At 67.4% G+C, this 112,332-nt stretch carries 101 protein-coding genes and 2 pseudogenes (2 of these 103 only partly in view); 57 read left to right on the forward strand and 46 right to left on the reverse strand.

Going from position 1 to position 112,332, the window contains the following annotated elements:
* From U6958_RS14245 to U6958_RS14255, 3 genes are all read right to left on the reverse strand, one after another.
* On the reverse strand, positions 1-175 hold the 5' end (the start) of the coding sequence (locus tag U6958_RS14245) for an ABC transporter permease (RefSeq protein WP_016446315.1). It extends 710 nt beyond the left edge of the window; only the first 175 of its 885 coding nucleotides appear in the window; the start codon lies at positions 173-175; its stop codon lies off the left edge, out of view.
* 124 nt (positions 176-299) lie between these two features.
* Positions 300-1,271, reverse strand: coding sequence for an ABC transporter substrate-binding protein (locus U6958_RS14250; protein ID WP_016446314.1), 972 nt, complete (start codon positions 1,269-1,271; stop codon positions 300-302).
* Between the two features lie 404 nt (positions 1,272-1,675).
* On the reverse strand, positions 1,676-3,376 hold the full coding sequence (locus tag U6958_RS14255; protein WP_074922936.1) for an electron transfer flavoprotein-ubiquinone oxidoreductase: 1,701 nt from the start codon (positions 3,374-3,376) through the stop codon (positions 1,676-1,678).
* 217 nt (positions 3,377-3,593) lie between these two features.
* Here U6958_RS14255 and U6958_RS14260 point away from each other — a divergent pair, with 217 nt between their 5' ends.
* Complete coding sequence (locus U6958_RS14260; protein ID WP_016446312.1) at positions 3,594-4,031, forward strand: thioesterase family protein; 438 nt, start codon at positions 3,594-3,596, stop codon at positions 4,029-4,031.
* 167 nt (positions 4,032-4,198) lie between these two features.
* Here U6958_RS14260 and U6958_RS14265 read toward each other — a convergent pair whose 3' ends face one another.
* The 3 genes from U6958_RS14265 to U6958_RS14275 all read right to left on the reverse strand — a co-directional run bounded on the left by U6958_RS14265 (position 4,199) and on the right by U6958_RS14275 (position 7,537).
* Positions 4,199-5,224, reverse strand: coding sequence for a methionine synthase (locus tag U6958_RS14265; RefSeq protein ID WP_074922937.1), 1,026 nt, complete (start codon positions 5,222-5,224; stop codon positions 4,199-4,201).
* Between the two features lie 104 nt (positions 5,225-5,328).
* Entirely contained in the window at positions 5,329-6,312 is a 984-nt protein-coding gene (locus U6958_RS14270) for a DUF1852 domain-containing protein (RefSeq protein ID WP_016451520.1), read from the reverse strand.
* A 208-nt stretch (positions 6,313-6,520) separates the two neighbouring features.
* Entirely contained in the window at positions 6,521-7,537 is a 1,017-nt protein-coding gene (locus U6958_RS14275; RefSeq protein WP_016446309.1) for a LacI family DNA-binding transcriptional regulator, read from the reverse strand.
* Positions 7,538-7,647: 110 nt separating this feature from the next.
* On the opposite strand from U6958_RS14275, the gene U6958_RS14280 reads away from it, so the two are divergent.
* The 12 genes from U6958_RS14280 to U6958_RS14335 all read left to right on the forward strand — a co-directional run bounded on the left by U6958_RS14280 (position 7,648) and on the right by U6958_RS14335 (position 21,981).
* Positions 7,648-8,679 carry a Gfo/Idh/MocA family protein gene (locus tag U6958_RS14280; RefSeq protein WP_074922938.1) on the forward strand — a complete coding sequence of 344 codons (1,032 nt, stop codon included), beginning with the start codon at positions 7,648-7,650 and terminating at the stop codon, positions 8,677-8,679.
* Positions 8,676-10,271 (forward strand): acyl CoA:acetate/3-ketoacid CoA transferase, encoded by a 1,596-nt coding sequence (locus U6958_RS14285; RefSeq protein ID WP_074922939.1) that lies wholly within the window; start codon positions 8,676-8,678, stop codon positions 10,269-10,271. Before U6958_RS14280 ends, U6958_RS14285 begins: the two co-directional genes overlap by 4 nt.
* Positions 10,264-11,043, forward strand: a complete 780-nt coding sequence (locus U6958_RS14290) for an enoyl-CoA hydratase/isomerase family protein (protein ID WP_074922940.1) — start codon at positions 10,264-10,266, stop codon at positions 11,041-11,043. Before U6958_RS14285 ends, U6958_RS14290 begins: the two co-directional genes overlap by 8 nt.
* 91 nt (positions 11,044-11,134) lie before the next feature.
* Positions 11,135-12,694, forward strand: coding sequence for an aldehyde dehydrogenase family protein (locus U6958_RS14295; RefSeq protein WP_074922941.1), 1,560 nt, complete (start codon positions 11,135-11,137; stop codon positions 12,692-12,694).
* Positions 12,691-13,938 (forward strand): ABC transporter substrate-binding protein, encoded by a 1,248-nt coding sequence (locus U6958_RS14300; RefSeq protein WP_074922942.1) that lies wholly within the window; start codon positions 12,691-12,693, stop codon positions 13,936-13,938. Before U6958_RS14295 ends, U6958_RS14300 begins: the two co-directional genes overlap by 4 nt.
* 14 nt (positions 13,939-13,952) lie before the next feature.
* Positions 13,953-14,825, forward strand: a complete 873-nt coding sequence (locus U6958_RS14305; protein ID WP_082001472.1) for a carbohydrate ABC transporter permease — start codon at positions 13,953-13,955, stop codon at positions 14,823-14,825.
* Positions 14,818-15,702, forward strand: coding sequence for a carbohydrate ABC transporter permease (locus U6958_RS14310; protein ID WP_016446302.1), 885 nt, complete (start codon positions 14,818-14,820; stop codon positions 15,700-15,702). The genes U6958_RS14305 and U6958_RS14310 overlap by 8 nt, the downstream gene beginning before the upstream one ends.
* Before the next feature lie 28 nt (positions 15,703-15,730).
* The gene (locus U6958_RS14315) at positions 15,731-16,846 is read left to right on the forward strand and encodes an ABC transporter ATP-binding protein (protein WP_074922943.1); all 1,116 of its coding nucleotides are present in this window, start codon (positions 15,731-15,733) and stop codon (positions 16,844-16,846) included.
* Complete coding sequence (locus tag U6958_RS14320) at positions 16,843-18,378, forward strand: GMC family oxidoreductase (protein WP_074922944.1); 1,536 nt, start codon at positions 16,843-16,845, stop codon at positions 18,376-18,378. Before U6958_RS14315 ends, U6958_RS14320 begins: the two co-directional genes overlap by 4 nt.
* Positions 18,375-19,160, forward strand: a complete 786-nt coding sequence (locus U6958_RS14325) for a 3-ketoacyl-ACP reductase (protein WP_046239201.1) — start codon at positions 18,375-18,377, stop codon at positions 19,158-19,160. Before U6958_RS14320 ends, U6958_RS14325 begins: the two co-directional genes overlap by 4 nt.
* Before the next feature lie 11 nt (positions 19,161-19,171).
* Complete coding sequence (locus tag U6958_RS14330) at positions 19,172-20,785, forward strand: GMC family oxidoreductase (RefSeq protein ID WP_074922961.1); 1,614 nt, start codon at positions 19,172-19,174, stop codon at positions 20,783-20,785.
* 14 nt (positions 20,786-20,799) lie between these two features.
* Positions 20,800-21,981, forward strand: a complete 1,182-nt coding sequence (locus U6958_RS14335; protein ID WP_074922945.1) for a dihydrodipicolinate synthase family protein — start codon at positions 20,800-20,802, stop codon at positions 21,979-21,981.
* Positions 21,982-22,048: 67 nt separating this feature from the next.
* Here U6958_RS14335 and argC read toward each other — a convergent pair whose 3' ends face one another.
* Positions 22,049-23,017, reverse strand: a complete 969-nt coding sequence (gene argC / locus U6958_RS14340; protein WP_074922962.1) for an N-acetyl-gamma-glutamyl-phosphate reductase — start codon at positions 23,015-23,017, stop codon at positions 22,049-22,051.
* Positions 23,018-23,136: 119 nt separating this feature from the next.
* On the opposite strand from argC, the gene U6958_RS14345 reads away from it, so the two are divergent.
* Positions 23,137-24,021, forward strand: a complete 885-nt coding sequence (locus U6958_RS14345) for a LysR family transcriptional regulator (protein WP_017407463.1) — start codon at positions 23,137-23,139, stop codon at positions 24,019-24,021.
* A 129-nt stretch (positions 24,022-24,150) separates the two neighbouring features.
* On the opposite strand, the gene U6958_RS14350 is transcribed toward U6958_RS14345, so the two are convergent.
* The gene (locus tag U6958_RS14350) at positions 24,151-24,567 is read right to left on the reverse strand and encodes a jacalin-like lectin (RefSeq protein ID WP_074922946.1); all 417 of its coding nucleotides are present in this window, start codon (positions 24,565-24,567) and stop codon (positions 24,151-24,153) included.
* Between the two features lie 832 nt (positions 24,568-25,399).
* On the opposite strand from U6958_RS14350, the gene U6958_RS14355 reads away from it, so the two are divergent.
* Both U6958_RS14355 and U6958_RS14360 read left to right on the forward strand, forming a co-directional pair.
* The gene (locus U6958_RS14355) at positions 25,400-26,326 is read left to right on the forward strand and encodes an NAD-dependent epimerase/dehydratase family protein (RefSeq protein WP_017407464.1); all 927 of its coding nucleotides are present in this window, start codon (positions 25,400-25,402) and stop codon (positions 26,324-26,326) included.
* Positions 26,323-27,018, forward strand: coding sequence for a type 1 glutamine amidotransferase domain-containing protein (locus U6958_RS14360; RefSeq protein ID WP_074922947.1), 696 nt, complete (start codon positions 26,323-26,325; stop codon positions 27,016-27,018). Before U6958_RS14355 ends, U6958_RS14360 begins: the two co-directional genes overlap by 4 nt.
* A gap of 25 nt (positions 27,019-27,043) precedes the next feature.
* On the opposite strand, the gene U6958_RS14365 is transcribed toward U6958_RS14360, so the two are convergent.
* On the reverse strand, positions 27,044-27,538 hold the full coding sequence (locus U6958_RS14365; protein ID WP_074922948.1) for a MerR family transcriptional regulator: 495 nt from the start codon (positions 27,536-27,538) through the stop codon (positions 27,044-27,046).
* Positions 27,539-27,840: 302 nt separating this feature from the next.
* On the opposite strand from U6958_RS14365, the gene U6958_RS14370 reads away from it, so the two are divergent.
* Positions 27,841-28,332 carry a hypothetical protein gene (locus tag U6958_RS14370; protein ID WP_016446290.1) on the forward strand — a complete coding sequence of 164 codons (492 nt, stop codon included), beginning with the start codon at positions 27,841-27,843 and terminating at the stop codon, positions 28,330-28,332.
* Between the two features lie 88 nt (positions 28,333-28,420).
* On the opposite strand, the gene U6958_RS14375 is transcribed toward U6958_RS14370, so the two are convergent.
* The 5 genes from U6958_RS14375 to U6958_RS14395 form a co-directional block, all read right to left on the reverse strand.
* Positions 28,421-29,029 (reverse strand): DUF4337 domain-containing protein, encoded by a 609-nt coding sequence (locus tag U6958_RS14375; protein ID WP_034366698.1) that lies wholly within the window; start codon positions 29,027-29,029, stop codon positions 28,421-28,423.
* Positions 29,030-29,129: 100 nt separating this feature from the next.
* Entirely contained in the window at positions 29,130-29,309 is a 180-nt protein-coding gene (locus U6958_RS14380; RefSeq protein ID WP_013801983.1) for a DUF2256 domain-containing protein, read from the reverse strand.
* 20 nt (positions 29,310-29,329) lie between these two features.
* Entirely contained in the window at positions 29,330-30,367 is a 1,038-nt protein-coding gene (locus U6958_RS14385) for an NAD(P)/FAD-dependent oxidoreductase (protein WP_074922949.1), read from the reverse strand.
* Complete coding sequence (locus tag U6958_RS14390; RefSeq protein ID WP_074922950.1) at positions 30,364-30,996, reverse strand: lipocalin family protein; 633 nt, start codon at positions 30,994-30,996, stop codon at positions 30,364-30,366. Before U6958_RS14390 ends, U6958_RS14385 begins: the two co-directional genes overlap by 4 nt.
* The gene (locus U6958_RS14395; protein ID WP_074922951.1) at positions 30,957-31,940 is read right to left on the reverse strand and encodes a MerR family transcriptional regulator; all 984 of its coding nucleotides are present in this window, start codon (positions 31,938-31,940) and stop codon (positions 30,957-30,959) included. The genes U6958_RS14390 and U6958_RS14395 overlap by 40 nt, the downstream gene beginning before the upstream one ends.
* 259 nt (positions 31,941-32,199) lie before the next feature.
* On the opposite strand from U6958_RS14395, the gene U6958_RS14400 reads away from it, so the two are divergent.
* From U6958_RS14400 to U6958_RS14415, 4 genes are all read left to right on the forward strand, one after another.
* Complete coding sequence (locus U6958_RS14400) at positions 32,200-33,774, forward strand: methyl-accepting chemotaxis protein (RefSeq protein WP_074922952.1); 1,575 nt, start codon at positions 32,200-32,202, stop codon at positions 33,772-33,774.
* Positions 33,775-34,243: 469 nt separating this feature from the next.
* Positions 34,244-35,551 carry a dicarboxylate/amino acid:cation symporter gene (locus U6958_RS14405; protein WP_016451539.1) on the forward strand — a complete coding sequence of 436 codons (1,308 nt, stop codon included), beginning with the start codon at positions 34,244-34,246 and terminating at the stop codon, positions 35,549-35,551.
* 46 nt (positions 35,552-35,597) lie between these two features.
* Positions 35,598-37,478, forward strand: a complete 1,881-nt coding sequence (locus tag U6958_RS14410) for an ATP-binding protein (protein WP_016451540.1) — start codon at positions 35,598-35,600, stop codon at positions 37,476-37,478.
* Positions 37,475-38,821 (forward strand): sigma-54 dependent transcriptional regulator, encoded by a 1,347-nt coding sequence (locus U6958_RS14415; protein WP_074922953.1) that lies wholly within the window; start codon positions 37,475-37,477, stop codon positions 38,819-38,821. Before U6958_RS14410 ends, U6958_RS14415 begins: the two co-directional genes overlap by 4 nt.
* Positions 38,822-38,868: 47 nt before the next feature.
* Here the strand turns inward: U6958_RS14415 and U6958_RS14420 are convergent, their stop codons facing one another.
* The 3 genes from U6958_RS14420 to U6958_RS14430 all read right to left on the reverse strand — a co-directional run bounded on the left by U6958_RS14420 (position 38,869) and on the right by U6958_RS14430 (position 41,630).
* Positions 38,869-39,285, reverse strand: a complete 417-nt coding sequence (locus U6958_RS14420; protein WP_074922963.1) for a hypothetical protein — start codon at positions 39,283-39,285, stop codon at positions 38,869-38,871.
* A gap of 175 nt (positions 39,286-39,460) precedes the next feature.
* Positions 39,461-40,618 carry an L-talarate/galactarate dehydratase gene (locus tag U6958_RS14425; RefSeq protein ID WP_074922954.1) on the reverse strand — a complete coding sequence of 386 codons (1,158 nt, stop codon included), beginning with the start codon at positions 40,616-40,618 and terminating at the stop codon, positions 39,461-39,463.
* A 43-nt stretch (positions 40,619-40,661) separates the two neighbouring features.
* Positions 40,662-41,630, reverse strand: coding sequence for a tripartite tricarboxylate transporter substrate binding protein (locus U6958_RS14430; protein ID WP_074922955.1), 969 nt, complete (start codon positions 41,628-41,630; stop codon positions 40,662-40,664).
* A 229-nt stretch (positions 41,631-41,859) separates the two neighbouring features.
* Between U6958_RS14430 and U6958_RS14435 the strand changes: the two genes are divergently transcribed.
* Positions 41,860-42,864, forward strand: coding sequence for a LacI family DNA-binding transcriptional regulator (locus U6958_RS14435; RefSeq protein ID WP_017403823.1), 1,005 nt, complete (start codon positions 41,860-41,862; stop codon positions 42,862-42,864).
* Between the two features lie 4 nt (positions 42,865-42,868).
* Here the strand turns inward: U6958_RS14435 and U6958_RS14440 are convergent, their stop codons facing one another.
* On the reverse strand, positions 42,869-43,663 hold the full coding sequence (locus tag U6958_RS14440; protein ID WP_074922956.1) for an arylamine N-acetyltransferase: 795 nt from the start codon (positions 43,661-43,663) through the stop codon (positions 42,869-42,871).
* Between the two features lie 96 nt (positions 43,664-43,759).
* Here U6958_RS14440 and U6958_RS14445 point away from each other — a divergent pair, with 96 nt between their 5' ends.
* Positions 43,760-45,199 (forward strand): PLP-dependent aminotransferase family protein, encoded by a 1,440-nt coding sequence (locus U6958_RS14445; protein WP_074922957.1) that lies wholly within the window; start codon positions 43,760-43,762, stop codon positions 45,197-45,199.
* Positions 45,200-45,225: 26 nt separating this feature from the next.
* Here the strand turns inward: U6958_RS14445 and U6958_RS14450 are convergent.
* Positions 45,226-45,636, reverse strand: a pseudogene (locus tag U6958_RS14450) (hypothetical protein); the annotation flags it as partial.
* Between the two features lie 187 nt (positions 45,637-45,823).
* Here U6958_RS14450 and U6958_RS14455 point away from each other — a divergent pair.
* Positions 45,824-46,264: a hypothetical protein gene (locus tag U6958_RS14455; protein WP_139093439.1), complete on the forward strand. Its 441-nt coding sequence runs from the start codon at positions 45,824-45,826 to the stop codon at positions 46,262-46,264.
* Positions 46,265-46,410: 146 nt separating this feature from the next.
* On the opposite strand, the gene U6958_RS14460 is transcribed toward U6958_RS14455, so the two are convergent.
* The 7 genes and pseudogenes from U6958_RS14460 to U6958_RS14490 all read right to left on the reverse strand — a co-directional run bounded on the left by U6958_RS14460 (position 46,411) and on the right by U6958_RS14490 (position 55,098).
* A protein-coding gene (locus U6958_RS14460; RefSeq protein ID WP_156815040.1) for an IS5 family transposase occupies positions 46,411-47,219 on the reverse strand; the annotation gives its coding sequence in 2 pieces (ribosomal slippage) (positions 46,411-46,889 and positions 46,889-47,219; 810 coding nt in all).
* Positions 47,220-47,291: 72 nt separating this feature from the next.
* Positions 47,292-47,702: pseudogene (locus tag U6958_RS14465) on the reverse strand (transposase); the annotation flags it as partial.
* 669 nt (positions 47,703-48,371) lie between these two features.
* Positions 48,372-48,779: a hypothetical protein gene (locus tag U6958_RS14470; protein ID WP_143044515.1), complete on the reverse strand. Its 408-nt coding sequence runs from the start codon at positions 48,777-48,779 to the stop codon at positions 48,372-48,374.
* Positions 48,776-49,714 (reverse strand): RHS repeat domain-containing protein, encoded by a 939-nt coding sequence (locus tag U6958_RS14475; RefSeq protein ID WP_143044514.1) that lies wholly within the window; start codon positions 49,712-49,714, stop codon positions 48,776-48,778. The genes U6958_RS14470 and U6958_RS14475 overlap by 4 nt, the downstream gene beginning before the upstream one ends.
* The gene (locus tag U6958_RS14480; protein WP_208607044.1) at positions 49,711-53,094 is read right to left on the reverse strand and encodes a DUF6531 domain-containing protein; all 3,384 of its coding nucleotides are present in this window, start codon (positions 53,092-53,094) and stop codon (positions 49,711-49,713) included. Before U6958_RS14480 ends, U6958_RS14475 begins: the two co-directional genes overlap by 4 nt.
* Positions 53,095-53,469: 375 nt before the next feature.
* A complete protein-coding gene (locus U6958_RS14485) occupies positions 53,470-54,051 on the reverse strand; it encodes a peroxidase-related enzyme (RefSeq protein WP_013801997.1) in 582 nt (193 codons plus the stop codon).
* A 120-nt stretch (positions 54,052-54,171) separates the two neighbouring features.
* Positions 54,172-55,098, reverse strand: a complete 927-nt coding sequence (locus U6958_RS14490) for a LysR family transcriptional regulator (protein ID WP_074921354.1) — start codon at positions 55,096-55,098, stop codon at positions 54,172-54,174.
* A 133-nt stretch (positions 55,099-55,231) separates the two neighbouring features.
* Here U6958_RS14490 and U6958_RS14495 point away from each other — a divergent pair, with 133 nt between their 5' ends.
* Positions 55,232-56,134 carry an alpha/beta fold hydrolase gene (locus U6958_RS14495; RefSeq protein WP_016451547.1) on the forward strand — a complete coding sequence of 301 codons (903 nt, stop codon included), beginning with the start codon at positions 55,232-55,234 and terminating at the stop codon, positions 56,132-56,134.
* A gap of 31 nt (positions 56,135-56,165) precedes the next feature.
* On the opposite strand, the gene U6958_RS14500 is transcribed toward U6958_RS14495, so the two are convergent.
* Complete coding sequence (locus U6958_RS14500) at positions 56,166-56,507, reverse strand: hypothetical protein (RefSeq protein ID WP_143044513.1); 342 nt, start codon at positions 56,505-56,507, stop codon at positions 56,166-56,168.
* Between the two features lie 15 nt (positions 56,508-56,522).
* Here U6958_RS14500 and U6958_RS14505 point away from each other — a divergent pair, with 15 nt between their 5' ends.
* On the forward strand, positions 56,523-58,031 hold the full coding sequence (locus U6958_RS14505; protein WP_074921353.1) for a YdgA family protein: 1,509 nt from the start codon (positions 56,523-56,525) through the stop codon (positions 58,029-58,031).
* Between the two features lie 40 nt (positions 58,032-58,071).
* Here U6958_RS14505 and U6958_RS14510 read toward each other — a convergent pair whose 3' ends face one another.
* Positions 58,072-58,860: an IclR family transcriptional regulator gene (locus U6958_RS14510; RefSeq protein WP_016451548.1), complete on the reverse strand. Its 789-nt coding sequence runs from the start codon at positions 58,858-58,860 to the stop codon at positions 58,072-58,074.
* 127 nt (positions 58,861-58,987) lie between these two features.
* On the opposite strand from U6958_RS14510, the gene U6958_RS14515 reads away from it, so the two are divergent.
* The 9 genes from U6958_RS14515 (at position 58,988) to U6958_RS14555 (ending at position 67,582) form a co-directional block, all read left to right on the forward strand.
* Positions 58,988-59,989 (forward strand): tripartite tricarboxylate transporter substrate binding protein, encoded by a 1,002-nt coding sequence (locus U6958_RS14515; protein ID WP_016451549.1) that lies wholly within the window; start codon positions 58,988-58,990, stop codon positions 59,987-59,989.
* Positions 59,990-60,066: 77 nt separating this feature from the next.
* A complete protein-coding gene (locus U6958_RS14520) occupies positions 60,067-61,002 on the forward strand; it encodes an amidohydrolase (RefSeq protein ID WP_074921352.1) in 936 nt (311 codons plus the stop codon).
* Complete coding sequence (locus tag U6958_RS14525; protein WP_074921351.1) at positions 60,999-61,997, forward strand: tripartite tricarboxylate transporter substrate binding protein; 999 nt, start codon at positions 60,999-61,001, stop codon at positions 61,995-61,997. The genes U6958_RS14520 and U6958_RS14525 overlap by 4 nt, the downstream gene beginning before the upstream one ends.
* 48 nt (positions 61,998-62,045) lie before the next feature.
* Positions 62,046-62,732, forward strand: a complete 687-nt coding sequence (locus U6958_RS14530) for a hypothetical protein (RefSeq protein WP_016451551.1) — start codon at positions 62,046-62,048, stop codon at positions 62,730-62,732.
* Positions 62,729-63,661 (forward strand): NAD(P)-dependent oxidoreductase, encoded by a 933-nt coding sequence (locus U6958_RS14535; protein ID WP_074921350.1) that lies wholly within the window; start codon positions 62,729-62,731, stop codon positions 63,659-63,661. Before U6958_RS14530 ends, U6958_RS14535 begins: the two co-directional genes overlap by 4 nt.
* 70 nt (positions 63,662-63,731) lie before the next feature.
* Positions 63,732-64,736, forward strand: a complete 1,005-nt coding sequence (locus U6958_RS14540) for a tripartite tricarboxylate transporter substrate binding protein (RefSeq protein WP_070080455.1) — start codon at positions 63,732-63,734, stop codon at positions 64,734-64,736.
* Between the two features lie 39 nt (positions 64,737-64,775).
* A complete protein-coding gene (locus U6958_RS14545; protein WP_016446265.1) occupies positions 64,776-65,732 on the forward strand; it encodes a tripartite tricarboxylate transporter substrate binding protein in 957 nt (318 codons plus the stop codon).
* A gap of 4 nt (positions 65,733-65,736) precedes the next feature.
* On the forward strand, positions 65,737-66,636 hold the full coding sequence (locus U6958_RS14550) for an amidohydrolase (protein ID WP_034366660.1): 900 nt from the start codon (positions 65,737-65,739) through the stop codon (positions 66,634-66,636).
* Between the two features lie 22 nt (positions 66,637-66,658).
* Positions 66,659-67,582 carry an SMP-30/gluconolactonase/LRE family protein gene (locus U6958_RS14555; RefSeq protein WP_074921349.1) on the forward strand — a complete coding sequence of 308 codons (924 nt, stop codon included), beginning with the start codon at positions 66,659-66,661 and terminating at the stop codon, positions 67,580-67,582.
* Between the two features lie 57 nt (positions 67,583-67,639).
* On the opposite strand, the gene U6958_RS14560 is transcribed toward U6958_RS14555, so the two are convergent.
* Positions 67,640-68,179 carry a PadR family transcriptional regulator gene (locus tag U6958_RS14560; RefSeq protein ID WP_016446262.1) on the reverse strand — a complete coding sequence of 180 codons (540 nt, stop codon included), beginning with the start codon at positions 68,177-68,179 and terminating at the stop codon, positions 67,640-67,642.
* 160 nt (positions 68,180-68,339) lie between these two features.
* On the opposite strand from U6958_RS14560, the gene U6958_RS14565 reads away from it, so the two are divergent.
* Positions 68,340-70,361 (forward strand): NADPH-dependent 2,4-dienoyl-CoA reductase, encoded by a 2,022-nt coding sequence (locus U6958_RS14565; RefSeq protein ID WP_074921348.1) that lies wholly within the window; start codon positions 68,340-68,342, stop codon positions 70,359-70,361.
* A 47-nt stretch (positions 70,362-70,408) separates the two neighbouring features.
* On the forward strand, positions 70,409-70,849 hold the full coding sequence (locus tag U6958_RS14570) for a nuclear transport factor 2 family protein (protein WP_016446260.1): 441 nt from the start codon (positions 70,409-70,411) through the stop codon (positions 70,847-70,849).
* A gap of 66 nt (positions 70,850-70,915) precedes the next feature.
* On the opposite strand, the gene U6958_RS14575 is transcribed toward U6958_RS14570, so the two are convergent.
* A complete protein-coding gene (locus tag U6958_RS14575) occupies positions 70,916-72,367 on the reverse strand; it encodes a catalase (protein ID WP_016446259.1) in 1,452 nt (483 codons plus the stop codon).
* A 264-nt stretch (positions 72,368-72,631) separates the two neighbouring features.
* Complete coding sequence (locus tag U6958_RS14580) at positions 72,632-73,174, reverse strand: PAS and helix-turn-helix domain-containing protein (protein ID WP_016446258.1); 543 nt, start codon at positions 73,172-73,174, stop codon at positions 72,632-72,634.
* Between the two features lie 73 nt (positions 73,175-73,247).
* On the opposite strand from U6958_RS14580, the gene U6958_RS14585 reads away from it, so the two are divergent.
* From U6958_RS14585 to U6958_RS14610, 6 genes are all read left to right on the forward strand, one after another.
* On the forward strand, positions 73,248-73,955 hold the full coding sequence (locus tag U6958_RS14585; protein WP_016446257.1) for a CoA transferase subunit A: 708 nt from the start codon (positions 73,248-73,250) through the stop codon (positions 73,953-73,955).
* A 2-nt stretch (positions 73,956-73,957) separates the two neighbouring features.
* On the forward strand, positions 73,958-74,596 hold the full coding sequence (locus U6958_RS14590; RefSeq protein ID WP_012206068.1) for a 3-oxoacid CoA-transferase subunit B: 639 nt from the start codon (positions 73,958-73,960) through the stop codon (positions 74,594-74,596).
* 108 nt (positions 74,597-74,704) lie between these two features.
* Positions 74,705-76,069: an HD-GYP domain-containing protein gene (locus tag U6958_RS14595; RefSeq protein WP_061288148.1), complete on the forward strand. Its 1,365-nt coding sequence runs from the start codon at positions 74,705-74,707 to the stop codon at positions 76,067-76,069.
* Positions 76,070-76,159: 90 nt separating this feature from the next.
* On the forward strand, positions 76,160-77,044 hold the full coding sequence (imuA, locus tag U6958_RS14600; RefSeq protein WP_074921347.1) for a translesion DNA synthesis-associated protein ImuA: 885 nt from the start codon (positions 76,160-76,162) through the stop codon (positions 77,042-77,044).
* A 6-nt stretch (positions 77,045-77,050) separates the two neighbouring features.
* Complete coding sequence (locus tag U6958_RS14605) at positions 77,051-78,559, forward strand: DNA polymerase Y family protein (protein WP_016446254.1); 1,509 nt, start codon at positions 77,051-77,053, stop codon at positions 78,557-78,559.
* On the forward strand, positions 78,552-81,938 hold the full coding sequence (locus U6958_RS14610) for an error-prone DNA polymerase (protein WP_074921346.1): 3,387 nt from the start codon (positions 78,552-78,554) through the stop codon (positions 81,936-81,938). The genes U6958_RS14605 and U6958_RS14610 overlap by 8 nt, the downstream gene beginning before the upstream one ends.
* 29 nt (positions 81,939-81,967) lie before the next feature.
* Here the strand turns inward: U6958_RS14610 and tsaA are convergent, their stop codons facing one another.
* From tsaA to U6958_RS14650, 8 genes are all read right to left on the reverse strand, one after another.
* On the reverse strand, positions 81,968-82,462 hold the full coding sequence (gene tsaA / locus U6958_RS14615; RefSeq protein WP_016451588.1) for a tRNA (N6-threonylcarbamoyladenosine(37)-N6)-methyltransferase TrmO: 495 nt from the start codon (positions 82,460-82,462) through the stop codon (positions 81,968-81,970).
* A complete protein-coding gene (locus U6958_RS14620; RefSeq protein ID WP_016446251.1) occupies positions 82,459-82,824 on the reverse strand; it encodes a winged helix-turn-helix domain-containing protein in 366 nt (121 codons plus the stop codon). Before U6958_RS14620 ends, tsaA begins: the two co-directional genes overlap by 4 nt.
* A 339-nt stretch (positions 82,825-83,163) precedes the next feature.
* On the reverse strand, positions 83,164-85,446 hold the full coding sequence (locus U6958_RS14625) for an AsmA family protein (protein ID WP_047474363.1): 2,283 nt from the start codon (positions 85,444-85,446) through the stop codon (positions 83,164-83,166).
* A 147-nt stretch (positions 85,447-85,593) separates the two neighbouring features.
* Positions 85,594-86,940, reverse strand: a complete 1,347-nt coding sequence (locus U6958_RS14630) for an MFS transporter (RefSeq protein WP_074921345.1) — start codon at positions 86,938-86,940, stop codon at positions 85,594-85,596.
* A gap of 37 nt (positions 86,941-86,977) precedes the next feature.
* Entirely contained in the window at positions 86,978-88,297 is a 1,320-nt protein-coding gene (locus U6958_RS14635) for an MFS transporter (RefSeq protein ID WP_074921344.1), read from the reverse strand.
* A 121-nt stretch (positions 88,298-88,418) separates the two neighbouring features.
* Positions 88,419-89,297: an SMP-30/gluconolactonase/LRE family protein gene (locus U6958_RS14640; protein WP_017403842.1), complete on the reverse strand. Its 879-nt coding sequence runs from the start codon at positions 89,295-89,297 to the stop codon at positions 88,419-88,421.
* A 46-nt stretch (positions 89,298-89,343) separates the two neighbouring features.
* Positions 89,344-90,276 (reverse strand): 3-keto-5-aminohexanoate cleavage protein, encoded by a 933-nt coding sequence (locus U6958_RS14645; protein ID WP_046988027.1) that lies wholly within the window; start codon positions 90,274-90,276, stop codon positions 89,344-89,346.
* A gap of 54 nt (positions 90,277-90,330) precedes the next feature.
* Complete coding sequence (locus U6958_RS14650; RefSeq protein WP_017403844.1) at positions 90,331-91,125, reverse strand: SDR family oxidoreductase; 795 nt, start codon at positions 91,123-91,125, stop codon at positions 90,331-90,333.
* A 138-nt stretch (positions 91,126-91,263) separates the two neighbouring features.
* On the opposite strand from U6958_RS14650, the gene U6958_RS14655 reads away from it, so the two are divergent.
* From U6958_RS14655 to U6958_RS14690, 8 genes are all read left to right on the forward strand, one after another.
* On the forward strand, positions 91,264-92,019 hold the full coding sequence (locus U6958_RS14655; protein ID WP_016446244.1) for a GntR family transcriptional regulator: 756 nt from the start codon (positions 91,264-91,266) through the stop codon (positions 92,017-92,019).
* Positions 92,020-92,083: 64 nt separating this feature from the next.
* Positions 92,084-92,311 carry an AbrB/MazE/SpoVT family DNA-binding domain-containing protein gene (locus U6958_RS14660; RefSeq protein ID WP_016446243.1) on the forward strand — a complete coding sequence of 76 codons (228 nt, stop codon included), beginning with the start codon at positions 92,084-92,086 and terminating at the stop codon, positions 92,309-92,311.
* Complete coding sequence (locus U6958_RS14665; RefSeq protein WP_016451596.1) at positions 92,308-92,724, forward strand: putative toxin-antitoxin system toxin component, PIN family; 417 nt, start codon at positions 92,308-92,310, stop codon at positions 92,722-92,724. Before U6958_RS14660 ends, U6958_RS14665 begins: the two co-directional genes overlap by 4 nt.
* Before the next feature lie 12 nt (positions 92,725-92,736).
* The gene (locus U6958_RS14670) at positions 92,737-93,654 is read left to right on the forward strand and encodes a pseudouridine synthase (protein ID WP_074921343.1); all 918 of its coding nucleotides are present in this window, start codon (positions 92,737-92,739) and stop codon (positions 93,652-93,654) included.
* A gap of 105 nt (positions 93,655-93,759) precedes the next feature.
* Complete coding sequence (locus U6958_RS14675) at positions 93,760-94,308, forward strand: TetR/AcrR family transcriptional regulator (protein ID WP_016446240.1); 549 nt, start codon at positions 93,760-93,762, stop codon at positions 94,306-94,308.
* Between the two features lies 1 nt (position 94,309).
* Positions 94,310-96,085: an MFS transporter gene (locus U6958_RS14680; protein ID WP_016451598.1), complete on the forward strand. Its 1,776-nt coding sequence runs from the start codon at positions 94,310-94,312 to the stop codon at positions 96,083-96,085.
* A 29-nt stretch (positions 96,086-96,114) separates the two neighbouring features.
* Positions 96,115-97,326 carry an HlyD family secretion protein gene (locus U6958_RS14685; protein WP_074921342.1) on the forward strand — a complete coding sequence of 404 codons (1,212 nt, stop codon included), beginning with the start codon at positions 96,115-96,117 and terminating at the stop codon, positions 97,324-97,326.
* Positions 97,323-98,801: an efflux transporter outer membrane subunit gene (locus U6958_RS14690; protein WP_074921341.1), complete on the forward strand. Its 1,479-nt coding sequence runs from the start codon at positions 97,323-97,325 to the stop codon at positions 98,799-98,801. Before U6958_RS14685 ends, U6958_RS14690 begins: the two co-directional genes overlap by 4 nt.
* Here the strand turns inward: U6958_RS14690 and U6958_RS14695 are convergent, their stop codons facing one another.
* The 3 genes from U6958_RS14695 to dsrO all read right to left on the reverse strand — a co-directional run bounded on the left by U6958_RS14695 (position 98,802) and on the right by dsrO (position 103,986).
* Entirely contained in the window at positions 98,802-102,002 is a 3,201-nt protein-coding gene (locus U6958_RS14695; protein WP_074921340.1) for a tetrathionate reductase subunit A, read from the reverse strand.
* Positions 102,003-102,080: 78 nt separating this feature from the next.
* Positions 102,081-103,124, reverse strand: a complete 1,044-nt coding sequence (nrfD, locus tag U6958_RS14700; RefSeq protein WP_016451602.1) for an NrfD/PsrC family molybdoenzyme membrane anchor subunit — start codon at positions 103,122-103,124, stop codon at positions 102,081-102,083.
* Positions 103,125-103,140: 16 nt separating this feature from the next.
* Positions 103,141-103,986 (reverse strand): sulfate reduction electron transfer complex DsrMKJOP subunit DsrO, encoded by an 846-nt coding sequence (gene dsrO / locus U6958_RS14705; RefSeq protein WP_016446234.1) that lies wholly within the window; start codon positions 103,984-103,986, stop codon positions 103,141-103,143.
* A gap of 334 nt (positions 103,987-104,320) precedes the next feature.
* Between dsrO and U6958_RS14710 the strand changes: the two genes are divergently transcribed.
* Positions 104,321-104,785: a hypothetical protein gene (locus tag U6958_RS14710; protein WP_012206046.1), complete on the forward strand. Its 465-nt coding sequence runs from the start codon at positions 104,321-104,323 to the stop codon at positions 104,783-104,785.
* On the opposite strand, the gene U6958_RS14715 is transcribed toward U6958_RS14710, so the two are convergent.
* From U6958_RS14715 to U6958_RS14730, 4 genes are all read right to left on the reverse strand, one after another.
* On the reverse strand, positions 104,770-105,171 hold the full coding sequence (locus U6958_RS14715) for a hypothetical protein (RefSeq protein WP_074921339.1): 402 nt from the start codon (positions 105,169-105,171) through the stop codon (positions 104,770-104,772). The two genes, U6958_RS14710 and U6958_RS14715, sit on opposite strands and share 16 nt — an antisense overlap.
* An 11-nt stretch (positions 105,172-105,182) precedes the next feature.
* Positions 105,183-105,989 carry a thiol:disulfide interchange protein DsbG gene (gene dsbG, locus U6958_RS14720; protein ID WP_016446232.1) on the reverse strand — a complete coding sequence of 269 codons (807 nt, stop codon included), beginning with the start codon at positions 105,987-105,989 and terminating at the stop codon, positions 105,183-105,185.
* Positions 105,986-106,984, reverse strand: a complete 999-nt coding sequence (locus U6958_RS14725) for a TlpA disulfide reductase family protein (RefSeq protein WP_074921338.1) — start codon at positions 106,982-106,984, stop codon at positions 105,986-105,988. The genes dsbG and U6958_RS14725 overlap by 4 nt, the downstream gene beginning before the upstream one ends.
* An 85-nt stretch (positions 106,985-107,069) precedes the next feature.
* The gene (locus U6958_RS14730) at positions 107,070-108,269 is read right to left on the reverse strand and encodes an MFS transporter (protein ID WP_074921337.1); all 1,200 of its coding nucleotides are present in this window, start codon (positions 108,267-108,269) and stop codon (positions 107,070-107,072) included.
* Between the two features lie 145 nt (positions 108,270-108,414).
* Between U6958_RS14730 and U6958_RS14735 the strand changes: the two genes are divergently transcribed.
* The 5 genes from U6958_RS14735 to U6958_RS14755 all read left to right on the forward strand — a co-directional run.
* Positions 108,415-109,002: a TetR/AcrR family transcriptional regulator gene (locus U6958_RS14735; protein WP_017403860.1), complete on the forward strand. Its 588-nt coding sequence runs from the start codon at positions 108,415-108,417 to the stop codon at positions 109,000-109,002.
* Positions 109,003-109,153: 151 nt separating this feature from the next.
* The gene (locus U6958_RS14740; RefSeq protein ID WP_012206042.1) at positions 109,154-109,816 is read left to right on the forward strand and encodes a response regulator transcription factor; all 663 of its coding nucleotides are present in this window, start codon (positions 109,154-109,156) and stop codon (positions 109,814-109,816) included.
* Positions 109,813-111,342, forward strand: a complete 1,530-nt coding sequence (locus tag U6958_RS14745; RefSeq protein ID WP_074921336.1) for an ATP-binding protein — start codon at positions 109,813-109,815, stop codon at positions 111,340-111,342. The genes U6958_RS14740 and U6958_RS14745 overlap by 4 nt, the downstream gene beginning before the upstream one ends.
* Positions 111,343-111,532: 190 nt before the next feature.
* Positions 111,533-112,270, forward strand: a complete 738-nt coding sequence (locus tag U6958_RS14750; protein ID WP_016446227.1) for a c-type cytochrome — start codon at positions 111,533-111,535, stop codon at positions 112,268-112,270.
* A 17-nt stretch (positions 112,271-112,287) separates the two neighbouring features.
* On the forward strand, positions 112,288-112,332 hold the 5' end (the start) of the coding sequence (locus U6958_RS14755) for a c-type cytochrome (protein WP_074921363.1). It continues 966 nt past the right edge of the window; the window shows 45 of its 1,011 coding nt (coding positions 1-45); its start codon is at positions 112,288-112,290; the stop codon falls past the right edge of the window.

A 112,332-nucleotide genomic window follows, 5' to 3' on the forward strand; every position in this document is an offset into this window, starting at 1 on the left:
AGGGATTGGTGCCCGTGGAAATCAGGATGGCGCAGACGGCGCCGCCCAGCGGAAAGCTGCCGTCCACCGTGAGGTCGGGAAAGCGCAGCAGTCTGAACGAGATGAAGACGCCCAGCGCCACCAGGCTGAAGATCAGGCCGATCTCGACGGCACCGAGCAATGAAAAGAGGGACATAGGAAGAGCGACAGGCGCGTGGGAACGGAAAACGACTTAAAAAAAGGGCAGGGCCATGTTGCCATGGCGCCTGCCACCGTGGGCGCACTGCCCGGGTTGGTCCCGGGCAGGCAAACCCCGGGTATTACTTGATCACCTGGGCGGCCGACTTGACCAGTGCGTCGGACAGCTTGACGCCTTGCTTCTCGGCGGCGCCCGGATTCACGAACAGCTCCATCTTGGTGCTGACTTCGGTCTTGAGGTCGCCGGGCTTCTCGCCCTTGAGGATGCGCACCACCATGCGGCCGGTCTGCTCGCCCAGATCGCGGTAGTTGATGCCCAGGGCCGCCACGGCGCCGCGCTTGACGGAGTCGGTGTCCGAGGCCACCAGCGGGATCTTGGCGTCCTGGCCGACCTTGACCAGCGACTCGTAGGCCGAGACCACGTTGTTGTCGGTATTGGTATAGATCACATCGACCTTGCCGACCAGGCTGCGCGCAGCGCTGCTGACGTCCACGGAGCGGGGAGCGGCGGCTTCCACCAGGGTCATGCCCAGCTTGGGCAGCAGGGTCTTGAGTTCCTTGACGACCACGGCGGAGTTGGCCTCGCCGGGGTTGTAGACCATGCCCACGCGCTTGGCGTTGGGCACGACCTGCTTGACCAGCTCCATCTGCTTGTCCAGGGCCAGCAGGTCGGACACGCCGGTCACGTTGTTCTTGGAAGGCTCCCAGCTGGGCACCAGCTTGGCGGCCACGGGGTCGGTCACGGCGGAGAACACCACGGGCACGGTCTTGGTGGCGGCGACCACGGCCTGGGCCGAGGGCGTGGCGATGGCGACGATGGCATCAGGCTTGTCGCCCACGAACTTGCGAGCGATCTGCGCGGCCGTGCCGGTGTTGCCCTGGGCACTCTGGTACTGCCACTTGAGGTTCTTGCCGGCTTCGTAGCCTGCTTCCTTGAGCGCGGCCTGCACGCCGTCGCGCACGGCGTCGAGTGCAGGATGCTCGACGATGGCGGTCACTGCGACCGACTTCTCGTCAGCGGCGTGGGCGCCGCCCGCAATGGCGGAAATTGCCAGGGCCAGCGCGCCCAGGGGCGCCCAAGACAAGTGCTTCATACGTGTATCTCCAACGTGCTTGTGGTTGTTCCTGTTTGCTCAGCAGAAGGCCGCACAGGACGGTCGCGGCGCTTCGCGGCAAAGTCTACTGCAGCCGCCCTGTACGCCTTGGCGTTTGGACGACCCGGTTTTCACCTATAGGTTTGTATCTAAAAATTGGCATGAAATCTGCGGGGAATGCCCTAGGTGCAACTTTTTCATGCGTCTTGGACAGGTTTGGCGATGCAGGTTTGCGTCTTCAAGGGCCTGTTTTTGGCTTTGCCGTGCATTTTTATTGCGTGCGATGGCATTTCGGATGGCCTTCTATGCTTTCTGCACCGATGTTGCTTTGACGAGGCTCAAAGAAAAAGCCTGCACAAGCAGGCTTGGGCAGGCTTCAGAGAAGGGCCGGTGTGGCGCGCGGATCACATGCCCGCGTAGTTCGGCCCTCCGCCGCCTTCGGGCGTGACCCAGACGATGTTCTGCGTGGGGTCCTTGATGTCGCAGGTCTTGCAGTGCACGCAGTTCTGGGCGTTGATCTGCAGGCGCTTGCCGCCCTGGGCCGTGTCGTCCACGAACTCATAGACGCCGGCCGGGCAGTAGCGCTGCTCGGGGCCTGCGTACTTGGCCAGGTTGATGGCCACGGGCACCGAGGCGTCCTTGAGCGTCAGGTGGGCGGGCTGGTCTTCGGCGTGGTTGGTGTTGCTGATGAAGACGCTGGACAGGCGATCGAAGGTCAGCTTGCCATCGGGCTTGGGGTAGTCGATGGGCTTGCACTCGGCCGCAGGCTTCAGGTAGGCGTGGTCGGGTTTGTCGCGGTGCAGCGTCCAGGGGATGTTGCCCTTGAGCACGAGCTGCTCGATGCCGTTCATCAGCGTGGCCGTGGTCAGGCCCTTCTTGAACCAGGCCTTGAAGTTGCGCGACTTGTTCAGCTCTTCGTACAGCCAGCTGTTCTCGAAGGCCTCTACATAGGCGCCCAGCTCGTCGCCCTGGCGGCCTGCGACGATGGCGTCATAGGCGGCCTCGGCGGCCAGCATGCCGGTCTTGATGGCGGCATGGCTGCCCTTGATGCGGCTGACGTTCAGGAAACCTGCGTCGCAGCCCACGAGCGCGCCGCCCGGGAACACGAACTTGGGCAGGGACAGCAGGCCGCCGGCCGTGATGGCGCGCGCGCCGTAGCCCAGGCGCTTGGCCGGCTTGATGCCCTTGGACTCGTCGCCTTCCAGGTAGTAGCGGATGTTGGGATGGGTCTTCCAGCGCTGGAATTCCTCGAAGGGGCTCAGGTAGGGGTTGGCATAGTCCAGGCCCGTGATGAAGCCCAGCGTGACCTTGTTGTCGTCCAGGTGGTAGAGGAAGGCGCCGCCGTAGGTCTTGCTGTCCATGGGCCAGCCGGCCGTGTGCATCACGAAGCCGGGCTTGTGGCGTGCCGGGTCGATTTCCCACAGCTCCTTGATGCCCAGGCCGTAGCTTTGCGGGTCCTTGCCGGCGTCCAGCTGGTACTTGGCGATGATCTGCTTGCCCAGGTGGCCGCGTGAGCCTTCGGCAAAGATCGTGTACTTGGCGTGCAGCTCCATGCCCAGCTGGAACTCGCCCGTGGGCTCGCCGTCCTTGCCGATGCCCATGTTGCCGGTGGCCACGCCCTTGACCGAACCGTCCTCGTTGTAGAGCACTTCGGCGGCAGCAAAGCCCGGGAAGATTTCAACGCCCAGTGCCTCGGCCTGCTCGCCCAGCCACTTGACCACGTAGCCCAGGCGAACGATGTAGTTGCCATGGTTCTGGAAGCAGGCCGGCAGCAGGAAGTTGGGCGTGCGCAGGGCGGATTTCTCGCCCAGTAAGACCATGGCGTCATCGGTGACGGGCTGGGTCAGGGGCGCGCCCTTTTCCTTCCAGTCAGGGATCAGCTCGGTCAGCGCACGCGGGTCCATGATGGCGCCCGACAGGATGTGGGCACCGGGCTCCGACCCCTTTTCCAGCACGACGACGGAGACATCCTGGCCTTTTTCGGCCGCCAGCTGCTTGAGGCGGATGGCCGTGGCCAGCCCGCCGGGGCCGCCGCCGACCACCACCACGTCGTATTCCATGGCTTCGCGCGGCCCGTACTGGGCCAGGATTTCTTCGTTCGTCATCGGGGTGTCTCGCTTGGATATTGAAAAACAGGATGGTCGGCAGACCGAACGTTTGTTCGGTTGCAGCGCAAAAGCCGCAATGCGGTGGATTCTATGACGTGCTTGGACCCTGCCGTTGCTGATAGGTGACAGCGCGGGAATCCGCCCTGCTGCACAGTGACCGGGGGCTGCGGGGCATGGTGCCTTGCGGTGGCGCTACAACAAGGAGACTGCAGGCATGCGCATAGAGATTCCAGAATATAAAAAATGGGTTCACGAGATGCGATTCAAAGTGCGCTGGGGCGACATGGACGCCATGGGCCATGTCAACAACGCCATGTACTTCCGCTATCTGGAGACTGCCCGCATCGACTGGATGGTTGAAGCGGGCATGGCGCCTACGCCGGGCGGGCAGGGGCCGGTCATCGTCAATGCTTTTTGCAACTTCCACCAGCAGCTGGCCTATCCCGACGAAGTGCTGCTCAAGATGTACGTCAGCGACCCCGGCCGCACCACCTTCGAGACCTGGGGAACCATGGAACGCGTCTCCGAACCCGGCGTGATCTGCGCGGCCGGTGGCGGCACCGTCATCTGGGTGGACTTTCCCAGGCAGAAGGCCGTCGAGCTGCCGGGCTGGGTGCGGGAGATGGTGGGCGGCACGGCTGGCCCAGGTTGACTCAGGCTCGCCCGCTGTACCAGCCGACGTGTAGCCAGCAATGGCTGGCGGGCTGGCCCGGTCCGGACGAACAAGCCCTTTGATGCAGGGTGCGCTGGGGTTTTTGTTCTGCCGCATTGCAGATCCATCGCAGCCCTGGGTAGCCCGGCGTGGCGGCCGGGCGCGACTTACGCAGCGGCCAACCGCTCCTTTGCCAGCCGCGTGCCTGCTGCCAGCGCTTGCAGCTTGCGCCACGCCACGTCGCGGCCCATGGGTGCGAGGCCGCAGTTCGTGCAGGGGAACAGGCGCTCCTTCGGCACGAACTCCAGCGCCCGGCCGATGGTGTCGGCCACCTCTTCGGGGGTCTCGACAACGTTGCTGGCCACGTCGATCACGCCGACCATCACGTCCTTGCCGGCCAGCAGCCTCATCAGGTCGGGCGGCACGTGGGAGTGGATGCACTCCAGGCTCACCTGGTCGATGCGGCTCTTGGCCAGCGCGGGGAACACCGTCTCGTACTGGCGCCATTCATCGCCCAGGGTGCTTTTCCAGTCCGTATTGGCCTTGATCCCGTAGCCGTAGCAGATATGCACGGCCGTCGTGCAGGTCAGGCCCTGCGCCGCATGTTCCAGCGCCTGCACGCCCCAGTCGGCGGCGTCCTTCATGTAGACGTTGAAGGCGGGCTCGTCGAACTGGATGATGTCCACGCCGTCGGCCTGCAGCGCCAGGGCCTCCTGGTTGAGCAGCTCGGCGAAGGCGAAGGCCATCTTCACCCTGTCGCCATAGAAGCGGTCCGCCACGGTGTCGACGATGGTCATGGGGCCGGGCAGCGTGAACTTCAGCTTCTTCCTGGTGTGCGCGCGTGCCAGTTGCGCCTCGAAGGCATGCACGCGGCCCTTCAGGCGCAGGGCCGACACCACCTGCGGCACCATCGCGTCGTAGCGGTTGTCGCGGATGCCCATCTTCACCTTGTTCTCGAAGTCGATGCCCTCGACCTGCTCCAGGAAGCCGTGCACGAAGTGCTGGCGCGACTGCTCGCCGTCGCACACGATGTCCAGGCCTGCGTCTTCCTGGGCCTTGATCCACAGCAGGGTTGCATCGGCCTTGGCCTGGCGAAGCGCATCGCCTTCGGCCTTCCACTGGGGCCAGAGCTTGTTGGTTTCAGCCAGCCAGGCGGGCTTGGGCAGGCTGCCGGCGATCGAGGTTTCGAACATCTGGGAATTCCTTCAAATCAAACAGGGGTATGGCGGGCGTGCTCAGGGACGGTTTTCCCGGCCCGCCACGGATTGGGTGCCATGGCAGGCATGGCGGCGGGTGGCTACAGGGCGAAATCGGCAGCCCATTGCTCAAGCACATTCTTGTACGGCTTGATGAAGTGCTGCTCTGCAAACTTGCCCTGCTTGACAGCCAACTGGCTGCGCTCTTCCCGGTCATAGACAATCTGCGTCGACGAGTAATCGTGATTCTTCAGGCTGGGTTGATAGAGCATCCCGGCTGCAGAATTCGCGTTGTAGATTTCGGGGCGATAAATCTTCTGGAAGGTCTCCATGGTGCTGATCGTGCCGATCAGCTCGATATTCGTATAGTCGTTCAGCAGGTCGCCGTGAAAGTAGAAGGCCAGTGGCGCAACGCCATTTGGAGGCATGAAGAAGCGAACCTGCATTCCCATCTTCTCGAAATACCGGTCGGTCGAGGAGAACTCGCTCTGCCGATACTCGATGCCCAGTATGGGGTGCCGGTTTCCGGTGCGCTGGTAGGTCTTGCTGGTGGACACGCTGATACAGATGACGGGCGGCTTGTCGAAGTGCTGCCTGTAGGTGCCTGAACTGGAAAATTGCCTGAACAGCTTCCCATGCAAGTCGCCAAAATCATCGGGAGTGCCGAATTCGGATCGGTTGGCGTTGTACTCCGCAAGCACAACGCTGAAATCGTAGTCGCGCACGTAGGAGGAGAAATTGTTCCCTGCGATGCCGTCTATGCGCTTGTGGTTCTTCTTGTCGAGGATGCTGGTCTTCAATATCTCAATCAACGGAAACGCACCAAGGCCGTTTCTGGCGCCAATTCCCATTTCGACCGAGATGATCTCGAGCTCCACCGAGTAGCGATCTCCCGTGGGATTGTCCCAGTGGGCCAGGTCGTTGAAGCGGTTGTCAATCATCCTCAGCGTGTTGCGCAGGTTCTGCTGCCGGCAATCGCCACGGGCCAGATTGGCAAAGTTGGTGGTAATTCGCGTGCTGTCCGATGGTTGATAGTCTTCATCGAAACGAATGCGCTTGAGATGGAAGCTGAGTTCTTGGTTCATTGTGATCTGCGACCTGATTCATGCCCTTGCCGAAAACTGCGGGCAAGCAATAGGTGCGGATGTTATGGACGGCAATCGATGAAGTAAAGTGGTCTTATCTCATGAAACCATGAGCCTGGTTCATCAAAAGCCGGCAGGCTGGAGCGCATCCCGCTCAGCGCGGTGGAGCCAGTCGGTATCCGGGCCAGTTCCGACCGCGCCGCGGTCTTCAGGCTGACTGGCGCAGCACCAGCTTGGGCCTGGCCAACAACTGCTGGCGGGGCTGGCCCGGATGGGCCATGCGTGCCAGCAGCAAGGTGGCAGCCTGTTCGCCAAGCTCGGCGGGGCGCACGTCCACCGTGCTCAGGGGGGGATGGGAATGCGCGGCATCGAACACGTTGTCGAAGCCCATGAGCGCGAAGTCTTTGCCTGCGCGCAGTCCGTTTTCGTCCAGGGCAGACAGTGCGCCAAAGGCCACCAGATCGTTGTAGCAGATGGCCGCCTTGATGGCTGGCTGCGCGGCCAGCAGGCTGCGCATGGCGTCATGCCCTCCCGTGCGCGTGGGGCTGGCGGAGAAAACCAGGTCTTCATCGAAAGCCAGGCCCGCATCGGCAAAGGCGGCCCTGCAGCCGCTCAGGCGCTGCTCCAGCATCAGGCCGTCCAGCCCTCCCAGAAAACCGATGCGGCGATGCCCGGCCGCCAGCAGGTGGCGCGTGGCCGCCATCACGCCGTGGGCGTTGTCGGCGCCTGCGAAGTCGTAGCTTCCCTCGCCCAGCGTGCGGATCATGACCACCAGGGGAATGCCCCATGACTGCAGGTCCTGCGCCAGCGAGGCCGGCGTGTCCAGCGCCGGGCACAGCGCAATGCCGGCCGCGTTGTGCTCGCGCATGGTGGTCAGCACTTTTTGCTGGCGCTCCAGGCTTTCGCTGGTGTGGGCCATGAGCGTGATGAAGCCGGCATCGGCCAGCCTGCGCTCCAGCCCCGCCAGCACCTCGGCAAAGAAGGGGTTCATCAGGTCGTTGATCACGACTCCGACCATGTTGGACGACTGGCGCCGCAGCTCTCCGGCGCGGCGGTTGTAGACGTAGCCGAGCTGCGCTGCCGCTGCACGCACGCGCTCCGATGTCTCGGCCGGAATCAGGGGGCTGCCCTTGAGCACCAGCGACACCGTTGATTTGGAGACCTGGGCCGCAGCCGCCACGTCAAGGATGGTCACGGCGCGCACGGAAGGGGGCTTGTTCATCATGGTTCGGTGTTTTCCCTGGGTCGGCGCGATTGTGCTTGATCTTCTTTTGGAACGTTCCAATAATCAATTAGAACGTTCCAATAGAAATCATCAATACAGGGAGGGAGACCATGAGCGAGGTCGGTTGGGGATTGATAGGGGCCAGCACCATTGCTGCCGATCACATGATCGGTGCCATCCGCGCGCAGCGCGGGCACACGGTGGCGGCGGTCGCCAGCCGCAGTGCAAAGCGCGCGGCGCAGTTTGCTGCCGAGCAGGGCATTGCCCGCGCCTACGACTCGGTGCCCGCCCTGCTGGCCGACCCGTCAGTCCAGGTGGTCTACGTCAGCTCCGACAACGAATTGCGCCACGCCCAGGTCCTTGCTGCGGCAGCGGCCGGCAAGCATGTCCTGTGCGAGAAGCCATTGGCGCTGACCGTGCAGCAGGCGCTGGACATGGTGAGGGCATGCCGGGCCGCAGGCGTGGTGCTGGGCACCAACCACCACCTGCGCAACGCGGCAACGCACCGCAGGATGCGCGAGCTGGTGCGCGATGGCGCCGTGGGCCAGCCGCTGTTTGCGCGCATCTTCCACGCCATCGAACTGCCGCCCTCTGTGCAGGGCTGGCGGCTGGAGCGGCCCGAGGCCGGTGGCGTGATCCTCGACATCGGCGTGCACGACGTGGATGCGCTGCGCTTCATCCTGGGGGCTGAGCCGGTGGAGGCGGTGGCGCTGGAGCAGCAAGGACCGCTGTCCCGCAACGGCGTGGCGGACGGCGTGATGGCCGTGCTGCGGCTGGACAACGGCGTGCTGGCGCAACTGCATGCGGCATTCACCGTGGCGCATGCGGGAACCGGCATCGAGATCCATGGCACCTCGGGCTCGCTCATCGGGCGCGATGTGATGACGCAGCGGCCGGGCGGCGAGGTGCTGCTGCGCAATGGGGCCGGCGAGCAGGCCATTGCCGTGGAGCACCACGGTCTCTACGCGCATGGGGTGGCCGCGTTCTGCGCCGCGCTGCGTGGCGAAGGCCTGCCTGCCGCCACCGGCGAGGATGGCGCGCGCTCGCTGGCGGCGGCGGTGGCCATGGCCCAGGCCTGCCGCACGGGCCGGGCCGTGCCCATAGCCAATCCCCTTGCACGGGAACGGGGGGCAGCCGCATGAGCAAGCACATCACCGCCGCACAGGCTGCAGCCTTGCTGCGCGACGGCGACATCGTCAGCGTGAGCTCGTCCAGCGGGCTGGGCTGCCCCGACAAGGTGCTGGCCGCCATTGGCGAGCGCTTCGAACGCGAGGGTGCTCCGCGCAACCTGACCACGCTGCACCCGATTGCGGCCGGCGATATGTACGGCATCAAGGGAATGGACCATCTGGCCCGGCCCGGGCTGCTGTCGCGTGTCCTGGCCGGCTCATATCCCAGCGGCCCGTCCTCGCTGCCCATGCCTGCGATCTGGCGCATGGTGGTGGACAACCAGATCCAGGCCTACAACATCCCCAGCGGCATCCTGTTCGACATGCACCGCGAGGCGGCTGCGCGGCGCCCGGGCGTGCTGACCCAGGCGGGCATGGGCACCTTTGTCGATCCCGCACAGCAGGGCTGCGCGATGAACGAGCCGGCCAACCGCCATCCGGTAGTGCGCCTGCAGCATTTCGACGGGCGCGACTGGCTGTTCTTTCCCGCTGTGGCGCCCGACGTGACCGTCCTGCGCGCCACCACGGCCGATGAGCGCGGCAACCTGGGCTATGAGCACGAAGGCGCGCTGCTGGGCGCGCTGGAGCAGGCCATGGCCGCACGCAACAACGGCGGCATCGTCATCGCCCAGGTCAAGCGCATCGTCAGGGCCGGCCACCTGAGGCCGCACGATGTCCACGTCCCCTGCCATCTGGTGGACCATGTGGTGGTCGATGCCGATCAGTGGCAGACCACGCAGACGGTGTACGACCCGGCCATCAGCGGAGAGGTTGCGCAACCGCTGTCCGGCTTCGAGCCCCAGGCCTGGGGGCCCGAGAAGGTGATTGCGCGCCGCGCCGCCATGGAACTGGCGCACGGGCATGCCGCCAACCTGGGCTTTGGCATTGCGGCCAATGTGCCGCGCATCCTGCTCGAGGAGGGCCTGCATGGCGAGGTGACCTGGGTGATAGAGCAGGGCGCCGTCGGCGGCATGCCGCTGCTGGGCTTTGCCTTTGGCTGCGCGGCCAATGCCGATGCCATCGTGGCCTCGCCCCAGCAGTTCACCTATTTCCAGGGTGGGGGCTTCGATGTGACGCTGCTGTCCTTCCTGCAGGTGGATGGCGATGGCAGCGTCAATGTCTCGCGGCTGGGGGCCAGGCCCTATCTGACGGCCGGCTGCGGCGGCTTTGTGGATATCACGGCCCATGCGCGGCGCATCGTCTTCTGCGGACTTTTCACGGCCGGCGCCAGGCTGCGCGTGGGCGACGGGCGGCTGGACATCCTCGAGGAGGGCGGCACGCGCAAGTTCGTCGGCACGGCCGAGCACATCAGCTTCAGCGGCCTGGTCGGGCGCCAGCGCGGGCAGCGGGTGCGCTATGTGACCGAGCGCTGCGTCATCGACCTCGAAGACCAGGGACTGGTCGTGCGCGAGATCGCGCCCGGCGTGGACCTGCAGCGCGATGTGCTGGAGCAGGCCGGCATGGCGCTGCAGGTGGCGCCCGACCTGCGGCGTATGGATGAGCGCCTGTTCCACGATGCGCCCTTTGGCCTGGCCCTGCAGGCCCGGGAGGTCCGCCGTGGCTGAGACCCTGGTTCAACTGGTGCGCCAGGGCCCCGTGGCCCAGGTCACGATAGACCGGCCCGCACGGCTGAACGCGCTGACCCCCTGCATGCTTGACGCACTGGAGCACATTGCGCGCGAGATCGAGGCCGATGGCGCCATCCGTGCCGTGGTGCTGACCGGCCGTGGCGACAGGGCCTTTTGCGCGGGCGCCGACATCCATGCCTGGGCCGCGCTGCAGCCGCTGGACATGTGGCGGCAGTGGGTGCGCCGCGGCCACCAGGTGTTCGACCGGTGGGCGCGGCTGCGCCAGCCCGTGATTGCGGCGCTCAACGGCCATGCGTTCGGCGGCGGGCTGGAGCTGGCCATCACCAGCGATGTGCGCATCGCCGTCGATACGGCGCAGTTCGCGCTGCCAGAGGCATCGATCGCCACCTGTCCCGGCTGGTCCGGCTCGCAGCGGCTGGTGCGGCTGATCGGCCCCGGCCACGCGAAGTACCTGGCCCTGGGCGGCGTGCGGCTGTCCGCCGATCAGGCGCTGGCCTGCGGGCTGGTGCATGAACGGGTGCCGGCCAGCGAACTGGGCCTGCGCGCTGCTGCGTTGGCCCACGACATGGCAGGCCAGGCGCCCGTGGCACTGCAGCTGGCCAAGCAACTGATCAATGCCGCCGCCGGCGAAGACGCACCCGCCGCACTGGAAGCCATGGCCGCAGCCCTGGCCGCGAGCACGGCCGATGCAGCCGAAGGCCTGCGCAGCTTCAAGGAAAAGCGCGTGCCGCGCTACCTGGGCCGCTGAATCTGCGCCGACCTGCCGACCTGCCGACCTGCCGACCTGCCGATTCGCCGTCCCGCCCTTGCCCCCTGAACCCCCCAAGGAGACCGCCACCATGACTGCCGCGAACCCGCCTCCAGCCCATGCAACTGCAGTGAATGCAGGGGCCATGGCCGGCCTCATCCACAGGCCCCCGTTCCATGGCCGGCTGCTCATCGATGGCGCCTGGGCCGATGCGGCCGACGGCGCGACGCTGGAACGCCGCTCCCCGGCCCACGGCACCGTGGCCAGCATCCATGCGCGGGCCGGGCGGGCCGATGCCGCGCGAGCCATTGCCGCAGCACGCCGCGCTGCGGACCACGGGCCCTGGCCCCGCATGAAGGGTGCGCAGCGCGCCAGCGTGCTGCGTGCCGTGGCCGAATGCCTGCTGGACCGCAGGCAGGAATTGGCGCGTATGGAGACGCTGGAGACCGGCAAGCCGCTGGCCCAGTCGCTGGACGAGGTGGGCGCGGCGGCCGACCTGTGGCACTACGCCGCCGCACTGGCGCGCAACCTGCATGGCGACAGCTATGACACGCTGGGCGAGCAGACGCTGGGTGTGGTGCTGCGCGAGCCGCTGGGCGTGGTCGGCATCGTCACGCCCTGGAACTTTCCCCTGCTCATCGTCAGCCAGAAGCTGCCCTTTGCGCTGGCCGCCGGCTGCACGGCCGTGGTCAAGCCGGCCGAGGAAACATCGGCCACCACGCTGATGCTGGGCGAGATCCTCATGAACGCCGGCCTGCCGCCCGGTGCCGTCAACATCCTGCCAGGCGGCGGTGGCGCTGTCGGAGAGGTCCTGGCCGCGCACCCGGACATCGACATGCTGTCCTTCACAGGCTCCACGGAAACAGGCCGGAAGGTGGCCGCAGCATCGGCGCAGACCCTCAAGAAGCTGTCCCTGGAGCTGGGCGGCAAGAACCCCCAGATCGTCTTTGCCGACTGCGACTTCGAGGCGGCCGTCGATGCCACGGTGCTGGGCATGCACTTCAACGCCGGCCAGTGCTGCAACAGCGGCAGCCGCGTGCTGGTGCAGGCGGCCATCGCCGAGCGCTTCGTGGCCGCCGTGGCCGAGCGCGCTCGGCAGGTGCGCGTGGGCGATCCGCTGGACCAGGGCGTGCAGGTGGGCGCCATCACCACGCAGCGCCAGCTGGACGCCATCCTCACCCACATCGAGGCCGCGCGCCAGGCCGGCGCCCGCGTGGTGCTGGGCGGCGGCCGCATGGCGCGCCCGGGCCTGTATGTGGAGCCCACGGTGCTGGCCGGCGTGACGCCGGACATGGCCATTGCCAGGCAGGAGGTCTTCGGGCCCGTGCTCGCGGTGCTGGTCTTCGAGGACCTGGACGATGCCATCGACCTGGCCAACGCCACGCTCTACGGCCTGTCGGCCGCCGTCTGGAGCCGTGACTTCAGCACCTGCCTGGCGGCGGCGCGGCGCATCAAGGCCGGCACGGTCTGGGTCAATACCTTCCTCGAAGGCCATGCCGAGCTGCCTTTCGGCGGCTACCGCCAAAGCGGCCTGGGCCGCGAGCTGGGCCGCCGTGCCGCCGAGGACTACACCCAGGCCAAGACCCTGCACATGCACCTGGGGGCGCGCAGCCACTGGTATCTGCCCATCCACGAAGGAGACACGGCATGAAACGGCCACTGACTGCCATGGCGCTGGCCATGGCCCTTGCCACACCGCCGGCCGCCATGGCCGGGCAGAGCGTCGAGGTCCTGCACTGGTGGACCGCTGGCGGCGAGGCCGCCGCGCTGAACCTGCTCAAGAGCGGGCTGGAAAAGCAGGGCGTGCGCTGGAACGACATGCCCGTGGCCGGTGGCGGCGGCGAGGCGGCCATGACGGCGGTGCGCGCCCGCGTGACCTCGGGCAACCCGCCCACGGCGGTGCAGATGCTGGGCTTCGACATCCTGGACTGGGGCGGCCAGGGCGTGGTCGCCGACCTGGATGCCCTGGCCGCGCGCGAGGGCTGGGACAAGAGCGTGCCGCAGGAGGTGCAGAAATTCTCGCGCTACCAGGGCCGCTGGATCGCGGCGCCGGTCAACATCCATTCGACCAACTGGCTGTGGGCCAACCGGCAGGTGCTGGCCCAGGCGGGCGTGACGGCCGAGCCAGCGAGCTTTGACGAATTCATCGCGGCGGCGCGTAAGGTGCGCCAGGCCGGCTTCATCGCCATCGCCCATGGCGGCCAGCCCTGGCAGGAGGCCATCGTGTTCGACAGCGTGGCCCTGTCCACGGGCGGCGCCGACTACTACCGCAAGGCCTTCATCGAGCGCGAGCCGGCCACCATCCGGTCGGCGACCACGCGCAAGGTATTCCAGCGCATGGCGCAGATCCGCAGCCTGGTGGACAAGGATTTTTCAGGGCGCGACTGGAACGTGGCCTCGGGCATGGTCATCGCCGGCAAGGCGGGCTTCCAGATCATGGGCGACTGGGCCAAGGGCGAGTTCCTCAACGCCGGCAAGCAGCCCGGCAAGGACTTTGCCTGCTACCGCTTCCCGGGCACCCAGGGCATGGTGGCCTTCAGTTCCGACCAGTTCGTGATGTTCAGGCTGTCCGACGCGGGCAAGGCGGCCGCTCAGCGCAAGCTGGCGGCCGCCATCATGGAGCCGGCCTTTCAGTCGGCGTTCAATGTCGTCAAGGGTGCGGCGCCTGCGCGCCTGGACGTGGCGGATACGGCCTTCGACGAATGCGGCAAAAAGGCCATCCGCGACGTGGCCGAGGCCGATGGCCGGCGCAGCATGCTGGGCTCCATTGCGCTGGGCCATGCGACGGCTGCATCGGTCAAGAACGCCATCTATGACGTGGTCACGCGCCACTTCAACGGCCAGATCGATGATGCCAGGGCCGTGGCCGAGCTGGCCTCGGCCCTGGCCGACTGATGGAGGACCCTGCCATGAAGGCCGGCTGGCTCCCCAGGCTGCTTCTCAGCCCCAGCGTGCTGCTCACGCTGGTGTGCGTGTACGGATGCATTCTGTTCACGGTCTATCTGTCGTTCACGGCATCGACCCTGCTGCCGCGCCATGAATGGGCCGGCACCGCTGCCTACACGCGGCTGCTGGGGCTGGAGAACTGGAAGATCTCGGCGAACAACCTCGCGGTGTTCGCCAGCCTCTACATCGCCATTGCCATGGCGCTGGGCCTGGTACTGGCCATCCTGATCGACCAGAAGATCCGCGCCGAGGCCGTGCTGCGCTCCATCTTCCTGTACCCCATGGCCCTGTCCTTCATCGTCACGGGAACGGCGTGGAAATGGCTGCTCGACCCCGGCGTGGGCCTGGAAAAATCCATGCACCTGCTGGGCTGGCAGGGTTTTGCGTTCGGCTGGATCAAGGACGGCGACATGGCCATCTACTGCGTGGTCATCGCCGCCGTGTGGCAGACCAGCGGCTTTGCCATGGCCCTGTTCCTGGCGGGCCTGCGCGGGGTGGACTCCGAGCAGATCCATGCGGCGCGGCTCGATGGCGCGCGCACCTGGCAGGTCTACTGGCGCATCGTCCTGCCGCAATTGGGGCCGGTTTTCGTATCGGCCTTCGTGATCCTGGCGCACATGGCCATCAAGTCCTATGACCTGGTGATTGCGCTGACCAATGGCGGGCCCGGCCGCTCGACCTGGCTGCCCTCGGTGTTCATGTACCAGTACTCGTTCACCCGCAACGAGATGGCCGTGGGTGCGGCCAGCTCGGTGCTGATGCTGCTGGCCGTGGGCGCCATCGTCCTGCCCTATCTCTGGGGCGCCATGCGCAGCGCAGGAGGTCGCCATGACTGAGCTGCGCACACCCTGGTCCGTGACACGGCGGCTTCAGCCCTGGCGCGTGCTGCTGTATGCGGCGCTGGTCCTGCTGGCGGCGGTCTTCCTGCTGCCGGTCTATGTGATGCTGGCCAATTCGTTCAAGCCGCTCGACGAGATCCGCAGCGGCCACCTGCTGGCGCTGCCCGGCCAGTGGACGCTGGCGCCCTGGCGCAGCGCCTGGAGCACGGCGCAGATCGGCGTGCAGGCCACGGGGCTGCGGCCGTTCTTCCTCAATTCCTTCCTGGTGGCCGTGCCATCCGTGCTGCTGTCCACGGCCCTGGGCGCGCTCAACGGCTGCATCCTGACCCAGTTCCGTTTCCGGGGGGCGGACCTGCTGTTCGGCGCCATCTTGCTGTCGGTCTTCATTCCATTCCAGATCGTGCTGATCCCCATGGCCAAGATGCTGGGGGCGCTGGGCCTGGCGGGCAGCCTCAAGGGCCTGGTCTTCGTCAACACGGTGTACGGCATAGGCTTCACCACGCTGTTCTTTCGCAACTACTACGCGGCCTTCCCGGCCGAGCTGGTGCGCTCGGCGCGCATGGATGGCGCGGGGTTCTTCGGGCTGCTGTGGCGCGTGCTGCTGCCCAACAGCCTGCCCATCGTCGTGGTGGCCGCGATATGGCAGTTCACCAGCATCTGGAACGAGTTCCTGTTCGGCGCCTCGTTCAGCGATTTCAGCTCCTACCCGCTGACCGTGGCGCTGAACAACCTGGTCAACAGCAGCACCGGCGTCAAGGAATACAACGTCCACTTCGCGGGGGCGTTCATTGCGGCCTTGCCGACGCTGGCCGTGTACCTGGTGTCGGGCCGGTTCTTCGTGCGCGGGCTGATGGCCGGCGCCGTCAAAGGCTGATGCCCAGCATCTTGCAGTGAGGCATTCCATGGCATTCCTTGATCTCGACCGCATCCACAAGCGCTTCGGCGCGGCCAGCATCCTGCAGGACATCAGCATTGCCGTGCAGGAGGGCGAATTCCTGGTCCTCGTCGGCCCGTCGGGCTGTGGCAAGAGCACGCTGATGAACATCATCGCGGGCCTGGAGCCGCCCAGCGGCGGCCGCCTGGCGCTGGGCGGCCGCGACATCACCCACGCGGCGCCGGCCGAGCGCGACATCTCCATGGTGTTCCAGTCCTATGCGCTGTACCCCAACATGACCGTGGCGGGCAACATCGGCTTTCCGCTGGAGATGCGCAAGGTGGACAAGTCGCGGCGCCTTGCGCGGGTGCAGGAGGTGTCCAGGCTGCTGCAGATAGAGCACCTGCTGGGGCGCAAGCCGCGCCAGCTGTCGGGCGGCCAGCGCCAGCGCGTTGCCATAGGGCGGGCGCTGGCGCGCGAGCCGCAGCTCTACCTGTTCGACGAGCCGCTGTCCAACCTCGATGCCCAGCTGCGCGTGGACATGCGCGCCGAGATCAAGAAGCTGCATCAGCGCCTGGGCGCCACCATCATCTATGTCACGCACGACCAGATCGAGGCCATGACCCTGGCCACGCGCATCGCCGTCATGAAGGGCGGGGTGCTGCAGCAGCTGGGCACGCCGCAGCAGGTCTACAACCGGCCGGCCAACACCTTTGTGGCGGGCTTCATGGGGTCGCCGCGCATGAACCTGCTGCCTGCGCGCGTGGGTGAGTGGGCGGGTGAGGGGCAGGGCGGTCCCTTCCTCGATATCGGCGGCCAGTCCCTGTCCCTGCCGCAGCCGCTGGCCACCGCGCTGCAGGGCCATGCGGGCCGCGAAGTCATTGCCGGCATACGTGCCGAGGCCGTGGGCCTGGCGCCCGAAGGCGTGCCGGCCGCCCCCGGCCAGGGCCTGGCCGAGGCCCGCGTCGAACTGCTGGAGCCCACCGGATCGGACACGCTGGCCCTGCTGAAGCTCGGTAGCCATGCGTTCACCGCGCGGCTGCCGCCCGATGCGCCGTTGCGCGCCGGGGACAGGGCACGCCTGCTGATCGACCTGTCTCGGCTGGTCTGCTTCGATGCCGCCACGCAGGCGCTGATCGCATGACCGCCATGGCGCACAACGGGCTGGACTGCGATGTGCTCATCATCGGCTCGGGCGTGGGCGGCTCGGCCGTGGCCCTGCAACTGGCGGACAGCGGTGCGAGCGTATGGGTGCTGGAGCGCGGCCCGGTGCTGCCGCGCGAGGCGCAGAACTGGGACATCGAGGCCGTCTTCGCCGAAAGACGCTACCAGACCGACGAGGTCTGGTACGCCAGCGGGCGGGCGTTTCGGCCCGGCATGTTCTATTTCGTGGGCGGGCACACCAAGTTCTACGGCACGGCCATGCTGCGCTTTCGGCAGCGCGATTTCGAGGCGGTGGAGCATGAGGAGGGCATCTCGCCCGCCTGGCCGCTGCGCTATGCCGATCTCGAACCCTGGTATGCCCTGGCCGAGCAGCTGTTCGGCGTGCGCGGCCAGGGCGGCGCCGACCCCACGGAGCCGCCGCGCAGCACGGCCTATGCCCATCCCCCGGTGCCGCACGAGCCGCTGCTTTCGCGCATCGAGCAGCGCTTGCGTGCCCAGGGCCTGCGGCCGTTTCCCATGCCCTGCGCCATCGACCTGGGACCGGGCGGACACTGCCGGCGCTGCGCCAATTGCGACGCCGTGCCCTGCATGGTGGGGGCCAAGGGCGATGCCGAAACCTGCCTGCTGCGGCCTGCGCTGGCGCACCGCAATGTGCGGCTGCACACCGGCGTGCGCGTTCAGCGCCTGCTCACCGATGCGGGCGGGCGGCGCGTCGTCGCGGCGGAGGTGGTGGACCGCGGCGTGGCGCGCCGCATCACGGCGGGGCTGTTCGTGCTCAGTGCCGGCGCCATCAACTCGGCGGCCCTGCTGCTGCGCTCGGCCAATGCGTGGCATCCGCGCGGCCTGGCCAATGGCAGCGACGTGGTGGGCCGCCACTACATGACGCACAACACCACGGCCCTGATGGCATGGCACCCGTTCAGGCGCAACCGCACGCGCTTTCCCAAGACGCTGGCGCTGCACGACTTCTATTTTGGCGACGGCGCGGGTGGCCCGCCGCTGGGCAGCCTGCAACTGCTGGGAAAGATCCGCGAGCCCATGCTGCGTGCCGCCCTGCCGGGCACCCCGAGGTGGCTGCGCAGCGCGCTGGCCGAGCGCAGCGTGGACTGGTACGCGCAAAGCGAGGACCTGCCCCACCCCAGCAGCCGCGTCACGCTGCGCGCAGACGGAGCCATCGACCTGCACTGGCACCGCACCAACCTGCGCGCCCACCAGCGTTGGGTGGCGCGCTGCGCCCAGATACTGCGCGGCACCGGCTACCCGCTGGTGCTGTCGCGCGGCTTCGGCACCGAGGTGGTGTCGCACCAGTGCGGAACGGTGCGCCTTGGGAGTGATCCGGCCACCTCGGCGCTGGACCCGCAGTGCAAGGCCTGGGAGCTGGACAACCTGTATGTGGTCGATGCGGGATTCTTCCCGTCCTCGGCCGCAGTCAACCCCGCGCTGACCGTGGCTGCCCAGGCCCTGCGCGTGGGCAGTCACCTGCGTCACCACCTTCAGGAGCTGCTGCCATGAATCCGCAATCGACGGCACGGCGCCCCGTGGCCCTGGTCACCGGCGGCAGCCAGGGCATAGGCGCCGCCATTGCGCTGCAACTGGCGCACGACGGCTTTGACGTGGCCATCACCACGCTGCAGGACGATGGTGCCAGTGACGGCGCCAGCGTCGCGCAGATCCAGGCCTGCGGCGCGCGTGCGCTGCATGTGCGCGGCGACCTGGCCGACGTGCACGACCACGCTCGTGTGCTCGATGCGGTCTGCGCCTGGGGCGGTGTGCCGTCCTGCCTGGTCAACAACGCAGGCATGGGCTCGCCGCGCCGCGGCGATCTGCTGGACATCCGCGCCGAGGACTTCGACCGGGTGATGGCCACCAACCTGCGCGGCAGCTTCTTTTTCACGCAGGCCGTGGCGCAGCGCATGCTGGCTGCGCCTTCGGGCGCTGCGCGGTCCATCGTCACCGTGTCCTCGGTCAGCGGCGAGATGGCGTCGGTGGAGCGCGGCGAGTACTGCCTGTCCAAGGCCGGCCTGGGCATGCTGACGCGCCTGTTCGCGCTGCGCCTGGCGGCGCACGGCATTGGCGTGTTCGAGCTGCGCCCCGGCATCGTCCGCACGGCCATGACGGCGGGCGCTGCCGATCGGTACGACGGTCTGATCGCTGCGGGCCTTGTGCCCATGGGCCGCTGGGGCCGGCCCGAGGACGTGGCGCAGGCCGCCAGCGCGCTGGCCAGCGGCAGGCTGGCGTTTGCGACGGGGTCGGTGCTGCATGTGGATGGCGCGCTCTCCATCGCGCGGCTGTGAGGAGGATGACCATGGACAGCTATGACTACATCATCACGGGCGCGGGCTCGGCCGGCTGCGTGCTGGCCAACCGGCTGAGCGCCGACCCCTCGGTGCGCGTGCTGCTGCTGGAGGCCGGGGGCTGGGACTCGCATCTTCTGTACCACTGGCCTGCGGGCTTTGCGCGCATGACCCGGGGCCGGGGCTCCTGGGGATGGCAGACCGTGCCGCAGCGGCATCTGAACCAGCGCGTGCTGCGCTACACGCAGGCCAAGGTCATCGGTGGCGGCTCGACCATCAACGCCCAGCTGTACACGCGCGGCGTGCCGGCAGACTATGACGACTGGGAGCGCCTGGGCGGTGCCACGGGCTGGTCCTGGCGCGACGTGCTGCCGTACTTCAAGCGGTCGGAGAACAACCAGCGCTTTGCCAACGAGTACCACGGCTACGGCGGCCCGCTGGGCGTGTCCTGCCCCGTCAGCCCGCTGCCCATCTGCGAGGCCTTCTTCCAGGCCGGCCAGGAAATGGGCATGCCCTTCAACCCCGACTTCAACGGCGCCGCGCAGCAGGGCCTGGGCTACTACCAGCTCACGCAGTGGAATGCGCGCCGTGCGTCGGCCGCCACGGGCTTCATCGATCCGGTGCGCATGCGCCGCCCCAATCTGACCATCCAGCTGCAGACCCAGGCGCTGCGCGTGCTGGTGCAGGGCCGGCGCGCGGTTGGCGTGGAGGCGGTCTCGGGCACCAGCCGCACGCCTTTCAGCGTGCACGCCAGCCGCGAAGTCATCGTCTGCTCGGGCGCCATAGGCTCGCCCAGGCTGCTGATGCACTCCGGCATAGGCCCTGCCGACCATCTGCGCAGCGTGGGGCTGGCGCCTGTGCATGACCTCCCTGGTGTCGGCTCCAACCTGCAGGACCACCTGGACCTGTTCGTGATCGCCGAATGCACGGGCGACCACACCTACGACAAATACCAGCGCCCCTGGCACGCGGCCTGGGCGGGCCTGCAGTACCTGCTGCTCAAGAAAGGGCCGGCCGCCTCCAGCCTCTTCGAGACCGGGGGCTTCTGGTATGCCGACCCCGATGCGCTCGCGCGCTCGCCCGACATCCAGTTCCATCTGGGGCTGGGCTCGGGCATAGAAGCCGGAATGACCGGGCTGGAGAACGCGGGCGTGACGCTGAACACGGCCTACCTACGCCCCCGCTCGCGCGGCACGGTCCGGCTCGCGGATGCAGACCCGGCGTCGGCGCCCTTGATCGATCCCAACTACTGGGCAGACCCCCATGACCGGGCCATGTCCATCAAGGGCCTGCGCCTTGCGCGCAAGCTGCTGGGCCAGCCAGCGCTGCGGCGCTACGTGCACGGCGAGGTATTGCCGGGCGGACATCGGGACAGCGATGCCGAGCTGTCTGACTACGCCTGCGCCCATGCCAAGACCGACCACCATCCCGTGGGCACCTGCCGCATGGGCCCCGAGCACGACCCGGAAAGCGTGGTGACGCCGCAACTGCAGCTCATCGGCATGGAGGGGCTGCGCGTGGCCGATGCGTCCGTGATGCCCTTCATCCCCTCGTGCAACACCAACGCTCCCACCATCATGGTGGCCGAGAAGGCTGCCGACCACATCCTCGGCCGACGGGCTTGAGGCAGGAGACCCCCATGCAGATCCTCCTTCCCCGAAGCGACGGCCGTCTCGTGCCACTGGCCATGAAAGCCAATCCCATCGCTCCCGCGGGCCCGGCCCCTGCCTTCAACCGCAGCGTCTACGCAGCGGCCCATGTGGTGATCGACCCGTTGGCCGCCACGCATCCCTGGGATGGCCCGCCTGCCATCGATTGGGAGGCGACGCTGGCCTTCCGCGAGCATCTGTACCGCCTGGGCTTCAAGGTCGCCGAAGCCATGGACACGGCCCAGCGCGGCATGGGCCTGGACTGGCCATCGGCACGCGAACTCATCCAGCGCAGCGCGCGCCATGCGCGGGCAGTGGGCGGCCAGCTGGCCTGCGGCGCGGGCACCGACCAGCTGGCGGCGCAACCCGGGGTCACGCTGGCACAGGTCGAGCGGGCCTACCGCGAGCAGATGGACGTGGTGCAGGCCGAAGGCTGCCCCGTGGTCCTCATGGCCAGCCGCGCCCTGGTCCAGGCCGCGCGCGGCCCGCAGGACTATCTGCAACTCTATGACCGGCTGCTGGACGCTGCCGACCAGCCCGTGGTGCTGCACTGGCTGGGCGAGATGTTCGACCCTGCGCTGCGCGGCTACTGGGGCAGTACGGACCTGGTGCAGGCCCTTGATACCGTCGCCGCGCTGATCGCAGCGAAGGCGCCCAAGGTCGAAGGCATCAAGGTATCGCTGCTCGATGCGCAATGGGAGAGGGCGCTGCGCCGCAGGCTGCCTGCGGGCGTGAAGATGTACACGGGTGACGATTTCCACTACTCCGAACTCATGGCCGGCGATGGGACGGCAGCCGGTGAGGGCGGCCACTCCCACGGCCTGCTGGGCATCTTCGACCCCATCGCCCCGGTGGCGGCCGTGGCGCTGGCCGAACTGGCCCAGGGCCGCAGCGGACGCTTCCGGGAACTGCTGGATCCCACGGTGGCGCTGTCGCGCGAGATTTTTTGCGCGCCCACGCGGCACTACAAGGCAGGCATCGTGTTCCTGGCCTGGCTCAATGGCCACCAGAAGCACTTCTCCATGGCCGGCGCAATGCAGTCTGCACGCGGGGCCGTGCACTTTGCCAAGGTGTTCGAGCTGGCCGATGCCTGCGGTGCGCTGGCCGACCCGGAGCGGGCCAGCGCGCGCATGAAAAGCTATCTGTCGGTGGCCTGTGGCGTCGAGGCTTGAAGCAGGATTGCCCGGATCTTGCCCCGTCTTCCCCAGGCCGGCAGCTCACACCGCACTCACTCCACGCTCACACCAGGCTCAGGGATTCATCGCATCCTGGCTGCAGCATCGGCTGCAGCCCGAGCATCAGATCAAGGTTCTGCACCGCCGCGCCGGCGGCGCCCTTGCCCAGGTTGTCGAACACGGCGGTCAGCAGCACCTGCTCTTCCTGCGGCTGTCCGAACACCGCCAGCCGCATCCGGTTGCTGCCATTGAGCGCACGCGGATCGAGCCGCTGCGCGTCGGCATCTGCCACCAGGGGTTGCAGCTCGATGCACGGCTGGTCCTGGTACCGCGCCTGCAGCGCAGCGTGCAGGCTGCGGGCAGTCACGCCAGCGGGAAGCAGCCGCAGATGCAGGGCGATGGTCAGCACGATGCCTTGCCGGTAGTGGCCATAGGCCGGCACGAACACCGGCGCATGGGCCAGGCCGGCATGCTGCTGTATCTCGGGCACGTGCTTGTGGTGCAGACCCAGGCCATAGACCTGCAGGGGCACGGCAGTGGCGGCGGCAGCGCCCTCATGGTCCAGCAGCCCTGCGCGGCCCCGTCCCGAATAGCCCGATACCGCGTGAATGGCCAGCGGGTAGTCGGGCGGCAGCAGGCCCGCGTCGATCAAGGGCCTGAGCAGCGCCAGCGCACCTGTCGGATAGCAGCCGGGATTGCTGACGCGCCGGGCATGGGCGATGCGTTCAGCCTGGCCTGCCTCCAGTTCCGGCAGGCCATAGACCCAGCCCGGCGCGGTGCGATGCGCAGAACTCGCATCAATCACGCGCACGCCGGGCCGGCGCACCAGCGCCACGGCCTCGCGCGCAGCCTCGTCCGGCAGGCACAGCAAGGCGATGTCGCAGTCGTTGAGCGCCTCGGCGCGGTGCGCCGTGCTTTTGCGCTGGTCGGCCGGCAGTTGCAGCAGGCGCAGGTCGGTCCGATCCGCCAGCCATTCGCGCACCTGCAGGCCGGTGGTGCCTTGGTCGCCATCGATGAAAACAAGAGAGGTCATGGGTTGCTCCGATTGGGTGTGGAGCGCATGGTGCAGCGCCTGCCGCATGCAGGCCAGTTGAATCTGACAAACTACAGATTCATGATTCCTGAATTGCTGGCAACCTGGGGCACCGCACCATGCGCGAAATCAATCTGGACCGTCTGCGCACCTTGCTGACGGTGGCCGACCTGGGCTCGTTCGCCGCCGCCGCCAAGGTGCTGCACCTGGCGCCGCCCACGGTGACGCTGCATGTGGCGCAGCTCGAAGAACGTCTGGGAACTCGTCTATTGCACCGCGCACCGGCCGGCGTCACCGCCACATCGGCGGGCAGCCTGCTGATAGACAAGGCGCGCCAGCTCCTGGCCGAGGCCGACGATCTCCTGCAGACCGTGCAGCGCCAGATCGCCACGCGCGGGGGCCGCGTGCGCCTGGGCGCCTCCACCGGCGCACTCGCGCACCTCTTGCCCCAGGCACTGGAAACCCTGGCCGCCCGGCATCCCGAGATCGACGTGCAAGTGGCGGTGATGACCAGCGAGGAAGCCCTGGCGCGCCTGGCTGCCGGCAGCCTGGACATCGGCATCGTTGCCTTGCCGCAGCCCGTGCTGCGCGGGCTGCAGGTGCAGGCCTGGCGCCAGGACCCCGTGCTGGCCTTCATCCCGGCCGCCTGGAAGCCTCCGCGGCACATCACGCCCGCCTGGCTTGCAGCCCGTCCGCTGATCGCCAACGACCGTGGCACCCGGCTGTCGCGCCAGACTGCCGAATGGTTTGCCGCAGGCGGCGCCCGGCCGCAGGCACGGATCGAGCTGAACTACAACGACGCAATGAAGAGCCTGGTGGCGGCGGGCTACGGCGCCGCGCTGCTGCCCCATGAGGCCGGCGCACCGCAGCCTGACCCCCGCATCACCACGCGGCCCCTGCGGCCGGCACTGTCAAGGGCGTTGGGCATCGCGCATCGCAAAAGGCCGGATGACGACGCGACGACGGTGACGATTGAGGTTTTGATGGGGATGCGGGGGCGTTGACTTTGCTGATTGATGCCTGATTGACAGCAGGAATCCATAGAGCCGATGAGCGGACTGGAATAAACCTCGGCTTCATCCCAGTCCGTTTCGGTGCCTTGTTGATGCGATGGCACCATCACCGGCTTGACACTACGCTGGAATGAAAACGCCTATCGCGTCAACATTTGTGCCGGAACGACCAAAGAAGCCACCCGCTGCTTCAGCAGGAATGGGGCCGAAGGGTTTCCCTCCGTCGCCTCCGTAGGGGCCGTAGGACTTCTTGTTGGTGGTAATGGTCAGGGAATCAATTCGACTTCCGCTTCGCCCTTGTATCGTAACGATGTGCTCGTTGCTGCCAAACTCGATCACAGTTTCTTCGCCGCCCCCGCCACCATGGCGTGCACCAGTGAGTTGTGTTCCGTCTGTCAGAAGCCATGTGGTTTGGATGGCATCGACTCTGGCTCCATGCCTGATCGAAATCCTCACAATTCGAACCACTTGGGTCAGATCATCGGAAAATTCGTCTCCACCCTGACCGCCGACTTGTTGACTTTTCTTGTAAGGCATATAAATCTCCGTTGTCAATCGCCCTTGGTTTTTTGGCTTCTACGGGGCGATGTTCATAGAAGCGTAAGGCTCGAAAGCCAGAAGCTGAATTCAATGATTGGCCGAATGGCGACAATGGCCGTAGTGCGCTTCCAGTGCAAATGAAGTGCGGTCGACAAGAGCACGCTCTGACATTCATTGACCAAACGATCCCTCAGAAATGCGCGAAGTCAACACGATTTGATTTCTGGATCTCAATAGCGGCACATCCGGTTTTTCGTCCTGTCATTGCGATCGTTATGGCGGTATTTGCCACTGCCATCATCAGAGGTCTTCAGGCCATTCATTGCTGGCGTTTCATTCTGTCACATTGAATAAGCGGCGTCCATCGGAAGTTGGCAATTCAATCATTGGATTGAGAATGGCTTCTTCTTTTCAATGGTGGTGGTGCATTCTGATTGCATCAAATAGCTGCTGTGCACACATTGCTCTCATTGCTCTCATTGCACCCATTGCAGCAATTGATGGCGGTGTGCGGTGGCAGTCTTGATAAAGCCGACAAGTTCGGACCACAGATGAGCAACCGCAAAGAGGCAAGTCCGCCATCGCGGCTCATGCACAGGCGCTGCCGACCCGAAACGGGCCTTCACCAGGTGCACCAAAGCAGGCCGCAGTGTCCAGGCTCCAGGCTCCCCGACATGATGGAAGTGCCGGGTTTCTTCAGACAGCCAGCGAGCCGGCAGGGGGCTTCGACCTGATATCAGGGACCTGCAGTTTTGCCACTTGACCTTCAACTCAACTTGAAGCTTAAGCTCCTTATCCTCTCATCACACAAGATGCTGCAAGGATCGATATGCAAACCATTTTGGGCGCCAATGGCCAGATCGCTGTGGAGCTGGCGCGCGAGCTCCACCGCAACTACACCCAGAACCTGCGCCTGGTCAGCCGCAAGCCGCGCAAGGTGAACGATACGGACGAGCTGGTGTCCGCCGACCTGATGAATTCCGCGCAAACCCTGGAGGCCGTGCGTGGCAGCGAGGTCGTGTACTTCACCGCTGGCCTGCCACCAGACACCGAGTTATGGGAGGGGCAATTTCCTGCCATGCTGCGCAACGCGCTCGATGCCACGCGGGCAGCGGGGGCCAAGTTTGTCTACTTCGACAACACCTACATGTACCCGCAAACCGCGCAGCGGCAGACCGAGGAAACCGCCTTTGCCCCGGTGGGACGCAAGGGGCGCGTGCGCGCCTTGATGGCCGAGATGGTGCTGGCCGAGATGCAGCGCGGCGATATCCCCGTCGCCATTGCCCGCGCGCCAGAGTTCTACGGCCCCGGCAAAACCCAAAGCATCACCAACACCCTGGTGATCGGCCCGCTCAAGGCGGGCCAGAAGGCCAAAGTGCCGGTGCGTGACGACAAGCTGCGCACCCTGATCTGGACGCCCGATGCAAGCCGCGCCATGGCAGCCATTGGCAATGCGCAAGATGCGTATGGCCAGACCTGGCATCTGCCTTGCTGGGACGAGCGGCTGACCTATCAGGCCTTTGTGAACATGGCGGCTGCAACCTTTGAGGTTGAGCCGCGCTACAAGGTACTGAGCCACCTGGCCATGGTGGTTGCTGGCTGGGTCTCCAAGCCCGTGCGCGAACTGCGCGAACTGCTGCCACGCTACGCGCACGACAATGTGTTTGATTCGTCCAAGTTCAAGCGCCGCTTTCCCGACTTTGCTGTCACCAGCTACGCACAGGGCCTCAAGCACATCGCGCAGGAGTCATCATGAGCACGCCACGTATCTTGCATGTCGTCACCAATGTCGCTCATTACGACGACCCTGCGCACGCCACAGGGCTGTGGCTGTCGGAGCTGACCCATGCCTGGGATGTGTTTGCTGCGCAAGGGTATCTGCAGCAACTGGTGAGCCCGCTGGGTGGCGCCGTACCGCTGGAGCCGCGCGCACTCCAATGGCCGCACTTCGATGCTTCGGCCAAAGCCTGGCTCGATGATCCCGCGCGCATGGCCCTGCTGGCGAACACTGCGGCACCTGCCGATATCGATGCGAACGATTTCGATGCCATCTACTTCACCGGAGGGCATGCGGTGATGTGGGATTTTCCCGATAGTGCGGGGCTGCTGCGCATCACACGCAGCATCTGGGAGCAAGGTGGCATCGTTGCATCGGTTTGCCACGGCTACTGCGGCCTGCTCAATACGCAGCTCAGCGACGGCTCTTTGCTGGTCGCGGGCAAACGGGTCACGGGTTTTTCATGGACGGAAGAAATCCTGGCCGGAGTGGCCCGGTCCATGCCCTACAACGCCGAGCAGGAAATGAAGATGCGCGGTGCGCGCTATCAGAAAGCCTTGCTGCCTTTTATGTCGTATGTGGTGGCCGAGGGCCGCCTCATCACCGGGCAAAACCCGGGGTCGGCCAAAGCGACTGCAAAGCAGGTGGTGCAGGCTCTGGCAAGGCGCTAGGGCCGCGTTCCAAACTGCCGAAGGCCTATGCCGCGCTTGCCCGCTTCTTGTGTCCGGTGCGCATGAGCTTGCTCATTTTTTCTTCGGCCGCTGCTTCAGAGGCCAGGGATTCGGATTGCTGGGCCAGTACATGGGAGAGCACACGGCGTGCGTTGTCGTGGCAATCCATGTTGTCTGGCCGCGCTTCAATATCGGACAACAAAGCCTGCAACTGCTTTTTGCTGGTCTGCAGCTTTTTCTCCATGGCCTTGATATCGGCAATTTTTTGGCGCAGCGCGCCCACGACGGCCTCATGGTCCCAGCCTTGCAGGCCGGGCGGCAAGAGTGCACGAATTTCATCCAGGCTGAAGCCCACCCCTTGCGCAATCGCAATCAGCTCCAGCATCTGCACCATCTCAGGCGGATAGCTGCGGTAGCCATTCAAGCCACGCTCAGCCGCTTGCAGCAGGCCGCTTTGCTCATAAAAACGAATGCGTGATGTGGACAGGCCTGTGCGTTTGCTCAGTTCGCCAATGTTCATACGTGACCTCGGCAGGGATGCCTTCACCTTCAATAAGACTTGAAGCTTATCGTACTCGCAAGCCCTTCGCTCCAGCGGCAATTTGCGGCGAGCGCGACGTGCAAGCGAGGCAACCTGACGCAGCTCGGTCAGCCGCTGATGACCAGCCTGCACGCCTGCTTTGACTGCCGTGGCTACCGTATCTGCCGGGTGTCATGGCCCCGTGGAAGCCGCCGCTTGCGCAATAGACCCCTGCGCGCGAACTGTATGGATGGACAGTAGAATTTCGGGCTCGATAGTTTCCACAAGGGAAGGGTCTGGACATGTCCGCAGAACTCGAACAAGAAGTCGTCTCAATCTTCGAAGACCGCCTTTGGCATCACAACGGCTGGGAGGCCCGCGTCATCAAGAATGAAGACGACGATGGCTGGGCCGTTGCCATGACCCAGGACGGCCAGGCGGAGCCAAGCCTGGTCGGCCCGTGGACCATGGGCCGCGACAAGAAAAATCCCAAGCCGCTGGACGTTTCCGCCTTTAACACGCTGGTGAAGACGGCGCACGAGGTGATGCGCCGGCATGAGCAGCATCTGGCAGCGCAGTTGCACAAGGATGTGCAGATCGTGGTGGGCGGGTCACGCGTGACCGTCTCTCTGGATATCGAGCCCGATGAGGACAATCCCAGCGCCACGCTCACCGCCACTGCCGCCGACGGCAGCGAGCTGGCCAAGGTGGGAGTCAGGCCGGACCATCAGCTCACCCGGACCTCTGCGCAAGCGTGGGCAGAGGCAGGCTACCCCCGTCCCAGCGAGGACTGAGCCGCGGGCAAGGCCGGGGAATCGGGGGGGGCTGTTTCACAGCTGCCTTCCAAGGCGGATATGCGGCTTTGCGGCTTTGCCACACGCTCTAGATGTGCAGCATGGCCAGCCCGCCCACGCCAAGGCCCAGCGCTGCCACGCCGAGCATGGCGTATTCCAGCCATTTCTTCTTGGTCAGCAGCGCGATGGCTGCAAGGGCAATGGCGACCTGCAGCGCGGTGGTTGCCTGCGCCCAGCGGTGATGCAGGTGCATCTGCATCTCGGACTTCTCGTCCCATTGCCGGGCCTCGGCTTCCAGGCGGTCGGCATCGCGCTTGATGTCGTCCTTTTCCTTTTCGTAGCGCTCCACCTTGGCCTGGTAGGCGGCCCGCCTGTCCTCCGTGGTCGCCAGATCACGCGCGAACTCGGACAGCGATTGCTTGGTGCTCTTGGCCTGGAAGAAGGCCCATTGGTTGGCCGCTTCGGTCTTCTTGATGGCTGCGTCGTTCTTGTACAGCCCGGCATTGGCCTGGGTGGCGCCGCCCATGTACGCGAAGATGGCGCCCACCGTGGCGATGACTGCCGTGCACATGGCGATCTGGTTGGTCAGGCTGCCGCCGCCGATGCCGTGGTGGGCGGTGTGGCCATGCTCGCCCTGGGCAGCATGTTCGAGTTCGTGATCGTGTGGGCCGTGGACGTGAAAGCCGCCGGAAGACATGGGTGCCAATTCCTTGATGCAATGGGGTGGCGCATTATGGGGCCGGCCTGGCGGCAATCCAGGGCTCCAGAATGTGCGGGGCGCATGGCCCGCTTGGAGGTCAGCGCCTTGGCTGACGGCCTGCAGATGGGGGAGTGGGATCAGGCGGCAGTCGCGCGGTGCGGCAGCGCTGCGAGCAGTATTTGACCTCGTCCCAATCACGTGCCCATTTTTTGCGCCATGTGAACGCAAGACCGCAGCACGCACACAGCTTGGAGGGAAGGTGGGGCTTCTTGTGCATGGCGCGGGCGATCCTGCAGTTCAGCGCGTCAGCGTGGCCAGGGCGCGCCGGGCCAGCGCCCGTCCGCTGAGCCAGGCGCCTTCGACGCCTGCGCCGCACATCCAGTCGCCGCACAGGCCCAGGCCCGCAGGCGCATCCCACCAGTAGCGGTTGACCAGGTGGGGTGCCGGCAGCGCATAGCGCCAGCGGTGGGCAGTGACGCGCAGGCCGCCTGGCAGAGAGTCGGCCAGGGCCTCGAATGCCTGCAGCAGTTGCCCGGCCACGGATTCAGCGTCCGATTCGATGTGATCCTGGCTCCACCGTGCACTGGCATGCAGTACCCAGGTCTGCTGCCCTTGTTGCCCTTGCCGCCCTGGCTTGGCGCTGTCGCGTGCCACCCAGCACAGCGGGCCATCCGTGATTTCTGCCGCATCCCAGTCCAGCGGCAGGGGGGCGTCGGTGCGCAGCATGGCCACCCAGCAAGGCTGCATGCGTGCGCTGGCGGCCAGTGCTGCAGCATAGGGCGAGACCGGCTCCAGCAAGGCTGCCGCCTGCGGTGCAGGCACTGCCAGCACCAGGGCGCAGTATTCCCGCCCCATCTGCCCTTGTTCGGCACAGTGCACTGTCCAGCGGGCAGGCCCGTGCTGCAAATGCTGCACCGTGGCCTGCAGGTGCAGCCGTACGCCATACCCCTGCTGTCCAAGCCGCTGGACAAGAAACGCTGCGGGAGAGGTCATGCGCGGCACGCCCACCCAGCGGTCGGGGCCTGCCTCTGCGGGCACCGCGTCTGTGCCCTGCAGGCGCACTGCGCGCGGACGCCAGGCGGCGACAACGCCGTGCTGCTCCCACTGGCGCACCTCCTGCACAAACTCCGGGTCCTGGGCTGCAAACGATGGGGCGCCGTGATCGCACTGCCACGCACCCTGCGGATCCTGCGCGCGCCGTGTGCTCATGCGCCCGGATGGGCCTCGGCTTTTCTCGAAGATATCCACGCGGCAGCCAGCCTCGGCCAGCAACTGTGCGCAGGCCAAACCCGCCATTCCTGCGCCGATCACCGCGACGGGGGGCAGGCTGTTCACAAGGCCTCCTGGCTGCGCGCTTCCTGGTGCCGATCATGGCTGACCCAGATCAGCGCGCTGGTATCGACGCCCAGTTCCCCGGCCTTGGCGACGATGGATTGCAGGGTCCGCGGGGGCAGTTTCGGCTCCCTGGCCAGTATCCAGCAGTACTGCGTGTCCGGCCCAAGGACCAGCGCCCAGCGGTAGTCAGGGTCCAGGGCGGCCACATGGTAGCCGCCGTAGAACGGACCGAAGAAGGAGACCTTGAGCGAAGCCGTGTCCGGCTTGCCCGTGAACAGGGCCTTGCCGACGGCGCGCTGCCACTGGCCCCGGGGCACGGAAAACCCCCGGTTCACCACCTTCACGCTGCCGTCTGCCTGCGGCGTGTACTCGGCGGTCACATCGGTCATGCCCCGCTCGAAACCATGGTCCAGCCGCGCCAGTTCGTACCACAGGCCCTGGTAGCGCTGCAGGTCGAACGGTGAGACGGGCGTGACCGAGCCTGGCGGGCGCATGCTGGCGCAACCGCTGGCCAGCAGGCCGGCGCCAAGGGTCGCTGCCAGCAGGGTGCGCCGCCTGGCGATGAAGACGGGGCGGGGGGCGGGAAAGTTCATGCGGATGTCCTTGATGTTCTTGTCGTCTGCCGCCATCGGGCGACCAGCGGTTGCAGATCCGTGAGATGGCGCACCGGCGTGATGCCCGTGACCGGGCTGGAATAAAGCGCCGGGCATGCTCCACCGGCCCACAACTCGATGGCCGGCGGCAGGTGGCTGCGCAGCTCGCCCAGGCAAGCCTGCGCCATCGCTCCGTTGTGGGCGCTGCTGAAGCTCAGCCCCACGATGTCGGCGCGATGCGCCCGCGCGGCCTGTGCCACGTCGCCGATGGGCGTCTGGGTGCCCAGCGATACGCAGTTGCAGCCTTCCAGGGCCAGCAGGGCTTCGACCATGAGCAGGCCCAGTCCATGCATCTCCTGCGGCAGCGTGGTCAGCAACACCTTGGGCGCGGGCGGCGGGGAAGGCGGGATGAGCGAGGCGATCGCCTGCCTCAAGACGCCGGTGAGCACCTCGGTGTACAGGTGCTCTTCGAACACTTCAAAACGCCCCTGTGCCCAGAATTCACCGACCGCCGTGGTCAGCGGGGCCACGAGCGTGGTCACGAAACCGGCCAGGCCCATGCGCGACTGGGCCAGGCTCAGGCAATGCCTGAGCTGGGCGGGATCATGTGCGGCAATGGCGTTGAGCATGGGTGCGAAGCGTTCAGAGTCTGCTGCATTCTCTGAATTTGTCCTGGACAAATCCATGGCTGGCGAGGTGTCGGCGCGGGCCAGCAGCGCCTGCAGGCCGTCCAGGTCCACCCCCATCAGCTTGCTGGGGCGCAGCCCCGTATCCATGAGCCGCCGGATCAGGGTCAGTTTTCGAACCTGGTCTGCCGGGTAGCGGCGATCGCCTGCCGAATCCCGTTCAGGCCTTGGAAAGCCGTAGCGTCTTTCCCAGACACGCAGGGTGTCCTTGGCAAGTCCGGTCTCGCGTTCGACGGCCGAGATGGGCAGCCCGGGGCCAGGCGCCAAAGGCAGGGGGTCAGAAAGTGGCGTCATTGATCTGAAGGGAACAAAACGTCCGGCCATGGCCGGGATGTTTTGAGGGATTTTGCAAATTGTCTAGGACAAAAATATGTTTTGTCCAATATATTACATAGAGAAACAAAGCGCAGGCCCGCTGGCCGCCACCCGGCAGCCGCTGGCGCGAGTGCTCTGTAGATCCCGGCCAGGAGATGACGGCCCCAGGCGCAGGCGAGGCTTGACATCGTGATCGCCGCGCCCGTGTGCAGTCTTTCCGGCCACGCAGTCCGTACCGATGATCATCATGAATTTGTCCAACTGGCCACTGGCCCGCCGTCTCGCAGCTGCCTTCGCATGCGTCATCGCCATTTTTCTTCTTGTCATCGCGCTGGCCGTGAGCAGCCAGTCCCGGCTCAAGGAGGCCCAGCAATGGAACGAGCACACCTTCAAGGTGATGTCCCAGGGACAGCGCATGCTCACGGGCATGGTCAACATGGAGACGGCCTCGCGGGGCTATCTCCTGTCGGGCGACTCCCGTTTTCTGGCCCCCTGGGATGAAGGGCTCAAGGAGTTCGAGGCCTCCTGGCAGGAGGCCGTACGCCTGACAGAGGACAACCCCGCCCAGCAGCGCCGGCTCGACGGAATCCGGCTGCGCCACCGTGAATTCGTGCAGGCGGTGCAGCCGCTGCAGGCGCTGCGGCGGCAAGTTCAGGACGGCACGGCGACCGTCGAGGATCTGGTTCGCGAGTTCTCCCTGGGGCGCGAGAAGGCGGCCATGGATGGGCTGCGCGCACTGCAGGCGGACCTGGTGCGGGAGGAGGAGCAGCTCATGGCCGAGCGCCTGACGCGCACCGAGTCGCTGGCGGCAATGACGCTGGCGTTCGAGCTGGGGGGCGCGCTGGTGGCCGTCGTGCTGGCCGCTCTGCTGGGTACCTGGGTCACGCGCTCCATCACCGGCCCCATCGGCCGGGCCATCCAGGTGGCACGCGCGGTGGCATGCGGGGATCTGACGCAGCGGGTGGAGGCCACCACCCACGATGAAGTGGGGACCCTGCTGCGCAGCCTCGGCGAGATGAGTGATGCGCTATCGCAGGTCGTGGCCGTCGTGCGCAGCGGCAGCGAATCCGTGGCGAGTGCAAGCACCCAGATTGCCCAGGGCAACACCGACCTGTCCTCGCGAACCGAAAGCCAGGCCAGCGCGCTTGAACAAACTGCGGCCTCCATGGAACAGCTCGGAGCGACCGTGACCCAGAACGCGGATGGCGCGGGCAAGGCCAACGCGCTCGCGCAGCAGGCCAGCGGCGTGGCCGGGCAGGCGGGCGAGGTGGTCACCCAGGTCGTGGACACGATGAAGGGCATCAGTGAAAGTTCGCGCCGCATCGCCGACATCATCAACGTCATTGACGGCATCGCGTTCCAGACCAACATCCTGGCGCTGAACGCTGCGGTGGAGGCTGCACGTGCCGGTGAACAGGGCCGCGGCTTCGCTGTGGTGGCCTCCGAGGTCCGCAGCCTGGCCGGCCGCAGCGCGGCGGCGGCCAAGGAGATCAAGGCCCTGATCTCCGACAGCGTCGAGCGGGTCGAACAGGGCTCTGTGCTGGCCGACCGCGCGGGGGGCACCATGGCTGAAGTGGTGATGAGCATACGCAGCGTCACCGACCTCATGGGAGAGATCAGCGCGGCTTCCGCCGAACAACGCAGCGGCGTGGCACAAGTGGGCGAGGCGGTCATGCAGATGGACCAGGCGACACAGCAAAACGCGGCCCTGGTGGAAGAAATGGCGGCGGCAGCCACGAGCCTGCGCCAGCAGGCGCATGACCTTGTGCAGTCCGTGAGCGTTTTTCGCCTGGGGCCTCAGGCGCAGGGTTGAGGCAGGGTTGGCGCAGGGGTGAGGCAGGGTTGATGCACCTGGTGAAGACGCGGTGCGGGACTTTGGGAGAGCGGGCCTCTCTACAGGCGCCGGAGCATCAGCCGCTGCTGCCGTCCTGCCCGGGCACCGGCCGGCGTTCAAACAGTTGCGCCATGGCCCGGGAGGGCCGGAGCCCGCAGATCGCGCCATCCGGTTTTCCGAACGGAGCCTGCATTTCATTGTTCGGATTTCCGTTCCACCTTATGCATAAAAGTAAGGTCGATATAGGCGAATCAAGCAGTTAGCGCGCGGCGTAGGTGCCGGATGCGGCTGGCACGGTCTGTGCACTGTCAGGCGCAGGCCACGTGCGTCGTGGTTGTGTGTGCAGGGAGACAAGCCCGTCTTCGCAATGGCATCCGGCAGAGGCCCGGGGGCTGCGGCGGACCGGGCTCGCTTGCAAGACCGAAATACGTCCAACGAAAAAATCCGCATGAAATTCAATCGCTTGACCACCATGGTGCTCGTGGCCATGGTCCTCGGCGTGCTGGTGGGCTATGCCTGCAACAGCTACGCGCCCACGCCCGAGGCCACCAAGGAAATTGCCAGCTACTTCGGCATCCTCACCGATGTCTTCCTGCGCATGATCAAGATGATCATCGCGCCCCTGGTGTTCGCCACCCTGGTGTCGGGCCTGGCCAACATGGGCGACGCCAAGGCCGTGGGCCGCATCGGCGGCCGCGCGCTGGGCTGGTTCATCGTGGCCTCGTTCTGCTCGCTGGCCATCGGCCTGATCTATGCAAACGTGCTGCAGCCCGGCCATGGCCTGAGCGTGGCCCTGCCGTCGTCGGCCGAAGGGCTGAACCTCAAGACCTCGGCGCTGAACCTCAAGGACTTCATCGCCCATGTGTTCCCCAAGAACATCTTCGAGGCCATGGCGACCAACGAGGTGCTGCAGATCCTGGTGTTCGCGCTGTTCTTCGGCATTGCGCTGGGCAACCTGCACAACCAGGCCGCGCGTTCCATGGTGGGCCTGATGGACGAAGTGGTCCACATCATGCTCAAGGTCACCGACTACGTGATGCGCTTCGCCCCCGTGGGCGTGTTCGGCGCCGTGGCCGGCACCATCACCATCCATGGCCTGGGCATGCTGTCGGTGTTCGGCAAGTTCATGCTGTGCTTCTACCTGGCCCTGGCCACGCTGTGGGTGCTGCTGATCGTGGCCGGCTACGTCGTGCTGGGCCGTGACATCTTCCGCCTGCTGAACCTGATCCGCGGCCCGCTGCTGGTGGGCTTTTCCACGGCCAGCAGCGAATCGACCTATCCCAAGCTGATGGAGCAGCTGGAGAAGTTCGGCATCAAGCCGCGCATCATCGGCTTCGTGCTGCCGCTGGGCTACTCGTTCAATCTCGATGGCTCCATGGTCTACACCACCTTCCTGGCCATCTTCATCGCCCAGGCCTACGGCATCGACATGACGCTGACGGCCCAGATCACCATGCTGCTGGTGCTGATGGTCTCCAGCAAGGGCATTGCCGGCGTGCCGCGCGCCTCGCTGGTGGTGGTGGCCGCCGTGCTGCCCATGTTCGGCCTGCCCGAGGCCGGCATCCTGCTGATCCTGGGCATCGACCACTTCCTGGACATGGGCCGCACGCTGACCAATGTGCTGGGCAATGCCATTGCCACGGCCGTGGTGGCCAAGTGGGAAGGCGCGGTCGATCCGAATGCCACCACGGACGACGACGAGTCGCTGCTGCCCATGGAGCACTCCCAGGAAGGGCGGCCCGCTGTCTCGGCCTGAGGCCCAGGCGGCGCTGGGGGGCACTGATAACATTGGTGCCTTCACCATGCCCGCCCGCCGCCCCCTGCGCCAGCTCATCCTGCTTTTGCTGTGGCTTGCCCTGAGCGGGCTGAGCGGCTGGGGTGCGTACCTGATGGCGCAGCGGCTGGGCATCGCCGATCTGCGTGCCACGGGCATGCACCGGCTGGAGCTGTACGGCGCCAGCCTGCAGCGCGAGATCGGCAAGTACGCCTTCCTGCCCGACGTGCTGGCACTGGAAGGCAATGTGCAAAGGCTGCTGGCCGAGCCCGGCGACGAGCAGCTCACCAACCGCGTCAACGCCTACCTGGAGCAGCTCAACGACCGCGCGGGCACGCTGACCGCCTACCTGGTCGATGCGCGCGGCCATGTCGTGGCCTCCAGCAACTGGCGGCGCTCCGACAGCTACCTGGGCGAGGACCTGAGCTTTCGCCCCTACTACCGCACGGCCATGGCCACGGGCAGCGCGCGCTTCTTCGGCATTGGCACCACGCGCGGCGAGCCCGGCTACTACCTGGCCTCCACCCTGGGCGACGACACCCACACGCTGGGCGTGGCCGTGGTCAAGGTCAGCCTGGACCAGCTGGAGCAATCGTGGTCCACGGTGGAGGCGCCCGTGCTGGTGGGCGACGAGAACGGCGTCGTCATCCTGGGCACGGTCTCCGACTGGAAATTCACCACCTTGCGCACGCTGGACGAGGGCACGCGCGCCGCCTTCGACCACACGCGCCAGTACAACCGCCGCGCGCTGGAGCCGCTGGGCCTGCAGGTGCTGCGCGACCTGGGCCAGGGCGCGCGTCTGGTGCGCATTGCCCGCCATGGCGAGGAATCGCCAGGCTCGGTCTACCCGGTCAGCGGCCGCTTCCTCGCCCAGTCGCGCCAGCTGCCGGGCACGCCCTGGACGATCACCGTGCTCTCGCACCTGGAGCAGGTCGACCAGCTGGCCCAGAGCCGCGCGCTGGCCGCGGCCGTGGGCGCGGCCTTTGTGCTGCTGCTGGCCATGATGGTCAACGAGCGTCGCCGCCACCTGCGCGACCGGCTGGCCGCGCGCGAGGCGCTGCAGGCCGCGCACGACGAGCTCGAGCGCAAGGTGGAGCAGCGCACGGCCGACCTGTCGGCCGCCAACGAGGCGCTGCAGGCCGAGGTGGCCGAGCGCACCCACGCCGAGGCCACGCTGCGCGCCGCCCAGGACGAACTGGTGCAGGCCGGCAAGCTGGCCGTGATAGGCCAGCTGTCCACGGGCGTGGCCCATGAACTCAACCAGCCGCTGACGGCGCTGCGCACCCTGGCCGGCAACAGCCAGCGCTTTCTGGAGCGCGGCGATACCGAAACCACGCGCGTGAACCTGGAGCGCATGGCGCAGCTGGCCGACCGCATGGGCCGCATCACCGGCCAGCTGCGCAACTTTGCGCGCAAGTCCAGCGGTGCCAGCCAGGCCGTGCCGCTGGCGCGTGCCCTGGACAATGCGCTGGCCGTGCTGGAGTCGCGCGTGGCCGAGACCGGCGCCCGCATCCTGCGCGATGACGGCGTGCCCGAGGCCGTGGCCTGGTGCGACCGCAACCGCATCGAGCAGGTGCTGATCAACCTGATCAACAACTCCCTGGACGCCATGCGCGGCCAGCCCGCGCCCTGCCTGGAGCTGGCCTGCGCCGTGGCCGATGGCCGCGCCCAGGTCACCGTGCGCGACCACGGGCCGGGCCTTAGCGAAGCGGCGCAGGCCCATCTGTTCCAGCCGTTTTTCACCACCAAGGAAGAGGGCGTGGGCCTGGGCCTGGGGCTGGCGCTGTCGGCCGGCATCGTGCGTGAATGCGGCGGCACGCTGACGGGCAGCAACCATCCGGGCGGCGGCGCCGTCTTCACGCTGAGCCTGGCCCTGGCTCCCTCCACACCCTCTGCCGACACACCATGACCGACGCCCTCAAAGTCCTGATCATCGAGGATGACCCCGACATCGTGCTCGGCTGCGAGCAGGCGCTGCAGCTTGAAGGCATCGCCTGTGAAAGCGTGGGCAGCGCCGAGCAGGCGCGCCGGCGCCTGTCGCGCGACTTCGCGGGCATCGTGGTCAGCGACATCCGCCTGCCGCGCATGGACGGCATGGCCTTCCTGCGCGAGCTGGTGGCCATGGATGCCGAGCTGCCCGTGGTGCTGATCACCGGCCACGGCGACATCTCCATGGCCGTGCAGGCCATGAAGGACGGTGCCCAGGACTTCATCCAGAAACCCTTCGCCCCCGAAACCCTGGTCGGCGCCGTGCGCCGCGCCCTGGAGCGCCGGCGCCTGGTACTGGAGGTGCGGGCGCTGCGCCAGCAACTGCAGCAGCGCGACAGCCTGGAGCACCGGCTGATAGGCCGCGCGCCCAACATGCGGCAGCTGCGCCAGATGCTCACGGGGCTGGCGCAAAGCGCGGCCGATGTGCTGATCCAGGGCGAGACCGGCACGGGCAAGGAACTAGTGGCGCGCTGCCTGCACGAGGCCAGCGCGCGGCGCGATGGCAACTTCGTGGCCGTCAACTGCGGCGGCCTGCCCGATACGCTGTTCGACAGCGAAATGTTCGGCAGCGAGGCCGGCGCCTATACCGGCGCGGGCAAGAAGCGCATCGGCAAGCTGGAGCACGCCAGCGGCGGCACGCTGTTCCTGGACGAGATCGAGAGCATGCCCGTGCCCATGCAGATCAAGCTGCTGCGCGTGCTGCAGGAACGCGTGCTGGAGCGCCTGGGCTCCAACACCCTGATCCCCATCGACTGCCGCGTGATCGCGGCTACCAAGGTGGATCTGCTGGAATTGAGCCGGCAAGGCCTGTTCCGCGCCGACCTCTACTACCGCCTGAACGTGGCCACCGTCTCGCTGCCGCCGCTGCGCGAGCGGCGCGAGGACGTGCCGCTGCTGTTCGAGCATTTCGCGCTGCAGGGCGCGGCGCGCCACCAGCGGCCCGTGCCCGAGCTGACCACCGCGCGCGTGCAGCAGTTGCTGGGCTATGACTGGCCCGGCAACGTGCGCGAGCTGCGCAACGTGGCCGAGCGCACGGTGCTGGGCATCGAGAGCGGCTCGCCCCCCTTCGGCCAGCCGGCCGGCACCACCGCGCAGGACGCTGCGCCCCGGCCGCTGTCCGCCGCTGTCGAGGCCTTCGAGCGCGCCCTCATCGCCGACGCCCTGCGCCGCCACGCCGGCAGCCTGGCGCGCACGGCCGAAGCCCTGTCCATGCCCAAGACCACGCTGCACGACAAGATCCGCAAGTACGGGTTGGATGGGTAGGGGATGGTTGCCCGCCCTCAGCCCGGATTTTCGGGAAACGGCCTGGCCTACCTGGATTCGTAGGACGGGCGCAGTGCCGCAATCGCCTTTTGAATCGCAGTACGCACGGCGGGCCGGTCTATCACCTCGCCACAGTGCAGCACAGGCAATGGCTTGCCCTGCCCGGGACGGGTTTCGTCGCGCATGACGGCCATATCGCCGTTGGCGCCCTTGGTGTTCTCCCTCTGCACCTGTTCGGCAATGCCCGCCAGCACTTCGATATCCCCGTGCATGCGCTGCACGACAACGGATGCCCAGGCATCTCCTTGGTCCTTGAGATAGGGCTCAGTCTGTTGGGTCAGGCAGCTTGCGATGGCATAGCTTTCAACGTCGCGCTGCACTTGCGTGCGAGCGCCACCTGCGGGATTCGTGTCTGGGGTGCATCCGGCGATGGCTGGAACCAAAAGAAGCAAGGCCACGCGCATCAAGTCAGCTCCCAAATTTCGTCTGTTGAGGTTGTGAGGGTCGACTGGCCCGGCCCGGCATGCGCAGCCGCTGTCTTGGTCTGGCTGTCCACAGTCCACTCCATTTAGCCAAGCAATATATGTGAAAGGCCTCAGGTACCGGGGTACCCAGGCCCTCAGCCGTTCGCAGCCGCCCTCAACCCCGCTCCCCGAACTCCACGCTTTCGCGCGTCCAGTGCCGTGCCTGCTCGCTCAGGCTCAGTCCCAGGCCGGGGCGGGTGGGCACGAGCATGCGGCCATTGGCGATTTCCAGGCGTTCGTTGAACAGCGGCTCCAGCCAGTCGAAGTGTTCCACCCAGGGCTCGTTGGCGCAGGTGGCGGCCAGGTGCACGTGCAGCTCCATGGCGAAGTGGGGCGCCAGGCTCAGGTGGGCCAGTTCGGCCTGGGCGGCGATTTGCAGGAAGGGCGTGATGCCGCCCACGCGCGGCGCGTCGGGCATGAGGAAGTCGGCGCTGCGGTGGCGTATGAGATCGCCGTGCTCGGCGGCGCTGGTCAGCATCTCGCCGGTGGCAATCGGCGTGTCGAAGCGCGCGGCCAGCGCGGCGTGGCCTTCGTGGTCGTAGGCGTCCAGCGGCTCCTCGATCCAGACCAGGTTGAATTCCTCGAAGACACGGCACATGCGCTGGGCCGTGGGGCGGTCCCATTGCTGGTTGGCATCGACCATGATGGGCGCGGCATCGCCCAGGTGGGCGCGCATGGCCTCCACGCGCCGTATGTCCAGCGCGCAGTCGGGCTGGCCCACCTTGAGCTTGATGCCGCCAATGCCGCGCTCCAGCGAGGCGCTGGCGTTGCGCTTGAGTTCATCGAGCGGCGTGTGCAAAAAGCCTCCCGAGGTGTTGTAGCAGCGCACGGATTCGCGCTGCGAGCCCAGCAGCTTGGACAGCGACAGGCCCGCGCGGCGCGCCTTGATGTCGTACAGCGCCACGTCGAAGGCCGCGATGGCCTGCACGGCCAGCCCGCTGCGGCCCACGGAGGCGCCGGCCCAGCACATTCGCGTCCACAGCCGTGCGATGTCGTTGGGGTCCTCGCCCAGCAGGGTGGGCGCGATTTCGCTGGCATGCGCGAACTGGCCCGGGCCGCCTGCGCGCTTGGCGTAGCTCAGGCCCAGACCCCGGTGGCCGTCGCGGGTCTGGATCTCGGCGAACAGCATGGCGACCTCGGTCATGGGCTTTTGGCGGCCCGTGAGCACCTTGGCATCGCTGATGGGCCGGGCCAGGGGGAGGTAGCAGGACGACAGGCGTATCCACTGGATGCGGTCCTGGCTGGTGGTTTCGGAGAGCGCGGAAGAAGTCATGGCTGCGGGAGTGCGGTGGTTGGGAAAAGGACAGGGGCAGGCATCAGTCGATGCTGATCTTTCCGGCCTCGATGACCGTCTTCCAGCGCGCGTATTCCTGGCGCTGGAATTCGGCGAACTGTTGGGGCGTGCCGGCCACCATCTCGTAGCCGATGGAGACGAACTGCTCGCGCACCCGGGGATCGTTGAGCGCCTCGACAAAGGCCGCATGGGCCTTGTCGCGCAGCGCAGGCGGCAGGCCCTTGGGCGCGACGATGGCCTGCCAGGAGGCGACCTCCACGTTCTTCACCCCGGCCTCGGCCAGCGTGGGCAGGTCCGGCAGCACGGGCGAGCGGCGCGGGCTGGTCACGGCCAGGGCGCGCATCTTGCCGGCCCGGATGTGCTGGATCACGGCATTGATGTTCTGGAACGAGGCATCGACCTGGCCGCCGATCAGGTCGGCATGGGCGGGCGCGCCACCCTTGTAGGGGATGTGCACGCCCTGGGTGCCCGTTTGCTGCCAGAACAGTTCGGCCGTCAGGTGGTCGCTGGAGCCGTGGCCGGCCGAGGCAAAGCTCATCTTGCCCGGGTGGGCCTTGAGGTGGGCGACCACGTCGGCCACGCTTTTGTGCGGCGAGCTTGCAGGCACGACCAGCACGTTGGGCGACTGCACGGCCACGGTGATCAGGTCGAAGTCCTTGAGGGCGTCGTAGGGCAGGTTCTTGATCAGGTGGGGCACGATGACCAGCGGGCCCAGCGAGGTGACGAGAAAGGTCTGCCCGTCCGCCGCCGCGCGCTGCACGAAGGCCGCGCCGATGGTGCCCGTGGCGCCGGCCTTGTTCTCCACCACGAAGGACTGCCTGAGCTTGTCGCCCAGCCTGGGCGCCACGGCGCGCGCGACCTGGTCGGTGGAGCCGCCGGCGGGGAAGGGCACGACCAGGGTGACGGGCCTGTCGGGCCAGGCCTGGGCCGACACAGAAAAGGCAGCGAGCGCGGCCAGGGCCAGCGCCATGGCACGAAGAATGTGATTCATCTTGTCTCCTGATTTGTGAATGACATCGTTGTCATTTCCGGGGAAATGAAAAAGCGCCGATGCCGTTTCGTAGATGCAAGGATTTGCGCTTTCAGCAAAATGATATCGTTGTCATTTTGGCTGTCAATCACGATTTCTGCGATGCAGGGCAGGCCTGGCGCCCGTGCGTGGAGGGCGGTCTGCTATCTTCAGGCCCGTCCCCGATACCAGCCCGCGATCGCGCTTGCCCATGAACACACCCACACCCCCCAGGCCCGCCACGCTGCACGACGTGGCCGAGGCGGCCGGCGTCTCGCTGATCACGGCCTCGCGCGCACTGGGCAATCCTTCCATCGTTTCGGAGAAGACGCGCGAGCGCGTGCGCCAGGCCGTGGAGGCCACGGGCTACATCCCCAACCTGCTGGCCGGCGGGCTCAAGTCCCGCCGCAGCCGTATGGTGGCCGGCGTGGTGCCCGCGCTGTCGGTGTCGCAGTTCCTGCCCACGGTGCAGTCATTGACGGCCACGCTGGCGCAGGAGGGCTATCAACTGCTGCTGGGCCAGACCTTCTACGACGAGCAGCGCGAGGAGGAGGTGCTCAACGCCATGATCGGGCGCCAGCCCGACGGCATTGTGATGATGGGCCTGGTGCAGTCCGGCAAGGCGCGCGAGCGGCTGCGCAGGACCGGCATTCCCGTGGTGGAAACCTGGGACTTCAGCGACCGGCCGCTGGACATGGTGGTGGGCTTTTCCCACCTGAAGGTGGGCAGCGCGCTGGCCGGCTATTTCCTCTCGCGCGGCCTGCAGCGCGTGGGCATGGCCACGGGCAGCGACCACCGGGCCCAGCAGCGGCGCGAGGGCTTTCTCGCAGCCTGGGGCCGCGAGGTGCCCACGGTCACCGTGTCCGCGCCCGGCAGCCTGGAGCTGGGCCGGCAGGCGCTGGGCCAGTTGCTGGCGCAGCAGCCTGATCTGCAGGCCGTGGTCTGCAGCTCGGACATGCTGGCCCACGGCATTTTGGTGGAAGCCCAGGCGCGCGGCCTGCGCGTGCCCGTGGACCTGGCCGTCTCGGGCTTCGGCAATGCCGATTTCGCGGCCCATCTGCTGCCGTCGCTGACCACCGTGCATGTGGACGGACCGGGCATAGGCCGCCTGGCCGCCGAACTCGTGCTGGCACGCTGCCAGGGCCGCAGTGCCGGGCGCTCGGCGTTCGACCTGGGGTTCGAGCTGATCGAGCGGGATTCGACCCGCCTGGCTTAGAGGCTCAGCACACGGCAGCCGCCTGGCGCTCGGGCGCCAGCCCGAACAGGCTGCCCAGCGCGTGCTGGATTTCATCAGGCGCCAGCTGCCTGGTCTCGGTGCCGCTGGCGGTGATGGTCTTGAGCGCGTCGCCCACCAGGATCATGCGGCCGGCCGGCTGGTGCAGCACCACCACCCGCTTTTGCACGAAGATGGCATCCGGGTGCGTGGAGTTCAGGTAGTTGGCGGGGGCGAAATCCACCCATTCCTGGGGCGACAGGTTGAAGGCGTACTGGTTGGCCCATTCACCGTCCACGCGGGCCTGCAGCAGGTACTCGCCCTGGTCGTCCAGGCTCAGGCGGAAGGTGTCGCCGTCCTGGCGGACCTCGGTGTCCAGCACGTCCAGGGCCATGGGGGCGCGTATGCCGTAGCTGCCAAAGCCCAGGTCGCACAGCCAGCGCCGTCCCTCGACCTCGGCCACCAGGGCCATGTGGGTGCGGGGGCGGCGTGCCGGATAGAACATGGGCCGCGCCGCCACAAAGCGGTAGGCAATGCCCAGGGCCTGCAGCGCCATGGCGAACAGGCCGTTCACCTCGTAGCAGTAGCCGCCCCGGGCGCCGCCGAGGATCTTGCCCGCAATGTCTTCGGGCACCAGAGAGACGATCTTGCCGGCCTGCACGTCCAGGTTCTCGAAAGGCACGGAAAACAGCTGCTGGCGCATCAGCGCATGCAGGGTGGCGGCATCTGCCTGGGCGGAGTCCCCGGCACTGAAGCCGATGCGGCGGAAATAGGCCTGGAGATCGAAATTGCTGGCTTGCATGGGTTTCCTCGGGTTGCTTGATGGCTGCAACGATAAATCCGGGCAGCCAATGCCTGTATAAGCAGAATCCAAGAAAACTGACCTGTACAGATTGGCATGCCCACCAACAACGAACCCTTGCCCCAGTACCGCCGCATTGCCCAGGCCCTGCGCCAGACGCTGGCCTGTGGCGCACTGCGCCCCGGCGACAGGCTGATCTCCGCCCGCAGCCTGGCCGAGCGCGAACAGGTCAGCCTGCCCACCGCGCTGGAGGCGCTGCGCTGCCTGGAGGCCGAGGGCCTGATCGTCGCGCGTCCGCGCTCGGGCTACTTTGTGCGGCAGGCAACCGGCGGCGCGGCGCTGCAGGCGTCCCGCCCGTCGTCGCGCCCCGTGCCCGTAACCCTGTCGGCCCTGGCGCGCTCGCTGTTCAGTAGCCCCGACACGCGCCTGATCCCGCTGGGTGCGGCATTGCCCGATCCGGCCTGGCTGCCCACGGCCCGGCTGCAGCGCGCGCTGCAGACCGCCGGGCGCCGCCTGGACGCGCACGGGCAGACCTACAGCATGCCGCCGGGCCGCGCCGACCTGCGCGGCCAGATCGCGGCCCGGGCCGCGCAATGGGGTGCGCGCTTCGGCCCCGACGACCTGGTCCTGACGGCAGGCGCCACCCAGGCCGTGCGGCTGGCCCTGCGCGCCGTGTGCAAGCCCGGCGATGTCGTGGCCGTAGAGCGGCCCGCCTATTTCGGCAGCCTGCTGCTGCTGGAGGACCTGGGCCTGAAGGCGCTGGAGATTGCCACCGATCCCCGCGAAGGCCTGCTGCTGGAGCCGCTGGCCGAGGCCATTGCCCGCCACCGGCCGGCTGCCGTGCTGGCATCGCCCACCGTGCAGAACCCGCTGGGCGCCAGCATGCCGGTGGAGCGCAAGCAGGCCCTGGTGGCGCTGCTGGAGCGGGCGGGCATTCCCTTGATCGAAGACGATGTCTATGGCGATCTTGCAGGCGACGGACAGCGCCCGCCGGCCTGCAAGGCCTTCGACGGCAGCGGCAACGTGCTGTATTGCGGCTCCGTGTCCAAGACCCTGGCGCCGGGCTGGCGCGTGGGCTGGATTGCGGCGGGCCGCTTCCATGCCCAGGTGCTGCAGGTGCGCCTGGCGGGCGACTGGGCCGGTGCGCCGCTGCTGGAGGCCGCCGTGAGCGAGGTGCTGGCCAGCGGCGACTACGACCGGCACCTGCGCCGTCTCAAGTCCCGCGTGCAGGCCGGGGTGCAGGCCGTCACGGCCAGGGTCGAGGCCAGCTTTCCGCCCGGCACCCGCGTCTCGGCCCCGCGCGCGGGCTTTCTGCTGTGGGTGGAGTTGCCGCGCCAGGTCAATGCACTGGAGGTGCACCGCCGCGCGCTGGAGCTGGGCATTGGCGTCAGCCCCGGCCCGCTGTTTTCATCGCGCTCGGACCTGCCCAACCACCTGCGCCTGAACTGCGCCAACGAGCCCACGCCGCGCCTGCTGGGGGCCGTGGGGCAGGTGGGGGAGATATGCCGGGGGCTTCCTGGTGAATCTCGTGGTTAGAGGAGTATGTGTCGGACTTGTTGTGATTAACGCCACCGATCCACAAAGCGCGCACAGATGATCGCTGCCGCCAACTTCAACAGCGCTTCGTGAATTTCCATTCGTCGTTCAAAGTGGATTCGTAACTTGTCAAAGCCTTTAAACCATCAGAGGAATGTCTTAGGCATCCACGGCGATGTGTCGCTTGGAATCGAGCTTGCCGTTGTCCGCCGGGTTGGTGCCCGTTTCCTGGTCCCCGGGGCCTAGGAACGAGGAGCCATCAATGCTGATCCGGCTCCATTCGATCTGGTCATGTGCACGCAGTCGTGTCAGCATTGCCTATTGCAACTGCTCCCAGACCCCAGCAGCGTTCCAGTCGCACAGGCGTCGCTAGCAGGTCATGCCGCTGCCGTATCCAATGGATTGGGGAGTTCTTTCCATGAAATACTTGTTCTCAGGCCTGTAGTACAGCCTATTGTTGAGGGTGGATGTCTTTTTGGATTGCTGATTGCTCTCTGCAATCAGATTGGTCTTAATTTATTTCTAGATAAACCTTTAATTGAGTCATTTTGCTAGGGCTTTTTATCAAATCATCGCCATAGATCTTGGTTAGAATAAATTCCGCTTTTTAAATAAAGGAATCAAATGTTAATTAAAAAATGCATTTCTGCTGCTGCGATGATTCTCGTTGCGAGCACTTCGCACGCCTGGAATTTGATTTATGCCCATGACGTAAATGGAAATGCAACAGTGGGCTCGCTACAAGCACTCCGAACAGCAGCAAAAAATGGCGCGTCTGTAAAGATAGTTACTCATGAGCCGGGTGTTCATTTCTGGAATGCTCCATGCGCGCAGGTTTCTGTTCGAGACGACTCCACCCAAGCAGTGGTATGTTTAGGGCATGTGGACTTCTTGGTCAACCTCAACCAAGGACCTCAGTTCGGCGTCCCCTTGCAGCCTCCTCACGGAGCAAATTTCGCAGCCAATACAACTGGTCAATACGCTCAGGTAGATATTCAGACTGGCAATGGAGCCGTGCTGGCGCAAAAGGTATTTCGCGGAGCAATAAGCTGGTATGTTGATTGACGGTATAGAAACATCAAATACGCTGTATACGTGATAATGCTTTGATTAAGCCAATATTCATTGATTGCTTATAATTTTGGTCTCAAAAAATTCCTATTTAAAGCATCGGTAAATTCCGGTGCGGCCAATAGGTGGCTTAAGAGTGGCTAACACCACCGATCCACGAAGCGTGCACAGATGATCGCCGCTGCCAGTTTTAGCAGCGCTTCGTGGATATCCAGTCGTCTTTCAAAGCGGATTCGCAACTTGCCAAAGCCTGCAAACCATCCATGGGTCCGCTCCACCACCCAGCGATGCTTGCCCAGTCGCTCGCTACTCTCAACGCCTCGCCTGGCAATGCGGCTGGCGATGCCCCGTTGTCTCAAGTGCGCACGGCAACGCTTGTAGTCATAGCCCTTGTCGGCGTGCAACTTCGATGGTCTTTTGCGGGGGCGCCCTCCCAAGCCTGCAATCGCAGGAATCGCGTCCACGCACCTCTCGAACATCTTGGAGTCGTGCCGGTTCGCGCCGCTGACCAAGATCACCAGCGGGATGCCTCTGGCATCTACGACGATGTGCCGCTTGGAGCCGAGCTTGCCTCTGTCCGTGGGGTTGGGGCCCGTTTCCTGGCCCCCCGGGGGCTTGGTACCGAGGAGCCATCAATGCTAGCCCGGCTCCAATCAATCTGGTCATGTTCACGCAAGCGAGTCAACATGGCCTGGTGCAGCTGCTCCCAGACACCAGCAGCGTTCCAGTCGCGCAGGCGGCGCCAGCAAGTCATGCCGCTGCCGTACCCAAGGGATTGGGGAAGGTCTTCCCACGGAATGCCTGTTTGCAACACAAACAGGATGCCGTTGAGGGCGGCTTCATCGCTGACTGCGAGCTTGCGCGCACCGCCTTTGGCGGAAGGTACGAAGGCAGGGATGAGGGGTTGTAGCTGTCGCCACAGTTCTTTGCTTACAGGTCGTCGTGCCATGAGGGCAGCGAGCATAACTGCTCTGCGGGGGCCTGTGACGAAGTGGTGTTAGCCACTCTAAAGTTGTCGGCATCACATATCCACGAAGCGCGCACAGACGATCGACGCCGCCAATTTCAGCAGCGCTTCGTGGATGTCCAACCGTCGTTCAAAGCGGATTCGCAGATTGCCCAAGCCTGCAAACCATCCGTTCGTCCGCTCCACCATCCATCGGTGCTTGCCCGGCCGCTCGCTGGTCTCAACGCCTCGTCTGGCAATACCCCGTTGTCTCAAATGCGCACGGCAACGCTTGTAGTCATAGCCCTTGTCGGCGTGCAGCTTGGCTGGTCTTTTGCGGGGATGCGCTGGCAAGCCTGCAATCGCAGGAATCGCGTGCACGCACCTCTCGAACACCTTGTCGTCGTGCCGGTTCGCGCCGCTGACCAAGATCGCCAGCGGGACGCCTCTGGTATCTACAACGATGTGTCGCTTGGAGCCGAGCTTGCTCTATCGAACGATAGGCCGCAATACTCACCCCAACCCCTCCAGGAGGCACCACAGGTATCGCCGCCGCAACCCTAACCATCGCGACACCCGCCGCATCCACCGCGGCCCCGCTCCAGTTCCCATCCCGGACATTGCTGGCCAGACTCTGCAATCTTGTTGAAATTTTTTATAAAACAGCATTTTACTTATCACCAAGGTGCTGCTTAAAAACACTCCCAGTCTTCTATAAATATTCTGTCAAGCCATCAATTTTTATTAAAAGTTCTGCTGAAAATTAGAAATTCTATAATATGAGACACTGCGGTTCTTAATTTTACTTAACTTCCGTCAGGTTTCAATATCACACCTTCATGCATGACGAAGCAGTCTACAAAACCTGATATTTCTCCAGGCGTGTAAATGACAAGAAAATCCTCATTGGGTGCGATGGTAAAATTCTGATTTTCTGTATTGGTTTCAAATATAGCATGAACTACGGCACGTTGGCCTGATTGTAGTATGTAGTATTATGGTATAGGCTCTAATACTATTTTTGTTGGTGTGATTTTCTCATTTTTGATGGATAATTTGCTAATTATATTTGACATTCTATTTCATCATATTTCGAAAATTCCCCGAATTCAAATCAATGAAAATATTTATCTGTTAATGAATGGTTGTAAATTATTATCCATGAAGCAACTCTGTCGTTATATTTTCTTTTTCATTATCTAGAAACGATGAAAATTCGTGAAGCCAATTGGAAACCACTATGTTATCCATGGAGAATGTGCTTGCTGGTAATTGAGCTGAAGGACCTTTGTTAATGATTCTGCCGTCTTCCATGCATGCATCTGATGTGATATTTAATGTATCGTCTATTAAATGTACATTAATAACTATTGCTAATTCATTGCTGTCAATGCTTCGTGCCAAAGCTAGATATCCGTTCAATGGCAATGATTCGTTTGAGTTACACGATATATTTGAAATAACGTTGTTAACTGATCTGTTTATGTCGGCATTGAATTTTGAAAGAAAATATTGAATTTCCTTCCAAAATGTCTTTATTTCCAAATGAAGTATGTGATTCATTTGCGCATAACTCCTTCCACAGAATCAAGTAATTCTTGAGTTAGCGGATGCATGCTGTTGCTGCCTCGACTGTCAATCCATCCTTGCATTTGATTCATGTCTATCGGCTTAATGGAGACATGGCCCGTCTGAGGATTGTCACAAACTGCACATAGGTTTTTAAATTTTGCCGTGTTGATGACTTGAATTTTTCCGGGTAGAGATTTTTCAATACTATTGGTGGCGGATAGGCCCTGCAAGTCAACAGTCCTCGGGGTCATACTATTTGGCGTTCCAGAGGCAGATCTATATATTAAGGTGCCATCTTTGGCGGAATCTATCGAACGATACGCCGCAATACTTGCCCCAACCCCTCCAGGCACTACAGGTATTGCCGCCGCAACCCCATCAATCGCGATACCTGCCGCATCTACCGCAGCCCCGCTCCAGTTCCCCTCCCGGACATTGCTGACCAGACTCTGGAAGCCGATAGAAATATTGAACGCGTCCCAGACGGTTTCCGCAAGCTTGCCGTCCGGGTCCAGGTATTTGTTCGGGTTGTTGTTGGCGTAGGCGTAGCGGTTGAAGCTGTGGATCTGCTCGGGATTCATCTCCTTGGGGTCCATGCCCGTGAACCGGCCCAGCAGCGGCATGTAGTACCGCGCGCCCATGTAGGTCATGCCCGTATCGGGGTCGTAGGGCCTGCCAGCGAACCACAGCGTGTTGTCCGCGCTGGCCGGCTCCACCTTCTGGCGGTAGCCATAGGGCAGGTAGTTTTCCTTCCAGAGTACGGCGCCGGATTGGTTGGTGGCCAGCCAGGGCGTGCCTGCAGCGTCGTTGTGGAAGTAGGTGACGGTGGCCTGGGCCAGCGCACCGGGCGTGGTCAGCAGGGCTGCCAGAAGCAGCGCGGCAACTGCCAGCAGGCGCCGGCAGGATTGGCGGATGGCGTTCTTCATCGGGCGCTCACTTTCTGTGCAATGCGCTTGCCGTTGAGGTAGATGTATTCGGTGAGCTGGCCGGAGCCGTATTCCGCGAGCAGGTTGCCGTGCACACCATGGAACTCGTAGGTGGTGACGCCTGCCTTGGTGGTGTGGGTGCGTTTCTGGTCGCCGTCGTAGGCATAACGGATGGGGGAATTGCCCCAGCAGTCGGCGCACAGCAGGTTGGGGACGGCGTTGTAGGTGTAGGACTTCTGGCTGCTCTGGATGAAGTTACCCGCCGTGTCGTAGGTGAAGTGGTTGGTCGGGCCGCCATTGACGGTGATGGAGGACAGGCGGTGGCGGCTGTCGTAGCGGTAGTCGATCAGTTCGCTGCCCAGGCTCTGGCGGGTAATGTTGCCGGAGCCGCTGTAGCTGATGCTTCCGCGCCCCCTGGAGGTGCCCATGGATACCAGTCTGTGCACGCCGTCATAGCCGAAGGTACGGTCATAGTCCGCATCGGCCGTATCCCTCACGCTGGTGAGATTGCCCGTGCGGTCATAGGTCAGGATGGATCGGTGGAAATAGCTGCCCTGGCGCGAGGTGGCGAACGAGGCGGGAAGCAGCCTTTCGTTCTGGCCATATTCGGACTGCACTCCGTTGGCATAGGCGATGCGCTGGATCTGGCGGGACGGCCAGTAGCTGACGCTGCTGATGTAGCCGGGCATGGCCGTGGGTCTGCCCAGACTGTCCAGTGTGTAGCTGACGGTGGAGCCAGACAGTGGGTAGGTGATGGATGCCAATTGGTCATTGCCGCTGTAGCTGTAGCCAGCATTCCAATTGAAGCCACCTGCAGCCAACTCCTCCCGCGTGAGGTTGCCGTTGCGGTCGTAGGTGAAGCGACGTGTGGCTTCGGATGTGGCCGTGCTCAGCAGGCGGTGGGCCCTGTCGTAGCTGTACGTGGCGTCCGGGGTGGAGCCGGGGTAGCTGATGGACTGCAGGCGGTTGTGCCCGTCGTATCGGTATTGGATGGTGCCTACGGTCCCTGTGATCCTTGAAATCATGTTGCCTGCGGCATCGCGGCCCAGGCTTGTGGTGCCGGTCTCTGGGTGTGTGATGGATGTCAGTTGGTAGCTGCCGTTGTAGCCGTAGCTTCGTGTGATGCCCGCTTGCGTGACTGAGGTCACCAGTCCCCTGGCATTGCGGCCGATGGACAGGTTGGTGGACGGCTCCGGTGTGGAGATGGCCATCAGCAGCGGCTGGTCGGGGTCGCCGTAGGCGCGGTAGCTGTAGGTGGTTGTCAGACCGCGTTCGTCCACCACGGCGCGTGTGGCGGGGCCGTAGCCTATGCCCTGCGTGCTGCCATCCGCATGGCGTATGGAGATGACGCGGTCCAGGATGTCGTGCCGGTAGGCGGTTCCTGCGCTGGTGCCCGGGTCGGATTCAAAGGTTCTGCGGCCCAGCGCGTCGACGCTGAAACTTCGCACGATGCCGCCATGGTTGACGGACACGGGCTGACCGAAGCCGTTGAAGCTGGTGGTCTGGGTGAGCGCTCCCCGGCTGACGGTGCGCGTGGTGGTGCCATGGCTGATCTGGACGCTGTTGCCTGTGGGATAGCCGACGGAGATGATGCGGTTGAGACCGTCATAGCCATAGGTCCAGGTACTGCCGTCACCCCGGGTCTCGTAAGTGACGTTGCCCGCATCGCTGACCGTCCGCGAGATGGAAATGCCCTCGGGCTGCGATTCCGATTGGGCTATTCCCCGCCTGTAGCCACCGTAGTAGTGTGTCAGCCCTCGCGGGAAGGTGGTGGCGCTCAGGTTGCCTTGGCCGTCATACGCGTGGCGGGTCTGGATGCCATCGCGGGTGATGGAGGTCATGTTGCCATTGCCGTCGAAGCTGCGCGATATGCTGCCGCCCGCATGGCTTTCGCTTTGCACCTGGCGCACTATCCATTTGGACGGGTTGATGTAGTAGCTCAGGCTGGTGGTGCGGTTGCCGCTCGATGGGCCGTATTCGGAGATCGTGCCAGGATTGCCATAGGTGTCGAAGTTGCTGTAGCGGGTCGTATAGCTGGCATTGTCTCGGGTGATGGTGCGCTCTGCAAGAAGCGGGGCGTTGAATTCACCGATATCGACCTTGGTAGCGAAGGCGCCGGGACGGAAGTTGTTCTCGCTCGATATCTTCTGCTTGCCCCAGGTGTAGGTCTCGGTCTGGCTGCTACCCAGGCTTTTGGAGGCCAGCAGGCCCACCATCCATACGCTGCCCGAGCTAGAGTAATTGGGCCCTATGTGCCGGTAGGTCACGGTGCCTGAGGGGGTGTTGACGGTGGTTACGTCGTGTGCGCCGGGGCGTCCGGGCGCGTAGCTGAAGGACCAGTTGCCTCCCGTGCTTGTGGACTTGGCCGTGACCACGGTAGAGCGGCTGGCGGGATTGGCCTGGGTGTCGAAGTGGACGAAACCGTATTGATAGCCGATGGAGCCCCCCTGAGGGTAGGTCAGGCGCCGCATGATGTGGCTGCCGGGGGTGTTGTTGAGGTTCCCGTTGTAGTCATAGATCCAGCGCAGACCGTCGGGCCGGGTGACGGAGCCGAGCTGGAATTTGTCCCTGACGTTTGAGATGCCCTGATAGGCGTAGTGGTAGGTCTGGCCTGCCGCGCTGATGGCGGTGATCCTCCGGCTCGCCATACCGCTGTCCGCATAGAAAAACTGGACTGAGCGACCATCGCTTGTGACCACTCTGGATATCTGCGGCGAGGCGGCCGCCGCGTACTGGATGGTGGCGTAGTTGCCGTTGCGGTCCGTGATGCGGCTCGTCAACCAGGCATATGTGGGATAGGGGCCGCCACCCAGATTGACCAGTTGGTTCATGTCGTAGCGCGTGCCGTCGGGTGATGTGACGGCCAGCCCACCCGCGCCGCTGGTGATGCAGTCGGCGCGCCAACGCTGCGTGGTGATCAGCAGTGGTGCGGTCGTGCCTGTGAAAGCCAGGAGCTGGCGGCTGCCGTCAGGCAGCTCCAGCACGGGGTTGTCAGCGATGGTCTGGGTGTTCTTGTTGAAGCAAATACTGGTTTCGCGGGACTTGAGCACCCTTCCAAAATGGATGTTCCAGCCCACGCCCGCCAGCGATTCATGTAGCGCCGGATTCGTGGGCTCTACCGATGTGCTGTTGTACGAACGTACTACTTTCAGGTCGAAGCCGCCATTGCCGGGCAGGTGGATATCCACGTAATGCAGTTGCAGTGCACCGGTGAATGGATCAATGAATTCACCGAATCCCTGGTTCACATAGCTGCGATTGGGTTGAATTCCCGGATCTTTGTAGAAGTCGGGAATGACTTCCTGGGAATGGACGGGCCATGCCGCCATTGTCATCAGCAGCGCCAAGCTGCCCGCAATTGCCTTTATTGCCGGATTCATGGGTTCTCCCTGAAGAAACTGGACAGGTGCGCACGCGCGGCTCGGGCAGTTGGTTCTGCTCTTGGCTGGCTGCAGGGCCATGCTGTGCATTCTCAGGGAGGCCGGCAAGAGAGCCCCCTTGGGCGGCAGGGTGGCTTCGAACGGTTCTTTTTAAGCCGGAGTGCGGGAATCCAGCTAATGCGCTACATCAGGAATCCCGTGTTAATGACTGTCAAGAAAAGAAAATAGCCAAGCGTCCATCTTGAAAAGCGCACCGAATCATGACCTTTGATCGGTATTTTTCCAGAATATCTCTCAGCTTATTTTCAGATTATTCCTAGGATCATTGGAGGCTACGGGATTGGATTTTCCATGAAGCCGTCCCACTCTGACGCCTTATTTCTTCTCGCGCGGCACGCGCCCCATGAGGAAGAACTCGGGATTGGGCTGCATGCCGGCAAAGCTGGCCATGCGGTTGGACAGGCCGAAGAAGGCGGTGATGGCGGCGATGTCCCAGATGTCCTCGTCGTCGAAGCCATGCGGGTACAGCGCCTCGAAGTCGGCCTCGCAGATTTCATGGCTGCGTTCGCAGACCTTCATGGCGAAGTCCAGCATGGCGCGCTGGCGGGCGCTGATGTCGGCCTTGCGGTAGTTGACGGCCACCTGGTCGGCCACGTAGGGCTGCTTTTCGTAGATGCGCAGGATGGCGCCGTGGGCCACCACGCAGTACAGGCACTGGTTGGCCGCGCTGGTGGTGGTGACGATCATCTCGCGCTCGCCCTTGGTCAGGCTGCCTTCTTCCTTGAGCATGAGGGCATCGTGGTAGGCGAAGAAGGCGCGCCATTCGGCGGGGCGGCGCGCAAAGGCCAGGAAGACGTTGGGGATGAAACCGGCCTTTTCCTGCACTTCAAGGATGCGGGTGCGGATGTCCTCGGGCAGGCTGGACAGTTCGGGCTGGGGGTAGCGGGCGGTGGCCATGTGTCTTGTCTCCTGGGTGTGGTGGTTGTCGTTGCGGTCCATGTTCGCATGGCCTGCGCTGCGCGGGGTGAACGCGCATGACAGCCTGCCTGCCGCCGAGGTTGCAGATTGCGCCCGGGCTCAGGCGGGCGCCATCTCCGGCTCAGGTCGTTGTGCAAACCAGTCGCCCAGAAAGCCGGTGAGCGCGCGGATCCGGGCCGACATCTCGCTGCGCGTGGCGTGCACCAGGTAGATGTCGGCCGCAGGCAGCTGCCATTGGGGCAGGACCTCGCGCAGGGCGCCTGCGGCCAGCGGCGCGGCCACGTCCCACAGCGAGCGCTGCAGGATGCCGTGGCCGTCCAGTGCCCAGGTCAGGGCTGCAGCGCCATCGTTGGTGCTCATCACGCCGTTGACCTTGATGTTGTGCTCGCTCAGGCTCTGGCGCGTGCGGCGGCTCAGGCGCCAGCTGCCATAGGTTTCGTCGCTCTCGCGGATCACGATGCAGCGGTGGGCCTGCAGGTCCGCAGGCTGGCGCGGCTCGCCATGGGCGTTGAGGTAGGAGGGCGCGGCGCACAGCACGCGGCGGTTGGGCAGCAGCAGGCGGGCGGTGAGGCCGGAGTCGGGCAGGGCGCCAAAGCGCACCACGGCGTCAAAGCCCTGCTCGACCAGGTTGACGGGCCTGTCCGTCAGGTGCAGCTGCACTTGCACCTCTGGATAGGCGCGCGCAAAGGCCGACAGCGCGGGCGCCAGCCGCTGGCGGCCAAAGCCCAGTGTGCAGGCAATGGACAGCGGGCCGCGCGCCGTGGCGCGCGTGCCCGAGATGCTGCGCTCCAGCGCCTCCAGGTCGGCCAGGATGCGCGCGCCGTCCAGCAGGTAGGCTTCGCCCTCGGGCGTCAGGTGGATGCGCCGTGTCGTGCGCTGCAGCAGGCGCACGCCAAGGCGCCGCTCCAGCAGGGACAGGCGGCGGCTGACGGCGGGCGGCGTCACGCCCATCTGCTGGGCCGCAGCGGCCAGGCTGCCTTCGCGGATCAGCAGCGAGAAGAAACGCAGGTCGGAAAAGCCGTCCATGGTGGATGCGGTGGATGGTTGATTCGTAAATTGAACTGATGGATCAATGCAATATTTTGCTATTTATGCAGCCTGGTTTACTGATTAGCATGGCAGGCTGACAGTCATGAACAACGTAGAAGGAATCTCCGGGATGCACACAGATCCATGGATGCCGGGCCTGCGCCAGCAGCGCATCACGGTCGATGACGGGGTGGAGATCAACGCCTGGGTGGGCGGCCAGGGGCCGGCCCTGCTGCTGGTGCACGGCCACCCGCAGACCAGCGCCATCTGGCACCGCGTCGCGCCCCGGCTGGCGCAGCAGTTCACCGTGGTGCTGGCCGACCTGCGCGGCTATGGCGACTCCTCGCGCCCGGCCGGCGACCCCGAGCATGTCAACTACAGCAAGCGCACCATGGCCCGCGACCTGCTGCGCCTGATGGCGCGGCTGGGCCATGAGCATTTCAGCGTACTGGCGCATGACCGGGGCGCGCGCGTGGCGCACCGGCTGGCCATGGACTATCCCGCCAGCGTGCAGCGTCTGGTGCTGCTGGACATTGCGCCCACGCTGGCCATGTACGAGCAGACCGGCGAGGCCTTTGCGCGCGCCTACTGGCACTGGTTCTTCCTGATCCAGCCCGCGCCGCTGCCCGAGCGCCTGATCGAGGCCGACCCCGCCGCCTATGTGCGCGAGATCATGGGCCGGCGCAGCGCCGGCCTGGCGCCCTTCGATCCCCGGGCGCTGGCCGAGTACCAGCGCTGCCTGGCGCTGCCGGGCAGCGCGCACGGCATGTGCGAGGACTACCGCGCCTCGGCCGGCATCGACCTGGACCATGACCGCGAGGACCGCCGGCTGGGGCGCAGGCTGTCCATGCCGCTGCTGGTGCTCTGGGGCGAGGAGGGCGTGGTGCACCGCTGCTTCGATCCGCTGCGCGAGTGGCAGCTCGTGGCCGACGATGTGCGCGGCCGGCCGCTGGCCTGCGGGCACTACATTGCCGAGGAGGCGCCCGACGCACTGCTGGACGCGGCCCTGCCATTTCTGTTGCAGGCCGGGTGAGTGCGGTCATTGCTGGCTTTCGGGACTGCATTCAGGCAAGCCGGCAAAAAAGGGCAAAGAGGGCAAAGGTGCATTCGCACCATATCTGGGGAGACATAGCGTTCTCCATGGATTCAATTGGTATGCCAATCGTGTCCGGAAAAGGTAAGCAATTGAAAAAACCGCATGCCTGCTGCCAGCATGCAATGCCCAGGTCCCAATCCTTGAAAGCCGCTGGAGACAAGGCCTGGCAAGGGCTGGGCAACGCCTTGCGCCCATAGGGGACCACCGCACAAGGTGCAGGCGGGCCAATGCGCAGCCCATTGCCGATGCATGGTGAAACGCCGAACTGATACAGTCGCGCGGCCCGCCCGAGGGGGAGGGTCTTATTCATCACGGGATATTCACAATGAGCAACAAGAAAACCGCAGTGGCTGCTGCCGTGGCATTGGCCGTCGTGGCCTATGGAGGAACCACCTGGTATACGGGCCAAAGGGCCGAGTCCGGCTACAAGGATGCCGTGGCCGAATTGCGCAAGGTGCTGGGCGAGAAGGCCGTCGTGACCGACGAATACCACAAGGGATTCCTGTCGTCCCAGGCCAAGCTGGTGCTGCAGTGGCCTGCGGCTGGCGAGGCCGATGCGCCCGCCGCGGCAGACGCCGGCGCAGAAGCCGCCCCCAAGCCCGTGCGCCTGGTGGTGGACACCACGGTGCGCCACGGCCCGCTGGCCGGTGGCCGCCTGGCGGCAGCGGTGTCGGAGACGCGCTTTGCGCTCGACGGCCTGGACGAAAAGAGCCGCCAGACCCTGGCCAAGGCTGTCGCTCCCACGCTGACCGGCGTGCACCACTTCACGGGCGGCCAGGATGTGCGCCTGCTGCTGCCTGCAGGCGAGATGGGCGACAACGAAGTCACCATGCGCTGGCAGGAAATGGTGCTGGATACGGCCCTGGGCGGTGGCAGCGTCAAGGGCACCTGGCGCTGGCCCGAGGTGGCCCTGCTGGGCCTGCCCAGCCGCGACAAGTCCATGGGCGTGGAAGAGGAAGAGGGCGAGGAGGAGGAATCCGACAACGACGAGGCCATCGCCGCCCAGCCGGCCGCAGCGCCGGTGGAGCGCACCAGCATCGTGCTCACGGGCCTGGAAAGCAGCTTCGAGAACAAGGTCATCGACGGCCTGTGGGGCCTGGGCCCCGGCAAGGCCAGCGTGCGCATCGCCCGCTTCGGCATGAGCAGCACGCCCGCCGAAGGCGGCGAGGCCAAGACGCTGCTGGACCTCAAGAACGTGGACGGCAGCTCGGTCATCGAGTCCGACAAGACCACGCTGGGCATGACCACCCAGGTCAAGGGCACGGGCCGTATCGGCCCCATCGATTTCGAGTCCGTGGGCTACGAGGAAAAGATCCAGCGCCTGGACATCGAGGCGCTGCGCGGCTTCCAGCGCGTCATGGTCGAGGGCTACCGCAAGGAGGGCCTGGCCAAGGCGCTGGAATCGCTGGAAGAGCAGGGCATGGGCGTGCTGATGCAGAACGCCCCGCGCCTGGTGGCGGCCCTGCCGGCCTACTCCATGAAGCTGCAGGCCACCTACCAGGGCCAGACCGGCCATCTGGAGTACGGCGCCGAAGTGCAAAGCGCGCCCACGCAGGAGCAGGTCGCCCAGGCCGGCTGGATGCCGGCGCTGCTCAAGACCTCGGCACTGCAGGCCAATGCCAGCCTGCCCAAGGCCTGGCTGGAGCCGCTGATCAAGGCATCGGGCAAGCCCGATGTCTCGGCCGAGGATGTGGAAGGCATGCTGGGCATGGCCCAGGCCACGGGCTATGCCCGCCTGGAAGGCGACAAGCTGGTCAGCGCGCTCAAGATGCAGGCCGGCCAGGTCACGCTCAACGGCAAGCCCATCGCCCTGCCCATGGGCGCGCTGCAGTAAGCGGCCATCCACCTTCGGGGCGTCGCCCCGGAAGGTGGTCTCAGGGATGCCACTGGCTGGCGCGCACCACGGGGGCCTGTGTGCTGGCGCTGCCCGCCAGCGCATAGGACAGCTGGTTGGCCGCCGCCACCACCGTCTGCGCCATGGCTTCCAGCCGGGCCTCGGGCAGGCGCGATGCCGGCCCGGAAATGCACACCGACCCCATCAGCCGCCAGTGCATGCCGAACACCGGCGCCGACACCGTGGCCACGCCCTGTTCGCGCTCGCCGATGGACCAGTGGTAGCCGCGCTGGCGGATCTGCTCGTACACCGGCCCCGGCTCGCCTGAAAACGCCAGGATCACGCGCCCCGGCGAGCCCTGGTCCAGCGGCAGCCCCTCGCCCATGCGCGCATGGTGGCGCAGGGCCTGCGGCCCTTCCACGCGCACGAGGCAGGTGCGCACATTGCCTTCGCGCACATAGAAGGCCGCGCTCTCGCCGCTGGCCTGCGTGAGCGCGCGCAGCGCGGGCTCCAGCACGTTCTGCACATCGAAGCCCGCCTGGTAGCGCGCACCCAGCCAGCCAGCGGCCGGGCCCAGGCGCCAGTCCCCATCGTCCCTTTGCACCATGAAGCCCGACTGCGCCAGCGTGCGCGCCAGCCGCAGCACCGTGGTCTTGTGCAGCGCGCAGCGCCGGCTCAGTTCCGCCAGGGACAGGTGCGACTCCCCGAGGGCGAAGGCGCCAAGCAGCTGCAAGGCACGCGTGACGGCGATGACGCCGCCGTCCTTGGCCGCGCTGGCCTTGTCATCGGGTGGCTGCGCCGGGGAAGGGGTGCTGGGGGGCTTGTTCATGGTGCAAGGTATGCAATTGGTTGCGCTGTATGAAACGGCATTGTATGGGTTGAAACGTTTTCATAAAGTTCGTCCCACGCACCGCAGCCATGCGGGCGTTGGACACAACAAACGGAGACAAACCGCCATGCCGATTCCCTCGCTTTCGCGTTGCCTCAACGCACGCCTTCTTGCCGTCCTGGTCGGCGTTGCCGCCATCGTGCCCATGGGCGCTGCCCAGGCCCAGGACGCCTATCCCCGCAAGCCCATCCGCCTGGTCGTGCCGTTTCCGCCCGGTGGCGGCACGGACATGATCGCGCGCACCGTGGCCCAGCGGCTGGCGGACCACAACAAGTGGACCGTGGTGGTGGACAACCGGCCCGGGGCCGGCGGCAACCTGGGCGTGGACGCCGTGGCCAAGGCCGCGCCGGACGGCCATACCCTGGTCATGGGCCAGACCAGCAACCTGGCCATCAACCCCTCGCTGTACGCCAAGCTGCCCTATGACCCGCTGAAGGATCTGGTGCCCGTGGCGCTGGTGGCTTCCGCGCCCATCGTCATGGCCGCGCCGGCCAACTCGCCCTACAAGACCTTTGCCGACCTGGTCAAGGCCGCCAAGGCCAAGCCCGACGGCCTCACGCTGGGCTACCCGGGCAACGGCACGGTGGCGCACCTGGCCGGCGAACTGGCCGAGAACGCGGCCGGCATCAAGCTGCGCCATGTGCCCTACAAGGGCGCAGCCCAGGCCATGACCGACCTGGTGGGCGGGCAGATCGATTTCTACATGTCCGCCGTGCCCACGCTGCTGGGCCAGGTGCGCAACGGCAAGCTGCGCGCGGTGATGGTCACCTCGCTCAAGCGCTCCGCCCAGCTGCCGCAGACGCCCACGCTGGCCGAGTCCGGCTACCAGGACTTCGAGGCCGTCACCTGGTTCGGGGTGCTGGCGCCGGCTGGCACGCCGCAGGCCATCGTGCAGCAGTTGAACAAGGCCATCAACGACGCGCTGCTCGTGCCCGAGGTGGCCGAGAAGCTGCGCTCCGAAGGCGGCGAGGTGCTGGGCGGCTCGTCCGAGAAGTTCGCCGCGCTGCTGCGCGCCGAGGTGCCGCGCTGGGCACGCATCGTCAAGGACTCGGGCGCCAGCCTGGACTGAGCCCGGGGCAGGGGCGCCAGCCCTTTCGCTTCCTTCTCGCTCCCACCTCCCTTCCTTTCCTCCATCGAGATCTCGCCATGGACTGCGACAGCCTTGCCGTGCCCGTCCGTTTCTCGCAGGGCAGCGCCCGGCCCCGTGCCGTGCTGCCCCCGGATGCCTGCGACTGCCATGTGCATGTCTATGACGGCCGCTACCCGGCAGCCCCGGGCGCGCGGCTGCTGCCGCCCGACGCCTCGGCCGGCGACTACCGCGCGCTGCAGCGGCGCCTGGGCACCGCGCGCTGCGTGCTGGTCACGCCGTCCACCTACGGCAGCGACAACCGCTGCATGTTGGACGGGCTGGCCGCCCTCGGCCCGCAGGCGCGGGGCGTGGCCGTGATCGATGGCAGCGAAAGCGATGACCAGCTGCAGCGCCTGCACGGCCTGGGCGTGCGCGGCGTGCGGCTGAACCTGTCGCTGGGCGTGACGGGCACGGCCGAGCTGCTGGTGCCGCTGGCCCGCCGCATCGCGCCGCTGGGCTGGCATCTGCAACTGCTGATGGCGCCGGACCTGCTGGCGTCGCTGGCCGGCGTGCTGCGGCAATTGCCGGTGCCGCTGGTGTTCGACCACTTCGGCCGCATTGCCCCCGAGCAGGCGGGGCGCCATGCGGGCCATGCGCTGCTGCTGGAGCTGCTGGAGGGCGGCAGGGCCTGGGTCAAGTTGTCCGGCGGCTACATCGTCAGCGCGCTGCAGTCGGTCGAAGACCCGGCGCTGGACGCCCTGGCCGCCAGCTATCTGCGCTGCGCGCCCGAGCGTGTGCTCTGGGGCAGCGACTGGCCGCATGTCAGCGCCTCGGCAGGCATGCAGCCCCTGCCTGATGACGCCCGCCAGATCGACCGCCTGGCCGACTGGACCGCCCATGCCGGCGGTGCCGCCACGCTGCGGCGCGTGCTGGTGGACAACCCCCGGGCGCTGTACGGCTTCGAGACCGCAGCGCCGCCATTGCATTGCACACAAGCAGGAGACAAACCATGAACACCTTCCATCCCACGCGCCGCACCCTGCTGGCCGCAGGGGGCGCCGCCCTGCTGGGGCCGCTGTGCAGCGCCGCCGTCCACGCGCAGCCCGCATGGCCGGCAGGCAAGCTCATCACCTGGGTCGTGCCCTATCCGCCCGGCGGCAGCACCGATGTGCTGGGCCGCCAGGTGGCACTGCACCTGGGCAAGGCCCTGGGCAGCACCGTGATCGTGGACAACCGCGCGGGCGCCACGGGCACCATCGGCGCGGCCTACGTGGCCAAGGCGGCGCCGGACGGCCACACGCTGCTGGGCACCTCCATCGGTCCGCAGGCGATCGCGCCCCACCTCATGGGCAAGCTGCCCTATGACCCGATTGCGGGCTTCGAGCCCGTCATCACCATCGGCACCATTCCCCATTTGCTGGTGGTGGGCGCGGCCCAGCCCTTCCAGTCGGTGGCCGATCTGCTGGCCGCCGCCAAGGCGCAGCCAGGCCAGCTGGCCTTTGCCTCCGGCGGCAGCGGAACCATCTTGCAGATGCAGGGCGAGCTGCTGCAAAGAAAGGGCGGCGTGCGCTTCATCCATGCGCCCTACAAGGGCGACACGCCCGCGCTGCAGGACACGCTGGCGGGGCAGGTGCAGTTCATGTTCGCCCCCGTGGCCGCCGCGCTGCCCCATGTGCAGGGCGGCAAGCTGCGCGCGCTGGCCGTGACCTCGGCGGCGCGCCTGAAGGCCCTGCCTGACGTGCCCACCATGGCCGAGGCCGGCATCGGCGACTTCGTGGTCGAGCAGTGGCAGGCCGTCTTTGCGCCGGCCAGGACGCCGGCCGCCATCGTGCAGCGGCTGAACCAGGAGATCGGCCTGGCGCTCAGGGACCCGGCCGTCGTGGCACTGGCCGAGCGGCTGGGCGTGACCCTGGTCGGCGGTACGCCACGGCAATTGGGCGAGCTGCAGAAATCCGACTCCGCCAAGTGGGCCCAACTCATCCGCGAGGCCGGCATCAAGGCCGACTGACGCGCGCACATCTTTCTGTTTTCCTTCACCTCATCTCACTGGACCATCATGAGCCAACTCCCAGAAATCATCCGTGACATAGAGCGCGTGGACGCCCAAGTCGTGCAGCGCGCAGCCGGCTTTCAGGCCGCCATCCTGGCCGACGTGGCGGGCCGCCGCGGCACCATGCATTCGCGCGTGGCGCCCGTGCACCAGGGCATGAAAGTGGCCGGCCCGGCCTTCACCGTCGAGGTGCGTCCCGGCGACAACCTCATGATCCACGCCGCCATCGCGCTGGCCCGGCCCGGCGACGTGCTGGTCATCGACGGCAAGGGCGACCAGACCGCCGCGCTGATGGGCACGCTGATGCTCAGCGCCTGCAAGAAGCTGGGCCTGGCCGGCGTCATCGTGGACGGCGCCATCCGCGACCGCCTGGAGCTGCTGGAGCTGGACTTCCCCGTGTTCAGCGCAGGCTTCAATCCCGCAGGCCCGACCAAGTTCGTGCCGGGCCGCATCAACCACGCCATCTGCGCTGGTGGCACGACGGTTCACCCGGGCGACCTGGTGGTGGGCGATGCCGATGGCGTGGTCGTCATCGAGCGCGCCAAGGCACCCGCCATGCTGGAGCTGGCCGTGAAGAAGGTGGCCGACGAGGCCGCCCGCATCGAGGCCATTGCGCGCGGCGACACGGCATCGAAGTGGCTGCCCGCGGCCCTGCGCGCGGCCGGCGTGCTCAAGGAAGGGGAATCGCTGTGAGCACCATCATCGTCACCGGCGCCGATCTGGCGCCACAGGCCCTGGACCTGCTGGCCCGGCACGACATCGTCTATGCGGGCAAGACGCCCACCGAAGAGGACCTGGTCGCGCTGTGCCGCGCCCATGATCCCGTGGCCATCATCGTGCGCTACGGCAAGGTGGGCGCGGCCGTGATGGACGCGGCGCCCTCGCTGCGCGTGATCTCCAAGCACGGCAGCGGCACGGACACCATCGACAAGGCGGCCGCCGCCGAACGCGGCATTGCCGTGGTGGCTGCGGCTGGCGCCAACGCGGCGGCCGTGGCCGAGCAGGCACTGGCCCTGCTGCTGGCCTGCGCCAAGTCGGTGGTGGCGCTGAACGCCCGCATGCACGCAGGCCACTGGGACAAGGCCACGCACAAGAGCCTGGAGCTGGGCGGGCGCACCGTGGGCCTGGTGGGGCTGGGCGCCATCGGCCTGCGCTTTGCGCGCATGGCCGATGCGCTGGGCATGCGCGTGATCGGCTTCGATCCCTTCGCAAAGAACCTGCCCGCCTGCGTGCAGCCCGTGGACCTGGAAACCATCTGGCGCGAGTCCGACGCGATTTCGCTGCACTGCCCGCTGACCGAGGAAAACCGGGGCATGCTCGGCGCCTCCACGCTGGCGGCCTGCAAGCGCGGCGTGATCGTGGTCAACACCGCACGCGGCGGCCTGATCGACGAGGCCGCGCTGCTGGCCGCCGTGCGCTCGGGCCAGGTGGCGGCCGCAGGGCTGGACAGCTTTGCGGTGGAGCCCATGGTGGCCGGCCACCCGTTCCAGGGCGAAAGGAACTTCGTGCTCAGCCCCCATATCGGCGGCGTGACCGGCGATGCCTACGTGAACATGGGCGTGGGCGCGGCCCGCAATGTGCTGGAGGTGCTGGCCCGCGTGCCTGCGGCGGCCGGCGCCTGAGCCAGGGCAGGGGCGCCGTGCGCGCCCTTGGCCCATGCATGTGCATGCATGTGATTTGAGGAGACAAGCGATGTCGAGGAATTTCCAAGAGGTCCGCCGCCTGGCCTTGCGCGGCGGCCTGCTGGCCGCCGTGGGGCTGGCCGTGCTGGGCGCCCAGCCCGCGCTGGCGCAGAAGGACTATCCGGCCAAGCCCGTGCGGCTGGTCGTGGGCTTTGCGGCGGGCGGCCCCACCGACGTGGTGGCGCGCGCCTTTGCCGACCATGCGGGCAAGGCGCTGGGCCAGCCCTTCGTGGTGGACAACAAGCCCGGGGCCAACACCATACTGGCCGCGCAGGCCGTGGCTGGCGCGCCGGCCGATGGCTATACGCTGCTGTTCGGCGCCACCAACCACAGCATGATCCCGGCGCTGTACCAGGGCCGCGTGAAGTTCGACGTGGTGCGCTCGTTCCGGCCGCTGTGCACGGTGGCCAGCAGCCCCACGGTGCTGGTCGTGGGGCCGGGCATGCCGGCGCGCAACCTGCAGGATTACATGGACCAGGCACGCAGCCGGCCCGGCAGCGTCACGGCCGGCACGGCGGGCATGGGCAGTTCGGGCCATTTCGCCACCGAGATGTTTGCGCGGGCCAAGGGCCTGAAGCTCAACCACGTGCCCTACAAGGGCGCGGCGCCCGTGGTCACGGATCTCATGGGCGGCCAGCTCGACAGCTCCTTCGCCACGCTGGGCTCGGTGCTGCCCCAGGTGCGCAGCGGCAAGCTCACGGCGCTGGCCGTGGCTTCGCCCAGACGCGCGTCCCTGCTGCCCCAGGTGCCCACCTTTGCCGAAGCGGGTGGCGGCGACTACTCGGCCGATGTCTGGTACGGCGTGCTCGCGCCGGCGGGCATTCCCGACGGCGCGGCCCAGGCGCTGGAGCGCGTGGCCGTGGAGTTTGCCAAGAGTGCATCGGCCGCGGACAAGCTGCACGGCCTGGGCATGGATGCCGAGTCCAGCTGCGGCAGCGCCTTCGCGCAGCGCGTGGCCAGCGAAGCGGCCTCCTATGCGCAGATCGCCCGCGAACTGAACCTGAAGGCGGATTGATTCGGCCGCCGCCCCCTCTAAAAAATCTGGAGACAAGCCATGAAATTCCTTGCCAGAACCCTGATCGCGGCCTGCGCCCTGGCCGCCGCCGTGGCCCAGGCCGCCTTTCCCGAGCGTCCCATCACCCTGGTCGTGCCCTATGCGCCCGGCGGCGGCGCCGACGCGGCCGCGCGCCTGCTGGCCACGCGCATGGGCGCGCGGCTGGGCACCAGCATCATCGTGGACAACCGGCCCGGGGCCAGCGGCACCATTGGCGCCAGCCAGGTGGCCAAGGCGCGCGCCGACGGCTACACGGTGCTCTACGACGCCACGCCGTTTTCCATCAACCCGCATCTGTTTGCCAAGCTGCCCTATGCGCGCAGCGCGCTGCAGCCGCTGTCGCTGGTGCTGCTCATGCCCAATGTGGTCGTGGTGAAGGCCGACTCGCCCGTGCGCAGCGTGGCCGACCTGGCGGCCAGGGCCAAGGCGCAGCCGGGCAAGATCAACTTCGCCTCGGGCGGCAGCGGCACGGTGCAGCGCCTGGCGGCCGAGCTGTTTCGCCAGCGGCTGGAGCTGGACATGGTCCATGTGCCCTACAAGAGCGGCGGGCCGGCCATTGCCGATGTGATGGGCGGGCAGGTGGACTTCATGTTCGGCACCATGGCGGCCACCTATCCGCTGGTCACGGGCGGCAAGCTGCGCGCCCTGGCCGTGGCGGCGCCCCAGCGCTCGGCGCGCCTGCCCGATGTGCCCACCGTGTCCGAGACCGTGATTCCCGGCTACGAGGCCTATGAGTGGAACGGCATCTTCCTGCCCACGGGCACGCCCGAGCCCGTGGCCGCGCGCCTGCACCAGGCGCTGTCCGAGGTGCTGCAGGAAGCCGAGGTGCGCCAGCGCCTGAGCGACCTGGGCGCCCAGCCCATGGCATCGACGCCGGCCGAGTTCGCCGCCTTCCTCCAGAAGGAAGACGCCAAGTGGGGCGAGGTGGTGCGCAAGGGCGCCATCGTGCTGGACTGAGCGCATGGGCATGACCGACATCGCCATGGCCGTGCCGCACTCGGCCGGCACGAGCAGGCCTGCGCGCACGCTGCCGCCCCTGGCTTGCGACAGCCACATGCACATCTTCGATGCGCGCTTTGCGCCGTCGCCGCACTGGCCGCGCACGCCTCCGCAGGCCGACGTGGCCATGTACCGCCAACTGCAGCGGCGCCTGGGCACCTCGCGCGCCGTGGTGGTCACGCCCTCGACCTATGGCACGGACAACGCCTGCACGCTGGATGCGCTGGAGCGCCTGGGCGATGATGCGCGCGGCGTGGCCGTGGTCGCCCACGATGTGGCCGATGCCGAGCTGGACCGGCTGGCCACGCACCGCGTCTGCGGGCTGCGCGTGAACTTTGTCTCGCCGCAGTCCTGGGGCGAGACCACGGCCCACATGCTGGTCACGCTGGCGCACCGGGTCGCACGGCTGGGCTGGCATGTGCAGGTCTTCGTGCAGCCCGAACAGCTGGTGGCGCTGGAGCCCGTGCTGGGCGCGCTGCCCGTGCCCCTGGTCGTGGACCACCTGGGTCGCATCGACCCGGCCGCGGGCATGCAGGGCGTGGAGGGCGCGGCCCATGCCGCGCTGCGCCGGCTGCTCGATGGCGGCAACACCTGGGTCAAGCTCTCCGGCGCCTATATGCGTTCATCGGTGGGCGGCCCCTCCTATGCCGACATGCTGCCGCTGGGCCGCGACCTGGTGCGCGCCGCACCCGAGCGCCTGGTCTGGGGCAGCGACTGGCCGCACACCACCGAGGCGCCGGGCTCCGTCGACGATGCCGATCTGGTCGATCTGCTGCAGGCCTGGGCGGGCACGGACGAGGCCATGGACCGCATCCTGGTCGACAATCCAGCGCGCCTGTACGGTTTCAGCGCCATCCCCTGAAATCCCGAGAAAGACAAGCACCATGTTCCTGCTGCGAGCCCCCCAGGTCTGCGAACTCGAATCGTTCACCGCCATGCCCGACGCCCTGCGCCGCCCCGAGCGCAGCGAGTGGGCCGATGCCAACCGGGGCGGCGCCGTCACCGACTCCTTCCTCGAGGGGCCGGTGTTCGACGGCGCCGGCAACCTGTACGTGGCCGACATTCCCTGGGGCCGCGTCTTCCGCATCGATCCGCAAGGCGCCTGGACCCTGGTGGCCGAGTACGACGGCGAGCCCAACGGCATGAAGTTCCTTGACGAGCGCACGCTGCTGATCACCGACTACAAGAACGGCCTGATGTGCCTGGAGGTGGCCACGGGGCGCGTCAGCCCCTATCTGCAGCGGCGCAACAGCGAGCGTTTCAAGGGCGTGAACGACCTGGTCTTCGATGCCGAGGGCAACCTCTACTTCACCGACCAGGGCCAGAGCGGCCTGCACGATCCCAGCGGCCGCCTGTACCGCCTGCGTCCGGACGGCCGGCTGGACCTGCTGCTGGCCAACGTGCCCAGCCCCAACGGCGTGGCGCTGTCGCCCGATGGCCGCGTGCTCTACCTGGCCGTGACGCGCGGCAACTGCGTCTGGCGCGTGCCCCTGCTGCCCGATGGCAGCGTGGCCAAGGTGGGGCAGTTCTTCACCTCCTACGGCCCCAGCGGCCCCGACGGGTTGGCCGTGGATGACCAGGGCCGGCTGCTGGTGGCCAACCCGGGCCTGGGCCTGGTGTGGGTGCTCAACCATCGGGCCGAGCCCGTGCAGGTGCTGCGCGGCGTGCCGGGAAGCTCGCTCACCAACCTGGCCTTTGGCGGCGTGGACCGCCGCACGCTGTATGTGACGGACTCCACGCACGGGTGCATTCTGCGTGCCCGGCTGGAGGCGCCGGGGCTGGCGCTGCACGGCTTGAACAAGGGCTGAGGCGGCCGTCGCGACCTTCTCAGCCGTCTCGGCAGTCTCAGTCGTCGCAACCGTTCCTCAGGGCCTGGCCGGCATGTCCAGGATCTCCCGGGCTTCCTGCAGCAGGCCTATCCACAGCTGCTCCTGCTGTATGCCGGCCTTGAGCACCAGGTGCTGCAGCCGCCGCTCGCGCGTGGGCGGCTTGTCCAGGAAATCGCGCTGCTCCAGGCGCTGGTAGACGTCCAGCTGCGCCTGGTGCAGTGCCAGCAGCCGCTGCACTTCGTCCTGCAGTCCGCAGGGCCCCACCACCGCCTCGGCACGCAGGCGGACCATCCATTCCTCGCGCAGCGGCTTGGGGTCTTCCTGCTCGGCCACCCAGCGCTTGAGCTCCTTGCGGCCGGTGGGAAGGATGCGGTACTGGCGCTTGCGGCCCCGGCCGGATTCGGCGGGCAGGGCCTCTATCCATTGCGCCTCTTCCAGCCGGGCGAGTTCGCGGTAGATCTGCTGGTGCGTGGCGTTCCAGAAGTAGCCGATGGAGCGGTCGAAGCGCTCGGCAAGTTCCGAGCCCGAGCAGGGGTGCTCGACCAAGGCGGTGAGAAGGGCGTGTGGCAGGGACATCGGCAACAAAGGGACTGGCGCTTGGCGCCATCTTACGGGCCTGCATGGAGGCGCGGCCAAGCGCTGCAGTCATTTCTGCAATTTTTTGCGCAACCAGTTGCATAAATAAAGGAGGCTGACTACATTCATGCAATCAGTTGCATAAAAAAGCGAGACAGGCATGACCCACTACCCCCACCTGAATGCCGAACTGGACCTGGGCTTCACCACGCTCAGAAACCGCGTGCTCATGGGCTCCATGCACGTGGGCCTGGAGGAGGCGCCCCACGGCTTCGAGCGCATGGCCGCCTTCTATGCGGAACGGGCACGTGGCGAGGTGGGCTTGATCGTCACGGGCGGCATCGCCCCCAATGAGCGGGGCCGGCCCATGAAGGGCGGCGCCATGATGGTCAACGAACACGAGGCGGACCAGCACCGCATCGTCACGCAGGCCGTCCATGCCGAGGGCGGCAAGATCGCCATGCAGATCCTGCACTTCGGCCGCTACGCCTACCAGCCCGGGCTGGTGGCGCCCAGCGCGCTGCAGGCGCCCATCAACCCCTTCGTGCCGCATGCGCTGACGGGCGACGAGGTGGAGCAGACCATCGAGGACTTCGTGCGCTGCGCAGCCCTGGCCCGGCATGCGGGCTACGACGGCGTGGAGATCATGGGCTCCGAGGGCTACCTGATCAACGAGTTCATCGCTGCGCGCACCAACCACCGCGATGACGAATGGGGCGGCAGCTACGCGGGCCGCATGCGCTTTGCGGTGGAGATCGTGCGGCGCACGCGCCAGCGCGTGGGGCGGGACTTCATCATCATCTACCGCCTGTCCATGCTGGACCTGGTGGAGGGCGGCTCCACGCTGGAGGAAGTGATCGCGCTGGCCCAGGCCATCGAGGCCGCGGGCGCCACGCTGCTGAACACGGGCATAGGCTGGCACGAGGCGCGCATCCCCACCATCGCCACCAAGGTGCCGCGCGCCGCCTATGCCTGGGTCACGCAGCGCGTGATGGGGCAGGTGGGCATCCCGCTGATCACCTCCAACCGCATCAACACGCCCGAAGTGGCCGAGCGCCTGCTGGCCGAGGGCTATGCCGACATGGTCTCCATGGCCCGGCCGCTGCTGGCCGATGGCGACTTCGTGCGCAAGGCACGCCAGGGCCGTGCCGACGAGATCAACACCTGCATTGCCTGCAACCAGGCCTGCCTGGACCATACCTTTGGCGGCAAGATCACCTCCTGCCTGGTCAACCCGCGCGCCTGCCACGAGACCGAGCTGGTGATTGCGCCCGCGCCCGCCGCCAAGCGCATCGCCGTGGTGGGCGCCGGCCCGGCGGGCCTGAGCTTTGCCGTCACCGCGGCGCAGCGCGGCCATGCGGTGACGCTGTTCGATGCGGCCAGCGAGATCGGCGGGCAGTTCAGCATTGCCAAGAAGGTGCCCGGCAAGGAGGAGTTCCACGAGACGCTGCGCTACTTCCGCCGCCAGCTGGAGCTGGGCGGCGTGGCGCTGCGACTGGGCCACCGCGTGGATGCGGCCCAGCTCATCGAGGGCGGCTATGACGAGATTGTGCTGGCCACGGGCATACGGCCGCGCGTTCCCGCCATCGACGGCGTGGACCATCCCAAGGTGCTCGGCTACCTGGACGTGCTGCAGGGCGACAGGCCCGTGGGCGAGCGCGTGGCCATCATCGGCGCGGGCGGCATCGGTTTCGATGTGGCCGAGTACCTGACCCATGCCGGCGACAGCGGCGCCTTGGCGCCCCGCAAGTTCTATGCGGAGTGGGGCATAGACACGGACTACGCCCAGGCCGGCGGCCTGGCGCAGCCGCAGGCCGAGCCCTCGCCGCGCCGCGTGCACCTGCTGCAGCGCAAGTCCACCAAGGTGGGCGACCAGCTGGGCAAGACCACGGGCTGGATACACCGCACCTCGCTGAAGGCACGCAGCGTGGCCATGGGCTCGGGCGTGGCCTATGAACGCATCGACGACGCCGGCCTGCACATCACCGTGGACGGCCAGCCGCAACTGCTGGAGGTGGACAACGTCGTGCTCTGCGCGGGCCAGGAGCCGCAGCGCGAGCTGCATGCGGCCCTGAGCGCGGCGGGCTGCAGCGTGCACCTGATCGGCGGCGCCGACGTGGCGGCCGAACTCGACGCCAAGCGCGCCATCCTGCAAGGCACCACGCTGGCGGCCAGCCTTTGAGGGCGCCGCCCGATTCCGTTTTCCACCTCAACCACCAGGAGACAAGCATGTCCCAGCCCCCGAAGAACGCCCATCCCGCAGTCGCCCGCTCCCTGGAGCTGTGGCATCGCATGGTTGCCGCCAGCGACCTGGGCGAGCTGCACACCATCGTCCATCCCGATGCGGTGTTCCGCTCGCCCATGGCCAACACGCCCTATGCCTCGGCAGCCGCGCTGATGCTGGCGCTGTCCACCGTGGTCCAGGTCTTCGAGAACTTCACCTACCACCGCCAGATGGCCAGCGATGACGGCCTGGACGTGGTGCTGGAGTTCAGCGCCAGCGTGGGCGGCAAGAACCTCAAGGGAATCGACTTCATCCGCTTCGACGAGCAGGGGCTGATCCGGGAATTCGAGGTCATGGTGCGCCCCATGAGCGGCCTGCAGGCCCTGGGCACGGAGATGGGAAAGCGGCTGGGCGACAAGCTTCCCGCCTTCAAGGCCGTGGCCTGAGGGCAGGGCGTGCCATGAAAAACGCCCCCGAAGTTTCGGGGGCGTTTTGCCGTGGGCGTCAGCCGGTCAGAGCGTGCCGGCCTTCTGGCGGGCAATGGCATCGGCCACGCCCTTGCCGTAGGCCGGGTCGGCCTGGGTGCAGTGCGCTATGTGCTTTTGCACGATGTGCTCGGACACGCCGGCGATGTTGCGCGCCGTGTTCTCGAACAGGCGCTGCTGCGCATCGGGCGTGAGCAGGCGGAACAGGTCGCCGGGCTGGGTGAAGTAGTCGGCGTCGTCCTCGCGGTAGTTCCAGCGGTCGGCCGCGCCGTTGAGGGCCAGCGGCGGCTCGGCGAAGGCCGGCTGCTCCTGCCACTCGCCCTTGGTGTTGGGCTCGTAGGCGATGGTGCCGCCGTAGTTGCCGTCCACGCGCATGGCGCCATCGCGGTGGTAGGCATGGTAGGGGCAGCGCGGCGCGTTCACGGGGATCTGGTGGTGGTTCACGCCCAGGCGGTAGCGCGCGGCATCGCCATACGAGAACAGGCGCGACTGCAGCATGCGGTCGGGCGAGGGGCCGATGCCCGGCACCAGGTTGGCCGGCGTGAACGAGGCCTGCTCCACATCGGCGTGGTAGTTGCGCGGGTTGCGGTTGAGCTCCATCACGCCCACTTCGATCAGCGGGTAGTCCTTCTTGCTCCAGACCTTGGTCAGGTCGAAGGGGTGGAAGCGGTAGGTCTCGGCTTCATGCTCGGGCATGATCTGCACGCACAGCTTCCAGCGCGGGAACTCGCCGCGGTCGATGGCCTCGAGCAGGTCGCGCTGGCTGCTTTCACGGTCGGAGGCGACGACGGAGGCCGCCTCGGAATCGGTGAAGTTCTCGATGCCCTGCTGGCAGACCCAGTGGAACTTGACCCAGTGGCGCTCGTTGCTGGCGTTGATGAAGCTGTAGGTGTGCGAGCCGAAGCCATGCATGTGGCGGTAGCCGCGCGGAATGCCCCGGTCGCTCATGACGATGGTGATCTGGTGCAGCGCCTCGGGCAGGCCGGTCCAGAAGTCCCAGTTGTTCTCGGGCGAGCGCAGGTTGGTGTAGGGGTCGCGCTTGACGGCCTTGTTCAGGTCCGGGAACTTGAGCGGGTCGCGGAAGAAGAACACCGGCGTGTTGTTGCCCACCAGGTCCCAGTTGCCTTCCTCGGTATAGAGCTTGACGGCAAAGCCACGGATATCGCGCTCGGCGTCGGCCGCGCCGCGTTCGCCGGCCACGGTGGAAAAGCGCGCGAACACTTCGGTCTGCTTGCCGATGTCGGAGAACACCTTGGCGCGGGTGTAGCGCGTGATGTCACCCGTCACGGTGAAGGTGCCGAAGGCGCCCGAGCCCTTGGCGTGCATGCGGCGCTCGGGAATCACTTCGCGGTTGAAGTGGGCCATTTTTTCCAGATGCCACAGGTCCTGCAGCAGCATCGGGCCACGCGGGCCGGCCGTGAGCGAGTCCTGGTTGTTGGCAACCGGGGCACCTGCGGCGGTGGTGAGCTTGTGGGTCATGGTCTCTCCTTGATCGAGGGGTGGTAGCGGCGCCGGCTTGCACGCAGGCAGCGCGGCGCTTGGAAAATCAATAGCTGCGTGCTATCGAATTGCTTTTATTGTTGTTTCGTTCTATGGATGCGGCAAGACTTTGGCGATTGGCAAATCTCAACTGCGCCATAGCCAAAAAATTTCACCGCACCCCGCCTGCGTCGTGCCGGGCATGCTTTTTGCCAAGGCATTGTGTTGCGCGGGCGGATACGGCCCGTGTAGGCCGTCGCCCTGTCAGCCAGAGACCAGCTTGTGGACCAGATCGGCGGCCGTGGAGGCGCCGTACTTGCGCATCAGCCGTGCGCGGTAGATCTCCACCGTGCGGTGGCTGATGGCCAGGGCGCGGCCGATTTCCTTGGAGGTCAGGCCTTCCAGCAGGCGGGCGGCCACCTCGCGCTCGCGCCCCGTGAGTTCGGCCTTGACGGGGCGCTGGGCGCTGAGGTCCTCGAAGCTCCAGATGCCCGAGGCATGCGGGTCGCTGCGGTCCAGCGTGCGGCCCGTGACATGGCACCAGAACGTTTCGCCGTTGGCGCGCTTCATGATGCGGTTGTCCGAATAAAAGCCCCTTGCATTGAGAATGGGCGCGATGCGCGCGCCCAGCCGCTCATACTCGTCGGCGCTGGGGTAGAGGATCTGGAAGGTCTGGCCGATCAGCACCTCGCGCGAGGCCTCGAACATCTCGCAGACCTGGCGGTTGCAGTCGATCATGGTGCGGTTGCGCGAGATCACGAGACCGACGGGGGCGGCCTCGAACGCCAGCCTGTAATCTATATCCATGGGCAAATCTTTACGAAAAACTACCTATGCAAGTACGTAGTATCGTAGCGCATCCAATCTGAAGGAGACATGTGTGAAAAAGCTCTACCCCTCTGCGGAGCAGGCGCTCCAGGGCGTCGTGGCCGACGGGCAATTGCTGGCTGTGGGAGGCTTCGGCCTGTGCGGCATTCCCGAGGCCCTGATCGACGCGCTGCGTGACAGCGGCGTCAAGGGCCTGACGGTGATTTCCAACAACGCGGGCGTGGACGGCTTTGGCCTGGGCAAGCTGCTGGAGACGCGCCAGATCAAGAAGATGATCTCGTCGTATGTGGGCGAGAACAAGGAGTTCGAGCGCCAGTACCTGGCCGGCGAGCTGGAGCTGGAATTCACGCCCCAGGGCACGCTGGCCGAGAAGCTGCGCGCAGGCGGCGCCGGCATTCCCGCCTTCTTCACCAAGACCGGCGTGGGCACCATGGTGGCCGAGGGCAAGGAGCTGCGCGAGTTCGACGGCGAGACCTATGTGATGGAGCGCTCGCTCGTGCCCGATGTCTCCCTGGTCAAGGCCCACCGTGCCGACAAGAGCGGCAACCTGCAGTTCCGCCTGACGGCGCGCAACTTCAACCCTGCCGCCGCCACGGCCGGCAAGGTCTGCATCGTGGAAGTGGAGGAGGTGGTCGAGGTCGGCGAGATCGCACCGGACGACATCCACCTGCCCGGCATCTACGTGCACCGCATCGTGCACAACCCGAACCCCGAAAAGCGCATCGAAAAGCGCACCATCACAGAAAAACAAGGAGCCTGACCATGCCGTGGACCCAAGACCAGATGGCCGCCCGCGCGGCCCAAGAACTCGAAGACGGCTTCTACGTCAACCTGGGCATCGGCATTCCCACCCTGGTGGCCAACCATACGGGTGACAAGGAAGTGTGGCTGCAGTCGGAGAACGGCATGCTGGGCATCGGCCCCTTCCCGACCGAGGATGCCGTGGACGCCGACCTGATCAACGCCGGCAAGCAGACCGTGACGACGATTGCCGGCTCGTCCATCTTCGGCAGCGACCAGTCGTTCGCCATGATCCGCGGCGGCAAGATCAACCTGTCCATCCTGGGCGCCATGCAGGTGTCCGAGAAGGGCGACCTGGCCAACTGGATGATCCCCGGCAAGATGGTCAAGGGCATGGGCGGCGCCATGGACCTGGTGGCGGGCGTCAAGCGCGTCATCGTGCTCATGGAGCATGTGGCAAAGAAGAAGGACGGCACGACCGACCTCAAAATTCTTCCCGCCTGCACTCTGCCTTTGACCGGCGTGGGCGTGGTGGACCGTATCATCACCGACCTGGGAGTGATGGACGTGACGCCGCAGGGCCTGAAGCTCGTGGAACTGGCCCCCGAAGTGAGCTTCGAGGACATCCAGTCCAAGACCGGCGTGACGCTGATTCGCTGATGTTGCCGTGCTGTGCAGTGCCTGCCTGGTGCAGGCCTGCGCGACGAGAGCCCGCCTTGCGCGGGCTCTTTTGCTTATATTTCAGATTTCGAGCCAATGGGAGCCTCTATGACGGATGTCGCGGCCGTGCGCAATCCACCGACAGCGCAGGGATGGAAGGACGAGGGCGTGCATTTCCTGCGCGCCGTCACCGACATGGCCGAGCATTGCAACGTGGTGACCGGCGAGCCCATCTTCAACGACAAGGGTGTCAAGCTCGTGGACAAGGGCGCGCGCATCGACAGCAACATGTACGAGCGCCTGGTCAAGCACAAGCTGCGCGACCCCATCGACAAGCACCTGGGCGTGGACAACCGCGTGGACGTGCTGGCCATCGAGGCCCAGGCCATGGTGCAATGCGAGACCGTGGACCTGATGCGCCGCCTGGTGCAGTCGCTGGGCGGCACGGACCGGCTGCTGGCGCCGCTGCGCCTGATGGTGCTGCCGCCGCAGATCGCCTTCAAGCTCACGGTCATGCGCGAGCAGCGCCCCGAGCTGTTCGCCCACAGCCTGCAGATGATGCTGGTGGCCGTCTACCTGGCGCTGCAAAGCGAATGGAGCGAGCGTGAATGCGGCCCGCTGGCCACGGCGGCCCTGCTGCACGATGTGGGCATGCTCTACATGGACCCGGCCTGGACCGACCCCAACTACCGGCTCACGGGCGCCGAGCGCAAGCACCTGGTGGCGCACTCGGTCACGGGCATGCTCATCATGCGGGGCGCGGGCGCGTATTCGCAGGACGTGGAAATGGCCGTGCTCGAGCACCACGAGCGCATGGACGGCACGGGCTATCCCCGCGGCGTGCATGGCGAAGCCATCTCCAAAATGGGCCGTATCCTGTTGCTGGCCGAGGTGGTCTCGGCCTTCTTCGACAAATTTCAGGACCTGCCCGGCCAGCGCCTGTCGCTGATGCTGCGCATGAACCACCGCCGCTATCCGGCCGATCTGGTCGGCATCCTGCTGCCGCTGCTGTACGACGAGATCTCGCCGGGCACGCCGCTGCCGCCGCTGCAGGCCGAGGTCACGCACAGCGTGGCAGCGCTGTCGGCCGCCTTCCAGATGTGGGACACGTTCAGCCAGGCCTTTCCCGAGCGCTGGCAGGCCATGCCCGACCACCAGGCGGCCGTCTACATCGACTCCAGCATCGGCAGCCTGCAAAAGCAGCTGGCCGAGGCCGGCCTGCACCCGAACCAGCAGACCGACCTGCTGGCCTACCTCAAGGACGACGTGCAGGGCATGAGCGAGCTGGCCCTGCTCAGCCGCGAGGCCCTGTGGCAGCTGCAGGCCATCGTCAACGCCTGCCTGCGCCGCTGGCCCGCCATCAACGCCCGCACCCACGCCGTGGACACGGCGGTCGCGCAATGGTGCGAAGCCTGCATGCAGATCGACGCCACACCCCCAGCGGGTGGCGCAGCGAGAGCGCCAGCGCACTGAGACAGCCGGGCTTGCCCGGCTTTTTTACATCCGTGGATCTCTCGGAAATCAAGAGTGCTGTATATTCATACAGTATTTGAGATTTTCCCCATGACCACGCCCCACGCCTCCCAACCTGCGCAGCCCGCCCCCATGGCGGGCGCGGCGCGTGTGCTGCCTCAGTTGCAGGGCGTGTGGCGTGGCGATGGCTGGCAGCAGGCGCTGCAGCAGCGCGTCCAGCCTTCGGGCCATGCGCTGCTGGATGCGCAATTGCCGGGCGGGGGCTGGCCGCTGGGCGCCATGGTCGAGCTGCTGCAGCCCGCCCATGGCCATGCCGAATGGCCGCTGCTGTTGCCGGGCCTGGCGGCCCTGATGCAGCGCAGCGCGGGCCAGGTGGTGCTGGTGGCGCCGCCTTGCAGGCCTTTTGCACCGGGACTGGAAGCGGCGGGCGTGGCGGCGCACCGGCTGTGCTGCGTGGAGGCCGACACCCACCCGGGCGCCCACCCCGGCGCCCACCCGGCAGGCGATGGGGCAGGGCTGGCCTGGGTCTGTGAGCAGGCACTGCGCTGCCGCGACGTGCTGGCCGTGCTGGCCTGGCTGCCGGCCGGTCTGCCCATGGCCACGCTGCGCCGGCTGCAATGGGCGGCCGCTGCGCAGGGGCGCATTCTGTGGCTGTGGCGCGAGGCCTCGGCCGCCCTGCAGACGGTGGCCTCGCCCGCGCCGCTGCGGCTGCGCGTGGAGACAGAGTTGGGGGAGCCGGGCGAAGGCGGCACGCCAGCCTGCCTGCGCGTGCAGTTGCTCAAGCGCCGGGGGCCTGCGCTGGAGCATCCCTTGAAACTGCCGCTGCACCACTGGGCCTGGCAGGACGTGCTGCAGGCCCAGGCCCTGCGGCGCACCCGGCAGGCGGGCGAGGCGCAGCGCTGGCTTCATGGACACGGGCAACTGCTGCCCGCCGAGGCGCCCGCCCTGCAGGCGGCAGCGCACACCCTGGGATGAGATGCCATGGCACAGCCGAATCAAGCACTGCACTGGATTGCCTGGCCGCTGCATGCCGCGCAGGGCGATGGCCAGGGCAACGGCGACAGTGATGGCAAAGGCAGTGCCTGCGCGCAGCAGGCCTGGTGGGCCCTGCGCTGGACGCCGCGCGTGGCTCTCTGGTACGGGGCAGGGCAGGCCGTGGCGCTGATGGAGGTGGGCAGCGTGGAGCGCCTGTGGGGCGGCCGCCAGTCCATGCTGCTGGGCCTGCTGCGCGCTCTGCGTGAACAGCAGCCTGACACAGGGCAGGCAGGCAGCCCGCAGATGCCGGTCTGGGCCCGGGCCGCCACGGCCTGGCAGGCGCTGGCGCGTCTGCGCTGGCGCATGCAGGGCGACGGCCTGCGCCAGCCCTGGCCGCCTGCCGATGCCCTGCCGATCTGGACCCTGCCCGCGCTCGAACCCCATGCGCCGGCCCTGGAGCGCATGGGCTGCCGCCGCTGGGGCGAGCTGCGCGCCCTGCCGCGCGCGGGCCTGGCGCGGCGCATCGGGCTGCCGGCCCTGCTGGCGCTGGACCAGGCCTATGGCAGCAGCCCCCATGCGCTGGACTGGCTGGAGCTGCCCGAACACTTTGCATTGCGCGCCGACCTGGGCTATCCGGCCAGCGACGCCCAGGCCCTGCTGCAGGCCGCCCGGCCCCTGCTGCGTGCGCTGCAGGCCTGGCTGCAGGCCCGCCACCAGGGCGTGCTGGGCCTGCAACTGCGCTGGCACCACGATCTGCGGCGCGTGGACGGCACGCAGCTGCCGGCCTGGGAAGCGCTGGACATCCGCACGGCCCGGCCCGCCCAGGCGCTGGAGCACATGGAGCGCCTGCTGCGCGAACGCCTGGCCCGTACGCCCTGGCGCGCGCCTGCGGACATGCTGGAGCTGGTGGCGCTGGACACCGCGCCTTTCGCGGCCGATGCCGGCAGTTGCCTGCCACCGGCCGCGCCCGGTCCGGCGCCGCTGGGCGAGGCGGCAGGCGCGGCAGATGGGGCAGGCGCGGCCAGCGGCATGGCCTGGCATGAATGGGTGGAGCGCGTCTCGGCCCGCCGTGGCGCGCAGGGCGTGCGGGTGGCGCAGCTGCAATCGGACCACCGGCCCGAGGCCATGCAGCGCTGGACCCCGGCCTGCGAGGCCCTGCAGACCCCGCAGGCACCGCGGCGGCCCGCGCACGCGCGCAAGGCGGCCAACCCCTGGCAGGGCCTGCTGCCGCCCTGGCTGCTTGATCCGCCCCAGCCCCTGCTCCTGCAGGGCAGCCGCCCTTGCTGGCAGGGGCCGCTGCAATTGCTGGCCGGCCCCTATCGGCTGGAGGCCGGCTGGTGGGGGGAGCCGCAGGCCGATGCGGCGCTGGCCGTGCGTGACTATTTCGTGGCCAGCAACGCGGCTGTCGGCCATGTCTGGATCTACCGCGAGCGCGCGCCTGCATCGGAGCGGCTGCCAGGCATGCCGGCCCTGCTGTCGCCCGCCGCCTGGTTTGCGCAAGGCATCTATGGCTGAACAGGACATCCTGCTGGAGCCGCCGCCCCCGCAGCTGCAGCGGCTGCAGCCCCCGCCCCAGGCCACCGGGCCGGTGTCCGGCATGGCATCGGGCCCGGGCCTGCCCGGCTATGCGGAGCTGCACTGCCTGTCGAACTTCAGCTTTCTGCGCGGCGCCTCTTCGCCGGCCCAACTGGTGCAGCGCGCCAAGGCCCTGGGCTACCAGGCGCTGGCCCTGACCGACGAATGCTCGGTGGCCGGCGCTGTGCGGGCCTTCGAGGCCGCGCGCGACTGCGAGATGGCCCTGATCCATGGCAGCGAATTTGCCTGGGGCCCGCTGCGCGTGGTGGCGCTGGCGCGCGATCTGAACGGCTGGGGCAACCTCTGCGAATTCATCAGCGCAGCGCGCGCCCGTGCCGACAAGGGCCGGTACCTGGTCGATGCCGACAGCCCCTGGCATCTGCTGCGTGAAGGCTGCGAATGCATCGTCCTGCCACAGCGCGCGCTGCTTCCAGCCGGCGATGTGCCCGCCATCGCCCAGGCCGTGCAGGCCGCCGTGGCGCAGCTGGGGCCGGGCTGCTGGCTGGGCGTGGAGCTGCTGCTGGCGCCCGACGACAGCCTGTGGCTGCAAAGCCTGCAGGACGTGGCAGGGTTACTGGGCCTGTCCTGCGTGGCATGCGGCGACGTGCACATGCATGCGCGCTCGCGCAAGCCGCTGCAGGACCTGGTGACGGCGCTGCGCCTGGGCTGCACGGTGGCCGAATGCGGCTTCGAGCTGCATCCCAATGCCGAGCGCCATCTGCGCTCACGCTTGCGGCTGGGCGGCATCTATCCGCGCGCCATGCTGGATGCAACCCTGCAGATTGCCGCGCGCTGCGATTTCAAGCTCAGTGAGATCAGCTACCACTATCCGCAGGAAAGCGTGCTTCCCGGCATGGACGCGCGCCAGACCCTGGCCTGGCATACCTGGCAGGGAGCGGCAGGGCGCTATCCGCAAGGCATTCCCGAATCGGTCGCCAAGCAATTGAAGGATGAGCTGGAGCTGATCGCCGAATGCCGCTACGAGATGTACTTTCTCACCGTGCACGACATCGTGCGCTATGCGCGCAGCGAAGGCATCCTGTGCCAGGGGCGCGGTTCGGCCGCGAACTCGGCCGTCTGCTATTGCCTGGGCATCACGGCCGTGGATCCGAACAAGACCACGCTGCTGATGGCGCGCTTCATCAGCCGCGAGCGCAGCGAGCCCCCAGATATCGACGTGGACTTCGAGCACGCGCGGCGCGAGACCGTCATCCAGTACATCTACGAAAAATACGGCCGCGGCCGTGCGGCGCTGACGGCCGTGGTCAGCTGCTGGCGCACGCGCGGTGCGCTGCGCGATGCGGGCAAGGCCCTGGGCGTGGATGCGGCGCTGATCGACGCCATGGCCCGGCAGCACCACTGGTTCAGCGATGCCGAGGACCAGGCGGCCGAGCCGGAGCCCGAACCCGATGACCCCGCCCTGGGCTGGGTGCGCTCCAAGCTGCTGCGCCTGGCCCGGCTGCGCGAGCGGCTGGGCGACGACTGCCCGCAACTGTCGCCCCAGCGTGCGCGGCTGTGGCTGGAGCTGGCCTTGCAGCTGCGCGACAGCCCGCGCCACCTGAGCCAGCATGTGGGCGGATTTGTGCTGACCGACGGGCCGCTGACGCGGCTGGTGCCCGTGGAGCCGGCCGCCATGCAGGGCCGCTCGGTCATCCAGTGGGACAAGGACGATCTGGACACCATGAAGCTGCTCAAGGTCGATGTGCTGGCCCTGGGCATGCTCACCGTGCTGCGCGGCAGCCTGCACGCGCGCGCCGCGCTGCGCGGCCCGCGCTGGGAGCTGGCCGACATCCCCAAGGACGACCCGGCCACCTACGACATGATCTGCCGCGCCGACACCGTGGGCACCTTCCAGATCGAGAGCCGGGCGCAGATGAGCATGCTGCCCCGGCTGCAGCCGCGCGAGTTCTACGACCTGGTGGTCGAGGTCGCCATCGTGCGGCCCGGCCCCATACAGGGCGGCATGGTCCATCCCTATCTTCAGGCGCGCGAGCGTCGGCGGCAGGGCGGCGAGCTGGTTCTGGAAAAGCCTGCGCTCGAGAAGGCGCTCAAGCGCACGCTGGGCGTGCCCATTTTTCAGGAGCAGGTGATGCAGATCGCCATGATCGCGGCGAACTTCTCGGCGGGCGATGCCGACGAGCTGCGCCGCTCCATGGCGGCCTGGCGGCGCAAGGGCGGCGTGCACCGCTTCGAGCGTCCGTTGATAGACGGCATGCTGGCCAACGGCTACAGCGCCGAATTTGCCCAGGCCATCTTCCGCCAGATGCTGGGCTTTGGCGAATACGGCTTTCCTGAAAGCCATGCCTACAGCTTCGCCATGCTGGCCTATGCCAGCGCCTGGCTCAAGCGCCATGAGCCGGCCTGTTTCCTCATGGCCTTGCTCAATGCCCAGCCCATGGGCTTCTACACCCCCTCGCAACTGATCCAGGATGCGCGCCGGCACGGCGTGCGCGTGCTGCCCGTCGATGTGCGCCACAGCGACTGGGACTGCACGCTGGAGGCACCGCACGAGCGCATTGCCGGCGTCGAGCTGCCGCAGCCGGCCGTGCGCCTGGGGCTGTGCATGGTGGCGCAGCTGCCCAAGACTTCGGGCGAGCGCGTGGCCCAGGTCCGCGCGCAGGCGCCGTTCAGGAGCACCGAGGACCTGGCCCTGCGCGCCCGGCTGCAGCGCGCCGAGCTGCAGGCCCTGGCGGCGGCCGATGCGCTGCAGGGCCTGTCAGGCCACCGCCGCCAGCAGATGTGGGATGCGGCGGCCCTGCAGGTGCAGCCCCCGCTGTTCGCGGGCGTGCCCGTGCACGAGGCGCCCGTGCAACTGGCCGCCGCGCCCGAGGGCGAGGAAATCCTGTTCGACTACGCGGCCACGGGCCTGAGCCTGCGCCGCCATCCGCTGGCCCTGCTGCGTGACCGCCTGCGCCGCCACGGGCTGCGCACGGCGCTGGAGCTGCGCGACACGCTGGCGGGCATGCGCGTGCGGGCCTGCGGCATCGTCACCGTGCGCCAGCGCCCGCCCACGGCCAAGGGCACGGTCTTCATCACGCTGGAGGACGAGACGGGCACGGTCAACCTGGTGGTCTGGCCCGATACCGTCACGCGCTGGGGCGAGCCCTTGCTGGGCGCGCGGCTGCTGGCGGTCGAGGGCATCTGGCAAAGCAGCTCGGACTGGGGCGGCGGCAAGGACTGCGGCGAGTCAGTGCCTGCAGAGCAGGCCAGCCATGAGGTGCCCGCCGTGCGCCATCTCATCGTGCACCGCGCCCGCGACATGAGCCGCTGGCTGGGCCGTCTGGGCGGCGCCGGCGTGGCAAGCCGCAATTTCCACTGAGGGCTGTTGCCGTTGTTGCCGAAGCAGGCTCAGGCCATGCGGGCGTCGGCGCGGATGTCCGGCATCTGGTCGATACGCTTGCCGAACCAGCCTATGCGCTCGGTCTGGCGCACATCCAGCCTGGGCACGTAGGGCTTGATGTCGAGCACGGGCGTGCCGTCCAGCATGTCGTTGCCCAGGAAATGCAGCAGCAGTCCTTCGCGCCGCACCAGGCGCACGATGGACAGGCCCAGCCGGTTGGGCCGCGCCGGGGCGCGCGTGGCGAACACGCCGTGGCTGCTGTCGTCCATGAAGGGCACGACTTCCAGCTTTTCCACGGCCTGGTGCAGGTGGGTGATGAGGATCAGGTAGTCAAAGCCTTCGATGTCGCGCAGCCCGGCCTCGAACTCGGGCAGCAGCTCCACGCGGCCTGCCTCGTCGGCCGCGCCTGCCGTCTGTATGGGCATGCCCACCGGATCGGTGAAGCGGCTGCGCACATGGCCGATGGGGCGGCAGCCTATGGCTTGCGCGGCGGCATCGCTCATGCGCTGGCGGTGCCCTGGGGATTGAGCAGGCGCGTCAGCGCTGCGATATCGGCCGCAGCCGCCATGCGCGACGTGGTTTCTATGGAGCGGTAATGCCTGACGATGGCCTCGCCCGTGGCCGTGAGCGAGGCGCCGCCGCCATGGGCGCCGCCTGCGCTGGTGTTGACGGCCGGCGTCTGCAGCGCGCGGTTCATCTCGTCCACGAGCACCCAGGCGCGCCGGTACGACATGCCCAGCGAACGGGCTGCGGCCGAGATGGAGCCCGCCTCGGCGATGGATTCGAGCAACTGCACCTTGCCGGGTCCGATGGCAATGGTGCTGTCGTTGTATACGCGCAGGCGGAACTGGACTTTGGAGGACATGGGAGAAGGGCTGGGCACGGCAAAAGCGGGTTAACGGCGAAGGTTAAGCGAAATCAACGGTCTGCGCCGCGATGGGGCTAAGGGGAAATACGCAATGCATGGCCTGCTACAGCGGGGCGGGTCATATGCACTGTGCGCCGCCGCCGTTCGCAACGGCTGTGGCCCTCATGGTACTGATGGCTCGCACGGTCGGCGTTGCCACTCTTGCCAGACTGCACGCTGGCCCAAGCCCCGGCTCACATAGGCGCGCGGTGATCATGGTCTTGCTGGCCAGCGCCTGGGGACGGCCGTTCGTGGCGTTCCCAGGGCGCGCTGCAGCTGAAGGCCGGGCAGGCCTTCCTACTTCTTGCCGGCGTCTGCCAGCAGGCGCTGGCATTGCGCATCTTCCTCGGCAGCCGGCACCGTCAGCGGCACCAGGGCCAGGGCGGCGGGCGCCACCACGGCGGCGGCCACGGCCGCGCCCGCACGCAGCAGCAGCGGGCCGGGCTCCACGCCCACCTTGGGGTTGGCGAAGCTGCCGCGCACATACAGGGGCGTGCGCAGCGAGAAGAACTTCCACTTCAGCGATTCGGGCTTGATGTGCAGATCCATGGTCTCCTGCGCCAGGCTGATCTGGCCTGTGGCCTCCACGATCGCCTCCGGCGTCGCCAACTTGACGTTGCGCGTGCGTGCCAGGCCGTTCTGCACGGACAGGTCGGCCACGGCGCAGTTGAGCTGGACTTCCTTGTCGGCACCGAACAGCTTGGTCACCACCACGCTGCCCAGGTTGAGCGCGGCCAGGTCCAGCAGTTGCTTGCTGAAGCGCCCGTCGCGCACATACAGGCGCATGTCGCCGGAGCTGGTGCCCAGCCATTCGGCCATGGACTGGCCTCGGCCCTCCAGGGCGATGGCGCCATCCATGCTGCCCAGGCTTTTCTTCATCAATTCGATCTCGGGGAACAGGGCCGACAGCTGCAGCCCCTGGACCTTGCCCTGGAGGTTGGCCTTGGGCGGCTTGGCGCCGCTGTCCACCATGGCCTGCAGGTCCAGCTTGCCCTTGGCCATGCCGAAGCGCAGCGGCGCCAGGCGCAGCACACCGTTGTCCATGACGGCATGTACGCTGAAGTTCTCGATGGGCAGGGCCTGGGGACGCTCGATGCGGTCACTCTGGAAGTGCACATCCATATCCATGGCATTCCACTTGCTCGTGTCGAAGCGCTGCGTGGGCAGGGTCTTGCCGCTGGCCGCCTGCCGGCTTTTCTGGTCCTGCCTGGTGGACGGTGCTCCTACCACCGGCCCCAGGTCGGCCAGGCGCAGCTTGCGCGATGCCAGCTCGCCGCTGAGCTTGGGCCGGGGCTTGCCGGATGCGTAATGCAGCGAGCCGCGCAGATCGCTCTGGCCCACGCGGCCCTCGAAGTTTTCGTAGTCCCACTCGGCGCGGCCGGGCTGCAGGCTGCCGACCAGATGGCCGTTGGTGTCGAAGGGCGGTGTACGCGGCAGCAGCAGGCCGGTCAGTGGGAACAGGTCGGCCATGCTGGAGCCGCGCAGGTGCACCTGCAGGTCCATGCCCTTGAGTGCCCTGGGATTGTCGAGAATGCCCTCGGCCCGTGCGCGCAGGCTGCCCGCATGGGCCCACAGCTTGACCGGAAAGCGTGCCTGCTCGCTTTGCAGGTCCAGCACGGGGCCGATGAGGCCCTGGGCCTCGACCGTGGCCTTGGCGATGCGGCCGGTCAGGCCGACGCGCATGCCATACGGAAAGTCTGGACTGGGCGGCCGTACAAGGCTGTCCAGGCGTGCGCGCACTGCCATCTGGCGCACGCCATCGCTCCAGCCCACCAGGCCGCCGCGCAGGCTCAATTGCGTCACTTGGAAGCGCCAGCGCGGACCGGTGGACTCGGGGCGCTTGAAAGTCCAGTTGTTGCTGCCGTCCTTGCGCCGTGCAAAGACCAGGTCAGGCCCTTCGAGCTGCAGATGGTCCAGCAGCACGTGCCGGCCCAGCAGCGGCCACAGCCGCAGGCTGGCCGTGGCGCGGGCTGCCGTGGCCATGGTGGCGGCGTCGCGCGGGGGGGGGGCCATTTTTTCGTCGGCCAGGACGATGCTGTCGCTGTCGATACTGGGCGCGGAAGGGCTGGCCTGCGAGTCCTTGTCCTTGCCTTCGTCCTTGTCCGTGCCCTTGTCCTTCGCCTTTCCCCTGGGCTGTTCCTTGGCTTTCTCCTCGGGCAGGCGGCCCTTGTTCAACTGGTCGGGCGGCGCAGGCAGGGCAGGCAGCTCGCCACTGCCCTTGGCCGGCTCCTGCTCCACCTGCCAGCCTTCGGGCTGGCCCAGCGTCAGTTGCTCGGCCTGGACGGTGACGCCAGGAATCCAGTGACGCCAGCCCTGGTCCAGCGGCTGGGGCCAGTTCCATTGCACCCGCAGGTCGCCTTCAATCGCGAAATGCCGGCCGGTGCTTTCACTGACCCGCTCATTGATCCAGGGCCTGGCGCGGTTCCAGTCATAGGTGGCAATCAGGACCACGACCAGCGCCAGCAGCAGCACCAGTGCCGAGACCATCCACACGAGGATGCGCAGCCAGCGGCGGCGCGGCGGGCGGGGTGTGGGCTTGGAGGCCGGCGTGGGGGAGCTGTCGGTCGCTGTGTCGGTCATGGCGCAGGGGGCCGCTAAATGGAGTTCGGTCCATCCTAGCGCCGCAAAACCGCTTGCCAAGGTCCGGGACGCGCTGGCGGGCAGCCGGCAGGCCCGCATACAGGAGATTGGCCTACAGCGCGGCCTGCCGTGGCAAAAGCGCTGTCATCACCGTGTCTCCTGGCCCTGCCGCAGGCGGGTCGATGCCAGGGCGGCCACCACCAGCAGGCCCGCCATGATGAACAGGCCGTTGCGCGTGCTGCCCGTGGCCTGTTCGATCATCCCCATCACGGTGGGGCCGATGAAGCCGCCCACCAGTCCGCAGGTATTGACCAGGGCAATGCCGCCCGCCAGCCCCGCACCCGCCAGCCGCGAAGCCGGGAACAGGAAGACGACGGACTGCACCACGAAGAACATCAGCGCCGTCAGGCTGAAACCCAGCAGCCCCAGCGCGGGCGAGGCCTTGCCCGCCAGCGCCGCCAGCAGCAGGCCTGCAGCCATGGTGCCCAGGCCCGCCAGCAGCATGCGCCGGCAGCGCTGCGGGTGGGTGGCAAAGCGCGGCAGCCAGGCCGCACCGATGGCCGCTGCAATCCAGGGCACGGAGTTGAGCGTGCCGATCTGCAGCGGCGAGAGCTGGCCGTAGGTGCCGATGATGCCGGGCAGGAAGAAGATCACCGTGTAGATGCTGATCTGGTGGCAGAAGTAGACAAGGATGGCCAGCCAGATCTGGCGGTCGCGCAGGCAGTCCCGGAGCGAGTGGCCCACCTGGCCGGCGCTGGCCTGCTGGTCCTGCTCGGCCTGCAGGCGTTGCAGTACCTCGCGCGATTCGGCGGCCGTCAGCCAGGGCGCGCTGGCCGGGCCGTCGGGCAGCTTCTTCCAGACCACCCAGGCCAGGGCCACGGCGGGCAGGCCCTCGATCACGAACATCCACTGCCAGCCGTGCCAGCCCAGGAAACCGTCCATCTGCAGCAGCGCGCCGCCCACGGGGCCGCTGAGGATGTTGGCAATGCACACGCCCAGCAGGAAGTAGCCGATGGCGCGGGCCCGTTCCTCGCGGCCGAACCAGTAGGTCAGGTAGAGCATCACGCCGGGGAACAGCCCCGCCTCGGTCGCGCCCAGCAGCACGCGCATCACGTAGAACGAGGTCTCTCCGGTGATGAAGGCCATGCCGGCCGACAGCAGGCCCCAGGTCACCATGATGCGGGTGATCCAGAACCGCGCGCCCACCCTGTGCATGATCAGGTTGCTGGGCACTTCCAGCAGGGCGTAGCTCAGGAAGAACAGCCCCGCGCCCAGGCCGTAGGCGGCCGCCGAGATGCCCAGGTCCACCTCGATGTGCGACTTGGCCAGCGCGATATTGGTGCGGTCTATGAAGCTGATCACATAGGACAGCACCAGCAGCGGCATCAGCCTGCGGAAGATGCGGGCATTGAGCAGCGACTGCCTGTCGCCGGCGGCAGGCTGCGGCCGTGCGGGCGGCGCGTGAACAGGGGAGGGCGATGGGTGATGGACCATGGCAAATCCTTGGAAAGATGGGTGGATGAAAGCGGAGTCAGGCGGTGGCGGTGGAGGCGGCGTTGCCGCGCGTGCCCAGCTGCAGGGCCACGCCGCCCAGCGCGCAGCCGGCCATGACCACGAAGCACAGGGCATAGCCGCCGGGGCTGGTCCAGCCGCCGCCCAGGGCGATCAGGCTGCCCATCAGCACGGGCGCGATGCCGCCGCCCACGAACATGGCGGTGGTGATGATTCCGTTGGCCGTGGAGGTGGCCGCGGGCTGGGCGCAGTCCGAGGCCACCGCGTAGTAGATGGGCCAGACCGCATTGGCGACCAGGCCGAACAGCAGCTGCATCACCACGACCAGGGCCATGGTGTCGGCGAAGTAGAAGGCGCCCACGCTGGCGGCCATCCACAGGCCGCAGATCACCAGGGTGACGCGGCGCCCGATCACGTCCGACAGAGCCGGCCAGACCAGCTGACCCACGATGCCGGTGAGCGTGAACACCACGCTCATGCCTGCCGATTCGGCCAGCGACAGGCCCATGATGTTGAAGAGGTAGGCGGGCAGCACCACGTTGATGCCCATGTAGACCACCTGCGTGAGCAGGGTGTTTCCAGCCGTCAGGGCGATGCTGCGGTTGGCCAGCGTGCTGCGCAGGGTGCGCCAGGCCTGGCCTTTTTCCACCTGCGCCGCCACGCTGGCCTGCGGCGGGGTCATGCCCCGGGCGGCGATGTCGGCATACAGCAGTTCCATCTTCTGCGGCGTGGAGTAGCGCGCCCAGAACCACATCAGCGGGATGGCGACGACCAGCGCGACAAAGAACACATAGCGCCAGTTCTCCTCGCCGAAGGCGTACAGCACAAAGCCGGCGACCAGGCCGCTGAGCATGGCGCCCACCGGATAGCCCGTGTGGTGGGCGCCCAGCGCGAAGCCGCGCCGCTCCACCGGCCACCACTCGGCGGTGTTGCTCACGCCCACGGGCTCGCCCCAGCCGGCGCCCAGGTTGACGCCGACGCGCAGCGCCACGAAGCCCGCCAGGCTGCCGCTCAGCGCCTTGAAGCCCGAGGCGAACGACAGCGCCGTATAGCCCAGCACCAGGGGCACCTGAAAGCGTGCGCGCTTCCAGCCCGCGCCGTAGCGGTCGCTCCAGATCGCGCCGGGAATGTCCAGCACGGCCAGGGCCAGCATCACGATGGTGGCCACCGTGCCCCATTCGTCGGCCGACAGGCCGAAGTGCCGGGAGATGGTCGGCCCCAGCCGCAGCACGATCTCGCGGTCGTAGGCATTCAGTACCCAGATCAGCCAGCAGACCAGCAGGGATACCCATGAATAGCGGTGGATCTGGCGCAGCGAAGCGCGCGGGGCCTGGGCCATGGCGGTCTCCCGGGCACCAGCGGTGGGTGCCGTTTCATTGTTGTGTGGATGAAGGCGCCGCTTCGCGGGGCGGGCGGCGTCGCGGTGCGAAGGCTCCGGGCCTGCATGCCCGGCTCCGTGCTCAGGCGCCGAAGCGCTGCTCGGGCAGGCCACGCACGCCCAGCCCCTTGACGGCAAACAGCGCGCCACGGGACTGGCCGTCGCCCGGGAAACGCGGCAACGGCGGCTTGCCCATGGAGGTGACGTACAGCGTGTCGAGCCCGGGCCCGCCGAACATCACGCTGGTCACCTTGCGCACCGGCATCTCTATCACCCGGTCCACCCGGCCGTCCGGCGTGTAGCGCACCAGCTGGCCTGCGTACACCAGGGCCTGCCACAGGCAGCCTTCGGCATCGACCGTGGCCCCGTCGGCCGCGCCGCCACCGCTGGTGTCGACCGGGGCAAAGGTCCGGCGGCCGCTGGCATGGCCCGTGGCCGTGTCGTAGTCGTAGGCGCGGATCTCGCCGCTCCACGTGTCCGAGAAATAGAGCGTCGTGCCGTCCGGGCTCCAGCACGGGCCGTTCGAGCAGATGATGCCCTCGTCCAGCACATGCAGGCTTAGGTCCGTGTCCAGCCGGTACAGCCGTGCCGAAGGCTGCTCCTCCAGGGTGTCCATGGAGCCGAAGACGAAGCGGCCCTGCCGGTCCACCTTGCCGTCGTTGAGCCGGTTGCCGGGAAGGTGGGGCTCGGGGGCGACGACCAGCTCCAGCTCGCCGCTTTCCAGGTCCAGCGTGTGCACGCCGCCGTGCAGCGCCACCAGGGCCGAGCGGCCGTCGCGGCGCAGTGCCATGGAGCCAATCTTCTGGCCGACTTCCCAGGCGCGCAGTTCCCGCCCGTCGGCCGTGCAGCGGAAGATGCGGCCGTCGAAGCTGTCTATCCAGTACAGGCGCTGCTGCCCGACGTCCCACAGCGGGCCTTCGCCCAGCGTGGTCTTGAGGTCGGCGACGATATCGATCTGCATGGGAGTCTCCTGTTCGGTGGCATGGGGGCTGGCCCGGGAAGGCGGTTCAGAAGGCGACGTTGGCCGCACCCTTGAGGCCCAGCATCCGGCGCGCCTCGTCAGGCGTGGCGACGTCGACATTCAGGGCCTCGAGCACGGTGCGGATGCGGCGCACCTGCTCGGCGCTGGAGGTGGCCAGCTGGCCCGGGCCTATCCACAGAGAGTCTTCCAGCCCCACGCGCACATGCGAGCCCATGGCCGCGCCCATGGTGGCCAGCGGCAGCTGGTTGCGCCCGGCGCCCAGGATGGACCACTGGTAGTTGCTGCCCAGCAGGCGGTCGGCCGTGCGCCGCATGTGCATCAGGTCCTCCGGGTGGCCGCCGATGCCGCCCAGGATGCCGAACACCGACTGCACGAACACGGGCCCCTGCACCAGCCCCCGGTCCACGAAATGCGCCAGGTTGTGCAGGTGGCTGATGTCGTAGCACTCGAACTCGAAGCGCGTGCCCTGGGCCTGGCCCAGGCGCAGGATGCCTTCGATATCGGCAAAGGTGTTCTTGAAGACCAAGTTGCGGCTGTTTTCCAGGTGCTCGCGCTCCCAGGCGTGTTCCAGGTTCGGGAAGCGCTCCAGCATGGGGAACAGGCCGAAGTTCATCGAGCCCATGTTCAGCGAGGCCAACTCGGGCTGGAACTCGGTCACGGGCCGCATGCGCTCTGGCACCGTCATGTGCGGGCTGCCGCCCGTGGTGATGTTGACGATGGCATCGCACTCGGCACGGATCGCCTTGAGAAAGGGGCGGAACAGCTCAGGGTCCTGCGAAGGGCGCCCGTCGCGCGGATCGCGGGCATGCAGGTGCACGATGGCGGCGCCGGCCTCGGCGGCATCGATGGCGGCGCGCGCAATCTGCTCGGCCGTCACGGGCAGGTGGGGCGACATGCTGGGCGTGTGGATGGCGCCCGTGGGCGCGCAGGTGATGATGGCTTTGGTGCGGGTGGCCATGGAAGGTCCTTGCAAACGGTGAAAAGGCGAGAGGAGGGGAGGAGGAGAGGGCGCTCAGCTAAGCGCCTGGGTCAGCCCATCGACGGCCAGTTCCTGGCCCGTGACATGGCCGGCCAGCGGGCTGGCGGCAAACACGGCCATGTTGGCAATGTCGCGCGCCGTGGCCATGCGGCCCAGCGCGGCCTGGTGCGTGTAGCTGCGCGTGACGTCTTCCAGCGGCAGGCCGCGCGCCTGCGCCTTGGCGGCAATCACATCGCGGATGCGCGGGCCGTCCACGGCGCCCGGCAGGATGGCGTTCACCCGGATGCCGTCGGCGCCCAGCTCCAGCGCCAGCGACTTGGTCAGGCCGATCACCGCCCACTTGGACGCCGAATAGGCCGAGCGGCCCGGCATGCCCAGGTGGCCTGCCGCCGAAGACAGGTTGACGATGGCCGCCTGCCGGCCCTCGCGTGCCGATTGCCGAAGCCGGGGCACGGCCAGCCGCGTGCACAGGAAGGCGCCGGTGATGTTCACATCCAGCGTGCGCTGCCAGTCGGCCAGCTCCAGCGTCTCCACCGCGCCCGTGGGGCCGGCCACCCCGGCGTTGTTGACGAGGATGTCCAGGCCGCCCAACTCGTTGTCCACGGCCTTGAACAGGCCCTGCACCTGCAAGGCATCCGACACATCGGCCAGACGGCCGCTGGCGCCGGGCAGGGCGGCAGCCAGCGCATCCAGGCTGGCCTGGGCCACGTCACAGACCATGACGCGCGCGCCGGCCTCGGCAAAGGCGCGGCTGATTTCCAGGCCGATTCCGGCGGCGCCCGCCGTCACCAGGACGCGCTGGCCGGCCAGAAGATCGTTTTTCCACATGCGGGGACTCCTTGGGAACTCAAACAAAGGTGAAAGGGATTCGGGTTGGGTTTGGATTTTGTATCTGTGATCACAGATCAAATATGGTGAATACCCTATGAGGCATGACAGCGGCGGCGCCGCGCTACCATCGCCGCCATGGCCATCAACGAACTAGTCACCCCACTCAAACGGCAGACCCTCAGCAGCGATGTCTATGCACAGCTCAGGGAATTGCTGATCACGGGCCAGATGATTCCGGGCGAGCAGATCTCGCTGCGCACCACGGCCAGCGCGCTGGGCGTCAGCGTCATGCCCGTGCGCGAGGCCGTGCACCGGCTCGTGGCCGAGCAGGCGCTGGAACTCACGCCCAACCGCGCGCTGCGCGTGCCCTTGATGACGGAAAGCGCCTTCCGCGAGATCACCCGCATCCGCGTCAACCTCGAAGGCCTGGCCACGGAGCAGGCGGCCCGGCAACTGCCGGCCGCCGGGCTGGAACGCATCGCCGCCCTGCAGGACCGCTTTGCGGCCGAGATGGCCAGCGCCTCGCCGGACGGCGCGCGGCTCATCGCCTTCAACAAGGATTTCCACTTCGCCGTCTACAGCGCGGCCGGCATGCCCATGCTGCTGCAGATGATCGAGGCGCTGTGGCTGCGCATAGGCCCCATCCTCAACCACGACATGCGCTCGGGCTCGCGCCGCGTGAGCGAACAGGTGGCGGTCGGCCACCACGCGCGCCTGGTCGAGGCCCTGCGGCGCGGCGATGCGCCCGCCGCCAAGGAGGCGCTGCGCGGCGACATCGAAAGCGCGGCCGACTACATTGTTTCGGCGGGCGTGCTGGTGACGGCGGACAGCGGGTTGAACGGCGTGAGTGGACTGAGCGGGCCAGCCTCGCCAGGTGAAGAAACCCGGTGAGACGCAGAGGAATGAAGTAAGGAAGTAAGATTTCCGTGTTTTCTCTGATTTGCAGGAGCCGGCCATGCTTGCCAAATTGACGTCGAAGAACCAGATCACCCTGCCCAAGGCCGTGGTGTCCGAGGTGGAGGCCACCGAGTATTTCGAGGTGGCCGTGGAAAACGGCCGCATCGTGCTCACGCCCGTGCACCTGCAGCGCGTCCAGCGCGCACAGGCCGTCCGCGACAAGCTGCAGCAGATGGGCATCACCGAAGAGGATGTGCAGGAGGCGACCTCCTGGGCGCGCAAATGATGCGTGTCGTCCTGGACACCAACGTCGTGCTCTCGGCATTGCTGTTCACTTCCGGCCGCCTTGCGTGGATACGCCGGGCCTGGCAGCAACAGCAGTTGCAGCCCCTGGTCTGCAGGGAAACGGCCAGCGAACTGCTGCGTGTGCTCGCCTATCCGAAGTTCAAGCTGTCAACGGCCGAGCAACAGGCCTTGCTGGAGGATTTCCTGCCCTGGGCCGATGTCGTCACACTGCCGCAGCCCTGGCCTGCATTGCCGCTGTGCCGGGACGACAAGGACCAGGTGTTCCTGGTGCTGGCGCATGTGGGCCGGGCCCGGGCGCTCATCACGGGTGATGGCGATCTTCTGGCACTGCGCGACGAGTTTCCCGGCCTGATCGTGACGCCCGATGAATGGGCTGCGCGGCAGGCGCTCTGAGGGCTGAAACACATGCACAACGCCCACGACCCCAAGGTTCTTCCTCTGCGCGACGGCGTCAGCCCCAGCTGCGTGGTGCTGCCCAGCCAGGGCGGCGGGTTGCTGATCGATTTTCTGGCCGAGCGCCTGCCGGCCGTCGCGCGCGAGGATTGGCTGCGGCGCATGGCGCAGGAAGAAGTGGTGGACGAGCACGGTCGTGCCGCCCATGCAGGCACGGCGTTTGCGCCGGGCCTGCGCTACTACTACTACCGCGAGCTGCAGTCCGAGCCGCCCATCCCCTTCGAGGCCGAGGTCCTCCACCGCGACGCGCATCTGCTGGTGGCCGACAAGCCGCATTTCCTGCCCGTGGTGCCGGCCGGCAAGTACCTGCAGCAGACGCTGCTGGTGCGGCTCAAGCGCGAGTTCGACCTGCCCGAGCTGTCGCCCATCCACCGCATCGACCGCGACACGGCGGGGCTGGTGGTGTTTTCGGTGCAGCGCGCCACGCGCGGCATCTACCAGGCGCTGTTCCGCGACCGCGCCATCCACAAGACCTACGAGGCCGTCGCTCCCTGGCGCGAGGACGTGGTTTTCCCGCGCACGCATGAAAGCCGCATGGAGGAAAGCGGCCATTTCTTTCGCATGCACGAGGTGGCCGGCACGCCCAACACCCGCACCCACATGCAGGTGCTGGAGCAGCACGGCCCCTGGGCACGCTACCGGCTGGAGCCCGAAAGCGGCAAGCGCCACCAGTTGCGCGTGCACATGGCCGCCCTGGGCCTGCCGCTGTGGGGCGACGGCTTCTATCCCGAAGTGCATGACTTGCCCGAGGGCGACTACTCGCGCCCACTGCAGCTGCTGGCGCGCAGCCTGGCCTTCACCGATCCTCTGGACGGCCAGTCGCGGCGCTTTGACAGCCGCCGCCAGCTGCTGCCGCTGACCGACCTGTAGAGGCCTTGCCGCTGCCGGAAACCGTTGGTTTTTTGCCCATGGCCCCGCCATGGGATAGGCCGGCTGCGGACATTTAACGGACAACTTTGTCCGATAATTGTCCGCATGACTTCCAAAAGACCCAGTGCCGATATCCGCCGCGCCCAGCTGCTGGACGCGGCCGATGCCGTGTTTTCCGAGCATGGCGTGACCGCGCCGCTGGACCTGGTGGTCGAGCGCGCCGAGGTCGGCCGCGCCACGCTGTACCGGCAGTTTCCTGACCGGCGTGCGCTGATGCTGGCGCTGCTGGAGCGTTCGCTGGACAGCATGCGCAGCGCGGCCGAAGCCATGGCCGAGGACGACGACGCCTTCTACAAGCTGCTGTCGCGCCTGGCCGAGCGCATTGCGGTCTCGGCCCCCATCACCGATTACTGGCGCACCGTGGAGCGCGGCGACGAGGTCATCGCCCAGGCCCGCGTTGCCATGTGGCAGATCTTTCGGCCGGCCATGGACCGGGCCGTGGCCTGTGGCCATTGCCGCCAGCCGCTGACGCAGGCCGAGCTGTCCCTGGTCTTCGGCATGCTGGGCGCCTCGCTGCGCGGCGAGACGCCGCAGCAGCGGCGCACACTGGCGCGCAAGGCGCTGCAGATCGTCTGGCAAGGCCTGAAGGCCTGACATGGCCACCACACCCACTCCACCAGGGCCCGTGCTGCCCCCGTCGCCCCCCGTCGTCTACCTCAAGCCCCCGCCGGACTGGGAAGAGCATGAAAAGCCCAGCCTGCCGGGCTCGCCGTCCATGCCGCTGCACCAGCCGGCCGTGCGCGCAGCCTATGGCCTGATCGCCGTGCTGGTGGCGCTGACGGGCGGCCTGGGCAATGCACTGTTCACGGCCAACCTGCCCACCATCCAGGGGCAGATGGGGCTGACGTCTTCCGAGGCCGCCTGGCTGACCGGCGCCTACGTCATGCTCAACATGACGGCCAATTTGCTGGTCTACAAGTTCCGCCAGCAGTTCGGCATGCGGCTGTTCGCCGAGATCGGCCTGGGCCTGTATGCGCTGCTGACGCTGCTGCACCTGGTGCTGGGCAGCTACACCAGCCTGCTCATGCTGCGCGCGGCCAGCGGCCTGGCGGGCGCCACCTGCAGCACGCTGGGCACGCTCTACATGCTGCAGGCCGCGCCGCGCAAGCATGTGCTCAAGATGCTGGTGATCGGCGTGGGCCTGGGGCAGATCGCCACGCCGCTGGCCTGGATCCTGTCGCCGGGCCTGCTGTTCAACAGCGAGTGGCACAACCTCTACCTGTTCGAGGCCGGCCTGGCCCTGATCTCGTTCGCGGGCGTGGTGGTGCTCAAGCTGCCGCCGGGCGTGCATATCCGCAGCTTCGAGCGGCTGGACTTCCTGACCTTCTTCCTCATGGTGCCCGGCGTGGGCCTGCTGATCGCCGTGCTGGTGCAGGGCTACAACCACTGGTGGCTGGACACGCCCTGGCTGGCCTGGATGCTGATCGGCTCCATCGTCCTGCTGAGCGTGGCGCTGTACATCGAGCACCACCGCCGCAATCCCATGCTGCAGACGCGCTGGTTCGTGCTGGCGCCCACGGTGCGCTTCGTGATCGGTGCGCTGCTGCTGCGCTTTCTGACCACCGAGCAGACCTATGGCGTGATCGGCATGCAGCGCATGCTGGGCATGACGGTGGACCAGATGCAGCCGCTGTTCATCGTCATCCTGCTGGGCACCATCGCGGGCATTGCCGTGTCGGCGCTGACCTTCGGGCTGGAGAACATGGGCAAGCAGATCGTGGGCTCCATCGTGCTGTTCGCGCTGGCGGCCTGGCTGGACCACAGCCGCACCAGCCTGGCCCGGCCCGAGGACTTCTTCGGCAGCCAGTTCCTCATGGCCGTGGGCGCGGGCCTGTTCATGGGGCCGCTGATGCTGATCGGCGTGGTGCAGGGCCTGAAGTTCGGCGCGCACTACATGCTGACGGCCATCGTCACCATCTCCATGACGCAGGCCATGGGCGCGCTCATGGGCTCGGCCCTGCTGAGCACCTATCAGATGCACCGCGAGCAGGTGTATTCGGCCGCCATCGTGGCCGATGTCGATCCCACCGACCCCATCGTGGCCGACCGCCTGCGCCTGCAGCAGCAAAGCCTGGCCCGCGTCATTGCCGACCCGGCCCTGCGTGCGGCCCAGGGCACGGCCCAGCTGGCGCAGGCGGCACGCCGCGAGGCCAATGTGCGCGCCTACAACGACGTGTTCGCCCTCACGGCCGGCGTGGCCGTGCTCTACCTGCTGTGGACGCTGGCCCTGGCCGGCCGCGCACGCCAGCGCGCCTTCGTGGAGCGCATGCGCGCCGCCGCTGCCGATGCCTCGGCCATGCGCGGCACCGATGCCGCCGCGCCGCAGGACGCGCCGGGCCAGCCGCCCACCCAACCCGTCGCCCGCGCCTGAAACCGTTCGCCCAGAGAAAAGACAACAACATGAGTGACTCCGAAAATTCCAATGGCGGCACGGCCGCCTCTGCCTCGCCTGCGCCGGCTCCCGCTGCGGCGCCCTCGCCTTCACCCTCGCCATCGCCATCGCCATCGCCATCGCCATCGCCATCGCCATCGCCCAAGCTCATCAAGCCCTCGCTGCGCAGCGTGCTGGTGATGCTGGTGGTCGCACTGGCCGGCGTGCTGCTGGTGCTGCGTGCCTGGAACCTGTTCCCCTTCGCGGGCACCGTGGTCAGCACCGACAACGCCTATGTGCGCGGCGCCGTCACCGTGCTCGCGCCCCAGGTCAGCGGCTATGTGACCGAGGTGCTGGTGCAGGACTACGAGAACGTCAAGGCCGGCCAGCCCCTGGTGCGCATTGACGCCCGCACCTACGAAGCCGCCCAGGCCCAGGCGCAGGCCCAGCTGGCCAATGCCCGCGCACAGCTGGCCAATGCCGACCAGACCCAGGCCCAGAACCGCGCCACGCTGGGCGCCAGCCGCGCCGGCCTGGCGGCGGCGCAGGCCGAATCCGACCGCGCCGCAGCCGAGCTGCAGCGCGTGCAGGCGCTGTCCGAGCGCGGCTCCGTCTCGCTCAACGAGCGCGACAAGGTGCGTGCCACCGCGCGCCTGGCGGCCACCAACGTGGCCAAGGCCCAGGCCGACATCGAGATCAACGCCCAGAAGATCAAGGCGACGACGGTGAACCGCGCCTCGCTCGAAGCCCAGGTCCAGATGGCCGAGGCCCAGCTGCGCCAGGCCCAGATCAACCTGGACAACACCGTGGTGCACGCGCCCGGCGATGGCCAGGTCAGCGAGGTCGGCGTGCGCCGGGGCCAGTACGTCACGGCCGGCTCCCAGCTCATGTACGTGGTGCCGCACACGCTGTGGGTGGTGGCCAACTTCAAGGAGACCCAGACCGCCCGGGTGCGCATAGGCCAGGCAGTGCGCTTCAGCGTCGATGCGCTGGGCGGCGCCCACCTCACGGGCCGCGTGCTGGAGATCGCGCCGGCCACGGGCTCGGAATTCAGCGTGCTCAAGGCCGACAACGCCACGGGCAACTTCACCAAGGTCGTGCAGCGCCTGCCGGTCAAGATTGCAATCGATCCCGACCAGGAGCTGGCCGCCAGGCTGCGCGCGGGCATGTCGGTGGTGGTGCGGCTGGATACGGCGCAGCCTGAGCCCCAACCCGCACCCCAACCGGAGGTCCGCCCATGACCGCCCGCGCACTGGCCATGGCCATGGCCTGCGCTGCCGCGCTGGCCGGCTGCAGCGTGCCGCCGCTGAGCACCGCGCCTGAAGCGGCCCGGCCCGCCATGCCCGCTCAGTGGAGCGGGGCAGGGCAGGAGCCGGCCGCCGCCGTCCAGGCCTCGTGGTGGCAGGCCTTTGGCGATCCGCTGCTCACGCGCTGGGTGGAACTGGCCCAGTCCCGCAACAACGATGTGCTGCTGGCTCTGTCGCGCGTGGATGAGGCGCGGGCCAACCTGGATGTGGCAGGCGCTGCGGGCCTGCCCCAGCTCTCGGCCACGGCCGGCGCCTCCACGGGCCGCAGCCTGGGCGCGCGGGGCCTGGCGCACACGCGCTCGGTTCAGCCCGGCCTGCAGGCCAGCTGGGAGCCTGATCTGTGGGGCCGCATCGCCCACCTGGAAATGGCCGCCGCCCTGCGTTTGCAGGCCAGCGAGGCCGACCGCGACGCCGTGGCCCTGGCCGTGGCCGCCACCACGGCCCAGGCCTATGTGGGCCTGCGCTCGCTGCAATCGCAGCTGCAAGTGGCCCAGGCCACGGCCCGCTCGCGCGAACAGGCCCTGCGCCTGGCCGACGAGCAGGCGCGCGTCGGCTACACCTCGCAGTTGCAGCTCACCCAGGCCCAGGCCGAGCTGCAGGGCGTGCAGCAGGCCGTGGAGCAGCTGGAGCTGTCGCTGGCGCGCCAGCGCACGGCGCTCCTGCTGCTGGCCGGCGGCGAGGGTGACGAGCAGGCCGCCGCGCTCATGGCAACAACCGACGGCCAGTCCGCTGCGTTGGGCGCACCGCCGCCTGCGCCGGCCGCTGGCCTGCCTTCGGCCTTGCTGCAGCGCCGCCCCGACATTGCACGGGCGCAGCTGCAGCTGGCGGCCGCCGACGAAAGCCTGGCCGTGCAGCGCACCGCCTTCCTGCCCCAGGTCTCGCTGACGGCCAGCGCCGGCAGCCTGCTGGTCAATGCCCTGCAATACCACCCGGCCACGGTCTGGGCCCTGGGCGGCAGCGTGCTGGCGCCGCTGTTCACGGGCGGGCGGCTGCAGGGCCAGTTCGACGCCGTGACCGCCCAGCGCGACCAGGCCGCCTATGCCTATCGGGGCGTGGTGATCAAGGCCCTGGCCGATGTGGAAAACGCCCTGGTCGGCACCCGGCGCCTGCAGTCGCAGTGGCAGCACGCCAGCGAGCGCGAGGCGGTGCTGCAGCGCTCCCTGGGCTTTGCCAAGGACCGCTACGAGGCCGGCTACGCCAGCTACCTGGAAGAGCTGGACGCCCAGCGCAATCTCTTCCAGGCGCAGCAGGAGGTGATACGCCTGCGCCAGAGCCAGCTGGAAAACGCCATTGCGCTGTACCAGGCGCTGGGCGGCGGCTGGCAGGCCGCCACCACACCAGTGGCCGCACCCGTCGCTGCACCTGTCGCTGCACCTGTCGCTGCACCTGTCGCCAGCCCCGCCCGCTGATCAGACCTTCTCGATGCGCGCAGGCAGCCCCTGGCGCACCGCGGCGCCCGACACCCAGTCCACCCACACGTTTTTGCAGCCGGGCCGCGTGGGATCGGCAAAGCCCAGGTCGTTGAGGTTCACGCCATTGGCGTGCTCGGCGTTCACCGGCATGGGCTGGCCGTCGATGCTGTGGCGGCCTGCGCCCAGCTCGCGGTGGCCGTAGCCGTGCTCGATGGCCACGGTGCCCCGCATCACGCCGTCGCGCACCATGGCCACCGCCGTCACCGCGCCGCCCGGCGTGCGGATGCGCACCGTGTCGCCGTTGGCGATGCCCAGCCGCTCGGCGTCATCGCGGTGCAGGGACACCGGGTTGTGCGGATGCACCTGGCGCAGCCGCGAGACGGCAATCGACATGGAACTCATCAGGTTGGACTTGTACGAGGTCAGCAGCAGCGGCCATTGCTGCTCGCCGAAATGCGTGCGCATGGCGCTGCCGTCGGCCAGTCGTGCCGGATACCAGGTGGGGCAGCCGCTGTAGCGCTCGCCCGTCATGGCGTGGCGCATGCGGGCCAGCTCCTCGCTCCACACCTGCAGGGCAGGCGCGTGGGCCTTGCGGGTGTGGCCGTCCTTCCAGGCGTCCTCGATGCGGTCGAAGCGCCCGCCGCGCGTCAGCAGCATGGCCACCTGGCGCCATTCATCGTCCTTCAGGCGCTGGCGCAGCGCGGGCACCAGCCTGTCCACGCCGGTGATGGCGATGTCGTCATCGCTGGCCGCCGGCACGGGCTTGCCACCTGCCCAGGCCACGTTGGCCAGGGCGTGGATGAAGAAGTCCTCGGCCGAGCGCAGCGCATGGGGCTGGCCCTGGGCGTCCTTGATGGCGGCCTCGCCAAAGCCGGGCAGGCCCAGCCGTTCTGCCACGGCGAAGAGAAAGCTCTCCACATTCACGGGCTGGCCGCCGGCCGTGCGCGCCACGGCGGGCTGCACCACGGGCCAGCGCACGGTGGAGCTTTTGGCCACCACGTCGGCCCAGGGCGCCGAGATGCCCCAGCTCTCGTAGGTCACGGTATCGGGCACGATGAAATCGGCCAGCGCGCTGGTCTCGTTGATGAAGGGGTCGATGGAGACGATCAGCGGCAGCTTCTTCGGGTCCTTGAGATCGTCCACCAGCGCATTGCGAAAGCCCGCAATGCCGTAGACGGGGTTGCTCATGTGGTTGATCCAGGCCTTGGCGCGATAGGGGTAGCCGGCCAGCGCGCTGGCCAGCATCTCGCTGGACAGGCCGCCCACGGCCGGGTACCACGGGGCCTGGGCGGCGGGGTAGTCCTTCGCGCCCTCGGGCTGGCCCTCGCGCTTGCGTTGGAATTCCGCGCTTTTCTCGTAGGGCTGGCGGTGGCGTGACAGCGCCAGGCCGCGCGGCTTGACCTTGCCGTCGAAGTTGGCGAAGTCATAGCGCGGGCCCGGGCCGAAGGGGCCGAACGGGCCGGCATCCAGCACCAGGCCGCCCTGCACGTTGAGGTTGCCCACCAGGGTGTTGAGCATGCTGATGGCGTAGGCGGTGTAGAAGCCCGCGCCGCTCATGGTGCCGCCATGCGCATCGGCCACGGCGCGCTTGCCATGGCTGGTGAACTCGCGCGCCAGCGCCTCGATCTCGCCGCGCGCCACGCCGCACAGCGCCGCGTATTCGTCCAGTGTCTTGAGGCTGGCCTGCTCATGCAGCTTGGCCAGCGAGGAGCAGACCGACAGCTCGGGGGCCTGGTCCGCGCCTTCGGCCTTCAGGCCGGGCACGGCCACGCGGGTGCGCACCATCAGCTGTGCAGGCTCGGCCTGGGTGTGCGGCGCCAGGCTGCCATCGGCACGCTGCACCACGAACACATCCTGGGCCGGCTTGCCGTCTTCGGCTGGCGCGGGCAGCGCCCAGCCCAGGTCGGCGCCGCGCAGAAAGCTGCCGTGGCGCGGGTGGCTGGGCTCGTTGACCAGCAGGTGCGTGGCATTGCTCCAGGACGCCTCGCCCGCCGCCTGCATGGCGGCCGGGCCGGGCTGGGCGAGAAAGCCCGTGTCATGGCGTGCCTCGTCCAGGATGACGCGGATCAGCGCCATGGCCAGGGCCAGGTCGCTGGCCGGCTTGACGGCCAGCCAGCGGTTGCCGCTGCCCGCAGCCAGGCTGGACGAGGTGGGCAGCACGGGCGAGACCACCACGTAGCGGAACCGGTTGTCCTCGCGCGAGCGGGCCTCGGCCAGTTCGCGGCCCTGGCGCTGGAAGGGGTTGCCGGACTGTGCGGGCGCCGCGCCGATGAACAGGCCGAAGCTGGCATGGCTCCAGTCCGGCTTGCCGTGCGGCATGCCGGGCAGGTCGCCCAGGGCCGCTGCCGCACCCACTCGGAAACTCTGGCCGCAGTAGGCGCCGTGGTTGCTGACGTTCACGGTGCCGAAGGACGGCCCCGCAAAGCGGCGCAGCAGCTGGGCGCGGCCTTCGTTGGAGGCGTCGGTCACCAGCAACTGGTTGGAGCGCGGGCCGAACTCGGGGTTGTCGGCGTCCAGCGGCGTCTTGGGGTCCCAGATGGCGCGCAGGCCCTCGACCTGGCCTTCGCCGAACAGATCGCCGCCCTCGCAGACTTCCTGCACCAGCTGCTCGAAGGAAATGCTCTGCCAGCGGCCGCTGCCGCGCGGGCCCACGCGCTTGAGCGGGGTGAGCACGCGGTGCGGTGCACTCTGGTGCTCCAGCATGGACGAGCCGCGCGCGCAGGACGTGGCCCGGCCCTCCAGGCCCAGCTCCTTGCCCAGTTTGGCGTAGACCTCGCGCACGGGTTCTTCCATGGCGGCCGGGCGCGTGGTGGCCAGCGGGTGGTAGGGGTTGCCTGCCACGCGCAGGATGCGGTTGCTGGCGGTATCGACACGCACGCGCACGCCGCACTGCGTCCAGCAGCCCAGGCAGCTGGAGGGGCTGACCACCTGGCCGGGCTGGGTGGCGAGCGCGCCCGTGGCCGGGTCGATGCGGAACTCCGGCGTCAGCGAATTGCCGCGCGTGGCGCTGGCCGTGGGCGTGCCCGAGCTGCCTGCGACCAGGCCCTTGGCACCGCGCGCCAGTGTTTCACCGTAGCCGGCCGCAAAGGCGGCCAGCCCACCGGCGGTGAGGCCACCGCGCAGCAGCAGGCGGCGGCGGGCGGCCTCGGCATCCAGGGAATCTTCGGGGGCTTGGGGGAGTTTCTTCTTGTCGGTCATGAAAGGCTTTCTGTGGCGCGGCCGGCCGGTGGCGGGCCGCGCTCCGTGAATGGGTGAGGGGTCGTCAGGGCGGCGGTGTCAGAGGGCGCGGGCCGCGGCCGAGCGCGCGGGAAACAGCTCCAGCGCCCAGGTGGCCAGCGTCACCAGTGCAATGCACAGGCCGGCCACGCCCAGCATGCCCAGCAGGCCGTCGCCGCCCAGCGGCATGTGGTAGATGTACAGGCCCGCGCCGTACTTGGGCACGCCTTGCACGCCCATGAACAGCGCCCAGCGGAAGGCCCAGGCCGCGGCGGCCAGGCCCAGCCCCAGGGCCAGCGTGTAGCGCGGGCAGGCCATGCGCTGCCCACCCCGCACCAGGGCCCACAGCAGGGCGGCACCGGCCACGGCCGAGCCCAGCATGCTCAGGCGCCAGACCGGAAACTGCTGCCACAGCTGCAGCGCCGCCTGGAAGGAGCGGCCCTGGCCCAGCCAGCCGGCAACGGCCCAGACCACCACCATGGCCAGCAGGCACAGCGCCAGCGCCAGGCCCAGCATGCGCAGGGCCTGCAGGGCGCCGGCATCGGGGCGGTGGCGGGCGGGCAGAAAGCGCGCCGTCACCAGCATGCAGCCCACCGTGGCCAGCCAGCCCGTGAGCGCCAGGTTCAGCGGCACCCACAGCGTGTTCCACAGCGGGCGCGAGCGCACGGCCATCAGCTCGGCGCCGGTATAGGCGGTGATGGTCAGCGCCGACACGGCCAGCAGCGGCGCCAGCCAGCGCAGCCACTGCGGCCGGCCCAGCCACCAGGCCAGCACGAAGGCCAGCGCCAGTCCCACGAAGGCCGGCAGCAGCAGGGCGCCCACCGACATCCACGACCACGGCGTGAAGTGCGCATAGAAATGCCAGAAGCGCGCAGGCTGGTGCAGGTCGGCCAGCAGCGACACGGGCGCGGCGATGGCGCTGACGGCCAGCACCAGCACGGCGGCCGGCAGCAGGCGCGCCATGGCGCTGGCGCGCGGCGCCCAGGCGCAGGCGGCGGCCAGCAGGGCGGCGCCCGTGGCAATGCCGGCCAGGAAGAAGTACTGCACGGCCCAGGGCAGCCAGGCCGATTCGTAGGCGGGGGTCAGGAGTTCGACGATGTGCATGGGGTGCTCCTTGCGTTCAGTGGGAAGTGACCAGCCGCACGCTGGCCTGCCCGTCCACGCCGTCGACGAAGGCGTCGGGCAATCCCAGGTAGTACACATGCGGGTCCGTGCCCATGGCGGGCTTGAGCACCTTGAGGTCCTTGGCGTGCTCGCGCATGCGCTGGCGGATCTCGCTGCCCTCGTCGTTGAGGTCGCCGATCACGCGGGCGCCGCCCACGCAGCTTTCCACGCAGGCCGGCAGCAGGCCGGCTTCCAGGCGGTGCTCGCAGAAGGTGCACTTGTCGGCGGTCTGCGTCTCGTGGTTGATGAAGCGCGCGTCATAGGGGCAGGCCTGCACGCAGTAGCCGCAGCCCACGCAGCGCTCGTTGTCCACCAGCACGATGCCGTCGCTGCGCTGGAAGGTGGCCTGCACCGGGCAGACCGGCACGCAGGGCGGGTTGTCGCAGTGGTTGCACAGGCGCGGCAGGTTGAGCATGGCCGGCGGCAGGTCCTCGTTGCCCGCGTGCTGCACCTCGTACTGCAGCACCGTGGTGCGGAACTGGCCCAGCGGCGGCAGGTTCTCCATGGAGCAGCTCACCGTGCAGGCCTGGCAGCCTATGCAGCGGCGCAGGTCCACCAGCATGCCGTAGCGCCTGCCGGCCTCGCCGGGACGGCGCGGCGGCTGGAAACCCGGGGTGCCGGGCGCGGCCGCCGCCACGGGCAGGGCCACGGCCGCCATGGCAGCGGCCAGCAGGTCCTGCAGGAAGCCGCGCTTGCCGGCGGCGGGCTGCGCATGGGAGAGGGTAGGGGCGGGGATGTCCTGGGTGGAGGGCTTGCAGCTGCAGTCGTTGCAGCCGCTGCCGGCGCGGGATGTTTTTGGCATGGCCTGTCTTTCATCGTCCTGCGGCCACGGGAGGGTGGTCGCTCAAACTCAATAAAGCATTAAAAATATGCTTTTTATATTGAATTTAATATATGAAATTCAGGGCCTTGGCGGCTTGATATGAGTCAAGCAATGGGCTTGCAAAGCGCCACCAACTGCCTGCCATGGACAGGCGCCCAAGGCACTCCATAGCGTGTGGCGCAGGGATTAAGACGGGGTTAACAGGGTGACTGCATTCCTCGGGAATGCGGGGCGCGTATCGGAAATCACCCTCTTGTTTCCGTGCGCGGCCCCGGTCTACGCTGCTTGTGTCGCCACTGCCAAGGAGTTCTCCATGAACCATGCCCTGAACAGCCTTGCTTCGGAACTGGACCTTGCCGCCGAAGCCGGCGAGCACCTGAGGCTGCAATTCACACAGGCCTGCGTGGACCGCATCGCGCACCTGCTGGAAGACCCGGACGTCATCCGCTGCGCACAAGGCCTTCGCCGCTACCTGGACGGCCAGATCGACAGGCAGGAGCTGGACCGCCTGGCCCGCGAGGCCGCCAGCCTGGCCAACCACCACCAGGGATCACGCTCCCTCGACGGCTGCGGCCATGCCGCCGTGTCCGCCACCTATGCCACGGCCCATGGGCTGGCGGGCCGGGCGCTGCAGGCGGCCGACTACGCGGCCTACGCCATGGTCTATGGCGAGGGCGGCCACGGCGCCGTCACGGACCGTGAATCGTTCGAGCCTGAATACCAATGGCAGGCGCGCTGCCTTGCCTCGCTGGCGCAGGCCGCTCAGCAGCGCACGTAGCACCAGGCCGACTGCTGCAGCAGGGCCAGTGACTCGATGCCGCCCTGCGGCAGCACGCGCATGCCGGCAGGCGCCTCGCGGCCCAGCTTCCTGAGCGTGTTCGGGCAGACCAGCGCATGGGCCAGGGCCTTTGCATCCAGATGCTGCGGCGTGCCCGGCGCTGCGTCCAGCAGCGCCTCGACGGCCGGGCCGTTGATGACGATGCGGACCTCGGCACCGGGCCGGTCCTGGCGCAGGTTGGCCAGATTGCTGCGTGCACGGGCCAGGGCGCCGGGTGTGGGCGCATGCAGCACGATGCGCAGCGGCGGCGCATCCGGCCGGGCGGGGAACAGGTCGCTCCAGTCGCTGGAGGAGGTGGAAGCGGCGGGAGAACGGCTTGTGCTCATGGTCGTCCTCGTCATTTCCTGCCACGCGGCCCCATGACCTCTTCCAGCAGGCCTGGCGGCAGGCCGGTGCGCACCTGCACCACTCCCTTGTCATCCTTCCAGACCAGGGCCGGCGTGGCACGCAGGCCCCAGGTGGACATCAGCGAGGCATGGCTGGCCAGCACCTGCCGCGTGGCCTGCGGCACCGGGGCCAGCGGCGTGGCGCCCGCGCCTTCTGCGCTGGCGCGGCCGGCCTTGGCATAGGCGCGTGCGTGCTCGGCCAGGGCCTGCTCTGGCTGGCGCGCGGTCAGCATGGCGGCGGCCTTGCCCTCGCTGCTGGGCTTGAGGATGCCCACCAGAATGTGGCGCAACTGCACCTGGCCGCTCTCCACCCAGGGCCGGGCATCGTTCCACAGCTGGTTGCAATAGGGGCAGTTGGGGTCGGTGAACACATAGACCGTGCGCGGCGCGTCGGCGCGGCCATCCGGTATGGACTGGGCGCGCTGCACATCGCTCCACAGTTGCTCGCCCATGGGCTTTTGCACGGCGGCCTGCAGGGCCTGGGCGTTCACGTCGCGGCCCTGGGCGTCGATCACCGTGCCCAGCACCCAGTGCTTGCCGTCAGGCATGCGGTAGATGGGCACGGGCTGGCGGTCGCGGTAGGCGGCCCAGGCCTTGAGTCCGCCCACGGCCGGCAGCGGTCCCACCAGGGTCAGCCCCTGCTGGGCCAGGAAATCCTCCGATGGCAGCTCGGACGCCGCAGCCGGCAGGGCCAAGGCTGCCGATAGGGCCAGGGCTCCTGCCAGTGCAGGCAGGGGGAACAGGGGGGAAGCGCTCATGAACATTCCTTCAGATGCTGGGCCAGGCTGGCGCGCGACAGCTCGCCCATGCGCATGCCGCACAGCCGGCCGTCGGCGCCATAGAAATAGGTGGAAGGCAGGCCCCGCTGGCGCCAGTGCCGGCCGGCCTGCTGCTGCGGGTCGAACAGCACCTGGGCCAGCGGCAGCGGGGCCGTCGCCTGCTCGCGCCGCAAATAGCCCATCACGGCCTCTGCCGTCTCGCCCTGGTTGATCCAGATGAAACGCACATCGGGCCGCTGCTGCTGGGCCTGGGCCAGCACCGGCATCTCGCGCCGGCAGGGCGGGCACCAGGTGGCCCAGAGGTTGATCACCATGGGCTTGCCATCGGCCTGCTGCAACTGCTGCAGCGAGACCGGCTGCGCCTGTCCGTTGACCAGGGTGAAGGCCGGCAGGGCCGGTGCATCTGCGGAGGGCAGCGCCTGCAGCAGGCTGCCCAGCACCAGCAGGGCAGCCCCCGCGCCCAGCGCCAGCCCTGTGGCGCGGCGCAGCACCGGGGAGCGGCGGCTGCGCCACAGCATGTACAGCAGCGCGGCCAGCAGGCCGGCCCAGAGGTTCCATCCCCCGTCGCGGATATCGATGATGCGGCCTGCGAAGGCCGGCATCCCGCCCCAATCCCAGGGAGCAGGCGCGTACTCTGCCCACCACTGCGCGACATAGGCCAGGCGCGCCGCCAGCAGGCCGGCCAGGGTGCTTTGCCACAGCAGCGCATCCACGGCCTGGCCCGTGCGCCTTTCATTCCTGCGCGCCAGCCACTGCGCCAGCAGCCAGGCCAGCATGGCCACCACCACGCCCACCGGCAGGACCAGCGGCCCCAGCGCCAGGCTGGCAGGCAGGTGCAGCCAGGCGCCCAGCGCCGATAGCGCTGACGGCCCGCCAGGCTCTGCCGCTCCGGCAAGAACAGGCGAAGGCGCCAGCAGCAGGCCGGCAAGCAAGGGCAGGAAGGACGAAAGAAGAGGGGATGACCGGAGATGCATGGGCAAGGAGTTTCAGCCATGCAGGCTGACAGGCCGTGGATGCTGGCAGCGGGGAATTAACGGGGGGTTAACGGCCTCATGGCCATCAGGCTGCGACCGGTCCATTTCGCCCAGCCAATCCCATGGCCGCAGACAGCAGCAAGGCCGCAGCGGCCAAGCCGCCAGACAGCCAGAGCGTGGCGTGCAGCCCCCAGCCATCGACCAGTTGGCCGCCTGCCCATGAGCCCAGCGCAATACCGATGTTGAAGACGCCAACGTACAGCGCCGTGGCAATTTCCACGGCGCGTGGCGCAGCCTGCATCATCCAGGTCATCAGGCCCACCGATACGCCGCCGTAGGCCAGGCCCCAGACCAGCAGCACGGCGCCACCACCGGTTGGCGAGTCGCCCACGGACAGGAACAGCACAGGCGCCAGCAGCAGGCCCATGGCGATCGCAGCCAGACTCGGCACCGTGCGGCGCGCCGCGATGATGCCCGCCAGGAAGTTGCCCGCAATGCCCGCGATGCCGTAAGCCAGCAGCAGCGCGCTCATCCATTGCGCATCGAACCCGGACACCGTCAGCAGCAGCGGGCGCACGAAGGTGAAGGCCATGAAATGCCCGGCCACCAGCAGCAGCGTCAGTGCCAGCCCGGCCTGCAGCCTGCGGTTGGCCAGCTGATGACTGAATTGGCGCAGGCTGGCCGAGCCTGTGGCAGGCAGGGCGGGGAGAACGGCCATGTGCAGCGCCAGCACCAGTGCGCTGAAGCCTGCCATGCCACCGAATGCCCAGCGCCATCCCGCGAAATCGCCGATCAGCGCGCCCAGCGGCACGCCCAGCACCGAGGCCGCCGCCACGCCGCCAAAGATGATGGAGGTTGCCAGGCCCATCGACGCCTGGGGTACCAGCCGTGCCGCCAGCCCGCCCGCGATTGCCCAGATGCCGCCCATGCAAAAGCCCACCAGGACGCGCGCGGCCAGCAGCCAGATCAGCGACGGCGCCAGCGCCGAGGCCAGGTTGGCCAGCACGAGCAGGGCCAGCAGTCCGCACAGGATGCGGCGCCGGTCCATGCCGCCCGCCGCCATCACCACCAGCGGCGCGAACAGCGCGGCCAGCAGCGCCGGCAGCGAGATCATCAGGCCGGCCCTGCCCATGGAGGTGCCCAGGCTGCCAGCAATGGATGTGAGCAGGCCGACCGGCAGCATTTCCGTGGTCACCACGGAAAAGGTGGCCAGGCCCACGGCGGACACGGCCAGCCACGGGCGGCGCGCGGCGGGTTCGGGCCGCGTGGAGGAAGACGAATTCATGGTCCAGATCCCTTCAAACAGGTGGGGGGGTGTTGCACCGCCGTCGCGGGACAGAGAAAATACATACGCTGCGTATGAATAGAATCCTATATACATGCGCTTCGTATGTAAATAATCATGCATGCCGTATGTAAGGAGATTGGCCATGGTCCGCCGCACCCGCGCCGAGATGGAAGAAACCCGCGCCACGCTGCTGGCCACGGCCCGCAAGGCCTTTGGAGAGCAGGGCTACGCCGATGCCTCCATGGACGATCTCACCGCGCAGGTGGGCCTGACGCGGGGCGCGCTGTACCACCATTTCGGCGACAAGCAGGGCCTGTTGGCGGCCGTGGTCGAGCAGATCGATGCCGAGGTGGATGAACGCCTGAAGGCCATCACCGCCCATGCCCGGGATCCCTGGCAGGGCTTTCGCAGTCGCTGCCAGGCCTACCTGGAAATGGCGCTGGAGCCTGAAATCCAGCGCATCGTGCTGCGCGATGCGCGCGCGGCTTTGGGCGGAGCGCTGCCGCAATCGCAGCGCCACTGCATTGCGTCCATGCAGGCACTGATTGCGGACCTCATGGCGCAGGGCATCGTGGCCCGGGCCGATCCGCAGGCGCTGGCATCGCTGATCTACGGCAGCCTGGCCGAAGCGGCTTTCTGGATTGCCGAGGGCGAGGACGCCGACCTGCGGCTGGAGCGCGGCGCGGCGGCGCTGGACCTGCTGCTGGGCGGGCTGCTGGCCCGGCCCTGAGCGGGCCGCCTGGCCGCATTCTTGTGCGCGTGCCTGCGAGATTCGGCCAGCTGGCGCACACCTCGCTACAAATCTGCGATGCTCAGTCGCTTTTCGTTCTCGACTTGGATACAGACGGCGGGGCCTGGAGCCAGGCCCTGCGGACAACAACATGCATGTTCTCTTGGTGGAAGACAACGCGCTGGTGGCCAGCGGCGTGCGGGCCGGCCTGCAGCTGCAGGGCTTTGGCGTGGATACCGTGGCCTCGGCCGGGCAGGCGGATGCGGCCATCCGTTCCTCGCATTTCGATGCCTGCGTGCTGGACCTGGGCCTGCCGGACGAGGATGGCCTCTCGCTGCTGGCGCGCTGGCGCGGCCAGGGCCTGCAGGTGCCCGTGCTGGTGCTGACGGCGCGCGATGCTGTGTCACAGCGCATCGAAGGCCTGCAGACCGGCGCCGACGATTACCTGGTCAAGCCCTTTGACCTGCACGAACTGGCGGCGCGCCTGCATGCGCTGCTGCGCCGCGCGGCCGGCCGCAGCGTGGACTGGATCGAGCTGGGCGAGGTGCGCATCAACCCCGCTGCCGGCCATATCCAGCGCCAGGGCCGCACCGTGGAGCTGTCGCGCCGCGAGTGGTCGCTGCTGCGCGCGCTGCTGCAGTCGCCGGGCCGCATCCTGAGTACCGAGCAACTGCGCGACAGCCTCTACGGCTACAGCCAGGACGTGGAGAGCAATGCCGTCAACGTGCATGTGCACCACCTGCGCCGCAAGCTGGGCCATGAACTGGTGGAGACGGTGCGCGGCGAGGGCTACCGCCTGGGCCTGCACCCATGATGCGCAGCCTGCGCGTGCGCCTGCTGGCATGTCTGTGCCTGGCGCTGTGCACGCTGTGGGGCGGGGTGGCGGCCTGGATGTTCTCGGACATGCGCAACGAGCTGCGCACCGTGCTCGATGACCGGCTGATCGCCTCGGCGCGCATGGTGGCAGGCATCGTCCACCAGTTCCGGCCTGCCCGGGAGCTGCCGCAGGACTGGAGCCCCATGCTCAACGTGATCGCGCGCGACGGCGTGGCCTGCGAGGTCAGCCTGGTGCGCGGCGAGGTCCAGCCCGTGCGGCCCGAATCGGCCCTGCCGCAGGTGCTGGCCAAGACCGAGGGCAGCCCCGTGTTCCCGCAGAGCATGCCGCTGGGCTTCTCGACCATCATCAAGGGGGGCAAGCCCTGGCGCACCTATGTCCTGGAGGACCACGGCGTGCGCATCGCCACGGCCGACCGCATCGATGTGCGCGAGGGCCTGGTCCACGGCTTTGCCTACACCATCGTCCTGCCCTTCGTGCTGGCGCTGCTGGCCAGCATGGGGCTGATGTGGTGGGCCGTGACCCAGGGCCTCAGGCCGCTGGAGGCCCTGCGGCGCGAGCTGGCGCACCGCCCGCCCGGCGACGATTCGCCCGTGGCCCAGGGCCTGCAGACGCGCGAGCTGGCGCCGCTGGTGGGCACGCTCAACCAGTTGCTGCACCGCGTGCGCGCGGCCATCGACCGCGAGCGCCGCTGGAGCGACGACGCCGCCCATGAGCTGCGCACGCCGCTGACCGCCATCAAGACCCATGTGCAGGTGGCGCAGATGGCGCTGGCGGCGCCCGGCATGCCTGCTGGCCTTCTGGCCGCGCCGCCCGGCTCCATGGCCCGCGATTCGCTGGCCCAGGCGGGCGAGGGCGTGGAGCACCTGCAGCACACGCTGGAGCAGTTGCTGCTGCTGGCGCGGCTGGAGCAGCATGAACCGGGTGCCGCCAATGCGCTGGCCTGCGGCGATGCGCCTGCCGATGCGCTGCAGGCGCTGGACAAGGCCTGGCAACTGGCGGTGAATGCCGTGAGCGCCGGAGCACCGGCGCCGGCGCAGCGCCAATGGTTGGACACGCACCAGCAGCCCGGCAACGGCGCCTGGCCGCTGGCCATCTCCGAGCCCCTGCTGGTCTCGGCCCTGCGCAATCTGCTGGAAAACGCCCTGCGCCATGCGCCGCAGCATCCCGTGGAACTGGCCGTGCGCCCCATTGGCGCCATGCCGGGCACGACGCAGCAGCCGGGCACAGGCTATGTGGAGTTCACCGTGGCCGACCACGGCCCGGGGCTCAGCGCCGAGGAATGCGAAGAGGCCACGCGCCGCTTCTGGCGCAAGCGTCCCCAGGAGCATGGCAGCGGCCTGGGCCTGCCCATCGTGCAGCGCATCGCCGAATGCGCAGGCGGCTGCCTGCTGCTGCAGCCGCGCAGCCTGTGGAGGCCCGAAGAAGGCGATGCGAGCGGGCTGGTCGCACGCCTTTATCTGCCGTTGGCGGCGGGCGCCGGCGCACTGGTGCCGACGCACTGACGAGAGCGCACCGACGCCGGCGCATTAACGCCGACTTAATCTGCGCTGCGTATCGTGCCGACCTGGCTGGCCAGCCGCGCAGGCATTGCGCCGTGCGGGGGCAGCCGCAGGTATCCAGAACTGACCCTGTCCGCCGCTGCCGCGCACCTGCCGGCGCCCACGCATGGCAGGGCAACAGCCTCTTCCCACGATGAACCGCATGAACAAACAGACCCTGTCCCGGTCGTGCATCGCCATTGCTGTCGGCATCTGCATGCCGATGGGCGGCGCCTGGGCACAAGACACCTCCGCTGCGCAGGCGGCGGTGCAAGGCAACGCTGCCGCTGGCCAGAAGATCGCCCAGGCGGGCACGCCCCAGGGCGCGGCGGCCTGTGCCACCTGCCACGGCGCCAAGGGCGAGGGCATGGCGGGCTTTCCGGCACTGGCCGGCCAGCACGCCGGCTATCTGGCGCGCCAGCTGCAGCACCTGGCCGACGGCAGCCGGCAGGCGCCCGTGATGGCGCCCATGGCCAAGGCCCTGTCGGCCCAGGACCGTGCCGACGTCTCGGCCTACTACGCCAGCCTGCCGCTTCCCATCCAGCCCGTGCGCGGCCCGCTGCCCAAGGGCAAGGACGATGACGGCGCCTGGCTGGTCGAGCGTGGCCGCTGGGCCGACGGCATTCCTGCCTGCGCCCAGTGCCATGGCCCTGGCGGCGTGGGCGTGGGAGCGGACTTCCCCGCCATCGGCCACCTGACGGCCGACTACATGCAAAGCCAGGTCGCCGCCTGGAACAAGGGCCAGCGCGAGGCCGGCCCCCTGGGCCTGATGGGCAAGATCGCCCGCAAGCTCACGCCCGAAGACATCCAGGCGGTGGCGTCCTACTACGCCCGCCTGCATGGCGCGGGCACAGCCACCGCAGCCACGGCCTCCGCACCGGCCAAACCCTGATGGACCGGGAGCCGATCATGTCCGACACACCACGCAATCCCGCCCCCGGCAGTTCCAACACC

It is taken from the genome of Delftia lacustris (assembly GCF_040267515.1).
In the GTDB taxonomy this organism is placed as follows: Bacteria; Pseudomonadota; Gammaproteobacteria; order Burkholderiales; family Burkholderiaceae_C; genus Comamonas; species Comamonas tsuruhatensis.

Bases quoted from the DNA above. Each gene is read 5' to 3' on its own strand.
- U6958_RS14350 (WP_074922946.1), bottom strand. From the start codon at position 24,567: ATGCCTTACAAGAAAAGTCAACAAGTCGGCGGTCAGGGTGGAGACGAA.
- U6958_RS14485 (WP_013801997.1), bottom strand. From the start codon at position 54,051: ATGGCCACCGCCCGCTACCCCCAGCCCGAACTGTCCAGCCTGCCCGAG.
- U6958_RS14370 (WP_016446290.1), top strand. From the start codon at position 27,841: ATGTCCGCAGAACTCGAACAAGAAGTCGTCTCAATCTTCGAAGACCGC.
- U6958_RS14475 (WP_143044514.1), bottom strand. From the start codon at position 49,714: ATGAAGAACGCCATCCGCCAATCCTGCCGGCGCCTGCTGGCAGTTGCC.
- U6958_RS14735 (WP_017403860.1), top strand. From the start codon at position 108,415: ATGGTCCGCCGCACCCGCGCCGAGATGGAAGAAACCCGCGCCACGCTG.
- U6958_RS14405 (WP_016451539.1), top strand. From the start codon at position 34,244: ATGAAATTCAATCGCTTGACCACCATGGTGCTCGTGGCCATGGTCCTC.
- tsaA (WP_016451588.1), bottom strand. From the start codon at position 82,462: ATGAGCGATGCCGCCGCGCAAGCCATAGGCTGCCGCCCCATCGGCCAT.
- U6958_RS14740 (WP_012206042.1), top strand. From the start codon at position 109,154: ATGCATGTTCTCTTGGTGGAAGACAACGCGCTGGTGGCCAGCGGCGTG.
- U6958_RS14250 (WP_016446314.1), bottom strand. From the start codon at position 1,271: ATGAAGCACTTGTCTTGGGCGCCCCTGGGCGCGCTGGCCCTGGCAATT.
- U6958_RS14645 (WP_046988027.1), bottom strand. From the start codon at position 90,276: ATGGCCACCCGCACCAAAGCCATCATCACCTGCGCGCCCACGGGCGCC.
- dsrO (WP_016446234.1), bottom strand. From the start codon at position 103,986: ATGCCAAAAACATCCCGCGCCGGCAGCGGCTGCAACGACTGCAGCTGC.
- U6958_RS14505 (WP_074921353.1), top strand. From the start codon at position 56,523: ATGAGCAACAAGAAAACCGCAGTGGCTGCTGCCGTGGCATTGGCCGTC.
- U6958_RS14570 (WP_016446260.1), top strand. From the start codon at position 70,409: ATGTCCCAGCCCCCGAAGAACGCCCATCCCGCAGTCGCCCGCTCCCTG.
- U6958_RS14435 (WP_017403823.1), top strand. From the start codon at position 41,860: ATGAACACACCCACACCCCCCAGGCCCGCCACGCTGCACGACGTGGCC.
- U6958_RS14310 (WP_016446302.1), top strand. From the start codon at position 14,818: ATGACTGAGCTGCGCACACCCTGGTCCGTGACACGGCGGCTTCAGCCC.
- U6958_RS14410 (WP_016451540.1), top strand. From the start codon at position 35,598: ATGCCCGCCCGCCGCCCCCTGCGCCAGCTCATCCTGCTTTTGCTGTGG.
- U6958_RS14425 (WP_074922954.1), bottom strand. From the start codon at position 40,618: ATGACTTCTTCCGCGCTCTCCGAAACCACCAGCCAGGACCGCATCCAG.
- U6958_RS14360 (WP_074922947.1), top strand. From the start codon at position 26,323: ATGAGCACGCCACGTATCTTGCATGTCGTCACCAATGTCGCTCATTAC.
- U6958_RS14365 (WP_074922948.1), bottom strand. From the start codon at position 27,538: ATGAACATTGGCGAACTGAGCAAACGCACAGGCCTGTCCACATCACGC.
- U6958_RS14530 (WP_016451551.1), top strand. From the start codon at position 62,046: ATGAGCCAACTCCCAGAAATCATCCGTGACATAGAGCGCGTGGACGCC.
- U6958_RS14315 (WP_074922943.1), top strand. From the start codon at position 15,731: ATGGCATTCCTTGATCTCGACCGCATCCACAAGCGCTTCGGCGCGGCC.
- U6958_RS14560 (WP_016446262.1), bottom strand. From the start codon at position 68,179: ATGTCCCTGCCACACGCCCTTCTCACCGCCTTGGTCGAGCACCCCTGC.
- U6958_RS14690 (WP_074921341.1), top strand. From the start codon at position 97,323: ATGACCGCCCGCGCACTGGCCATGGCCATGGCCTGCGCTGCCGCGCTG.
- U6958_RS14345 (WP_017407463.1), top strand. From the start codon at position 23,137: ATGCGCGAAATCAATCTGGACCGTCTGCGCACCTTGCTGACGGTGGCC.
- U6958_RS14320 (WP_074922944.1), top strand. From the start codon at position 16,843: ATGACCGCCATGGCGCACAACGGGCTGGACTGCGATGTGCTCATCATC.
- U6958_RS14515 (WP_016451549.1), top strand. From the start codon at position 58,988: ATGCCGATTCCCTCGCTTTCGCGTTGCCTCAACGCACGCCTTCTTGCC.
- U6958_RS14685 (WP_074921342.1), top strand. From the start codon at position 96,115: ATGAGTGACTCCGAAAATTCCAATGGCGGCACGGCCGCCTCTGCCTCG.
- dsbG (WP_016446232.1), bottom strand. From the start codon at position 105,989: ATGAGCGCTTCCCCCCTGTTCCCCCTGCCTGCACTGGCAGGAGCCCTG.
- U6958_RS14675 (WP_016446240.1), top strand. From the start codon at position 93,760: ATGACTTCCAAAAGACCCAGTGCCGATATCCGCCGCGCCCAGCTGCTG.
- U6958_RS14575 (WP_016446259.1), bottom strand. From the start codon at position 72,367: ATGACCCACAAGCTCACCACCGCCGCAGGTGCCCCGGTTGCCAACAAC.
- U6958_RS14480 (WP_208607044.1), bottom strand. From the start codon at position 53,094: ATGAATCCGGCAATAAAGGCAATTGCGGGCAGCTTGGCGCTGCTGATG.
- U6958_RS14335 (WP_074922945.1), top strand. From the start codon at position 20,800: ATGCAGATCCTCCTTCCCCGAAGCGACGGCCGTCTCGTGCCACTGGCC.
- U6958_RS14270 (WP_016451520.1), bottom strand. From the start codon at position 6,312: ATGAACCAAGAACTCAGCTTCCATCTCAAGCGCATTCGTTTCGATGAA.
- U6958_RS14400 (WP_074922952.1), top strand. From the start codon at position 32,200: ATGATCATCATGAATTTGTCCAACTGGCCACTGGCCCGCCGTCTCGCA.
- imuA (WP_074921347.1), top strand. From the start codon at position 76,160: ATGACCACGCCCCACGCCTCCCAACCTGCGCAGCCCGCCCCCATGGCG.
- U6958_RS14500 (WP_143044513.1), bottom strand. From the start codon at position 56,507: ATGAATAAGACCCTCCCCCTCGGGCGGGCCGCGCGACTGTATCAGTTC.
- U6958_RS14725 (WP_074921338.1), bottom strand. From the start codon at position 106,984: ATGCATCTCCGGTCATCCCCTCTTCTTTCGTCCTTCCTGCCCTTGCTT.
- U6958_RS14470 (WP_143044515.1), bottom strand. From the start codon at position 48,779: ATGAATCACATACTTCATTTGGAAATAAAGACATTTTGGAAGGAAATT.
- U6958_RS14390 (WP_074922950.1), bottom strand. From the start codon at position 30,996: ATGGCGGCAGACGACAAGAACATCAAGGACATCCGCATGAACTTTCCC.
- U6958_RS14670 (WP_074921343.1), top strand. From the start codon at position 92,737: ATGCACAACGCCCACGACCCCAAGGTTCTTCCTCTGCGCGACGGCGTC.
- U6958_RS14375 (WP_034366698.1), bottom strand. From the start codon at position 29,029: ATGTCTTCCGGCGGCTTTCACGTCCACGGCCCACACGATCACGAACTC.
- U6958_RS14455 (WP_139093439.1), top strand. From the start codon at position 45,824: ATGTTAATTAAAAAATGCATTTCTGCTGCTGCGATGATTCTCGTTGCG.
- U6958_RS14655 (WP_016446244.1), top strand. From the start codon at position 91,264: ATGGCCATCAACGAACTAGTCACCCCACTCAAACGGCAGACCCTCAGC.
- U6958_RS14300 (WP_074922942.1), top strand. From the start codon at position 12,691: ATGAAACGGCCACTGACTGCCATGGCGCTGGCCATGGCCCTTGCCACA.
- U6958_RS14620 (WP_016446251.1), bottom strand. From the start codon at position 82,824: ATGTCCTCCAAAGTCCAGTTCCGCCTGCGCGTATACAACGACAGCACC.
- U6958_RS14430 (WP_074922955.1), bottom strand. From the start codon at position 41,630: ATGAATCACATTCTTCGTGCCATGGCGCTGGCCCTGGCCGCGCTCGCT.
- U6958_RS14715 (WP_074921339.1), bottom strand. From the start codon at position 105,171: ATGAGCACAAGCCGTTCTCCCGCCGCTTCCACCTCCTCCAGCGACTGG.
- U6958_RS14595 (WP_061288148.1), top strand. From the start codon at position 74,705: ATGACGGATGTCGCGGCCGTGCGCAATCCACCGACAGCGCAGGGATGG.
- U6958_RS14275 (WP_016446309.1), bottom strand. From the start codon at position 7,537: ATGATGAACAAGCCCCCTTCCGTGCGCGCCGTGACCATCCTTGACGTG.
- U6958_RS14750 (WP_016446227.1), top strand. From the start codon at position 111,533: ATGAACCGCATGAACAAACAGACCCTGTCCCGGTCGTGCATCGCCATT.
- U6958_RS14380 (WP_013801983.1), bottom strand. From the start codon at position 29,309: ATGCACAAGAAGCCCCACCTTCCCTCCAAGCTGTGTGCGTGCTGCGGT.
- U6958_RS14525 (WP_074921351.1), top strand. From the start codon at position 60,999: ATGAACACCTTCCATCCCACGCGCCGCACCCTGCTGGCCGCAGGGGGC.
- U6958_RS14665 (WP_016451596.1), top strand. From the start codon at position 92,308: ATGATGCGTGTCGTCCTGGACACCAACGTCGTGCTCTCGGCATTGCTG.
- U6958_RS14590 (WP_012206068.1), top strand. From the start codon at position 73,958: ATGCCGTGGACCCAAGACCAGATGGCCGCCCGCGCGGCCCAAGAACTC.
- U6958_RS14555 (WP_074921349.1), top strand. From the start codon at position 66,659: ATGTTCCTGCTGCGAGCCCCCCAGGTCTGCGAACTCGAATCGTTCACC.
- U6958_RS14660 (WP_016446243.1), top strand. From the start codon at position 92,084: ATGCTTGCCAAATTGACGTCGAAGAACCAGATCACCCTGCCCAAGGCC.
- U6958_RS14640 (WP_017403842.1), bottom strand. From the start codon at position 89,297: ATGCAGATCGATATCGTCGCCGACCTCAAGACCACGCTGGGCGAAGGC.
- U6958_RS14630 (WP_074921345.1), bottom strand. From the start codon at position 86,940: ATGGTCCATCACCCATCGCCCTCCCCTGTTCACGCGCCGCCCGCACGG.
- U6958_RS14550 (WP_034366660.1), top strand. From the start codon at position 65,737: ATGGGCATGACCGACATCGCCATGGCCGTGCCGCACTCGGCCGGCACG.
- U6958_RS14325 (WP_046239201.1), top strand. From the start codon at position 18,375: ATGAATCCGCAATCGACGGCACGGCGCCCCGTGGCCCTGGTCACCGGC.
- U6958_RS14260 (WP_016446312.1), top strand. From the start codon at position 3,594: ATGCGCATAGAGATTCCAGAATATAAAAAATGGGTTCACGAGATGCGA.
- U6958_RS14295 (WP_074922941.1), top strand. From the start codon at position 11,135: ATGACTGCCGCGAACCCGCCTCCAGCCCATGCAACTGCAGTGAATGCA.
- U6958_RS14285 (WP_074922939.1), top strand. From the start codon at position 8,676: ATGAGCAAGCACATCACCGCCGCACAGGCTGCAGCCTTGCTGCGCGAC.
- U6958_RS14255 (WP_074922936.1), bottom strand. From the start codon at position 3,376: ATGACGAACGAAGAAATCCTGGCCCAGTACGGGCCGCGCGAAGCCATG.
- nrfD (WP_016451602.1), bottom strand. From the start codon at position 103,124: ATGCACATCGTCGAACTCCTGACCCCCGCCTACGAATCGGCCTGGCTG.
- U6958_RS14355 (WP_017407464.1), top strand. From the start codon at position 25,400: ATGCAAACCATTTTGGGCGCCAATGGCCAGATCGCTGTGGAGCTGGCG.
- U6958_RS14265 (WP_074922937.1), bottom strand. From the start codon at position 5,224: ATGTTCGAAACCTCGATCGCCGGCAGCCTGCCCAAGCCCGCCTGGCTG.
- U6958_RS14565 (WP_074921348.1), top strand. From the start codon at position 68,340: ATGACCCACTACCCCCACCTGAATGCCGAACTGGACCTGGGCTTCACC.
- U6958_RS14280 (WP_074922938.1), top strand. From the start codon at position 7,648: ATGAGCGAGGTCGGTTGGGGATTGATAGGGGCCAGCACCATTGCTGCC.
- U6958_RS14610 (WP_074921346.1), top strand. From the start codon at position 78,552: ATGGCTGAACAGGACATCCTGCTGGAGCCGCCGCCCCCGCAGCTGCAG.
- U6958_RS14395 (WP_074922951.1), bottom strand. From the start codon at position 31,940: ATGACGCCACTTTCTGACCCCCTGCCTTTGGCGCCTGGCCCCGGGCTG.
- U6958_RS14540 (WP_070080455.1), top strand. From the start codon at position 63,732: ATGTCGAGGAATTTCCAAGAGGTCCGCCGCCTGGCCTTGCGCGGCGGC.
- U6958_RS14510 (WP_016451548.1), bottom strand. From the start codon at position 58,860: ATGAACAAGCCCCCCAGCACCCCTTCCCCGGCGCAGCCACCCGATGAC.
- U6958_RS14650 (WP_017403844.1), bottom strand. From the start codon at position 91,125: ATGTGGAAAAACGATCTTCTGGCCGGCCAGCGCGTCCTGGTGACGGCG.
- argC (WP_074922962.1), bottom strand. From the start codon at position 23,017: ATGACCTCTCTTGTTTTCATCGATGGCGACCAAGGCACCACCGGCCTG.
- U6958_RS14415 (WP_074922953.1), top strand. From the start codon at position 37,475: ATGACCGACGCCCTCAAAGTCCTGATCATCGAGGATGACCCCGACATC.
- U6958_RS14545 (WP_016446265.1), top strand. From the start codon at position 64,776: ATGAAATTCCTTGCCAGAACCCTGATCGCGGCCTGCGCCCTGGCCGCC.
- U6958_RS14520 (WP_074921352.1), top strand. From the start codon at position 60,067: ATGGACTGCGACAGCCTTGCCGTGCCCGTCCGTTTCTCGCAGGGCAGC.
- U6958_RS14745 (WP_074921336.1), top strand. From the start codon at position 109,813: ATGATGCGCAGCCTGCGCGTGCGCCTGCTGGCATGTCTGTGCCTGGCG.
- U6958_RS14730 (WP_074921337.1), bottom strand. From the start codon at position 108,269: ATGAATTCGTCTTCCTCCACGCGGCCCGAACCCGCCGCGCGCCGCCCG.
- U6958_RS14580 (WP_016446258.1), bottom strand. From the start codon at position 73,174: ATGGATATAGATTACAGGCTGGCGTTCGAGGCCGCCCCCGTCGGTCTC.
- U6958_RS14495 (WP_016451547.1), top strand. From the start codon at position 55,232: ATGCACACAGATCCATGGATGCCGGGCCTGCGCCAGCAGCGCATCACG.
- U6958_RS14680 (WP_016451598.1), top strand. From the start codon at position 94,310: ATGGCCACCACACCCACTCCACCAGGGCCCGTGCTGCCCCCGTCGCCC.
- U6958_RS14440 (WP_074922956.1), bottom strand. From the start codon at position 43,663: ATGCAAGCCAGCAATTTCGATCTCCAGGCCTATTTCCGCCGCATCGGC.
- U6958_RS14635 (WP_074921344.1), bottom strand. From the start codon at position 88,297: ATGGCCCAGGCCCCGCGCGCTTCGCTGCGCCAGATCCACCGCTATTCA.
- U6958_RS14695 (WP_074921340.1), bottom strand. From the start codon at position 102,002: ATGACCGACAAGAAGAAACTCCCCCAAGCCCCCGAAGATTCCCTGGAT.
- U6958_RS14420 (WP_074922963.1), bottom strand. From the start codon at position 39,285: ATGCGCGTGGCCTTGCTTCTTTTGGTTCCAGCCATCGCCGGATGCACC.
- U6958_RS14490 (WP_074921354.1), bottom strand. From the start codon at position 55,098: ATGGACGGCTTTTCCGACCTGCGTTTCTTCTCGCTGCTGATCCGCGAA.
- U6958_RS14710 (WP_012206046.1), top strand. From the start codon at position 104,321: ATGAACCATGCCCTGAACAGCCTTGCTTCGGAACTGGACCTTGCCGCC.
- U6958_RS14625 (WP_047474363.1), bottom strand. From the start codon at position 85,446: ATGACCGACACAGCGACCGACAGCTCCCCCACGCCGGCCTCCAAGCCC.
- U6958_RS14605 (WP_016446254.1), top strand. From the start codon at position 77,051: ATGGCACAGCCGAATCAAGCACTGCACTGGATTGCCTGGCCGCTGCAT.
- U6958_RS14445 (WP_074922957.1), top strand. From the start codon at position 43,760: ATGCCCACCAACAACGAACCCTTGCCCCAGTACCGCCGCATTGCCCAG.
- U6958_RS14305 (WP_082001472.1), top strand. From the start codon at position 13,953: ATGAAGGCCGGCTGGCTCCCCAGGCTGCTTCTCAGCCCCAGCGTGCTG.
- U6958_RS14330 (WP_074922961.1), top strand. From the start codon at position 19,172: ATGGACAGCTATGACTACATCATCACGGGCGCGGGCTCGGCCGGCTGC.